Below are 115,343 nucleotides of genomic sequence, written 5' to 3'. Positions count from 1 at the left end.
GGTTCAGGTACCGCAGCAGGCCGTAGGTGACGCCGTCGGGCAGCGCACGCAGTTGTTCCTTGGCGGACTTGATGATCGGGCCCAGCGCGGCATCGCCTGCGGTCACCTGCTGCCATGACAGCTCGCCCACGGCGAGCGCGACGGGGTACTTGCTGGTGAACCAGCCCACGGTGCGGGACAAGTCGACATCGGATGTGAGGTCTTCGACCCGGCCGTGACCCTCGACGTCGATACCGATCGGCGCGGCGCCCGTTCCCAGGTATTCCGCCCAGGCCAGGCCGAACGCGATCAGCAGGATGTCTTGCACGCCTGCATGGAATGCCGCGGGCACCTCGGCGAGCAGTTGCTTCGTGGTGTCGGCGTCGAGCGAGACCGACAGTTGGCCTGCATTGGCGTAGGTGTCGATGTCCGGTTGGACGGCGGGCAACGCGGCCGGGGTCTGTGCCACCCGGCGCCACGTGGCGGCGAGTTCCACCACGGCACTGTCGCGCGCATGGTCTGCCAGCAGCGCCGTCCACCGGGCGAACGACGTACCGCCCGAAGGCAATTCGATCTGCTGGCCGCTGTGATGCTGCGCCCACGCGATATTCAGGTCTTCCAGCAGAATTCGCCACGACACACCGTCGACGGCGAGGTGATGGATCATCAGCACCAGCTGCCGCGCGTCCGCCGCCCACACCGCGCTGACCATGGCCCCGGTCGCCGGGTTCAGCCGGGACCGCGCCTCGATCAACGCATCGTCGGACAGCGCCTCCACGGTGCGCAGGCACGAGCGTGCGGCGACCGCACCCTGGTCAGGAACCAGCAGGGACCAGTCGCCGTCCACGATCGGCGCCTGCATCCGCAACGTTGCGTGTCGGTCCAGCAGGGCCTGCAGCACGACGAGCACGTCGGCTTCGGTGACCCCGTCGGGGGCCTGCAGCACCAAGGTCTGGTTGAACTGGTCGACCGGGCCCTGCACCGTCTGCAGCCACCGCATGATCGGGGTGGCCACCACCGGGCCGATACCGTCGTCGACCACGGTCGACTCGGCGTCGGTGAACCTCGAGACCTGAGCCAACCTGCTCACGGTCTGCTCGACGAAGATGTCACGCGGGCGGCACGACACACCCGCTGCACGGGCGCGCGCCACCACCTGCATCGACAGGATGCTGTCGCCGCCCAGATCGAAGAACGAATCGTCGACGCCGACGCGGTCCTGTCCGAGCACCTGGGCGTAGATCTCGGCGAGAATCTCCTCGACCGGGGTCGACGGGGCCCGGTAGTCGCTGCCATTGCTGCGGTACTCCGGGGCAGGCAGCGCGCGCCTGTCGAGTTTTCCGTTGACGGTCAACGGAATCGACTCGATGGTCACGATGGCGGCAGGCACCATGTAGGTGGGCAGGCGTTGGGCCAGTTCGGCCCGCAACGCGGTGGGATCGGCGGTGCCGGTGATGTACCCGACGAGCCGCTTGTCACCGGGACGGTCCTCCCGCGCGATCACGACCGCCTGATCCACGCCGTCGAGCCGGGCCAGGGCAGCCTGTACCTCGCCGAGTTCGATGCGGTACCCGCGGATCTTGACCTGCTCATCGGAGCGGCCCAGGTACTGCAGCTGCCCGTCATCACCCCAGCGCACCAGGTCACCGGTGCGGTACATCCGATCGCCCGGCTTGCCGAACGGGCAGGCAATGAATCGGGATGCGGTCAACCCGGGACGACGCGAATATCCCGTCGCCACACCGGTTCCGGCCACGTACAGCTCGCCGACCACACCCTCGGGCGCGGGTCGCAGCCACTGGTCGAGCACGAACAGAGCCGCGCCGGGTACCGGCGATCCGATCGGGGCCGCCCCTGATCCCGCCTTCAGCGGTTTGCTCATCGCCGCGTAGATCGTCGCCTCGGTCGGGCCGTACGCGTTGATCATCACCCGCCCGGGTGTCGCCCACCGGTCGACCAGCTCCGTCGGGCACGCTTCGCCGGCCACGACCAGCGTCGTCGAATCCAGGTGCTCCGGCGACAACATGCCTGCCGCCGAAGGGGTTTGGCAGAGCACGGTCACCTTTTCGGAGACCAGCAGCTTGTGCAGATCCTCGGGTGAGCTCGCGATCGATTCGGGTACCACCACCAGGCGGCCGCCGCGGAGCAGCGCGCCCCAGATCTCCCAGACCGATACGTCGAAGACCAGCGAATGCCACTGGGACCACACCTGACCCGGGCCCGAAGGCAGGTCGGCGTGCAGTCCGTCGACCAGCTGAGTCACGTTGTTGTGGGTGACCGCAACCGCTTTCGGGACGCCGGTGGTGCCGGACGTGTAGGTCATGTACGCCAGATCGTCGGGTTTCGGGCCCGGCAGCGCGGTGCTCGGCCTGCTGTCGACGGCAGGATCGTCGATGTCGAGCACCGGGACATCGGTGCCGTTCAGACGCGTCCGCAGATCCGCGGTGGTCAAGGCCGCCACCGGCAGCGCATCCGACATCATGAACTCGATGCGGGCATCGGGATGTGCGGGGTCTATCGGCAGATACGCCGCGCCGGTCTTGAGCACCGCCAGGATTGCCACGATCGCCTGCCCCGAACGCGGGAGCAGCAGCGCAACGGTCTCGCCCGGGCCCGCGCCGTGGTCGGCCAGCAGGTGCGCCAACCGATTGGTGGCCTCGTTCAGCTCGCGATATGTCCACGACCGGTCACCGCTGACGAGCGCAACCGCTTGCGGCGCGCGAACTGCTTGACGGGAGAACAGGGTCGGAATCGACACCGGCGTGCGCGCGGGCCCGGTGAGCACGGCCCGGTTGCCCCATTCGTCGAGTTGATCGTGCTCACCGTCGTCGAGTAGATCGAACGACAACAACGTGCGACTGGAGTCGATGCTCATGACTGCTCCCTCGTCTCTGCGGTCATGGCCACCAGTACCCGTCGTAACCGGTTTACCAACCTGCCGATGCGGGCCGCGTCGAAGACGTCAGTGTCAAATTCGACGCGAAGGCCCAGTTCATGACCCGGAACGGCTTGCACCGAAAGCGGGTAATGGTTGTATTCGCGATTGGCGAAGTCAGTGATGGCCAATTCGTGCACGCCCAGCAATGCAGCCGTGTCGATCGGGTAGTTCTCGTAGACGAAAACCGTGTCGAACAGCTGGTCATGGCCAGTCGCGCGGTGCACCTCGGCCAGGGCGAGGTGCTGATGGTCCAGGGTATCGGTGTACGCCCCCTGCAGTTGGTCGAGCAGGCTGGCGATGGTCGTCGCAGGTGTGATCGTCGCCCGCACCGGCACCGTGTTGATCAGCAGACCCACCATCGAGTCGGCGCCGGCCAGGTCGGCGGGCCGACCGGAAACCGCTGTGCCGAAAGCGACGTCGTGCTGACCGGTCAGCCACATCAGCAACTGGGCCCACGCGGCCTGCAGCACCGTGCTGACGGTGGTGTGGCACGAACGCGCCAGATCGGCGAGGGCCTTGGTGGTCTCGGCATCGACCTGGAAAGACTCGACGCCACGCCGCCCGAGGGACAGCCGGCCGGGCGGACCGATCAGCGTCGGAGTGTCGAACCCGGCGAACACCCGGCGCCACGCCTCCCTGGCGGCCGCGTTGTCCTGATCGGACAGCCAGCTGACGAACCTCCGGTACGGCACCGGGGCGGGCAGCCGCGCACCGAAGTAGCCGGCGAAGATCTCTTGCAGCAGGATCGGTTTCGACCAACCGTCGAGCACGATGTGGTGGTTGGTGAGGATGAACCGGTAGCGGTCGACCGCGGTGCGGATCAGGGCGGCCCGGAACGGCGGCTTGTTCGCCAGATCGCACACCGCCGCACGTTCCGCGGCCGACAGCCGGGCGATCTGCCCGTCGACATCGGCATTCTCGGCCAGTTCGACGTATTGCCACGCCAGTTCGGGATCGGCCGAGAGCAGCTGCACCGGCTCACCGAAATCTTCGAAGAACCGGGCCACCACGTTCGGGCGGCGCCTCAGCACGTCATGCACGGCATCGCGCAGCCGGTCGGGATCGACCGAACCGGTCATGCTGATGTCCAGCTGAACCGAATACAGGTCCTCGTGGCCCTGAGCAGCACCGGTGTGGAACAACAGTCCCTGCTGCAGCGGCGTCAGCGGCAGCACGTCGGTGATGTCGTAGCGCTGCTGCAGTTCATCGATCTGCTGCTGGTCCAGTCGCGCGGGCGCGACGTCGGACGGCGTCAACCCACCGCCACCGAGGCGCACATGCGCGCAGATCCCGGCCAATGCGTCGAACCACAGCTGGCTCAACCGGGTGACCTGCGCGTGGTCCAGTGCCGACAGCGCCCAGGTCCAGGTCGCGTGCAGGCGCGGACCGTCGTCGATGTCGTTGCCGCCGTCCAGGATTCCGGCGTTGAGCTCCACGGTGTGACCCAGTGGGGTCGGTACCGCCGTGGCTGCGGCGGTCACCGCCACGGCATCCTGATCGATCTGCCACAGCTCGTCGGACAGGTCGCCTGCGCCTGCGCCAAGGCGCCCGAGGTAGTTGAACCCGAGGGCCGGATCGGATCCGCCGAGTTCCACGTCCGGATTCAGGTAGCGCAGCAGACCATAGGTCAGGCCGTCGGGCAGAGCCCGCAGCTGCTCCTTGGCCGCCTTGATGACCGATCCGAGCGCAGTGTCACCGGAACACACCTGCTCCCAGGTCATTCCGCCGACTGCCAACGACACCGGGTACTTGGAGGTGAACCATCCGACCGTGCGGGACAGGTCGATGTGCGAGTCGGCGCCCGATCCGATCTCCTCGACGCGGCCGTGCCCCTCGACGTCGACACCGACCGGAGCGTCACCGGCACCGAGGAACTCGGTGGCGGCCAACCCGAACGCGATCAGCAGGATGTCTTGCACGCCTGCGTGAAACGCCGAGGGCACCTCGGTCAGCAACTGCTGGGTGGTCGCGGCATCCAGTTCCAGCGACAACTGCCCGGCGTTGGCGTAGGTGTCCAACGCGGGCTGCACGGCAGGCAACGCGGCCGGGGTGGCCGTGACCTGTCGCCAGGCGGCGGCCGTGCCGACGACCGCATCGGCCCGGGCGTGGTCATCGAGGACGCGCGCCCACCGCGCGAACGAGGTTCCCCCGCCCGGCAGCGCCACCTCCTGACCGCTGCGGTGCTGTGCCCACGCGATGTTCAAGTCTTCCAACAGGATTCGCCATGACACCGCATCGACCGCCAGATGGTGGACCATCAATGCCAAGCGCCTGGTCTCGGGCACCCACAGTGCGGTGAGCATGGCCCCGGCAGCGGGATCGAGCCGTGACCGCGCCGCCAGCAGCGCATCATCGGACAGTGCGTCCACGACGTGCAGGCAGGTGCCTGCATCGACCGAGCCGACCGCGGGAACGGACAGCGACCATTCGCCGGTCTCCGTTGTTTCGCTCGTCAGTCGCAGCATGCCGTGCCGATCCAGCAGGGCCTGCAGCACCACAACGACGTCGGCGTCGGTGACGCCCGCCGGGGCCTGCAGCACCACGGTCTGGTTGAACTGGTCGGTCGGGCCGTCGAGTTCGTGCAACCACCGCATGATCGGCGTGGCCACCACCGCGCCGGTGCCCTCGTCGACGACGGTCGACTCATTGTCGGCGAACGTCGCGACCCGGGCCAGCCTGCTGACGGTCTGCTCGACGAAGATGTCGCGCGGCCGGCAGATGAGGCCCGCCGCACGCGCCCGCGCGACCACCTGCATCGACGAAATGCTGTCCCCGCCAAGGTCGAAGAACGAGTCGTCGACGCCGACGCGCTCGACCCCGAGCACCTGGGCGTAGATGCCGCTGAGGATCTCCTCGATGGCGTTGACCGGCGCTCGGTACTGCTCGGCGTCCTGATACTCCGGTGCAGGCAGGGCCTTGGTGTCGAGTTTGCCGTTCACGGTCAGGGGCAGCGTGTCCAGCACCACCACCGCAGACGGCACCATGTACGTCGGGAGACGGTCGGACAGCGTCGCGCGCGCCGCAGTCGGATCGATCGTTCCCGGCGTCGTCTCGGTGACGTAACCCACCAGGCGCTTGTCGCCGGGCCGGTCCTCGCGAGCGATGACGGCCGCCTGGCCGACTCCGTCCAGACCGGCCAGCGCGGCATGTACTTCACCCAGCTCGATGCGGTAGCCGCGGATCTTGACCTGTTTGTCGGCACGTCCCACGTACCGCAGTTGCCCGTCGGCGCCCCACTGCACCAGGTCCCCGGTGCGGTACATCCGGGCACCGGGCGCGCCGAACGGGCACGCGACGAAGCGGGTCGACGACAGATCCGGACGGCCGATGTAACCGGCAGCCAATCCGGTGCCTGCGACGTACAACTCGCCGACCACCCCGACCGGGACCTGGCGCAGCCAACCGTCTAGGACGAAGAAAGCCAAGTGCTCCAACGGAACACCGATGGGGCTGACGCTATTGGCGAGGTCGCCGTCACTGATCTCGCGGAACGAGGCGTGCACCGTCGTCTCGGTGATGCCGTACATGTTGATCAGTCGCGGCATGCCTGGGTGGCTGCGCAACCACGGTGAAAGCCGTTGCGGTTCAAGCGCTTCCCCGCCGAAGACCACAGTCTGCAGTTTCAGCTGCTGTCCGAGTTCAGGCTGCAGGGTGTCGGCTGTCTGCAGCGCATAGAACGCCGAAGGCGTCTGGCTCAGCATGCTCACCTGTTCGGTGACCAGCAGGGCATGGAAATCTTCGGGTGAGCGGACGACCGCGTCCGGCACGATCAGCAGCCGGCCGCCGTAGAGCAGGGCGCCCCAGAGCTCCCACACCGAGTAGTCGAACGCCAACGAATGGCATTGCGTCCACACCTGTCCCAACGCCAGCTCGGCGTCCAGCGACTCCAGTAGCCGGGTCACGTTGCGGTGGGTGACCGCTACGCCCTTCGGTTTACCGGTGGTCCCCGAGGTGTAGATGATGTAGGCGATGTTGTCGGACGTCGGAGCCGGCAGCGCGGTCTGCGGCTGTCCGTCGACCACGGGGTCGTCGACGTCGATCACCGACATCTCGGGCAGCCCGGGCCCCGTGAGCCTGCCAAGCAGGTCCGCCGTGGTGACGGCCGCGATCGGTGCGGCATCGTTGAGCGTGAACTCGATACGGGCATCCGGGTGCGCCGGATCGATCGGCAGGTACGCCGCACCGGTCTTGAGCACCGCAAGGATGGCCACGACGGCCTCCTCGGTGCGGGGAAGCAGCAGGGCCACCCGCTCGCCCGGGCCGGCACCCCGGCTGGACAGCAAGTGCGCCAACCGGTTTGAGGCCTCGTCCAGCTCGCGGTAGGTCAATGACCGCCCGCTGCAGGTAATAGCGACGGCCTCCGGAGCACGCACCACCTGCTCGGCGAACAACGCCGGAATCGACGGCGAACCCGTCACCGGCTCGGCCAGCACTGCGCGGTTGCCCCACTGGTCGAGTTGATCGTGCTCGGTGGAATCGAGCACGTCGATGGAGGACACCCGTCGCGTGGGGTCGGCGACCATGGCCTCGAGCACGTGATGCATGCGCTTGACCAGGATGTCGACCGCCGCCTCGTCGAAAACCTCGGTGTCGAACTCGACGCGCAGGCCGAGTTCGTGACCGGGCATCGCCACCATGGACAGCGGGTAGTGGTTGTACTCGCGACTGGTGAAATCCGTGACGGCCAGGTCCTGCACACCGAGCAGCGCACCGGCGTCGATCGGGTAGTTCTCGTAGACGAACAGAGTGTCGAACAACCGGTCGTGGCCCGCGGCGCGATGGATTTCGGCCAGCGAGAGGTGCTCGTGCTCGACGGTGTCGTTGTGGGTGCGCTGCAGTTGGTCCAGCAGCTCGACGACGGTGGTGGTCGCGGTGATGGTCGCGCGGACCGGGACGGTGTTGATCAGCAGGCCCACAATCGATTCCGCGCCTGCGAGGTCGGCCGGACGACCGGACACCGCGGCGCCGAATGCGACGTCGTGCTGTCCGGTCAGCGATGCCAGCATCTGCGCCCATGCGGCCTGCAACACCGTATTGACAGTGGTGCGATGTGCCCGCGCGAGTTCGCCTAGGGCTTGGGTGATCTCGGCGGACACCCGATGCGACTGGACACCGCGCGGCCCCGCCTGGGTAGGCGGGGCGACGAGGGTCGGGGTGTCGAAACCGTCGAACACCTCGCGCCAGGTTGCCTGGGCGACATCGCGGTCCTGGGTGGCAAGCCAGCTGACGAAGTTCCGGTACGGCGTGGGCGCGGTCAGCCGCTGCCCGAAGTACCCGGCGAAGATCTCCTGTAGCAGCACCGGCAGCGACCATCCGTCGATCACGATGTGGTGCAGGGTCATCACGAGCCGATGGACATCGTCGCCGGTCCGGATGAGCGCAGCCCGGAACGTCGGTTGCCCGGCCAGGTCGCATACAGCGGTCCGCTCGGCGGCGCACAACTGATCGATCTGCTCATCGGAATCGAGTTCGACGTACTGCCAGGCGATCACCGGATCGACCGGAAGGACCTGTACGGGTTCGCCGAAGTCCTCGCAGAACCGCGGTGCGAGGTTCGGATGACGCTCGACCACCGCGTGCACGGCATCGCGCAGGCGTTGCGGGTCGAGGGTACCGGCCATCGTGATGCCGAGCTGAACGGCATAGACGTCGTCGCGGGAGTCCCCCGGATCTCCCGCGTCCTCCGCTGCGGCCTGGAAGCTGGCCTGGAACAGCAGCCCCTGCTGCAGCGGGGTCAACGGCAGCACGTCGGCGATTCGGTACTGCTGCTGCAGTTCGTCGATCTGCTGCTGAGTCAAGCGGGCCGGCGCGAGGTCGGACGGGGTGAGCCCACCGCCGCCGTGTTGCACGTGCGCACAGATACCCGCCAGGGCTTCGAACCACAACCGGCTCAGCCGGCCGACCTGCTCCTCGTCGAGCGCCGACGGCGCCCATGTCCAGTTGGCCTGCAGGCGCGGTCCGGTGTCGCCGTCCAACGTTCCCGCATTGAGTTCGACGGTGTGCGCCAACGGCATCGGCACCGCAGCGGCCACGTCCGTCATCGGCAGGCTCGCCGAATCGATACGCCACAGATCGCCCGCGAGGTCACCGGCCCCGGCACCGAGCCGCCCAAGGTAGTTGAAACCGATCGTCGGATCCGAACCGGCAAGCTCCACATCGGGATTGAGATAGCGAAGTAGCCCGTAGGTCAGGCCGTCCGGCAGGGCCCGGAGCTGTTCCTTGCCGTCCTTGACCACCGGGCCGAGAGCTGATTCACCCGCGGCGACCTGTGCCCAGGACATCCCACCGACAGCCAACGACACCGGGTATTTGGTGGTGAACCAGCCTACGGTCCGGGACAGGTCGATATCTCGGTCGACGGTGCCGCCCAGCTCTTCGACACGGCCGTGTCCCTCGACGTCGATACCGACCGGGGCCTTGCCCGTGCCGAGGAATTCCGCCCAGGCAAGCCCGAATGCGATCAGCAGAATATCTTGCACGCCTGCATGAAACGCCGCGGGAACCTCACCGAGCAGCAACCGTGTGGTGTCAGGATCCAGCTCGACGGATAGCCGGCCGGCCTCGGCGTGGGTGTCCGTGGTCGCGGGCAGCGCGGCCGGCGTCGTCAGAACCTGCTGCCAGGCGTCCGCCTGGCTCTCCACCTCCGAGGTGCGCGCATACTCCTCGAGCAGCGCCGACCATCGGACGAACGACGTGCCGCCGGCCGGCAACTCGACAGACTGCCCGCTGTGATGCTGAGCCCACGCGATGTTGAGGTCTTCCAACAGAATTCGCCAGGACACCCCGTCGACCGCCAGGTGGTGGACCACCAGTGCCAACTGCCCGGTCTCGGGCACCCACAGGGCGCTGAGCATATGCCCTGCCGCCGGATCCAGCTTGGCCCGGGCGGCGCGAATCGCGTCGTCGGTCAATGCGTCCACCGAATGCAGGACCAGGCTCGCCGTCTCCGGCACGGTCAGTGACCACTCGCCGTTCTGCTCGGTACCTGATTCGCTCGTCGCGGCGACCATCCGGAGCGTGGGATGCCTGTCGAGCAGGGCCTGCAGCACAACGGCCACGTCCGGTTCGGACACTCCGGCAGGCGCCTGCAGCACCAACGTCTGGTTGAACTCGTCCACCGAGCCGTCAATGGTGTTGAGCCACCGCATGATCGGCGTGGCCACCACCGAACCGATACCCTCGTCGACCACCGCCGCTTCGCCGCCGGTGACCTTGACGACCGAAGCCAGCCGGGCCACGGTCTGCTCGACGAAGATGTCACGCGGCCGGCACTGCAGGCCTGCGGCTCGGGCCCGGGCGACAACCTGCATCGACAGGATACTGTCGCCACCCAGGTCGAAGAACGGATCGTCGACTCCGACGCGGTCCTGTCCGAGGACCTGCGCGTAGATGTCGGCCAAGACCTCTTCGACCGCTGTGGTCGGTTCACGATAATCGCTTGCCGCACCTTGGTATTCCGGTGCGGGCAGGGCCCGGGTGTCCAACTTGTTGTTGGCCGTCAACGGCAACGAATCCAACACCACGACGGCAACGGGCACCATGTACGGCGGCAGTCGATCTGCCAATTGGGTCCGGACGCCCACCGGATCGGCTGTCCCGGTGATGTATCCGACCAGACGCTTGTCGCCGGGCCGGTCCTCACGCGCGATGACAACCGCGTTCTCGACGCCGTCGACGGCAGCCAGCGCAGCTTGGACCTCGCCGAGCTCGATGCGGTAGCCGCGGATCTTGACCTGTTCGTCGGCGCGGCCCAGGTACTCCAGCTGCCCGTCGTCGCCCCACCGGACCAGGTCTCCGGTCCGATACATGCGCGTGCCGGGCTCGCCGAACGGGCACGCCACGAAGCGGGAAGCCGTGAGGCCCGAGCGGCCCAGGTACCCACACGTCACACCGTCGCCCGCGACATACAGCTCGCCGACGACACCGGTGGGAACCGGCTGCATCCAGGTGTCCAGCACGAACAGTGCGGCCCCGGGGAGGGGCTTGCCGATGGGAACGGCCGCACCGGGCTTGAGCGCATCGCTGACCGTCACACAGATCGTGGTCTCGGTCGGGCCGTAGCCGTTGACCATCACGCGGGTGGCCGGAGACCATCGCTCCACTACCGAAGCGGGGCAGGCCTCGCCGACGACCACGAGCGCCGAGGACTGCAAACCCTCGGTCGGCAGCATGGCCACGGCGGACGGAGTCTGGGTGAACGCGTCGACCTTCTCGGCGACCAGCAGCGCGTGGAAGTCTTCCGGTGCGCCTGCCACCGCTTCTGGCACGACCACGAGTCGCCCGCCCCGCAGCAACGCATTGCCGATCTCCCACACCGAGGCGTCGAATGCCAGGGAATGGCACAGCGGCCAGACACCCGGATGCGGCAACCCGGACTCCAGCGCTGCCATCAACCGCGTCACGTTGTGATGGGTGACGGCCACGCCCTTCGGGGTTCCCGTGGTGCCCGACGTGTAGATGATGTATGCGATGTCATCGGGTGAGGGCCCCACCGGTGCGGTGGCGGGTTGCTCGGCTGCCGCGGGGTCGTCGATGTCGATGACGGTGACATCGTGCGCATGCAACCGAGACTTGGCCCCGGCGCTGGTGATCACGGCGATCGGTGCCGCGTCGGCCAGGATGAAATCGATGCGAGCCGCGGGAACGACGGGGTCGATGGGCACATAAGCCGCCCCGGTCTTGAGCACCGCCAAGATCGCGATCACGGCCTTGGCCGACCGCTCCGACAACAGCGCGACACGTTCACCCGGTCCGGCGCCGCGCCCCTTGAGCACGTGCGCCAGCCGATTGGCTGCCTCATCCAGTTCGCGATAGGTCAGCGTGTGACCCTCGAAAGTCAGTGCCGGCGCGTCGGGCGCGCGATTCACGTAGCGGTCGAACAGATCTGGAATCGACAGGTGGGGCAGATGCTCGTTGAGCGCCCCCTGATGGCCGATCTGCGCGAGCAGGTCGTGCTCATCGCTGCCGAGCAGATCGAGCGACGACAGCGGGCGATCCGGATCGGCGGCCATCGCCGTGACCACCCGCTGGATGCGCTGCGCCAGATCAGCGACTCCGAAATCCGCGAACGGCCGTCCCGCACCGGCTGTGCTGAGAAACAGTTGGTCGCTGGAGCCGATGAAGAAGAGACCGAAGTGGCCCATCGGACCGTGGTTGGTGTACGACACCGTCACCGGGGCACCGGCGAGATCCAACGTGAGACGCGCGGGGATGAAGTTCACCGCGACCCGGTTCGACGCATGCCGTGGACCGCCGCCTCCCGCCTCCAGGAGGTGGACGGGGTAGCGCTGATGTTGCAGCAGTTCCCGGATACGGATGTCGACGTGGCGGCAGAACTCCCCGACGGTCCAATCCGGCGGGGTGTTCAACACCAGCGGCGCGACGCCCGCGAGCATCGCAGGCAGAGTCTTCGATTCCGCGGTTACTCGCCGGCTGACCGGAAAGTCGAGCGCCACCTCAGAACTGTTGGCGGACCACGCGCGGACCAGAAGTGCGACCGCCGCGGTCGTCACCGAGTAGCGCCGGATGCGCAGGCTTTTGGACAGCTGCTTGATGTGGCCGACAACCGCCTGATCCACTTCCACGGATGCCGACGTCGTGTATGCGTCGTGTGCGCTGGCAGGAGTGGGAAGCCCGTAGTCGAGCCCGCCTTCGGCCGGCAGGTTGTTGCTCCAGTACGCCTCGTCGTCCAGGTACTCGCTGGATGACGTGTATGCCGTCTCGCAGTCGACCAGATCCTTCAGCGAACCAAAGTAGGCCGCGGGAATCGGTTCTCCCGCGACCAGTGCAGAATAAATTGTGGCAATTCGACGGCTGACCACCGCCATGCCCAAACCGTCAACCGATATATGGTGCCCGAGGCCGAACAAATAATATTCATTCGGCTGCGTGCGGAACAATGCGAATTTGACCAGCCGGCCCGTCAATGGCAAGGGCGTGTGCTGAATCGACGACGCAATTTCACGGACCTTCTGCACCGGATCGTCGGCATCCCGGACGTCATAAAAAGGAAGGTCGAGGTCCGAATAATCGAGTGCCTTCTGGACCACCTGGCCGTCGACTTCGAAGAACGCCGCCCTGGCGGGCTCTGCCTCGTCCATGGCTTGCCGGACCGCTCGCTCAAGAAGCTCGCGGTCGACCGATCCGTCGATTCGTCCTAAAAGGCCGAGCTGCCACTCCGTACCCGCAAGGCCGCTTTCATGTGAGAGCCAGATATCCAACTGACCGCGCGAAAGCGGCAATGCGCCGTCGTCTTGTTCCATTATTCGACTTCCCCACCCAGGCGGTTCAGCGCTCAAGAGCCCCGCCCTGCGCCAACCTCTCGCGCAGGCTCTTCGGCCGAATATCGGTCCAGTTTTGCTCGATGTAGTCAAGGCATGCAGCGCGGTCCGCCTCGCCGAATACCACCCGCCAACCAGCCGGCACGTCGGCAAACGCCGGCCACAGGCTGTGCTGCTCCTCGTCGTTGATCAAGACGAAAAAGCTTCCCTTGTCGTCATCGAATGGATTGATGCTCACGTTTCTCCATGGCTACTTAGGCGGACATCGCAAACATATCGCAAACATACGGCGGGCCGCATCGCGGCGTCTGAGGTTTCCCCGAAGTCCCGACGTACACGACCCCGACTAAACCCGCTCGCGCCCGGGCAAGGATTAGCTACAGCGCGCTGATCAGGCAGTTTGGCGAGGTCAAAGGTATTCACGGATGCGTCAGACTATTGCGAGTTTTGCAAGATTGTGAATGCATTGTGAGCTTCGCACAGCTGTCGGTACGACTATGCAGCAAATTTGCAATGCCATTGCAGTTCTGGCAAATAAACACCCGTGAGCCTTCGAAAGATGAATGCAAACAGGCCCGGTGCGCGAGATCTTGCCGCCACCGGGCACGAAGATAGCTGACATGTCGGCCGACGCGCGCTTTCACAAGCTCCAGATCGTTGTCTGCGGTAGCGGGTCATTGCGAGTATTGCTTGCGTACGCACAAAACTCGTCGCGTCAGCCGCTTCAGGTTCAGCACAACGGGAAATCGCCACCGCAGGAACGGATTCAGCAACATCGAGTGGCACAGTCATGGCATCGCGAAGAGGAGGGGCGCCGCCGCAGGCTGCCAACAAAGTCCCAGTAAATCGTGGTTGCGTGGCAACAGCACCGACGTGAAACCCCTCGCAGAACACCGCTTTCGCTGATGTGGCACATGTCACGCCCGGCAAGCACAAGACAGTGCAACGCGCCATCGTCACACGATGCGTCGCAGGCTTACGGCAGCGCCGCAGCCCGTAACGGAACGACGTACGCGCAGGTCAAGAACAGGCGTCGACGAAGAGAATCCGTGACGCCGTTGGCGCCGATGCAGCTACTCGTCGACCTCTTCAGCGCGGGCATGTGACCCTTCGATCGGCGACGACCCGGCGGGCATCACCATCAGGAACACCGGGATTCGCATTGTGACTCCCCCGGCGATCGGCATCCGGAGTGCGAACGACACGACCTCCAGTTCGAGCCGCCGCCCACGCTGGGTCTCCATCTCGAACCGCCCGGGCAGCCGCTTGGGTTCGGCAAGCCAATCCAGGCCACGTTCGATCGACTCGACCAGGTTCATGCGCCCGACTATACCTGCGCGAACAGCACAGAAAGGAGGTGAGCCGACACCCAGTACGCCGCGACAGCACTACATCTATTGATTTCCAAGGCATCTCACACGGCGATTATTTCTCGCCGGCGCGAATAATCGCACAACCGCTCTGACATTTCAGCCGTCGATATCCGCCGAACACAATTTCCGCCTGCCGCGTAAACTGCTCCCTCGGCTCGAACTCATACCCCTACCGTGAAGTCGACACAGCTTCAGCACCCGAACGCCCTTGCGGCAGTTGGCGAGCCAGCAATAATGGCCGCATACCACTGCCGCCTCGACGCGCACCACAACCGAAAGGCTGGGACCCGCATGAAGTTTGTGCTGGCATGCTATGGCACTCGCGGCGACGTCGAACCCTCCGTCAGCGTCGGATGCGAATTGCAGCGCAGAGGTCACGATGTTCAGCTGGCCGTACCCCCTGATCTGATCGGGTTCGCCGAGGGCGCGGGCCTCTCGGCTGCTGCGTATGGCCCGCCGCTGCAGGCATTTCTACGCGAAGAGTTCCTGCGCAATTTCTGGTCTGAGCTCATGAGTCATCCCGCGCGTTCGCTGAAGGAGCTCTGGCAACCGATCTCGCGATACTGGGGCGAGACGAGCGACACCCTGATGACGCTTGCCGACGGAGCGGATCTGCTGTCGACCGGCCTGAACTACGAACAACCCGCCGCCAATGTCGCTGAGTTCTACAACATTCCGCTGGTCATGTTGCACCACTTCCCGATGCGGCCCAATGGACGACTGGTCCCGATGCTGCCTGCACCGGTCGTCCGTTCCGCCGGCGCGTTGACCGAATGGCTGCTGTGGCGCTCGACGAAGGAGGTCGAGGATGCACAGCGACGAGAGTTGGGTTTGCCAAAGGCAAATCGTCCGGCACCGCGCCGAATCCCTGAGCGCGGATCGTTGGAGATACAGGCCTACGACGCCGTGAGCGTGCCCGGGTTGGCGGCGGAATGGAGAAAATGGAACGGCCAACGGCCGTTTGTCGGAGCGCTGACCATGGGTCTGTCGACCGAAAGCGATGACGAAGTGGCGTCCTGGATCGCGTCGGGCACACCGCCGATCTGTTTTGCCACCGGCAGCATCCCCGTCGAGTCACCCTCGGAAACACTGGAAATGATCAGTGCGGCATGCGCGGAGTTGGGCGAACGCGCGTTGGTGTGCGCCGGCGGTACCGACTTCAGCCACGTCACCATCCCGGATCACGTGAAGGTGATCGGGGTGGCGAACTATGCGACGGTTTTCGCCGCATGCCGCGCGGTGGTGCATCACGGCGGTTCGGGCACCACAGCGGCGAGCCTGCGGGCAGGTGTCCCGACGCTCATTCTGTGGAGCACCGCGGATCAGCCGTATTGGGGTAATCAGCTCAAGCGGTTGAAAGTCGGTACGGCACGCCGTATTTCGAAAACTACCCGCGATTCGTTGACGGCGGACCTGCGCCGAATCCTGGCACCTGAATATCGCGTCCGAGCCCGGGAACTCGCCACCAAGATGACTACGCCGGCCGCGAGCATCGCCAAAACGGCGGACCTGTTCGAGAACAAGGTCCGCGCTACAGTGCGTTGACCACCCACTCGCAGAACCCGTTGCTCTCATCACCAATTCCCGCAGTTTTTCCAGGGTTTGACCGACGCTTGCCATGGCAAATCGCTTAGCGGCGGCATCTGGCAACCTCGTCATTCGAAAGTCCGGCACTTGCCCTGATATTGAAATGCCGTTGGCGAAACCGGTTTACGACACCGGCAAGGGTCTAGGCTCACGATGTCGACCACAAATCGGGCGAGCACAGCGTGCGAGACAGGGGGCAACTTTGACCGACCACAGATGCCGGATATGCGGTGGCGAACTACACGAGGTTTTCGACCTCGGCCGCCAACCCGTCTCGAATGCCTTCGCCAAACCCGAGGACGCCGACAAGGTGCCGTTTTTTCGACTGGCCGTCGGCGCCTGCACATCGTGCACCATGGTCCAACAGCTCGACACCGTGCCACCGTATGAGATGTATCGCGCCGACTATCCGTACCGCGCGTCCGGCTCCCTGCTGATCCGCAGGCACTTCGAAGACGTCGCCCGCCACATCATCGAAACGTGCCCCGGCGGCCGGGACGGGTTCGTCGTCGAGATCGGAAGCAATGACGGCGTCATGCTGAAGACTCTCAGTGAGGCAGGGATGCGGCACCTCGGGGTGGACCCAGCTGCCAGCGCCGGTGAAGTCGCCCGGTCCCACGGAGTCAACGTGCGCACCGACTTCTTCAACGCCGAGACAGCCGCCGACATCTACTCCGAGCACGGTCATGCCAACCTGATCTTCTCGGCGAACACGTTCAGCCATATCTCCTACCTCGACTCGATATTCGAGGGTGTCGGAACCTTGCTCGCTCCCGACGGCCTGTTCGTCTTCGAAGATCGCTCGCTCGCCGACATCCTCCGGCACAACTACTTCGACCAGATCTACGACGAGCACATCTATCTGTTCTCGGTCAGCTCGGTGCAGGCCATGGCAGCCCATTTCGGTTTCGAGTTGGTCGATGCCGAACATCTGCCTCTTCACGGCGGATCCATCCGCTATACCGTGGCACGCCGGGGCGCCCTCGAACCGAGCCCCGCCGTCGAGAAATTCGTCGCTCAGGAGAAGGCCGACGGGCTTGCCGAGAAGGAAGAGGCCGCCTTCGTCCGGTTCTCCAGCGACGTCAACCGCATCAAGACCGACCTCGTGTCGCTGCTGCACGACATCCGTGCGCAGGGTCGACGCGTGGTCGGCTATGGCGCGACGTCCCGAAGCGCCACGGTGCTGAACTACTGCGGTATCGGGGCAGATCTATTACCGATGGTCTGCGACTCGACTCCGGAGAAGCAGGGCCGGGTCACGCCGGGCTCGAAGATCCCGGTGTGCCCACCTGATGCTTTCACCGACCCCTACCCCGACTACGCGTTGCTGTTCGCGTGGAACCATGCCGAAGAAATCATGGCCAAGGAACGGCAGTTCCAGGAGCAGGGCGGCCGGTGGATCCTCTACGTGCCCGAAGTGCACACGGTTTGATCAGCGCGCCGGCTTGATGATCAGCCCCTGCCCGGTGGGCAGGGTGCAGATCGGCACCCCCAGTTCCACAGCCAGCTCGTCCATGGCGTCCCGCTGCTCTTCGCGTCCCCGGTTCGCGTAATCGTCGAGCAATACATAGCCCCCTGGCGTCATCCGCGGCCAGAAGTGCCGCAGTGCAGCGACTTCCGGCGGCGCGCAGTTCATGTCGATGTGCAGGTAGGCAACTTCGTCCGCGTCGACCTGATCGAGGGTCTCGGGGACCGCTCCGACAATGATGCGGTGGTTGCTCCATTCCGCGAAGTTGGCCCGCACGCTTTCGACCGAGTCGACGTAGAGACCGTCGCGCAGGTGCGCCTGGCTGGCCTCAAGCGCACCGGACTCACGTTCACCCGCGGTGACGAAGCGGGGATCGAGTCCGGTGAACGTGTCGAGTAGGTAGAACGTCTTGCCCAGCCGATCCCAGTCCAGGTACTCCATGATGGCACTGCTCAAAAACCCGTAGCTGACGCCGCATTCGACGAAGTCCCCCTCGAGCCGGCTCGCATTGGCAGCCGCCCACAGACCGACGTGCACTCGCCAATGCCACTGGTACCAGTCCTGGTCCTCACCGAGGGCGCGGGCGCCACGCTCATAGGCCCGGCGGAAGGCCGGGTCGTCCATGAACCCATGGGTGTTGAAAGTGATCAGCGCGTCATTGGAATAGACGTCGGGTAGGAGCTTGCGCGCGAGCCAATACTCGGCACGCACCCAGCGCATCGTGAGGCGGGCCTTGGTCGACAGTCCGGTTGCCACGGCGGCGACCATAACATAGGCGTGCGACCCAACGCCGTTCAATCCGACGCGCTTGTCGCAGCACAACTTTCGGCGACACGACGGCTCGGTACCGATCGCCGTGAAGCGGTCGACGATGCTCGGTGAACTCTACGCCGGCCTGCAGAACAGGCTAATGCGGACACGCAACCGGCAACCTCGACACCATGCGTCGATAACCGGAGTGAGCCGTCTTCGCAAACTTATTGACTGCCGGTGACGTTCACATCGCTTGCCGGGCTCGGCTCCGGCGCGCGCATCTGGGCCTTCCGCTTGAACCGGGCCTTCAACGCCATCGCCCGTTTCTCCACCACGAACCAGCTCATCGCCGCGAATGGCAGCGTCACCACCGTCGAAACCACAAAGAACAGAATCGGACTCAGGAAGATGAGACCGAATGTTGCGAGCAACTGCTGAACAGGGAACGCATAGATGTAGACGCCGTAGGACAGGTCCGTTCGCAAGGTCATGCGCTTGTTGCGGATGAGTGCGCCCGAGACGATGACGGCATATGCCAACGGCAGCCCCGCGACCACTCGGTAATCGGGTAGCAGCCCGGCGGCGAACACGATGACCACGCACACCGCGACGATGGACCAGCGGGCAGGGATCACGTCCCGCCAGTGATACATGAGTGCGCCGGCCGCGAACATGATTCCGGTACGCATGATGAGCTGTGGGATGGTCCACACGCCCGGATAGGTCAGCGGTGGGAACAACATCGCACCTGCCGTGGCGAGCACCAGAAAGACCGGCGAGATCCACTTCTTACCGGCCAGCCCCACCACACCGAGCAGCGCGACGATGAGGTAGCACGCCACCTCCCAGATCAGTGACCACAGGGAGGCATTCCATCCCGCGGCCGCGTCGGGAATCCCGTGTGGCGTCTCACCGATCACCCGCTGAAGAGGGATGAGCCCGATGTTCTTCACGACATATTCGATGGGCGCGGATGACGTGAGCAGTTTGGAGACCGAACCGCCCTGCGCCGCCAAGGCGATGGGGGCGATGACAAATGCCGTCACCGCGAGGCAGACATAGAAGCCGGGGAGGATGCGCAGCGCTCGGGCCATGAGGTATTCGCGGATGTTCGGGTTGGTCAACCAACTCCGGGTGATGAGGAAGCCCGAGATCGCGAAGAAGCCGTCGACGCCCACCGAGAAGAGAACTTGCAGTACCGCCTCGGGTGGCATGCGTCCTGTCACCGGGAAGGAATGCCACAGGATGACCTCGGCAGCCAGGGCCAGGCGGAATGCGTTCAACGCATTGTTCCGCGGATCGAATACCTGAGCTAGCTTCATCATCCCCGCCTGTCGTCCCCACCTGACGCTGCGTCGCCATCGTATGTTGCTTCGGCAAGGACCGTTGGTGTTTGGGCCGCACCGAACGGGTCCGAATCTTAGCCTCACTGAAGATATTTCGCGGATCGCGCCTCACCGCATCCGATCGACCGAGACGAAATCGCGTTTTGTGCAGCGCAATTGACGGCACATTTCGCAAATCAGATGCGGGGTCGGTCCGCGGGGTTCAGCTGCGACTAGCGCTTGCCGACCGCGCTCTGGCAAAAATCGTCACCATGCAACGCGACGGAAACACCCGCACTGAAACCAGTTTCGTGTGGTGCCGGCTGACGGTGACGTCAGCGTGCGCGCTCCACGCCGACGCGATCCAGATACTCGGCCTGATCTCCTGCTCCCGCCTCGGCCTGGGTACCTATCCAGTCGAGCAGCGAGCGCAGCCCGTCGTCGAGCGTCCATTTGGGGCGCCACTGCAGATCGCTCAGGGTGGGCTCGATATCGCAGCTGGCCGCCCGCACGTCGCCGTCCCGGAATTTACCTACGACTACCGGTTCCGGTGCGCCGAAGACATCGGCGATCTTCTTGGCCAACTCGTGGATGGTGATGCCGTGGCCGGATCCGATGTCCAGGCAGCGGGATTGCGCGGCAGGATTGACCACGGAGGTGAACAGCGCGTCGATCACGTCGTCGATGTACACGAGATCACGCACGATGCGGCCGTCTTCATAGACTTCCGACGCACGCAGCTGCCGAGACAGCCGCGCGAAGAACGGCACCACACCGGTGTACGGATTGGTCAGCGACTGGCCGGGCCCATAGGCATTCTGCAGCCGCAGAATGCTCAGCCCTGTGTCGTGCGCCGAAGTCCACGCAGTCAGCAGATTCTCCTGGGCGAGCTTCGTCGCGCCGTAAACGTTGGTCGGGCGCGTCTCCGTCACGCCCGCACGGCTGGGCAGCGGCACGGCAGGCTCACCCGTTGGCCCTTCAGGATCCCAGATGCCTGCCTGCAACTGTGCGTGGCTGCGCGGACGCGGGTAGAAGATCTCGTCGCCGGATTGCCAGGCGCCCTCACCGTAGACCGCCCGCGACGAAGCCACGACGATCTGCTCGGGCACCAGAGCCGCACGACTCAGCGCGTCGAGCAACTGTGTGGTCCCCACCACGTTGACCAAGCCATGGCGGGTCGCCTGCGACAGCGACTGCGCGGTGCCCGTTTCGGCCGCCAAATGGATGACCTGCGAAGGCCGGCACAGCCGCAGAACGGCATCCCAGTCGGGTGCGTGGGTCACGTCGCCGGTGAAGAACCGCACCGACGGGTGCAGGTCGAGCGCCTTCCCGTCGCCGTGTACTTGAGCAAGCAGGACATCCATGACCGCTACGTCGTAACCGGCTTCGACGAGACGCCGCGACAGCGCGGTACCGATGAATCCTGCTCCGCCGCTGATGAGTACGGATTTAGACAAGAGCTGACGCCTTCCGTTCGTGGGAACCTTCGATCATGTCGAGATATCCTGAGTATCAAGTAAATTCGCCCGCGGCAGGCGCCGGACGGCTCAGGCCGATGCCGCCCGCATTACAAAACCTGCCTGGTCGCCGCGGCCCTGCCGATTGAGTGAGACCGAGCGTCGTTCCCAACCCAACATCTGCCGCACCCCGAAGTTTCGGAAAATGGCGCCCAGTCCGTTCAATTCGGGCAGGGCAATGCCCCGGCGGTATGCCTCACTGCCGAAGAACTGCGACGAGTTGGAGTCGTCGATGGTCTTCTCCACCCGCAGGCCGACGGTTTCGGCCGCGAGCTCCATACCGCGGCGCGACGGGATGACCGTGTGTCGAGGCGCATCGATCAGGCACCAGTGTTTCCCATACGTGGTCCAGGCTTCCGACGACGTCGTTGGCAGCCTCGCCAGGCAGACGCCGCCGGGTGCGAGCCGCTCGTTGGCCGCCTTGAGTGTCTCGACCGGATCCGGAACATGCTCCAGCGAATGGTTGAACATGATGAGATCGAATTCGCCGGTCACTTCGTTCATGAATCGCTTCAGCAGCGGAACACCCAACGGCGTCACGCCGTCCTCGTCGATGAACGGATCAGCGCCGGTGAGCTCGGTGAAGCCTGCCCGCGCCAACCGGTCGAGCAACGTACCGCCGCCACAGCCGACATCGAGGATCCGCGCATCACGTGCGAGATTCAGGTCACCGAGCATTTTGATGACATCTCCGCTGGCGTCACGCGTGCCGATCAGCGACCGAACACCCGGCGGTAACGCAGCGACGAGGGCGCCAACGAACTGCCGCCTCTCGTTCAGTTCATAGCGATCCCGCTGCGTCGTCATCCACTGGAACAACCCTGGCTGTTCGGCAACGGTGTATGAGTAGTACTTGCGTGGATAGTGCCGCGCGAGCTCCTCGCCCTCGAGTACATCCACGATCTGCAGGGTTTCGCAGTCCTTGCAGATGTAGTAGTCGAACAACTCCCGAGTGCCGTAGTACATCTCACGGACGGTGATGGTCCGATGAGGACCTACCGAGCCGCACACCCGGCACTCCTTGCGAACCTCGCTCATTTCCCCTCCTGGTTCAACTCTCATCTGAGAGGCGGTTTGCCCGTGTCAGGCAGTACTTTTCAATCGAGCGAAATCCTCTACGAGATTTGCCGCACGGTGATTACTTTCAGCTGGCGTGCTCATTCGCGAGGCGATCTCACGCGCCCGTACGGCGTAGTCCGGCGCGAGGATCCGACGCAGGTCGGCAACCAGCGATTCCTGTGTAGTGGCCGAAAAGCGCCGGGTGGTACCGATTTTCAGCCGCTTGAGCTGCGCTCCCCACAGCGTTTGATTGGCATCCATCGAGAGGATCAGCGTGGGGACGCCGGCACGCATGCTGGCCGCCGTCGTTCCCGAACCCCCGTGATGAACCACCGCGCGGCAGGCGGGGAAGATCGCCGCGTAGTTGACCGCGCCGACCACCTTGACGTGATCGAATTGGGGCACATCGCTGAAGTCGCTGTATCCCGCGCACACCAAAGCACGCTGACCCAACTGGGCGCTGGCGGCACTGATCATCCTGATCGTGTCGGCCGGAGATTCCACCGGCATGCTGCCGAATCCGAAACAGATCGGCGGGGTTCCCGCAGCGATCCAGTTCGTGACCTCTTCGTCGACGCTGGTCGCCAGCTCCATCGTCAGTGTCCCGACGAACGGTCGCTGACCGTCCCATTTGCTCCATTCGTCGGCGAGGCCGGGAAAGCAGACCTCGTCGTACGCCTGGACTTCCAGCGCCCCACGGCCGGCGACTCGCTGCGATGTCGGGCCGGTTGCCTTCGGCAAGCCCAGCTCGCGCCGTTGCGTGTCCTCGACCTTCTTGTTGAGCAGCCAAGTCAGCCAGTCGAACACCGTCATCGCGGCGCGGCCCAGCGGCGCGGGCAGGATGGTCACCAGCCTGCCGTTGGCACGAATCGGCACATGGTGCAACGTGACCAGTGGAATGCCGTAGTACTCCGCGACATTGGCGGCCGGCTCCTGGTAGGCCTGTCCGGCGATCAACACGTCGGCACCGTCGGCGAGCGATGTCAGCGTCTCATTGATCTGTGCCCAGCACTGATCGCTCAACGTCCACATCTCGCGCCAGAGTCGCCTCATCTCCCGGATCTTCCAGAAGCCGCGAAAGAACGACGTCCAGAAGTTGCGGTAGATGTCGAGCCAGGTTCGCGTGTCGAGGCCGAAGGCGACGGCGGGAAGTCCAGCCGCCTCGACGAATCCGACCGAATCCGGCGCAACCGCGATGTTCACTTCGTGCCCTCTGCGCACCAGTTCGCGAGCGACGACGATGGACGGTTCGATGTCGCCCCGCGTCCCGTAACTCGCCAACACAAATTTCATCGCAGTTCGAAGCCTTTCAGTCTTTCCCGTGACGGCCGGTCGCCCGACGAAGCGCGCCTCACCCCGCGCTCACGTCCGAAGGCGACGGACCGTGACCGGGTAAGCGCTACAACGCCGAAAATGGTGGACTGTCCGTCACTCCTTACGCCAGAGCACGCCCGTGCCGTCGATCTCGACGATTTCTGCGGTGATCCCGTGCTTCGCCCGGTAGTCCGTCACGGCCTTCCGGCATCCTTCGATCGCGTGGTAATCGTCGATGATGCAGAAGCCACCCGGCGACAGCCTCGAGTACAGCCCATCGAGCGCCTGGATCGTGGATTCGTAGAGGTCGCCATCGAGGCGCAGTACCGCAATCTGTTCGATGGGGGCGTCGGTCAACGTGTCCTTGAACCAGCCCGGAAGGAAACGGACCCTGTCGTCCAACAGACCGTAACGCTCGAAATTCGCGCGCACTTCCTTCTCGGGGACCGCAAGGATTGGAGCAGCGAGGTGCAGCTTGTCGCCCTTGTCGGCCTTGTACTTGTCGGCGTCAGGCGCGGGTACGCCCGCGAACGAATCCGCCAGCCAGACCTGCCGCGTCTGGTCTCCATATGCGGCCAGGACTGCGCGCATCAGGATGGAAGCGCCGCCTCGCCACACGCCGCACTCGACGAGATCGCCAGGAATCTCTTCGGCGAGCACCGTCTCGATGCAGTTCTGCAAACTCGTCAGCCGCTGCATACCGATCATGGTCAGCGCATCGGCCGGCCAATCCAGCCCCAAGTCGCGTTTGCGGGCATCGAACGGCCGCTTGCGCACGAGCATGAGGTTGCCAAACTTGAAGACAGGACGGTGCAGGAGAGCCCATCCCACAGGCACCAACTCGTCGACCCCGTACCTGGTGAGGTCCTGCCGAAGCAGGTCCAGGTAGGCGGATCGAGTGCCACGGTCGGTCACGGTCAAAAAAGTGCCCCTTATCTCCTCAATCGGTACTCCCGGTGACAGACTAGCGCCCTGAACAGGGCGCTAAAACTTTTCTGAAGTGACGGCAGTCCTTGGGGCCGAGAGACTTTCGGCGAGATCGCCAGAACTTCACGTCGAGTTGCAAAACAGGCTAATGAGTTTGGCCCCACGCTTTCATCGACGATATGGGGCTATCACTGATCGGTGCGGGTGTGGCAAACAAAGACAAGAAACTGTCAAAGCTGCAAATTCATCGGAAAGCCGCACGGGACAAGTGCTTCGGTTCGGCGGCACGATGGACCACCACGACCGAGTCAAACACCTCGATGCGGTCGATGATGGTTGCCGCCAACGGCACCTCCACCTCCCTGACCCGCTTCGGGTGGCCCTCCATGAACTCGAACACCGACGACATCTTCATGTACGGCGCGTGCATCGCATCCATCAACCATCGGGTGAAATCTATGAACGATTCGGAGCGGTCGCGGTAACCCGTCCAATAGTTGGCGCAAACGTCCTCGACGGCATACACCCCACCGGGCGCCAATCGCGGGAACAGATATTGGAACGAACCGATCATCTGACTGGGTTGATGCCCGCCGTCGTCGAGAATCGTGTCGAACGGGCCGAACTCGTCCAGCACGCGGCCCAGAAATCCGGTGTCGGTTTGATCCCCGATGCGCACATGAATGTCGTCTTCCGGGGCGTCGTATTGGGCGGACTTCGGATTGAAGTCGAGTCCGACGATCGTGGCCTTGGGCAGATATTCCCGCCACATGCGCAATGACCCGCCCCTGTCCACACCGATCTCGAGCATCCGCTCGGTCCTGGCCAGAACGGACTCGTAGATCGGAAGGTAGTGACGCAGCTTGTGCACGTTCTCGGTCTCGCTGAAGATCCGTCCGATGGCGGTCTCCTCCGGAGGACTGTCGTCCGCACTCATGACCACGGGCCGCGCGAGATCGGGCCCCAGCGCTTCGAGCATCCGCCCGCGGCCCCTGTACGGATAGCGGCGAAATATGAACGGCGGTTTCGGCAGCAATGTCAATCGGAACATGGCCATAGTCACGTGATCCTATGGACAGCCGACATGGCTGCGGTTCGTATCACGAGAATCGTTGCAAGTCACAGGGATAGCCTATCGACACATCAGCACCACAAGTCCCGCCCAGCGCGCTCTGCGCGCGCCAAGCATGTGCGAGCAAACTGCTCAGCAAATCAAAGTCGCGGTCTTCGCTGGATCACCTGCCCCGATGAGGAGATGAGGCAAAGCGATAGGGGTCATCCGATGTCGGCGGGTCGCTACTCAGATCCGTTATGAATCTCGGTAATTCAGCATGCTCGACGAAGCGCGCTGCGGAATTCAGAGGAGACCCACGCCCCTCAGGACAGCCGATACGCCGATCACCGTGAAGATGACGGCGAGGATCTGCTGGCGGTGAGCCAGTGCCCATCCACGCAGCCGCCGCAGTACGGCCTCAGTTCTCACCGGCGCCAACAGGTGACTGACGAGCACTATCTCGACGACACCCAGAACCCCCACGATGTATGCGATGGCGGTGCTGAGCTGGGCGCCGATCGCCGCTCCCGACGTCACGATGGTGGCCAAGACAAGCAGAACGATCTCGGGGGCCGGTCCCATCGCCAGCCCGATCACGAACGCCACCCACAGCGATCCGTTCTCCCAGGCGTTCCTGGCGCGGGTGATCAGGCGCCGAATCGCAGACCCCACCTTCGACGGGACATCCGCACCGTCGCCGTCCGATCCGGCACTTCCGGTGGAAGCACGCGGGTCGAGCGCCAGGATCAGCTTGCTCGTCCCGGGTATCTGCGCGTTCGCGCCTTGCCGGGCTCGTGACCGTGCCATCAGCAGCGCGGCGATGGTCAGTGCGAACGCACCGAACCCGATCTGGAAGTGTCCGACGCTGGAACTCGTTGCCGGAGTGGACAAGTCATGGGTCAACTCGTCCAGACCCGGGGTGAAGTGAAGGACCATCAACGGCGCGAGAATCGACAGGATGCTCGCCACCAGACACCCGGACCAGAAGACCAAGAGGTTCTGCGCCGGGCGTTGCCGGGAGATGAGCAACAGGGTCACGCCGAGACGCACCGGGTTGAGCGCACCCATGAGCGCCAGTCCCAGCACCGAGCTCCACACCGACGCCACGCTACCGTGTCGCCGCTGCCCACTGATCTTTTCCGAACTGCCTGGCTAACCGAGATTCCTCTTGCAGAAAACGGATGGCGGGCCGCATTGCAAAATATCGAATGGCCGCTGTGCGCTGTTCACCCATGCGGCTTGAGGTTTGCGCATCTCTGTTCAGCGAACTCTGCCCCGACCACACCTTCGTCGTCGGACCGTATCCACACGCCCCCTCGCAGCCACCGATCATTCGGAACTGAACGCAATTTTTCAGTGCAGTAACACTATTCGCCGAGCACATCGCATATTCTTATCAAGCCGGGGCAGTCGACGCAGCACCGTCATGCGATGGCGGAACGCGTGCGATGTTCTCTGCGACAAGCCTGCTGGGCCTTGTTGGGTGAAACATCTTGCCGTCGGCATGGAAAGATCACCACCGCTTTCGGCCATATTTTTGACAGATAGCAAATGATCACGAGTTCAGTCAGCGAAGTAACACACACCGAGCGGCCGGTGATTGTCAGCGCGCGTCCGCAGTGAAATCTGCCTAACCAAAGGAGACCATTCATGACAGTGCCGAGCCAGCAACACCGACCGTCTGCCCGCCCCGTGATTCTGTTCGTCTTGGGAATGGGAAGATCTGGCACTTCGGCGCTCACCCGCGTTCTGTCACTGTGCGGCGCTGCTCTCCCGACCGGCATGATGGGCGCCGACACCGGCAACCCACGTGGCTATTGGGAGCCTCGCGCAGCCCTGCTCCTCAACAGAGCGATCCTCGACCGCCATGGAAGCGCCTGGTGGGACCCGTCTTTCAAGCTGCTCGAAGAAGGAGAGTTCACCGCCGACGAGAAGTCCGCATACGTCGCGGAGATCGGTGCGTTCCTGGACAAGTTGCCACCGGCACCGCTTGTGGTGATCAAGGAGCTCACCATCGGCGTGCTCCACGACATGTGGTTCCAGGCGGCGCGCCAGGCCGGCTACGACATCTCGGCTGTGATCTCCGTGCGTCATCCGGAAGAAGTCGTCGCGTCTCTCGGGGCTGCCGTCAAGGCCACGCCGGAGCTAACGAGCGCTCTGTGGCTGAAAGGCAACCTGTTGGCCGAGCGCTACACGCGAGATATACCGCGTGCGTTCGTCGAATACTCCAACCTGCTCGACGACTGGCGACGCGAGACAAAGCGGATCTCCGCTGCGCTCGGCGTCGATCTGACACCTCCCGATGAGGCCCCGATCGATGAGTTCCTCGCACAGGGCCTGCACCGCCAGCGACACAGTGCCGAAGTGGTGGACCGCTTCGGTACCGACTGGGTGTCGGAAGTTTACGAAGCGATGCGGGCAGCCGCCGTGGACGGCGACCTCGACCTGGCGACGCTCGACCGGGTTTTCGAGGCATATCAGGCCACCGAACACGATTTCCGCAAAGCGTTCGACTGTTCCCGTGGCTATCAGGACGGGGTGCTCAACAAGCTCGTCCGTCCCTCCATCGCCAAACCGATCCTCGAACTGCGCGCGATTGCCCACCGTCGGAAGGGGACCTGGGTCTAGGACGCTTCAGCAGGACGCCGGTTGACCTGTCAGCCTTCACAATTCAGCGTGCTTCGCGAGGACTGCGCGCGGCCGATACGGTCGGCAGCCGGGCTGGACCGCGGGGTACGGCGCGGTATCGCCGTATTCCGCGGATCTTGTCACGATATGGTGGACTTTGTGTTCGCGTGACTCGACGAATGCTTACCTGATAAGGGAATAGACATGCACGGCATCATTCTCGCCGGTGGCTCTGGCACCCGGCTACACCCGATCACGATGGGTGTCAGCAAGCAGCTGCTACCGGTGTACGACAAGCCGCTCATCTACTACCCGCTGTCCACTTTGATCATGGCGGGCATCCGCGACATCCTGGTGATCACCACACCGGCTGACGCACCCGCGTTCGAGCGGCTCCTCGGCGACGGTTCCGCATTCGGCGTCAATTTGCGCTACGCGGTACAGAAGGAGCCCGAGGGCCTTGCGCAGGCATTTGTGATCGGCGCAGACCATATCGGCAACAACACGGTCGCGCTCGCTCTAGGTGACAACATCTTCTATGGGCCCGGCTTGGGCACGAGCCTGAAGCGGTTCGAGAATGTCAGTGGTGGCGCTGTTTTCGCGTACTGGGTGGCCAACCCGTCCGCGTACGGCGTGGTCGAGTTCGGGGCCGACGGTACGGCGCTGTCGCTGGAGGAGAAGCCGGCGACGCCGAAGTCCCACTATGCGATCCCAGGTCTGTATTTCTACGACAACAACGTCATCGATATCGCCCGGTCGCTGCGGAAATCTGCCCGCGGCGAGTACGAGATCACCGAGGTGAACCAGACCTACCTGAACCGGGGCCAGCTTTCCGTCGAGGTGCTGCCGCGCGGCACCGCGTGGCTCGACACCGGCACGTTCGATTCACTGCTGGACGCCAGCGATTTCGTGCGAACCATCGAACTCCGCCAAGGTTTGAAAGTCAGCGTTCCCGAAGAAATTGCCTGGCGGGCGGGCTTTATCGACGACGACCAACTCGCAGCCCGAGCCAAGGAGCTGCTCAAATCCGGATACGGCAGTTACCTGCTGGAATTGTTGGAGCGAAACTAGCCGACACTCACTGTAACCGGATACCGTGGTAACGCGCCGGAAACTCTGAGAGATAAACAGTTACGGGTGCTACACCCGGTGCAAGAGTTTGCGGCTGATGAGTTGGTGGTGGCTCAGCCGATCGGCTGGCCCGGTTTCAGGTCTTGGCTGCATGGCTACAGTTGATGTTGTCAGTTACGAGGAGGGGACTGAACGATGAAGAAATTTTCGCTGAATACGCTCGCCGTCACGGTGGGGGGCCTGGCGTTGTCGTTGTCGGCCGGGGCGGGTCTCGCATCCGCGCAACCCGACATCGGCCCGATGGTCGACTCACCGTGTACGTACGAGCAGGCGATGGCGGCGGTCCACGCGGAGAATCCGATGGCCGCGCAGTACCTTGACCAGTCGCCGCCCAACCAGCAGTTCCTGCGGGTGTTCCTCAGCTCGCCGCGGGACCAGCGCGTCAACCTGCTGAACCAGATCAAGAACAATCAGGGAGCGGCACAGGCCCTTCCGGTCTTCACGCAGATGTTGACCAGCTGCGTGAAGTACTGAGCGCAGTAACGCGATACGGGTGCGGTGCACGACATGTGCACCGCACCCGTATCTGCTTTCTGGGCTCTTCGAGGGTGTAGCAGGCTGGCCAAAATGCTTGCAGCGCCGCACTATTCGAACAGTTCACTCACGGATCTTCGCGAACTGCACCGTAGGTGCCTCGTACGGGTTCAGCGGGCTTCCGAGGAGTGACCGCACCGCAGGCCGCGGACCGTAGGGACGCAGCAATGCACTGGCGGGTCGCGGCCGCACCCGTTGCGGCCACCAGAACCACCTGCCGAGCAAGGCCGCGATCGATGGCGTCATGAACGAACGAACGATCAAGGTGTCGAACAACAATCCCAGCCCGATGGTGGTACCGATCTGACCGATGACCTGGAGCTCGCTCACCACCATGGAGGCCATGGTGGCCGCGAACACCAGCCCGGCCGACGTGACGACCTTTCCGGTGCCGCCCATGGCCCGGATGATGCCGGTGTTGATGCCGGCGCCGATTTCTTCCTTCATCCGGGATACCAGCAACAGGTTGTAGTCGGAACCGACCGCAAGCAGGATGATCACCGACATGGCCAGCACCATCCAGTGCAGGTTGATGCCAAGGATGTACTGCCACAGCAGCACCGACATGCCGAAGGACGCACCCAGGGACAGTGCGACCGTCCCCACGATCACGAGGGCAGCGATGAAACTGCGCGTGATGATGAGCATGATCGCGAATACGAGGCAGAGCGCTGCGATGCCGGCGATCAACAGATCGTATCCGGATCCGTCCTTCCAGTCCTTGGCTGTCGACGCGGCGCCGGCGAGATAGATCTTCCCGCCCACCAGCGGCGTCCCCTTGAGCGCTTCCTCTGCAGCAGTTCGGATTTGCTCGATTCGCTTGATGCCTTCCGGCGATGCCGGGTCTCCGTTATGGGAGATGATGAATCGAACCGTCTTCCCGTCCGGCGACAGGAACGAATTCATCGCCCGCTGAAAGTCGGGGTTCTCGAACACCTCTGGCGGCAGGAAGAACGAGTCGTCGTTCTTCGCGGCATCGAACGCCTGGCCCATGGCGTTGGCGTCTTTGCTCGATTCGTCCATCTGGGAGAACATCCCCGACATGGTGCTGTGCATGGTCAGCGTCATGTCGCGCATGGTCTGCATGACGGCGATCATCTGCGGGTACTGCATCAGCAGTTGCGGCAGGATCGCGGCCATCTCGTCCATGTTGTCGACAAGGACCGCGAGCTTGTCATCAAGGGCGTCAACAGAATCCAGTGCATCGAACACCGACCGCAACGACCAACAGATCGGGATGTCGAAGCAGTGCGGCTCCCAGTAGAAGTAGCTGCGGATCGGTCGCAGGAAATCGTCGAAAAGGGCCAGATTGGCTCGCAATTCATCGGTGAGTTCCTGTAGGTCATGCGTGTGCGCGACCATGCTCTGCATCGTTGCCGAAAGCTCTTTCATCACCTCGTAGGTGTGCTGCATGGCATCGATCATCTTGGTCATGTCGTCGGCCTGCTTCAACATGTCGTCGATGCGAGCCTTTTGGAATTCCGTGGCTTGAGACTGACCGGCGTTTTGCAGACTGAGCAGGAACGGCACCGACGTGTGGTCGATCGGAGTGCCCTCGGGTCGGGTGATGCCCTGCACGCGCGAGATGCCGCGGACCTTGAAGATCGCCTTGGCAAGTTTGTTGAGCACCAGGAAGTCCGCGGGGTTCCGCAGATCGTGGTCGGTTTCCACCAGGAGCACATCGGGGGTCACCCGCGACTGGGAGAAATGCCGTTCTGCCGCATCGAATCCCATCTTCGCCGGAATGCTGCCGGGAATGTACTGGCGGTCGTTGTAGCTGGTTTTATAGCCCGGCAGCGTCACGAGGCCGACAAGTGCCACCGCCATCGACGCGACCAGGATGGGGCCGGGCCAGCGGACCACTGCTGTGCCGATCCCACGCCACCGATGGACCCGCAGCTTTCGCTTCGGCTCCAGCAGCCCGACTCCGCTGGCCAGCACGATGCCTGCAGGCACAAGCGTGATCGCAGCGAGGACCGAGATAACCATGCCGACTGCACATGGGATTCCCATGGTGTGGAAATAGGGCAACCGGGCGAAGTTCAGGCAGAACACCGCCCCGGAGATCGTCAGGCCGGAAGCCAGAACGACGGGGGTGACGCTGCGATACGTGGTGTAGTACGCCTTTACCGGACTCTCACCGGCTTGGCGCGCTTCCTGATATCGGCCGAAATAGAAGATCCCGTAATCGGTTCCGGCCGCGATGCTGAGGAAGACCAGCATGTTGACCGCATACGTCGACAACACGAAGACGTCGTTGTGCCCGAGGAAGGCGACGATGCCACGGGCCGCGGCCAATTCAAGGCCGACCATGGTCAACAGCAGAATCACCGTGATGGCCGAACGGTAGACCAGCAGCAGCATCGTGAAGATGATCACGACGGTGACTGCGGTGATCTTCAGAATGGAGTTGTTACCGCTGTGCTGGATGTCGGAGGCCAGCGGCGCCGCTCCGGTGACATAGGTCTTGACCCCGTCGGGGGCCGGTATCCGGGCGACGATGTCGCGGACCGCGGCAACCGATGCGTCTCCCTCGGCGGTGCCTTGATTGCCGACGAGATTCAGCTGCACATACGTGGCCTTGCCGTCGGGGCTCTGCACGCTCGACGAGGTGAGCCGGTCTCCCCACAGATCCTGAACATGCTCGACATGATGTGGATCGGCGCGCAGATCGCGAATCAGTTGGTCGTAGTACTTGTGGGAATCCTCGCCGAGCGGCTGCTGCCCTTCCAGAACGATCATGGCCGCGCTGTCGGAATTGGATTCTTTGAAGTTCTGGCCCATGCGCAGGATGGCCTTCACCGACGGCGCATCCCGGGGCATCAGCGCTACTGACCGCTCTTCGGCGACGTGCTCCAGCGCCGGGATCGCCGATTTCCACTTCCAATCGACAGATGCCAAGGTGCTGAACAGGATCAGCGCCAGCCACGCCAGGATGACCAGCGGCGAAAGCTTACGTATCGCACGCGCAATGAAGGGCGGCGAGTGCTCGGTACTCATCGGTGCTCGCTAATCCCTCATCAGCAGGGAACGCACCAACGGGCGCGGGCCTACTGGTCGGAGCATGGAACTGGCGGGGCGGGGACGCACCATCTGCGGCCACCAGAACCACCGGCCCAACAGCGCGGCGATGGACGGTGTCATGAAGGCACGCACGATCAAGGTGTCGAACAACAAGCCCAATCCGATCGTCGTACCCACCTGTCCGATGGTCAGCAGATCGCTGACGATCATCGACGCCATCGTGGCTGCGAACACCAGGCCTGCGGCCGTCACCACCTTGCCGGTACCGCCCATGGCCCGGATGATGCCGGTGTTGATGCCCGCGCCCAGTTCCTCTTTCATGCGCGACACCAACAACAGGTTGTAGTCGGAACCGACCGCCAACAGCACGATCACCGACATCGCCAGCACCACCCAGTTGATCTGGAGGCCCAGAATGTGTTGCCAGACCAGCACGGACAGGCCGAACGAGGCCCCGAGCGACATCGCCACGGTGCCGACGATGACCAGCGCGGCGACCAGACTCCGCGTCATGATCAGCATGATCACGAAGATCAGGCACAGCGCCGCGACACCGGCGATCAGCAGATCGTATTTGGAGCCGTCGACCAGATCCTTCACTCCCGCAGCGGTACCCGCCAGCGACAGTTTGGCGTTCTCCAGCGGCGTGCCCTTGAGCGCTTCCTCGGCCGCGATCTGAATCGGTTCGACTCGCGAGATGCCCTCGGGCGTCGCGGGATCGCCCCGCTGAGTGATGAGCATGCGCGCGGCCTTCCCGTCGGGTGACAGGAAGATCTTCATGATGCGCTGGAAGTCCTGATTGTTCAGCACATCTGGCGGCAGGTAGAAGGAGTCGTCGTTCTTCGACTCGTCGAACGCCTTCCCCATCGCCGTCGCGTTCTCGGTCGAGTCGTCCATCTGGGAGAAGATGCCGGACATGGTGCTGTGCATCGTCAGCATCATCTGACGGGTGCTCTGCATCGACTCGATCATCGGGGGGAACTGGTCGAGCATCTGCGGCATCAGAGTGTCCAAGTGGTCGAGATCCTTGACCATGATCTGCATCTTGTCGGTCACGCGGTCGACACCGTCGAGTGCGTCGAAGATCGATCGGATCGACCAGCACAGTGGGATGTCGTAGCAATGCGGTTCCCAGTACAGGTAGTTGCGGATCGGCCGCCAGAAGTCATCGAAATCCGCGACGTGGTCCCGCAATACCGCCATGTCCTCCTGGAGGTCGTGGGTCGTGCCGACCATCCGATGGGTGGTCGCCACCATCTCCTGCATCAGGCCGTACATGCGCTGCATGAGCGCGATCGTCTTCGACATCTCGTCGGCCTGCGTGAGCATGTCCTCCATCCGCTCCTTCTGGAACGGCAGGCTGAGACGTTGACTGGCGTTCGACATGCTGAGCATGAACGGGATCGACGAGTGTTCGAGCTGAGTTCCCTCGGGCCGCGTGATCGACTGCACGTTGGCGATACCGGGAACCGCGAACACCGCTTTGGCAAGCTTGTTCAGCACCAAGAGATCCGACGGGTTGCGCAGATCGTGATCGGACTCGATCAGCAGCAGGTCGGGCGTCGTCATCTTCGATTGCGGGAAATGGCGCTCCGCAGCCGTAAATCCCTGGTTGGCAGGAATGTCCTGCGGAATGAACTTCTGGTCGCTGTAACTCGGGTTGTATCCGGGCAACGTCAGCAGACCGATGGCCGCCACGGCTATCGTTGCGGCCAGGATGGGCGCGGGCCACCGCACGATCGCGGTGCCGATGCGTCGCCACCGGCGCGTGGTGACAAGGCGTTTGGGGTCGAAGAAACCGAACCTGCTGCCGGCCGCGATGGCGGCCGGCACCAGCGTGAGTGCCACCGCGACCGCCACCAATATGCCCACGGCGCCGGGGATGCCAAGCGGCTTGAAGTAGGGCAGCCGAGTAAAGCTGAGGCAGGCAATCGCTCCCGCGATCGTCACGCCGGACGCCAGGACGACCTTCGCAACTCCGTGGTAGGCGGTGTAATACGCGGATTCCCGGTCCTCGCCGGCCTGCCTTGCCTCTTGATATCGCCCGGTGAAGAAGATCCCATAGTCGGTTCCGGCGGCGATGCCGACGGACACCAGGAGGTTGACGACATAGGTCGTGAGGCCGACTATGCCGTGTAATCCGAGGAATGCCACCAATCCACGGGCCACCTGCAGCTCTATGGCCACGGTCAGCAGCAGGATGATGACGGTGATGAAGGAGCGGTAGAGCAACAGCAGCATCAGGAAGATGACCCCGATGCTGACCACCGTGATCAGGATGACGGTCCGGTTCCCGCTCTGGCCCATGTCCGCGACGATCGCGGCGGGACCGGTCACGTAGGTGTGGAGCCCCGGCGGCTGCGGCGTGTTCTTCACGACGTCCTGGACGGCCTTCACCGACTCGTTCGCCGCGGCCTGCCCGAAGCTGCCGTGGAGATTCAACTGGACGTACGCGGCCTTACCGTCGGCGCTTTGGGCCGCGCCCGCGGTGAGCGGATCTCCCCAGAAATCCTGGACGTGCTGGATGTGTGTCGGATCGGCCTTCAGCTGCCGGATAACGCTGTCGTAGTACTTGTGTGCCTCGTCTCCGAGAGGTTCGTCGCCCTCGAGGACGATGACCGCGACACTCTCCGAATTCGATTCCTGGAACACCTCGCCCATGCGCTTCATCGCCATCACCGACGGCGCATCCGGCGGGCTCAGCGACACCGAGTGCTTGGCCTCGACGACTTCGAGTGGAGGAATGGCGACTGTCACCAAGACAGTGATGGCCACCCAGCCGAGAATGATGAGTACGGAACTCTTCCGGATGAAAGTCGCAATCCGTGAGCGGTGTGCCGGGTCCGCGACTACTTGTGCGTGGCTCATGCTGCCTTCAGGAGGCAGGAGGTAAACGCGTTCACTTCGTTCGACACCTTCTCGGCCTTGACCTCATCGTCCACGGTGATGCGGCAGCCGATGTTGTCGCTATCGCCCTGGGCCATGATGCTTCCGATGGCAGTTGCCTTGGTGATGTCGAATTGCAGCGACCACGGCAGGCTGACGTTCTTGATGAACTGCGGATCGGTATTGATGTCGAAGTAGCTGATGGATGCCACGGTGCCCGGGGATCCGAAGACTTCATACGTCAGTCGCTTGGGGTTGAAAGGTTTGGTGTCCGCCAATTGAGTATCGGCATAAGATGGGCGCTTTTCATTGCCGAATATGCTGTGCAGACGGGACACGGTAAAGCCTCCGGCACTAATCACCGCGAGCACGAGTAGCGGAATCCATAACCGCCGCAGAAGCCCAAAAATCGTAGCCCTCCTCGCCTATCCCCGCACCCGGGCACCATGCTGCGGCATGTGCAGCTTGATCGCAATCCCGAGACATCACCGGGGCGCAACGTAGTCGTTGAAGACTAGACCATGCCGGATACGGGCATATAGGTCCGTTCCCCACGCGATATCTGATCGGAACGCACACTACATGCGTGCGTCACTCCCGCTTTTATACACATAGTCTCGATTACTTCTTCGCCGGTTGCAAAACGCGCATCACGTGCGACAAATAGCAAATTCGCCATTTATTACCGATATGTGCGAGATGCAGCCAGAATCCCGGATGTCGACCATGCTGGCGAACAAGCGGCTCAGCGGCTCGAACGTCGGCAGAGACGCCTGCGCCGGACGCAACCAACCAGGTGATCGGATCACGCGCGGATCACGAGAAGTACCACAAGTCAGGAGGATCGCGGGTCATCCACACCGTCCTGCCGGGGACCCGACCGCGCGGCCGCCTGTCCCCATCCCGCACCCGAAAGGCCGGCAGGCCGCCGGATCGCAGCCCTCCGGCCAACTTCGACACCGACGCTGTGCCGCAACGAGCATGCTCGACGTCAGACCTCGCCTCGAGGCCGCCCAGGCCTGCGGATTTCTGCTCCGGCCCGGCGGGTGGTTGCGCGGGTGCGCCGGCAAAACCCGCAGGTCCGCGCAGTGACGCCGCCCCTACAGCGCGAGCTGTGAAGTTCCTTCGCGGGTGCGCCGGAACTCCAGTGGCTGCGGTAGCGTGCTGCGGGCACGAGTGCACGACGCGAATTGACGGAAACGCAAAGGAACGGCCCGATGAGTTCAACCTTATTCGGCAATCTCGCAATAATCGCCCTGGTGGCATTGTTGGTGTTCGCCACTTGCATGTTTATCTACACGGTGCGTCTGCGAAATCGGCCGTCATCGCCGTTGGCAGAAGAGGTGGGCGGCACCAAAGCAGTGTTGAACAAGCTCCGAAAACGCGAGCCGATGTCGCAACAAGAGATCGATTTCGCGGCCCAAACCATTGCCAACCGGAGTTCGCCGATGGCATATTCCATCCCGGCGACCATATTCTCCTTGGGTTGTTTCTATGTGCTCGGCAGCCTTGAGCAGCTGCACGGGGCGACACCATCCGAACGAACATTCCTCGGTGTCATTCCGATGATTTCCTCGATCAACATTACGGCTCAGATATTGCGGGTCGCAAAATTGAGGAAGCGCCTTCCCGGCGCAGGGTGACAACCCTTCTCGCCTTGGTCGGCCCAGCCACCGCGCGATCTCGGGACTAGCCGGACGGCGTCGGTGCGTTGGACTACCAGTGTCGAGCCTGTCTAATATCAATCCGCTTGATATGCGGCGTGCAGCGGACCTGGGTCCGGGGTCAGGTGTCGAAAGGTGGTCGGGTGAGCCCTCGTTCAGCGGAAAGGACGGTACTGGCACGCGCTTGGATGCCCCTGGTCGCAGTGATGGCGCTGAGTGTGGGCGCGCTCTGCATGTGGAAGGTCCACCAGATGTCCGCCCCGGGACCGGTCCTGGCCGTCAACGAACCGCAAGCTCCTCCGGAGTTCACGCCGAAAAAGCTCACGTATGAACTGTTCGGTTCTGCCGGAAGCGGTGCCATGGTGTCCTACGTCGACATCGACGGGCACCCGCACCAGGTCGACCTCACGGAGCTGCCCTGGTCGCACGTCGAGACGACCACGCTCACCGTGGTATCCGGCAGCATCTCGGCGCAGGTGCACGGTGGCCACGTGGGCTGCCGAATACTCGTGAATGACGTTGTGCGCGACGAACAGTCGGATGACCATCAGGACGCCGACATCACCTGCCGGGTGAAATCGGCATGAGCGAGCATCGGGCGGGCCGGCCAGTGGTCGCCAGAACGGTTCGCGTCCTTGCCGTTCCGATCATCGTGTTCTGGGCCCTTCTGGCAGTGACCACCAATACCTTTGTGCCACAGGTCGAGCGGGTGGCCGAAGAGCTCGCCGGACCGTTGGTCCCGCACTACGCACCGTCACAGGTGGCGATGCTGAAGATCGGCGAGAAGTTCCAGGAGTCGACATCCACCAGCATGACGATGCTGGTGCTGGAAGCCGACCGCCCGTTGGGCGAGGCCGACCACCAGTACTACGACGACCTGGTGCGTCGCCTCAAAGCCGACACCACGCATGTGCAGTACGTGATGGACACGTGGGGCAAGCCGATCACCGCGGCCGGCGCACAGAGTCTCGACGGCAAGGCCGCGTACGTGCTGCTGCGGCTGGCAGGCGACATCGGCCAGATACAGGCCAACGATTCGGTCCAAGCCGTACGTAACCTGGTCGCGAATGACACTCCCCCGCAGGGCCTCAAGGTCTATGTGAGCGGTGCGGCGCCGTTGGCGGCCGACACCGTGAACATCGCGAATTCGAGCCTGAACAACATCACGATCGTCACGATCTTCCTGATCATCGTCATGCTGCTGCTGGTGTACCGCTCGATCACCACCATGCTCGTGCCGTTGTTCGGGGTATTGGTGCTGATGTTGGCGGCCAAAGGCGTCATCGCCACCCTCGGGCATTTCGGCTACATCGAGCTGTCCTCGTTTGCCGTCAACATGGTGGTGTCGCTGACCTTGGGCGCCGGAACCGATTACGGCATCTTCCTGACAGGCCGCTATCACGAAGCCCGGCTGGCCGGCGAAAGCCGAGAGGACGCCTACTACACCGCCTACCGCGGCGTCTCACACGTCATCATCGGTTCCGGACTCACCATCGCCGGGGCGGCGTTCTGCCTGAGCTTCGCCCGGCTCAACTACTTTCACACCATGGGGCCCGCCGTGGCCATCAGCATGGTGTTGACGGTCGCGGGCGCACTGACCATCGGTCCGGCACTGCTCAGCGTGGGGAGCCTCTTCGGTCTGTTCGATCCCAAGCGGAAGGCCAAGGGCCAGCTGTACCGGCGGATCGGCACCAGCGTGGTGCGCTGGCCCAAGCCGATCCTGGTCGCCAGTGTCACGCTCGTCGCGCTCGGAGCGGTGTTCGTGCCGACGTACCGGGTGAGTTTCGACGACCGGACCTATCAGCCGGCCGACGCGCCTGCGAATCAGGGGTTCCAGGCGGCGGATCGGCACTTCCCCAAGAGCAAGCTGTTTTCCGAGATGCTGATGATCGAGTCGGATCACGACATGCGGAACTCGGCCGACTTCATCTCGCTGGACCGCGCGGCCAAGGCACTCATCCGGCTACCCGGGGTCGCCATGGTGCAGAGCATCACCCGGCCCATGGGACGGGCACTCGAGCACGCCAGCCTGCCCTATCTGTTCACCACGCAGGGCAGCGGAAACGGCCAGCAGTTGCCCTTCACGCGGCAGATGAACAGCAATACCGATCAGCAGGCCCAGATCATGGCGCACACCATCACGGTGCTGCGCCAGACGATCGATCTGACCCAAAAGCTCGCCGACGAGATGCACAACACCGTCGTCACCATGGAGGACATGGAGCAGGTCACCGAACAGATGCGGGACCAGGTCGCCAACCTCGACGACTTCATGAGGCCGCTGCGCAATTACTTCTATTGGGAGCCACACTGTTTCGACATCCCGGCATGCTGGGCGTTCCGGTCGCTGTTCGACATGCTCGACAGTGTCGACAGCCTGGCCGGTGACATCAAGGATGCGGTCGGGTCCCTTGAGGTGGTCGACAAACTGCTGCCGCAGATGGTGTCGCAGCTCAAGATCATGGCCGACGACATGCAGGGGCTGCAGGCGCTGATCGTCAACACGTACGGCCCGTCGAACATTCAGGCCGACAACACCGATCAGACCTTCGACGACATGATCAACGTCGGCAACGACTTCGACACCTCGCGCAGCGATGACTTCTTCTACATACCCCGGGAGGCGTTCGACAACGAGGACATCAAAACCGGTATGGCGCTGATGATGTCGCCGGACGGTAAGGCCGCCCGGTTCATCGTCACCCATGAGGGCAATGCCATGGGGCCCGAAGGCATCGAGCACGTCGAGCAGTTCCCCGACGCGATCAAGATCGCGCTGAAGGAGACCTCGCTGGCGGGTTCGAAGATCTATATCGGCGGATCGGGCTCCAACAACCGGGACATCCAGGAGTACGCCAAGTCTGATCTGCTCATCGCAGCCATCGCCGCGTTCGTGCTGATCTTTCTGATCATGATGGTGATCACGCGTTCTCTGGTGGCCGCCTTGGTGATTCCCGGCACGGTGGCCTTCTCCTACGCCGGGGCGTTCGGGTTGTCCGTGCTGATCTGGCAACACCTGATCGGCCTGCACCTGCACTGGCTGATCCTGCCGCTGACGTTCATCATCCTGGTGGCCGTCGGTTCGGACTACAACCTGCTGCTGATCGCCCGGCTCAAAGAGGAAGTGCATGCCGGGTTGAACACCGGGCTGATTCGCGCGCTCGGCAGTACCGGTGGTGTGGTGACCTCTGCCGGTCTGGTGTTCGCTTTCACGATGCTCGCGATGCTCTCGAGCGATCTGCGCACCATCGGCCAGGTCGGGTCCACGGTGTGCATCGGCCTGTTGCTCGACACCCTGATCGTGCGGTCGTTCATCGTGCCGTGCATCGTCCGCTTGCTCGGGCCGTGGTTCTGGTGGCCGACGTTGGTCAGGTCGCGCCCGCTGCGGTCCGCCACGCCGCACCACGCAACAGCCGGAGTCCGTTCAGCCCCACGATGACGGTGGACCCTTCATGTCCGGCCACGCCCAGCGGCAACGGCAACGTCGCCGTGAGGTCCCAGATCACCAGCACCGCAATGAATGTGGCGGCGATGATCAGATTCGCGACAACCACACGACGAGCCCGGCGCGAGAGCGCGATCACGGTCGAGACCGCGCTCAGGTCGTCACCGATGACCACGGCGTCCGCGGTCTGTAACGTCAGATCCGACCCCGCTCCGCCCATGGCGACACCCGCGTGGGCCGCGGCCAACGCGGGTGCGTCGTTGATGCCGTCACCGACCATCACCAACCGCGTTCCGTCGGCCTGCAACTCCGCCACAGCATCGACCTTGTCGTGCGGAAGTAGCCCCGCGCGGACATCGGTGATGCCCACCCGGTCGCCCAACATCGTTGCGGCGGTCTCGTTGTCGCCGGTCAAGAGCACCGGGGTGCGCCCGGTAAGCCGGGCGGCGGCAGCCACCGCATCGGCGGCGTCCGGCCGCAGCTGGTCCGTCAGGCCCAGCACCGCGATCGGGCGTGCGGCAGCGGTCACGATGACCGCGGTGCAGCCCCGCTGTTGCACGAGCGCGACCACCTCGGCGTCCGCCCGGTCGAGGTTGTCCGGCAGCCCTTTTGGCGATACGACGGTGATCCGCGCACCGTCGACGGTCGCGCTGACGCCGAGCCCTGGTTTCGCGACGAAGTCGGTGGAGTCGGGCCATCGCAGGCCGCGGGTCTTCGCCGCGCGCGCAATCGCCTCGCCGAGCGGATGCTCGCTGGGATGCTCGGCTGCGGCTGCGAGAACCAGCACATCGTCAACGGTCATATCTGATGTGAGAACGTGGATCTCGGCGAGTTCGGGGATACCGCGGGTCAGGGTTCCGGTCTTGTCGAACGCGACCCTGGTGGTGGTGCCGAGTTGCTCCATGACGACCGCCGACTTGACCAGGACGCCGTGGCGGCCGGCGTTGGCGATCGCCGCGAGCAGCGGAGGCATGGTCGCCAACACCACGGCACACGGCGAGGCGACGATCATGAACGTCATCGCACGCAACAACGCTGCCTGCAAGGTGTCACCGAGAAGCAGCGGGATCGCGAATACGGCGATGGTGACCGCGACCATACCGATCGAATAGCGCTGCTCGATCTTTTCGATGAACAACTGCGTGCGCGCCTTGGTCTGGCCGGCCTCGTGCACCAGCGCGGCGATTCGGGCCACCACCGAGTCCTCGGCTCGGCGGTCCACCCGGATCCGCAGCGCCCCAGTGCCGTTGAGCGTGCCCGCGAACACCTCGTCGCCCGGTGCTTTGTCGACCGGCAGCGGTTCGCCGGTGATGGTGGCCTGGTCGATCTCGCTGGCGCCGGTGATGACGGTGGCGTCGGCGCCGACGCGCTCCCCGGGCCGCACCAGCACCACATCACCCACCTCCAGGTCGGCCGCCCTGACGGTCTCCTCACGCCCGTCCTCGGATACCCGGGTGGCGCTGTCGGGCGCGAGGTCGAGTAGGCCGCGCACGGCATCCTCGGTGCGGGCGGTGGCCAGTGCCTCCAGCGCACCGGAGGTCGCAAAGATCACGATCAAAAGTGCCCCGTCGGTGATCTGCCCGATGGCTGCCGCTCCGATCGCTGCGGCGACCATCAGCAGATCCACGTCGAGGGTCTTGTCACGCAACGCCTGCAGGCCGGCCAGCGCCGGTTCCCAACCACCGGTCAGGTAGCTGGCCAGGTAGAGCACCCACCAGGACCATGCCGGGCCACCCATGAGCTGCACCGCCAGCCCGACCAGGAATAGCACCAACGCTGCTGCAGCCCAGCGCATTTCGGGCAAGTCAAGGACTCTGCGCCGCCCGGGAAGTGCCGACGAGGCGACAGTGGCACGCTGGGTGGCCTCCGTGAGCGCCGGCATGACGTCACCTCCAATGACGGATGAGCAGATACGGACGCGACGATATCAGAACACATGAACATGTCTTCATTCGTTGCTCTCAGTACACTACAACGATGGGCCACGGTGTCGAAGGACGTGATCGCCCTGCCGGGCGGCTGGACGCGGATGCCGCCGCGCAGGTGGCCACCACACTGCAAGCGCTCGCCACGCCGAGCCGATTGATGATCTTGACCGAGTTGCGCCAGGGCTCGTGCTCGGTGTCGGAGTTGGCCGACGCCATCGGATTGGAGCAATCCCTGGTCTCGCATCAACTCCGGCTGCTCCGCAATCTGGGGTTGGTCACGGGAACCCGCTCCGGCCGCAGCATCGTCTACAGCCTGTATGACAACCACGTCGCCCAACTGCTCGACGAAGCCGTCTACCACAGCGAACACCTGCGACTCGGCCTCACCGACCGCACCACCGACGCCGGTTGAGCGCAGCTACGCCTCGGCGGGCCGCCTCGATCTGGGTGCCCCGACGAGAACAGCCAGCGCGGCAAGCACCAGGCTGATTGCCAGCATTCCGGCGTTCAACGTCAACGCGGTGGCGACGGCACCGACGAGCAGCGGTCCCCCGGCATCACCGAGCTCACGTCCGATCTCCGCAGATCCCATGGTCTGGCCGAGCCGTTCGGGCGGACTGCTCTGTGCCAGGTGCGCGAAGCCGAGCGGGGTGATGAGCCCGGTGCCGGCTCCGATGGTCACCGCCGCCAGCAGGATGCCTCCCAGCCCCGGCACCACAGTGGCGACCGCGATTCCGGCGGCAGTCAACAACAGGCCGAGTGTCATGCCTGCCCGGTCTCGCAGCCGCCCGGCGTCCCGCGCGCGTCCCACTCTCGGCTGGATCAGCGCGGCAGTGGCCGCCAAAACCGATACCACCGCGCCCGTGGCCAAGGGGCCCAGCCCGTGGCCGGCACCGATCGCCGGCAGAAATCCGACACCGACGGCCAGCGCTGCGGTGGCGCCGGCCAAAGCGGCGGTAGGGCGCAAGAAACTGCCTCCGGTCAGGCGACGCGCCAAGTCCACAACGGTCTGGCGCTTCTTCGGCAGCACCTCGACGGCCGGCACCATGACGAGCGCCCAGCCCGCCACGAGGGCCGCCAGCACCGCCAAGGTGCTGAACAGCAGTCGGTATCCACCCACCGCGATCAGAACGCCACCCAGAACCGGACCCACGGTGTACCCGAGCCCTTTCCATGCGCCATAGCTGCCATAGGCGCGCCCGTGTGCGGTGGCCGGCGTCAGCCGAGCCAGCATCGCGCCGGCCGCTGGCGAGAAGGCGGCGGCCGCGGCGCCCTGGCCGAACCGTGCCAGCCCGATCAGGCCGGGGCTTCCCGCCAGCACGAACGCGGCGGACGCCAGCGCGAACGCCACCAGACCCCCGAGCAACACGGGGCGCGCGCCGACGCGGTCCGCCAGCGTTCCGAACACCGGTTTGAGCAGGACTTCCGCGCCGTCGTACACGGCAAGCAGCAACCCCAGTGTGAGCAGACTGGTGTGCTCGGCCTCTGTATAACCGGCGAGGCTGGCAGCAATGCTGTGCGCCCCGAACGCGGTGACGAAACCCGCGGCGTACAGCGGCAGAAATCGGGCCCGAGGAATGCGTGCGTCAGCGCCCGTACTCATGCCGACCGCTTCTGTGGCACAGCACTTTTCGGGTCTCGTGGGACGAGCAGTATGCCCAGTGGGGTGGCGGCGATCATCGCGAGCACGCGCCGCAAGAGAGGCCGCAGCAGAATGTACCCGGCGATGCTGACCACAGCTCCGAACACCACTCCCGCCAGGACGTCCTGCGGATAGTGCGCACCGATGTACACCCGACTGAACGCCATCACGGCTGCCGCGACTGCGGCGAGAACACCGAGACGCCAACGCACCAGCCATAACCCGGCAGTGACGGCACCGGCCATGACAGCGTGGTCGCTGGGGAATCCGGGATCGGTGTTGCAGTGCAGTACCACGATGTCGTGAAGTGCCTGACATGGCCGGGTCTCGTTCACGGCCGCGGCAACCGGCTGGTTCAACGCCAGGGCGACGAGCATCCCCACCGGAGCCCACACCGCCGCGACCATACGAACCGGATCGGCAGCTCTGCGGGCACTCCACCATCCGGCCAGCAGCAGCGCCGCGAACAGCACGACGCCGTAGGCGGCGTAGCCGGACACGATCGGGTGCAGCCACGGGGTGTCACGGGAAAAGTGGTTGATGGCGTAGAAGATTCGGCTGTCCATGGTCACGGTGCAGACTCCGGTTTCACATCTGGTGCAGGGCCGCGAAGACCCGTTCGGTGTAGTCGGCCAAGCGGTCGGCGCAGTGCTTGAGCTGCTGATCGGCCTCCGGGGCAGCCGTTGCGCCGAACACATCCCGGGCTTTGATGTCGCGATGCCAGCGGCGTAAGCGCTCCAGGCTCTGCTCCTCTTCCTCGAGTTCGGCCATGGTGAACTTGCCCTTGGCGATCTCCTTGTCGATCTCCGCGTCAAAACCCGCACAGTCGGAAAGGAATTCCGACCATTCTTCGGCGCGTTCGGCAGTGAACATGGCTTCGAGCCGCTCCGCGTCGGGCTCCTGATGTCCGGCGGCGTCAAGCATCAGCACCTCACCTTCGCCGCGTCGGGCCAACTCGGTCACGCGCGCGACGCCCTCGGCGAACACCGGCACATTCGGCACCACCCATACGCCCTGGCCGATCTGCAGTGCGCCGACGCGGCGCAGTTCCCGCCAGACCGCGACCCGATGACGCGAGGGCTCCGCCGGGACCCGCACCACCAGTACGAGCCAGCGCACAACCGCGTCGCGTTCTGCTGTCACGACGTGGAATGTAACAGGCGTTACTTCCTGGCGGCCACCCGCTGCCGCTCACGCACCCGGTGCCACGACGAGATCACGGGCCCGCAGCGCCAGCCACAGTTCGGCGGTATGGGCTGTGGCGGCGAGGTTGCGGCCGGTGATCTCTTCGATGCGCCGCAGCCGATAGGCAACCGTCTGGCGATGCACCCCGACCTCGTTGGCCGTGTGCTGCCACGACTTGTCGAGCCGCAGAAACGTGTCGAGCGTCTCGACGAGCGTGGTGCCGTGTTCGGCGTCGTAGGCCAGCAAGTCGCCGAGGACCCGGTCCACGACGAGCTGTGCTTCGTCAGCGTCACGCAGGACCGACAGCAGCGTCGCGTCGGCGTAATGACACTGGTGCTCCGCCATGTTGGCGGCGTCGCGCACGGCCCAGTTGGCTTCCCGGACGGCCGCAGGCGCCCGTCCGGCGGCCACGAGCGGATCGCTGATCCCGATCAGTGCATCAGGTCCCAGTCGGCGACGCAGCACTGCCACGGATTGGGGCCCTGCCGGCAGCAACGCATAGAGCAATCCGGCCCGGCGCAACAGCAGGTGCGAGATCCGGTGGCGATCGAGACTCAGATGCAGATCGCGTTCTCCGGTGCTGCTGCCGCCTTGCACCGCCACGAGGACACAACGTTCCGCGGGTAACCCAGCCTGGTCGAGCTGGCGCGACAACTCGTGTTCGCCCAACCGCAGATCGATCAGATTGGCCAAGGTCTCGGCACCAAGCCTGCGCCTATGTTCACGGCGGATGCCCTGTTGCACCAGAAGCACCCCCGCAGCGGTGGCCACGTGTTGCAGGACCACGAGGTCTGGCGGTGTGCCGCGGAAGTCGTAGGTCACCAGGACCGTCGGATCCGGATCGGGGACCTCCACGATCTGGCCGCGGAAGCCGTCGGCGTCCAGGTGCAGAACTCCGGGAAGCATCCCGCCGCGTTGCGCGATGAGATCGACCACCGCGCGCCGCAGTTTCTCGGGCGGCTCGGCACTGCCGTCGAGCACCGCAATGCCGGTCTCACCGTCGAGAAGGGCCAGCCGACAACGCAATTCCCGGGAGAACTGGTCGAGGATCCCGCCCTTGCCGGGATTGAGCACCGACCGCTGGATCAGCGTATAGACGCGTTCGGTCATGGCGAGCCGCCGACCCTCGTCGGACATGTTGGCCTCGGCGACAGCCCGCCCGATCGTGGTGAACCCCGCCGAGAACGGGGCGATGAGGATCGGCAGGCCCAGCTGGTCGGCAACATCGACGGCGTCCTGTTGCAGTTCCGGGGTGTCGGGGTCCATGCCGAGCACCAGGCCTGCGGTACCGGTATCGGACAACGCGCGCAGGAGCGCGATCTGGGACTCGACGTCGGCGGGCAGGGTGCGGCCGTTCTTCATCAACAGCTCTCCGCCGGTCATCCACTCCCAGGGAGTGTTCAGATCGGACGCTTGGGCCCAGGTCACGTGCCTGTCGACGCCCTTACCGCCCGCACGCAGCTTCAGGCGCAAGTGCGGCATCTCGATGAGATCGAGCACCGTCGGCCCCATGCATCTCTCCCGTACTCAAGGCTGATTGATGTCTACGAATTCATACTGACTGAGTATTCACGCGGATGCACGACCGCTGCATAGTCAAGCCTCAACACCTTCTGTGAGGAGCGCCCCATGCGTCCGGACACCCGAAGTCACAAAGCCCCGGCCGAACCACCGCACCATGAGGTCGAAAAACTCAATCGCGGTTTCACGCTCCGCTCGGCGTTCTCCCTCGCCTTCGCCGACGTATCACCGATCGTGGCGCTCTACGCGATCTTCACGCTGGGCCTGTTCACCGCCGGGCCCCGGTTCTTCTGGGCGTTCCCGATCGTGCTGGTCGGCCAGCTGGCGGTGGCAGCCGTGTTCGGCGAGCTGTCCTCACGATGGCCGTACGCCGGCAGCGTGTATCAGTGGGCGCGCCACGTTCGCGGCACCACCGCGGGGTGGACCGCCGCATGGGCCTACATGTGGGGCTTGACCATCGCGCTCTCGACGCTGGCCTATGCCGCCGCCGGATTCCTCCTCGAAGTGCTGGGCATCGAGGAACGCAGCCGGTGGACCACCACGCTGGTGGCCATCGCCATCATCGCGATCGGCACCGCCACCAACATGATCGGCCGGCGGGTGCTGAAGGTGATGGTGATCGCCAGCATCACGTGCGAAATCCTCGGATCGGTCGGGCTGGGCATCGTGCTGCTGATCTTCTATCGCGAGAACCCGTTCTCCGCACTGCTGCACGGGTTGCCCGGCTCGGGGGGCTGGATGTCGGGGCCGATGCTGCTGGCCATCGCTTACGCCGGCTGGGCCTTCGTGGGGTTCGAGTCGGCGGGTTCCATCGCCGAAGAGGTCGACGACCCCGCCCGCAACGTGCCCAAGGCCATCATCGGCAGCCTGTTCGGCGTCGGCCTGATCGTCATGTTCTCCAGTGCCGCATTGATTTTGGCCATACCCAATCTCGATCAGGTACTCACCGAGCAGACCGGCGACCCGGTCGCAGGCACCCTGACCGCACATCTGGGATCCGGGGTCGCCAAACCGCTGCTCATCATGTTCGTCATCGGCTTCATCTCCAGCTTCCTGGCGGTGCAGGCAGCGGTGTCCCGGTGCATCTGGGGTGCTGCGCGCGACCGCGGGTTGCCGTCGTCCAAACTGTTCAGCAAGCTGGCCGGGCCGGAGCGCATGCCGATCAACGCCATCGGTCTCACGGCTGTCGTGGCGATCGCGCTGGTGCTGCTCGCCGGCTCCAACTTCTACAACATCCTGGTCAACTTCACGGTCATCGGCTTCTACATCGCCTTCGGTATCCCGGTGCTGGGTGCGGCGTGGGCCCGGTTGACGGGCCGCTGGACGCCAGGGGTGTTCACCCTCGGGCGCTGGGGAGCGCCGATCACATACTGCGCCGCGGTGTGGATCGTGGTCCAGACGATCAACGTCGTGTGGCCCCGGGTGCAGCCGGGCCAGCCGTGGTACATCAACTGGAGCATGGTCATCACCACCGTGGTGCTCGGAGCGATCGGCGCGGTGATCTACGTGAGCCTGCGCCGCCGCATCGCCGAACCGGTGGCCGACCGCTTGCGGCTCGAACAGCAGGCACAGCTGTGAGCCCGCGGGTCGCGGTGGTGACGGGTGCGGCATCGGGCATCGGCGCTGCCATCAGTGCCGAGCTTGCAGAGCACGGGTGGACGGTCGCGGGGCTGGACCTGCGGCCCGCCGACATCCCCGAATTGTCCGTGACGGCAGACATTTCCGAAGCTGCTCAGGTCCGCGAAGCCATCGGTGTCGTCCGTGCCGAGCTCGGCCCGATCGAGGCGTTGGTCACCGCCGCCGGCTACTACGAGATGGTGCCGATTTCGGAGATCACCGCCGACGCGTGGACGCGCATGCTGCGCGTGCACCTCGGAGGCCTGCGCAACGCCACATGCGCGGTCCTGCCGGAGATGCGCGAGCGGCGCCGCGGCGCCATCGTGGCCATCGCATCGGAACTGGCGATCGGCGGTGGTGAGGGCGACGCCCACTACGCGGCCGCGAAAGGCGGCATCATCGGCTTCGTCCGAAGCCTGGCAACCGAAGTCGCGGCCGACGGCATCCGGGTCAACGCGGTGGCACCCGGCCCGACGGACACTCCGCTGCTCGCGGCGGATTCCCCATGGCGCGCTCCCGAATACCTGGCGACGCTTCCGGCGGGCCGCCTGTGCCGGCCCGATGAAGTGGCACAGATGGTGCAGTTCCTGATCGACGAATCTTCCTTCTGCACCGGCGAAGTCGTGTCGCCCAACAGCGGGGCGGTGATCTGATGAGTTCACGTCGCATCCCGGTCGCGGTCGTCACCGGTGCCACGCAGGGCATCGGGCGGGCGATCGCCGAGCAGCTGGCCGGCGATGGCTACCACGTCGGCGTGAACGGCCGCAGTGAGACGCCCCAGATGAAAGAGGTCGTCGAAGCCGTCTGCGGGTTCGCCGTGCCCGCCGATATCCACGATCGTGCGGCGGTGTGCGAGGCCATCGCCGAGATCGACCAGCGGCACGAAGGCATCGACGTTCTGGTGTGCAACGCGGCCTACATGTCGATGGCACCGTTGACCGACCATGATGAGGACGACTGGTGGAAGGTCGTCGACACCAACCTCGGCGGCACCTTCCACACCATTGCGGCCGTGCTGCCCGGCATGCGCCGAATCGGCCACGGACGCATCGTGATCGTAACGTCCGAATGGGGTGTCACCGGCTGGCCCAACGCCACCGCGTACGCCGCATCGAAGGCCGGGCTGATCGCTCTCACCAAGACGTTGGGTCGCGAACTGGCCCGCGAGAACATCGTCGTCAACGCCGTGGCGCCCGGCGTCATCGACACCCCGCAACTCGAGGTCGATGCCGCGGACGCGGGTATCAGCCTCACCGAGATGCACCAGCGGTATGCCGACGGCATACCGCTCGGCCGGATCGGCCATCCCGAGGAGATCGCTTCGGCCGTCGCGCTGTTGGTGCGGCCGCAGCTGGGATCGATCATCGGGCAGACAATCCAGATCAACGGAGGGACCACTCGATGCAGAGTTTGACCAACGGACAGCCCGGCGCCGCCGCCGGGACGACCGGCCCAGTCGACGGACTGCAGGTCCCGCGCTACGCCGGACACACCACGTTCGCCCGGCTCCCGCGCATCGAGGACGTACAGCGGCACGACATCGCGGTCGTCGGTATCCCGTTCGACACCGGGGTGACCTACCGGCCCGGTGCCCGCTTCGGGCCCGCGCACATTCGTCAGTCCTCGCGGCTGCTGCGCCCGTACAACCCGGCGCTGGACGTCGAGCCGTTCGCCCATCGGCAGGTCGTCGACGCCGGTGACCTGACGTTCAATCCGTTCGACATCGAGACCGCCGTGACGCAGATCGAGCAGGGTGCCGTCGAGCTCATCGGCGACGGGGCCACCCTGGTCTCGCTCGGCGGAGACCACACCATCGCCTACCCGCTCCTCAAGGCCGTCAACAGGATTCACGGTCAGGTGGCACTCGTGCACTTCGACGCCCACCTCGACACGTGGGACACCTACTTCAACACTCCGCTGACCCACGGCACACCGTTTCGGCGGGCGGCCGAAGAAGGCTTGTTCGCCTCAGGGCACAGCGCGCATGTCGGCATCCGCGGGTCGCTGTACTCGCGCAACGATCTGGCCGAAGATGCCGACATGGGGTTCCACGTGGTGCACTGTCGCGATCTTCACCGCCGGTCGATCGACGACATCGTCGACGCGCTGCGGCGCAGCATCGGCGAGCTGCCGCTGTACGTATCGGTCGACATCGACGTTCTCGATCCGGCACACGCGCCGGGCACCGGGACACCCGAAGCCGGGGGTATGACCAGCCGCGAATTGCTGGAGATCATCCGGGGATTCGATGGTCTCAACCTTGTGGCCGCCGACATCGTCGAAGTGGCACCCGCCTATGACCACGCCGAGATCACCGGCGTCGCGGCGGCCAACCTCGCCTACGAGTTCGTCTCGCTGCTGGCGCGGAAAGCATGACCATGCGCCCCGCAGAGCCGGTGTCATGGCCACACGGCAAGCGCGCGGCCGCAAGCTTCACCTTCGATGTGGATGCCGAGTCGGCTCTCCTCGGGGTCGACACCGCGTTGGCCGGTCGAATGTCGGTGATGTCCCATCAGGCCTATGGGCCGCTCGTGGGCGTCCCCCGCATCCTGGCCCTCCTCGCACGACACGACGTGCGGGCGACGTTCTTCGTGCCCGGTTATACGGCGGTGCGTCATCCCGACGTCGTGCGCGCCATCGCCGACGCCGGGCACGAGATCGCGCATCACGGTTACCTGCACGAAGTGCTGACCGGCATGACGCCCGAGCAGGAGAGCGTCGTGATCGACCGCGGCATCGAGGCGCTTGCCGCGGTGACCGGCACGGCACCTGCCGGATTCCGGGCGCCCATGTGGGAACTGAACTGGCATACCCCGAAGCTGTTGGCCGAGCGCGGATTTCTCTACGACACGAGTTTGATGGATGCCGACCACCCGTACGAGTTGGCCGTGACCGGTGGCGGGCAGCTCGTCGAGATCCCGATCCAGTGGGCCCTCGACGACTGGGAGCAGTACTGCTACATACCGGACTTCTCCGGGTCAGGGTTGATCGAAAGCCCGCGCAAGGCCGCAGAGATCTGGCGGCTGGAGTTCGAAGGGTTGCGTGCGGCCGGCGGGTGCTTCGTGTTGACCAATCACCCGTTCCTGTCTGGGAGACCGTCGCGGGCAGCGGCGTTGGAGGAGCTCGTCGAATACGTCGCTTCGTGTTCTGATGTGTGGCTGGCACCCTTGCATGAGATCGCGACGCACGTGCGGGGATTGGCCCTGGCACCACGGTCGATCGTGCGGCCCGATCCGGCTCAATTCTGATCGGCATGGCCGGTGCCTGACTCGGCCGAATCGAACCGACCAAACCGTTGCCCGCGTTGAATATTGGTGCCGTTTACCACAACGATGCACCGACCGGGTGTGACGGTTCTGCATCGGTGTGGTCACGTCCGCGGCTCGGCCGCGCGTCGACCTCGCATCGAATTACACGGATGTATGGACGCCGTCTGCGCGCGGCTCTACATTTCAGCTGCACAAATTTTCGTGACAGTCATTTCGTAGCACGATCGAGGGAGTCGTCGGGGATGATCAGCTTTGCTCGAGTCGCAGTCAAAGTTGTTGCCAGCGCCGGAGTTTGCGTGGCCGCCGCGGCGGTGTGCCCGAATGCCGGGGCCACTCCGCTGAAGGAGGGCGGGTACAACTGCCTCGATGCGGCGGCAGGAACGGCGGCACCAGGTGCCGCGCCCGTAGCCGCAGCTGCAGCCGCGCCATGCGCCGCGCCTGCCGTCGAGGCGGCAGGAGCGGCTGTGCCGGTGGTTCCTGCGGCCATCGCACCGGTCCCGGTCGTACCCGCGGCAGGAATCCCGCCGGTGCCCGTGGTGCCCCCGCTGGGCGCGCCGGCAGTACCGCTCGCACCACCGGTGCCTGTCGTGCCCGCGGCCGCAGGCGCACCCATCGCCGCGGCAGCCGCACCCGCAGGCGCTCCGCTGGCGGACATGGTCGGCGTGGGGGCCGGAAAAGAGGCGCCGACGAGCCGGCCCGCCGATGCCGGCGGACCGGCACCGGGTGTTCCGGTTCAGCCAGGTCCCCAGGGCTGATTCGAGCCCGAACAGCGGTCGGACATCAGAACGGGCGGCGATCACATGATCGCCGCCCGTTCTCGTATGTCGAATGTCGTTGGCACCCGAAACCGGCTGTCGCCGACGGCTACTCCTGCACGATCACCGGGTCGCCGACATTGACCGTGTTGAAGTACCACTCGGCGGCGGCCGGGGCCAGGCTTATGCAGCCATGGCTGGTGTTCTCAAAGCCCATCGACTGGACGGCCCACGGGGCCGAATGCACGAACAAGCCCCGGCGGGTGAACCGCACGGCGTACTCCACGTCGGTGAGGTAGCCGTCAGGAGATGCCACGGGTATCCCGACACTGCTGGAATCCATTGTCACAGAGCGCTCTTTACCGAGCACCGTGTAGTTGCCGACGGGGGTTGCGTACTCTGGGCGCCCCATGGAGGCCAGCAGCACGCCCGGTTCGCCCAGGTGCGGCAGATGGTGCGGCGATGGCATGTCGAGCGGCGTCTCCCCGTCAATGGTCACGGTGAACGTGTGATCCGAGATACTGGCCACTCCAACGATTTTCGGCCCCGTCTTGAACTCCAGCGGCATGCCGCCGATGGACAGGCCGATGGTGCTGTGCGCCGGCCAGTACTGATCGGGCACCCACTGCACGACCTTGTCGTCGAGCCACTCGTATTTGCCCGTCCTGGCCGGTGCGGACGTGAGTCCGATGGCGCGTTCGGCGGCATCGCGGTTGGCGACGGACCGCTTGAACGTCACCATCACCGGGTGCGCGACACCCACGGCGGCCGTCCCGGTCGGCAGAATCGACTCGATGTCCGAACTCAGCGGCAGCCGAACCGCCGCGGTGTCGACGACCGCGGTCCCCCCGGAAACCATCAGGGCTATGACGACCAACGCGAGAACACAATGAAGTACCGCCCGCATCAGCCTGACCCCTTGATGATGACCGCCTGGTTGTGAACCTCGTCATGGTATGGGCAGGACTGCGGCCGAACACCGCGGCGCGCGTTGATGATTCGGTCAAGAGTTCATCACGGTTCGGCCACGCCGAAGAATGCTGCTGGGCGGCTACCGCCGCTGGCGGGGCCGACGCTGGATCCGGTTCAACACCGCGATGGTCACCTGGAGTCCGGCCGCCGCGAGCGCCAGCAAGAGCACGACAAACACATCACGCACTTGCAGGCCTTTCATCGTCCGAGAGCGTATGCACCCTTCGTGCTGTCGCTCAGCTCACCGACACGAGAGCCTACGTGGTGACGCACGTTGATCACACCCACAATATGTGCAGAAAGTGTGTTCGGCGGTGCCCACACCGGGGCAGGGTTGCCAGGTGCGGTCCCTCTACAGTGAGACCTCGACAGGTCGAGGCTTCTGCCATGGAGAAGACGCATTGGAACATGTGCTCGGCCTGACCTACTCGGTGGTGTCGCAGCACTTCCGCAAAGAGCACGGAGACTTCAAGCCCGATCAGCTCGTCACTCTCTACATCGGCACCAATGACGTCGCTCTCAAAAACGACCCCCGCTTCGACCCGAAGTTGGCAGCAGTCCTCCGCGCCGTCCGGATCTACGTCTTCGCGGCGGCCAATTCATCAACGCTTGCATGCGAGGTCGACGTACACCGTGGTGTATTGCAATACCTGACCAGGTCCCATTGTGGTGATTCCATTGGCCACCGCAGGCGGCTGCGGGCCGGTCACCGAACGTCCTTGCCGAACCGCACTCACGACGCAATCATCGATCGACCCGCTGCCAACCTTGCTGACGATGACACGGTAACCCTCGCTTTGTAGCTGACCGATGGTCTCGCTCGCCGACGATTCCGCTGAAGGCGCGGCTGAGGCGGACACAGCGTTCACCACCCCAATTGGCCACAACCCGATGAACACCATTGCCGCCACATTCGCACCTATTGTCATTTAGCCCGTCACTCCCGTCTAGGAATTTGTTCATCGATTCGTCAACTTTATATAGCGGCATAGAATGGCGCGCGCCTTCATGTCGAATTCAAATAGAAGCGCGACGCATATCGAATTCAGGCCAAATACATATAGTTCGGCGAATCGCTCGGGCCGCAATAAATCATCCAGGCAACCGATCAGTTGCCGTGCTCGACGCCCCCGGAGTCGGCGCTGGACGGCTCGGCCGCAGCTGACGTCGGTGTGCCCCCGATGAAGTCGTCCCAGTGCCTGCGTACCGGTGCCCAGCGCCGGTCGAACGCGTCGGCACGGCGTTGGGCGTGTGCCAACTTCTTCGAGTCGTAGCGCCAGCGCGCCCACGGCGAGGTCGGTCGGGCCAACCGCACGGCCGCCACCCAGGCGACCGGTGAGACGAACAATCCGACCAAGGCGGTCGGGTACTTGCCTTTCAGGGCAGTGAGGGCGACCACCAAGAAGTGGAACACCAGCAGCACGACCGCCGCGATCCGCACCGCGGTGACAGCCCCGGGAACGTCATGCACCTTGACCGGCGACACCCCGACCGCCGCCAGCCCGATGCATGCCGCCGCCAGGGTGACAATGTTCACCGACAACTGGCCTTCCTGCGACCAGTACACGTCTTGAAGCCGGAAGATCATCGCGAATTCGTCGAGCACGAGCGATGCCCCGACCCCGATCAGCACACCCGCCACGTAGGTCCACACCGACAGCGGCGGCGACCCGACGCCCATGAACGCACCCGCGATGAGCAGCAGCACTCCCGGCGTCGAGTGGTGCATGTGGACGCCGCCGGTGCTGACGTTGTGGAACGGCCCCTTGCCGGCGCGGATCAGCCGGGTGATGGTGCGGGTCGTCACGAAGGTCACGACGAACGCCACAAAGCTCAGCAGCAGCGGCCCCTTGTAGCCGTGGACGATCTCGTGCTGCCACCACTCGTTGAGCCACGCCATCCCCAGATAGTAGGGATCAGCCCGTGACCTGCGGTTCGTGCCCTACTCTCCGCGCGCGGGTGCCGTCTGCAGGGCCGGGGCGGCCGCCGCCAGCAGGGCAGCCCGGTCCCGATCCAGTGGCGGGTAGATGCGCTGGGTGTTGATGACGCGCTTGGTGGCCTTGGCCTGCTCACCGTCGGCCACCACCTGGCGATCCCAACCTTCGGTATAGACAGCGCCTGCCGGCCCGAGATCGAGAACCGTGACATACCAAGGGATTCGCAGCGACAGCAGCGGTTCCCCGCACAAGTCGCTGATCACGTTGTCCCCCGCGTACCGGCCCATCGGACGCGAGTGCTGACACGACATCACCGAGAGGTGTTCATCGTCCATCCGGGCCGCGGCGACATCGCCTGCGGCGAACACCCCGGGCACGCCGATGACCCGCAGATAGTCATCGACCGGCACCCGACCCAAACCGTCGCGCTCGACGCCGAGTTGCGCGGTCAACGGATTGGCCCGCATTCCCGCGCACCACACGACGGTGGCCGCAGGCAGCACCTCACCCGAGGACAGAGTGATGCCCGCCTTGTCGACGGCAGCCACCCGAACGCCCGTGACCGTCTCTACCCCGTTGTCTGCCAACGCCTTCTCGATCACCGGCCGCGCAGATTCACCCATGTTCGACCCGACATACGGGTTGCGGTCGATCAGCACCACCCGCGGCGTCACGTCGCCGCCGAAGATCGCCCTCATCACGTCCGGCAGTTCGCACGCCGTCTCGATTCCCGTCAGACCGGCCCCGACCACCACCACCGTCGCCGCCGCCGTGGGGTCCCCGGCGCAGCCGCCGAGGGTTCGGAGGTGATCCTGCAACCGCCGTGAGGCATCGTAGGTGTCCACGTCAAACCCGAACTCCGACAAGCCCGGAACATCGGGCCGGACCACCTGGCTACCCACCGCGAGCACCAACCGATCGAAGTCGTACGCGGCGCCGTCGGCGAGGGACACAGTGCGCGCCGCGACGTCGATGCTCGTCACATCACCGACGACATGCCGGACCCCGGCCGGGTCGAGCACATCGGCCAGCGGTATGCGGCACGCACTGATGTCGGCTTCGTAGTTGCGTACCCGGATGTCGTGGAACGGTCGGGAGCTGATCACCACAATCTCGACGGCGTCAGGCGACACTCCCAGCTCGTCGAGGCGCCGGGCGGCCCCCAGCGCAGCCCACAATCCGGCGAATCCGGATCCGAGGACGAGCACGCGATCGGTCACCGAATACATGATTCCAAGTGCACGCCCGAAGGGGACCGTTTTGCGGTGGGCAGCCCGCGGCGGGGACATCAGCGTGTATTGGGCCCGGTCGGCACGTTAATGTGCTGTGGTCGGCTTCAGCGAACAAGCCGATGGAAGAGTTGAGCACATTCATGACCGCAGCAGAGACGTCGGCACTCGAATCCCGGGTTGGCCACTACTACCAGGCGGACGACACGTACCGAGTCGGCCGCGAGAAGGTACGCGAGTACGCCCGCGCCGTGCAGGACTACCACCCCGCACATTGGAACGTCTCCGCGGCCGCTGAGCTGGGCTATTCCGGGCTGGTCGCACCGCTGACGTTCACCTCGACCCCGGCAATGGCGGCCAACCGTCGCATGTTCGAGTCGGTGGTCGTCGGCTACGACACCTACCTGCAGACCGAAGAGGTCTTCGAACAGCATCGCCCGATCGTCGCCGGCGACGAGTTGCAAGTCGACGTCGAGCTGACGTCGGTGCGCCGAGTCGCCGGCCGGGACCTGATCACTGTGACCAACACCTTCACCGACACGGCCGGGGAGCGCGTGCACACCCTGCACACCACGGTGGTCGGTGTCACTGCGGACGACATCAATCCAGGGACGATGGCGGCTGTGCAGAACGCGATGATGCACGACGTGGACTTCTCCGGTATCGGCGCGTCCGACGCCGACTATCAGAAGACCGTGCGGCCGCAGGGCGAGGTGCGCATCGCCCGGCCAGACGCCCGTACGCCGGGGACGCCGTCCTTCGAGGACGTGAACGTCGGTGACGAGCTGGGCGCGCACCACTATCGACTGTCCCGCGGCGACCTCGTGAACTACGCCGGCGTCGCCGGTGACGCCAACCCGATCCACTGGGACGAGGAGATCGCCAAACTCGCCGGCCTGCCCGACGTGATCGCCCACGGGATGCTGACCATGGGGTTGGGCGCCGGATTTGTCTCCGCGTGGTCGGGCGACCCAGGCGCGGTGACCCGCTACGCGGTGCGGCTGTCCCAGCCTGCGATCGTCTCGGCCAAAGAAGGGGCCGACATCGAGTTCAGCGGCCGCATCAAGTCACTGGACCCGGAGACCCGCTCGGGTGTGGTCATCGTCGCCGCGAAATCCGGCGGCCGCAAGATCTTCGGCCTGGCGACGATGGATGTGCGCTTCCGCTGAGCCGTCATCTGGCGAGGTCCCACTGGCCGAAATCAGCTGCCAGGACGTCGTTTACGTCAACGTGGACGCCGTCGATCACGAAACCCGGGTCGGATGCGGTGACGACTTCCCGCTGGAAGAGCACGGCAGCCGGTTCACGCTCGCCCCGTGACCACGCCTTCGTCTGCCACGCCCACCGATAGCCCGGGCTGCTCGAGGATCCGATCACGCCGTCGGCGATGGCCCAGCCACACTGGCGGCGCCCACCGTAGATGCCGGTGCGGCCAACGCCGAGAACCGAGTTGATGCCGCGAAACCATTGCACTGCCGTGGATTTCCATGTGGCAGCGTCGACGTCCTCGTCGACACTGAAGAAGATGGGCGCCGACGCCGGACCGCCCGCGGCGGTATGCAGGCCCACCGCAGTCTGCGCGTCAGCCACACCTCCGTCGTAGCCGCGAGTGAAGTCCGACGGTGTCGGCCACCCGGGCTTGCCGAACTGGTAGCAACTGACGATCTGCAGACCCGCCGCGCGGAGGCGGTCGGCATAGTCACGAGTGACGGGCTTGAAGTCGAACGTGGCCCCCGGCCGCAGTTGGGAGACGTAGACCAGGGCTCCGCCGAAGCCGGCGGCCTTGATCTGCTCGGGCTGGACCAGCCGGTCGGCGAAATCGACGAGCTGCAGGCCGTCGGCCGATGCTACGGGCATCCCGAGTGTCGCGGCCAGCGCACCGGGGACGGCGAGCGCCGGTGCGAGCAGCGCAGCGTGTTTGAGGACTTCGCGCCGTGAAGCAGTTTGCGTCACGCAGGCCAGCGTATCCGACCCTGGCGGTCTCGCCCCGTACGCCGAACGAAGCGGGCACGTGGGCCGACCGACAATGACCACGACATCGAGGACATCTTCGCCAGGACGACGTCGGGTCCGGCGGACCTGGCGCTCCCAACTATTTGACAAGGAAGGCAGCAGCAACGCATTACGCCGTAACTGGCTCTGCCGCCGGTGCCGGCCCAAGTGTTTTCATTCGCGACGACTTGCGCGAGACCGCCTGCGGGTGTTGGAAATTGGAGTAGTCGACTACGCATTCACACCGGTCAGGCCCCTCGCTACCTTGGCACCCAGATCAGATCCGCCGTGGGAGGAGACCACCCGTGACTACCTCATCCATGGAGAGCGAGTCCTACGCTCCCCTCTCCCCGTTCACCGAAACGTTCGACTTCGCCGAGCAGGGAGAAGCATTCCCGGCAGAGTCGGAGAATCTGGAATCACCCAGCAGCGCAAATGGTTTCGAGTTCTTCACCGAATTGGAAAGCCCGTTCCGCTCGGCCTACGACGAGGTCGTATCCGAGGGGTCGGACATCCACCGGGAAGCGTACGACGAAGTGGTCTCGAGCCTGTACGAGAGCGAGTTCTCCGAGGCCCTCTACGAGCTCGCGGCCGAAGCGTCGTCGAGCATGTCCGAACAGATCGGCGAAGCGTCCGCGAACGAGGCCGAACGCTACCTCGAGAACTACATGACACCCGTAGCGCGCGAAGCAGAGTCGTTTCTGGAGCGGTACGCCGAACAGTATGCCCAACACGACATCTCACAGATCACCGAGCAAGAGCTGGATCGACTCTTCGAGACCATCCAGCCCAGCTTCGAACACCTCACACCGGGTGTCGAGAACTTCCTCGGGGGACTCTGGAAGAAGGCAAAGGCGGTCGCCGGCGGAGCAATCAGACTGGCCAAGAAGGGAATCGCCGCAGTCGGTAAGGTCATTCCGCTCGGCTTCATTCTCAAAGGCCTGAAGAAGGTCGTCCGGCCCCTGCTGAAGCGAGTACTCGATCTCGCGCTGAGCCGGCTACCCGTATCACTGCGCCCTGCCGCCCGGAAAGTCGCGGCCAAACTGTTCGGGGTCGGCGAGACCGCCGGCGAATTCGAGAGCTACTTCGGCGGTTCCGCAGAACAGACGGAAGCCGCAGGCAACGAACTTCAAGCGCTCGCACACACCGACGTCGACTCCATCCAGCACGAAATCGACGCCAGGCTGGTCGGTGAACTCTTCGCCGAGTCCGGCGAGAGCTCCGAAGCCTGGATGCCGGGCGAGTCCGTCACCTCGGAGTCCGAAACCGACCACCGGCTGGCCGAGCTCGACGCCGCCCGTGAGCGGTTCATCAACGAGATCTCCCAGGCCACCAACGAGGCTTCCATAAACGCGGCCATGGAGAACTTCATTCCGGCCATCATCGCGGCGCTGCGCATCGGTATCTCGATCATCGGGCGCGACCGGGTCGTCGGGTTCCTGGCCAAATACCTTGCCGCGCTGGTGCGCCCCTACATCGGGCCCACGATCGCAACCCAACTGTCACAGGCCATCGTCTCGACAGGCATGAGCATGATCGGCCTCGAAGTTCCCGGCAACCAAACCCAATTGGCCGCTGAAGCCGTCGCATCGGCGGTGGAAGGCACTGTGCAGCGGCTCGCCGAACTCGAATCCGAGACGTTCGAGGACCAACGCCTGCTGGAAGCGGTGGTGCAGGAAGCATTCGCAGAAGCGGCGTCAGAATCATTTCCCACCAACGTGATCCGTGAGCAGTACCAAGAGGTCTCCACGCGTGTGCGCCATCGCGGAACGTGGATACTGCGTCCGCGCAACGGGCGTAAGCGCTACCGCTTCTACTCCCGGCCGCTCGATGTGACGGTGACACACCAACTGGCCAAGTCGGTGACCGGCTTCGGTGGAATCCACCTGGGAACCTTCCTGAAATCGCGTTACGGCGTCACCGGGCCCGTCACGTGCAAGGCCTATCTGTTCGAGGCGATGGTCGGGACAAAACTCTCCACGATCGCGCGCCTCGAGACTCACGTGCCCGGCCTGGGCCCGACCCATCCGCGGGGTTGGCGCCTGTTCATCCCGCTGACCCGGCACAATGCGACCGCACTCTTCGGCGAGCCCGGCCTCGGACGCGATGTGCCCAACCACTATCTGCATTCGCACCGCCGCATCGCAGTCCGACAGCGGTTCGTCGTGCTCGTACCCCAGCGGGCACACACCACGGCACACCCGACAAGCCCGAACGCATCGCAGCCGGTACAGCGGCGTGGTCACTCCAGCCAGGTCAACATCACGCTCGACTTCCCGACATCGACTGCGCGCCTGTGCATTCACCTCGATGAAAGCGACGCGCAGGCAGTGGCTGCCTCGATCCGCCGCGGCGAATCGGTGACGCCCGCACTGATTCTGCTCAGGCGCGTGTACGTGGCAGGGGTCAAGAGCGTTCTTTCCGGAAATGCCTCCCGCCACGTCAAGATCATCCACGAAGTGGCGTCGGAGGAACAGTTCGTCGGTGGTGCGCTCAGTGCGATCGGGGCGAAGATCCTCGAGAAGCTCGCGGACAAGGTCATCGAGTGGGTCGGTACCGCGGTCTCCGAATTTCTTCAGCGCCGCAGGCAAGAGTTCCTCACCGCGGCCGACAAGCCGGCCCAAGGCGTCACCATCGTCGTCGCCATCCGCCACGCGGGCGCGATGAAACTGCTCGATGATGCGCTGCGTGGCAAGGGTCTGGGCTCTCTCACGGCGGTGGCTCGAGCGATCCTCGGTTCCCCCGAAGTCACCGTGCGTTCGGTAGCGGGCTTCCAGTCATGATCAGCCAGCAGGAGTCCATCGTCTTTGAACTCAGAGGCGAGATCGCACACTGGCAGACGGCGATGGTCGGCCTCAGCGACCTGGAGAACTTCGCCGCTACCAGTGCTTGGCAGTCCCTGGAACGGTACGTCGGCATCGCGCTGCGCCGCCATCTGACCAGTCTCATCGGGGCCACCCAGCTCGAACTAGACGCCCTCCAAACCGATCTGCGCGCAGCTTCCGCAGTGGACGACCTGCGTCGCTGCCACGGCCGAGTCACCCGCTTCCGTCGTCGCTTTCTGCAACTCGAGACGGTACTGAGCTTCTACGGCAACGCCGTCCGCTCCAGGACGAGCACCGCACTCGGAGAACTCCTGCGCGCCTTCGACTTTCTCGCCGCGGAAAGCATGAGGGCCGCATTGCGCCCGCTGCGCCTCGAAACACCGCCTGTTCTCGTATATCTCGACAACGGGCTGGGTGCGTCGATTCTGCGGGCGGGCTGGCGGGCATGGGAAGGCGGATCACCGTCGCCGGCCGCGGCGATCAAACTCACGCGGTTCAACATGATGCGACCGACGTCGATGCTGCACGAAGCAGGCCACCAGGTGGCACACCTGACCGGATGGAACGACGAGCTGACCGCCGCTCTGCGGCGGGGCATCGCCGATCCGATAGTGGCCGAGATGTGGTCAGGCTGGGCGACTGAACTCGGACCAGACCTCCTTGCGTTCGCGCACAGCGGGTTCGGTGCGGTGGCTGCGCTGCACGACGTGGTCAACGACGTCCAGCGGGTGTTTGCGTTGCCGCTCGGTGATCCGCATCCGATCGCCTACCTGCGGGTGCTGGTGGGTGTCGAGATGTGCAAGCGCTTCTATGGCACGGGCCCCTGGGACACCCTCGCACAGGCTTGGCAGGTCGCCTACCCGCTCTCGGCGGCACCTGCCGCGGTTCGGCGTTGATCGAACGCAGCATCGAGTCGCTTCCGCGGATCGTCGAGATCGGCCTGCGAACACCGATGCGGGCCTTCGCCGGTAAGGCACTGTGCGATGTCGTCGACCCGGGCCGGGTATCACCGGCCGCACTGGCGGACCTTGAGCGCACAGCCGGAACCGCGCTGACCGTATCGAGTCACTACCTGCAGTCCGAGGGACTGCGTCTATTGGCGCTCGCGTCCTACAACGTGGCAGCCAAACCGGAGAGTGCCGCCGCGACGGCGCGCGATTTCGAGATCTGGATGCGCCGGCTGGGAACCCTCACCGACGCGGCACAAGTAGCGTGAAAGGGATTGAGAGCCATGCCAACAACAACGTCAGAGTCCGCACGCGGCGCCAGCGGCGGACAACCTTCTGCCGGTAACGGCCACCAGACCGGCTCCGACATCGAGGTCCTCTCGGCTGTGTTCAAGGAATTCGGAAACCAGCTGAGAGCGGGCAACCAGACGCTACTGGATCAGCTGATAGATGCCCTCGACACCCGGTTCGTCCCGCCCGGCGCCGACTACACCGCCGAGGAACGGCAGATCGTCAACAGTTATGCGGCACTGCGACAACAGCTCGCAGGTCCCGATGACGACGATGTGATCGGCCCCGGGCGGCTGGTCTCGTTGCACGTCTACGAGTGCGAGATGCAACTGGTGGCTGTTTTCGTGCTCCAGTTCGCGGCTGCCGCAGACGATGTCGCTTTCAGCACCGGCGTCGACGGCGGTGTGATCAATGTGGTACCCACGCCCTTGACAGTCCGGTGCGCCGGCTCAACCAGCGGGCGTCAGTGGTACCAGGCAGTGATACCGGACGGCGCGACGACCGGACCCGTCACCGTTCGCACTACCGCTGACGAGTACTTCACCACCACGTCCGATGTGCACATTCCCACCACAAGAGGAGCAGTCCGATGATGCTCGAACTGGCCAGTTGGTTTGCCGACCTGGAACGTGCCAGTGGCACAACGGATGTCATTGAGCAGGCCACCAAGGCGGCCAACGATGTCTTCGCTCTGCACCCAGAGGAGATCCTCCGCTTTCTCGAGGAATCATGGGCGTACGGAAGTCAATCGCTGCCGGGCTTCCGGTTGCCGCCGGCTCTGCTCTACGGCCAGGCGCCCGGCTTCGAATCCGGGCTTCACAAACGGTTGAACGCCGTCAACGGCACCATTTACGGCACTCTGCCCACCTGGGGCTCGGCTCCGCCGGACGACTCAGGAACGGGAGCGCGCTGGGACCACCTCATTTACGCGTATCTCATCGAGAACACGCGTCTGCTCCCGATTTTCTTCCGGGTGGTTACCGAGTTCCTACACGGCGAGCGGCTCGAAGTACCGTCGCCGACCACACAGCAGTGGCTGAGAACCACCGAGGCACTGTTCATGCGCGACCTGCCGTCCCGGTCCATCGGGGCGATCACCAGTTCGGTCCGGCCCGACCTCGAGGCCACCCGGCGAAACGCCTACTACCGCCTGTTCGGTGTCGACCTCAACCACGGCGCCAACAACGGAGCCCCGTACAGCTATGTGCGGGCCCAAGCCGCCAACACCGGCCTCATCCGAACCTTCGAGGATTTCCTTCGCGAGGTGTGGACGGCATCGGAGAACTACCGAAATACCAGTGGCATCAACAGCAAAGACGACGCCGCCATCGCCACGCATGCCCGGGACATGCAGGACATGCTGACCACACGACGTCGCTTCGGCAACCTGGCGCGGGAAGAATTCGTCATCGTCAGCATGCTCTCCTGGTTCGACCTGACTCTCGAATCGAACAACTCCGTCGTCGTCGACCTCAAAGCCACCGCCGCCAGCCCCGAGGAACGGCTACGGAAGATCGGTGAGCGCGTCGGACTCGCACCGCACGCGCAGTCAGAGAGCTTCTTCCGGCTCGCGCCCCGAATGTCACCGCTGTTCCGGCACATCGAGGAGGGCGTCTACAACTCGATCAGCGCAGTCAGCGCGCTCTACGCCAACCCGACCTCAGGTCCGCCGAACCAACTCCGGCGCGACATGCTCGACATCATCAACCAGTGGTCGATCGCGACCGGGCGCGATATGAAGGCCAAGCGCACCACCCCGACGCCGCGAACCGCTCCCGTCAATGGGCGGGCTCTGTTGGCAGTCGGAAATGGTTCTGCCGCAAGGTGACTAGCTGGCCGCCCGCGCCAGCCCCTGCACGGCCCGCAGCCTGCCGTCGGCAAGCCCGGCGGTGAGGTTGTGGGCCTTGCGCTCGAAGTCGGGGACGAAGGTGTGCAGCCCGAGCGGTCTGACGGGCTGCGACAGCACCATCTGCATCAAGGCGCCGGCCTGATCGGTGAGATCGTTCCACTGCTCGACGGCGAACCCGGCTGACGCGACCGCACTTCGTAATTCGTCGGGTGTAGCCAAGAAGCTGACGCCGGGTTGATCGGCCCACGGCAAGGGAAAGTCCGGCTCCTCGCCCTCGCCACGCGTGATGTCCCACAGCGCCAGGACTCCCCCGTCTTGCAACACCCGGCGGGCTTCCCGGTACAAGGCCGCCTTGTCGGCGACGTTCATCTGGACGTGCTGGCTCACCACGGCCTGAAACGCGCCGTCGGCGAAGGGCAATGCGGTGACGTCCGCCGTGCGGACGGTGATTCGGTCCTCCAGTCCCACAAGATGATTGAGCCAGCGAGCGGTATCGCAGTACTCCTCGGTCAGGTCGACCGCAGTCACCGCGCACCCGTACCGGTCTGCGAGGTAGCGGGCAGTGCCTCCTACCCCGCTGCCCGCATCGAGTACGGCGGTATGGCCGGTGATCCCGGCGAGATCGATCAATTGGCCGGTGGCGATGCGGCCCATGGTGTGGAAATCCTCGAGTATTCCCAGGTCCGCGGGTTGGAGCTTTCCGAGGTCCAACCCTGCGCCGGTCAGGGCCCGCTCGATGTTGCTGCGGGAGAGGCCGGTCGCGTACTGGTCGTCGATCCGGGTGGTCGTCATGGCGGGGCCTTTCCGTCAGGCAATCAGATGTGGACGAGTTCGACGGGAACCGGCAGGCCGAGCATCCGTAGCAGCGCTGCGAGTTTGTCGTCGAGCTGTGCTCCGACCTGCGCGATGCGCACGTCACGGAAGCTGTCGAACTTGCTCGACGGCTGATCGATGCTGAGATGCACGGCGCCCTCGGTGTCCTCATAGATCTCGACGCGTAGCGGTGCGTACAGCATGACACCGGGATGGTGGCGATACATGGTTTCGACGATGACGTTGTTGCCCATCATGTAGGTGATCGCGCGGGTCGTATGTCCCGCCAGCCTCATCATCGGGGTCGGGTCGAGCGTCCAGAAGGTGGCGAACGAGTGCGGTGCGTGCTCGGCAGTGTAGCGCCGTACCCGCGCCAGGTCACCCGATTGGATCTGCTTGGTCAGTTCTTCGAAATCCATTGCCGGTACCAATGATTCGAATCTGCTCCGCAGATCGTCGAACGAGGTGTCCGAATTGATCACAAAGCGGTTGACGAGGTGAGTGATGGTCTCGGGCATGTCAAGCTCCGAAGGGCGTCGGGACGGATGTGGGCGCGCTGCGCACCGCGATCTTGCGCAACGACAGCACGTGCAGTGCCGCGGCGAGCGGTACCACGGTGGTCGGGATCAGGGCCAGCGGCAGCAACGCGAGCTGCTCGGTGGTCGGGTACAGCGACAGCACATGCGCGATGCCGGGAGCGGCGGCGACACCGATCGTGGTCGCGACGATCAGGTCCGCCAGGCCCAGAATGTTGAACCACGTTGCCCGGTGGCCGACGACACCACGCCGAATGCTGCGCGCCACGTAGACCGCGCCGATTCCGGTGGCGATATCGCCCAGCCCGGCAGGTAGCGCGAACGCCGCCGGTAACGTGCCGAGAGCCATCGCCATGACGAAGACCACGCCTTCGACCCGAAAGTACTGCGGTACCGTCAGCCGCCACAGCGCGTGCGGTTCGGCCAGGATGCCCGACACCACCGGGACACGGGTGGCCAGCAGCACCGCCGCGAGCGCAGAGAACATCGCCACGGGAAGCCACGGCTGTGCCTTGTTCGGCGCGAACCGATATACGTCGGCGTGCGCGAGAATCGCGCTGGCGAAAACCCAAATCGCCCAGGACGCCCCTGCAATGAGAGCAACCACGGCGGCGATGCGAGGACCATGGCCGGTGCCACGCGCGCCATGCCACAGCATCGCGCAGATCGTTGCGGTGGTGCCGATCAACCCGGCCAGCACGATCACCGAGACATAGATCGGAAGTGTGCTCATGACGCCTCCAGGCGATGTGGGCCGAACACTGGGTACGTTTCCGTACATCGTGTTCAATTGAAGTGACGCCCCCGGTATTCCGTCAACGACCAGTGGAGGCCAGATGTCCAGTACCGAACACGGACGCCAAACTGTGCGGAAAACCACGGGTTCCGGCGCGGCCATCGGCGACCGGCGCGTCAGGCGCACCCGCAAGCTGTTGCACGACGCGTTCTTGGAACTCGTCCTCGAAAAGGGCTACGAGAAAACCACAATCCAGGACATCCTCGACCGGGCCGATGTCGGCCGCTCGACCTTCTACGGGCATTTCCGGGACAAGGAGGCGCTGCTGACGGCGAGTTTCGACGGTATGCGCGATCAGCTTGAGCACGAACTCGCAGGCATCGACGCCACCGGGCCCGTCGACGTCACGCTGCCCGCCGCATTGCTCTACGAACACGCCTACCGAAACCAGCGGGTGTATCGGGCCCTGTGCGGGCATCAGGGCGGTGCCGTGGTTCAGCGCTACCTGCGCAGGCTTATCGGCGATCTCTTGCGAAAGCACGTGCAGCCCAATGCCACTCATGCTGACATACCCAATGACGTGGCAGCCGAGTTCTACACCTCCGCCACCCTGGGTCTGATGGTGTGGTGGATCGACCACGATTTCTGCAACGGCCCGGCCTGGTTGACGGCGGCATACCGAGCGCTGGCAACGCCTGATCAAGCAGGACCCGTCAGACGCCGTCCGCGTCACGGCTGAACGCCGTCGGCTACCGTTGGTCCGGTGTCAAGATCGCGCGTCGCACCGCTCCACGCGATCGCAGTTCTCTTACTCGCGGTCGGCGCGGCGCCGTCGTGTGGGCAGGCGCCGTCACCGCCTCCGGCGGATACCACCACCACATCGACAATCTCTGCCCCGATCACGACGACAACCACGGCCCCCGCGCCCCCGGTCGTTCCCGAGGGAGATTTCAGCGCCGTCGCCCAGCTGGTCGACGATTCGATTGCGGCACACCGACTGCCCGGCGCCGTGGTTCAGATCGGGCACGCCGGTAACGTCATATTCCGTCAGGCGTTCGGCTCACGCAAGCTACCGGACGAACCCGGCCTCGACGGGGCACCCGCACCGGCCGAGACGATGACCGAGGACACGATCTTCGACCTGGCGTCGTTGACGAAGAGCCTCGCGACCACCGTCGCGGTCCTGCAGCTCTACGAACAGGGCCGCATCCAGATCGACGACCCGGTCCAGAAGTACCTACCCGAGTTCAACCCGGCGAATGACCCGCGACGCGCGCAGGTGACGCTGCGCATGCTGCTGACGCACACCTCGGGCATCGCGGGAGACTTGAGCCTGGACGGGCCTTGGGGACTGGACCGCGCAGACAAGGCCCAGGGCATTCGTCGTGCACTCGCCGCATGGGTGGTGTTCGACCCAGGAACGCTCTTCCACTACTCCGACATCAACTTCATCATCCTCGGCACGCTGGTCGAGAAGATCACCGGCGAAACACTGGATACGTACGTGCCGCGCAACGTCTTTGCTCCGCTGGGCCTGGCCGACACCCGCTACCTGTCCGCGGACAAGGCGTGCGGACCGCACCAGATTCGCGGTACCGCAATCGTTTTCGACAAGAATGCCGACCCGGTAGCGGCATGCCCGGAAGGCACCTGGAGTACTGCGCTCCTGGCCCGGGTCGCACCGACCGCCCACGACGGGGATACCCCGGGCCTCAACCCCGACTTCGACCAGCTGCTGCGCGGCACCGTGCACGACCCGACGGCCCGCCGCATGGGTGGCGTGAGCGGCAGCGCCGGGGTGTTCTCGACGGTGCAAGATGTCGGCAGGTATGCGCAGGCCCTACTCGACCGGCTCGCCGGACGTCCCAGCCCGTTCCCGCTGAAGCGGGCCACGCTGCAGGCGATGACGACGCCACAGCAACCCGGACACACCCCCGAGCAGCTGCAAGCCGCCAACGCCGCAACCCGACGAGCGGTCGAAAACACGCCCAACACAACAGATCCCCTGCTCGCGCCGAACTATCCGGCGATCGCCGGCCAGGACCTCCGTGGCTTCGGCTGGGATATCGACACCGAGCAGTCCCGCCCGCGCGGAATGCTCTTCCCGATCGGCAGCTTCGGCCACACCGGGTTCACCGGGGTGTCGCTGTGGATAGACCCCGGATCGGACACCTACGTGATCGTCTTGGCGAACGTGATCCACCAGCGGGGCGGCCCGCCGATCGTGAAGCTCAGCGGCGACATCGCCACCACGACTGCGCGCATCCTGCATCTGTACGGTACGTAGCCACGTCGATGGCCGCAGTCATGACAAGACGACGCGGACGAACCTGGTCACCCCGGACCCGGCGTTGACGTAGGCATACTGCTGCGCGCTGCTGTAAACCGCGTGATCACCCAATTCGAGTGTCACATCACCGTTTTCGCTTTCAATCCGTAACCTCCCGGCGATGACCAACACCATCTCGTGCCATCCGGCAGGATCAGGGTTGGCGTCGTACCGGTCATCCGCGCCGAGGCTCCAAACCCAGAGTTGTCCCTCATGGTGCGCCGCCGCACTGCCGAGAAGTACCGCACGGCTGTCGTCGCTGTTGCCTCTCCACAACAGGGCGTCGATGCGCTCAGGGGTGGCGGCGGGCGCGAGGACCAGGTCGACGAACGTCGCCCCGAGGGCGTCGGCAATGGTATCCAGTGACGAGAGACTGACGTTTGCTGAGCCTGCCTCCAAGTTCACGATGGTTCGCCGGCTGAGGCCAGCGGCGGTGGCCAGCTCCGACTGGCTCAGCCCCGATGCCGCACGCAGTCGCCGCACGTTCGCGCCGACGGATGCCAAGACGTCGGGCCCCTCACCACCAGTCATCGCTGCCACTCTAACCGATGTGCATTATTTTGCGCATCGGCCATCGCGGCTCTACAGTGTGCAGAATGTTGCACACCGCGATCCGCGATCGGTTGCCGTCGGGTCCCGAGCTGGCCCTGATCGGTATCACGGCCATCTGGGGCTCGACGTTCCCGATCGTGCACGAGGCGATGAACCACAGCGGGCCGGCGTTCTTCGTGGGCCTACGGTTTGTGATCGCCGGCGTGCTCGCCGCCGCCGTGTTCTACAAGACCCTTCGAGGCATCAGCATCGCCGAGATCGGGGCCGGTGTGGCGATCGGTGCGGCCATCGCGTTCGGCTACGGCCTACAGACCTATGGCCTGCAGACCATCAGCTCGAGCGTCTCCGCGTTCATCACCGCGCTCTATGTGCCGCTGGTGCCGCTGCTGCAGTGGGTGGTGATGCGTCGCCGCCCTGATCGCGGGGCACTGGTCGGCGTGGTGCTCGCCTTCATCGGCCTGGTTCTGCTGGCCGGTCCGAACGCCGCGGGCGTCAGCCTCGGCTCCGGCGAGCTGGCGACGCTTCTTGGTGCGTTGGCCATGGCCGCCGAGATCCTCCTCATCAGCGTTTTTGCCGGCAAGGTCGATCTCGGCAGGATCACCGTCGTCCAGTTGCTGGCCGCTGGGGCGTTCGCTTTCCTCACCATGCCCGTGACGGGCGAGACCGTTCCGGCGTTTTCGTGGTGGTGGTTCGGGGCCGCCGTCGGGATGGGCGTCTCCAGTTGTTTGATCCAGGCGACCATGAACTGGGCTCAGCGCTCGGTTTCGCCGACCCGCGCCACCATCATCTACGCGGGCGAGCCCGTCTGGGGCGGCATCTTCGGGCGGATCGCCGGAGACCGCCTACCCGGACTCGCGATCCTCGGTGCCGTGTTCATCGTCGTGGGGGTCATCGTCAGCGAACTGAAGCCACGTTCGCGCCGCGAAGAAGCCGTCGATACCGAGGAAATCGACTGCGCCACGGTGACTCGGGCGTAGTCCAAATGAGCTGATCTGATGTCCGTACCGGCCTCGACGCCGTCGCGACGACAGGTAAGGATGAGCCATGACCACGATCGACCCGACCGCACCCGTGCTCGTCACGGGCGCCAGCGGCTACATCGGCAGCTGGATCGTCCGACGCCTCCTCGAAGGCGGCCATACCGTGCACGGCACGGTGCGCAATCCGGACAAGGCAACCGGACTGGAACATCTGCACAAGCTCTCCGCCGACTTCCCGGACCGCCTCCGGCTCTTCAAGGCAGACCTCCTCGACCCCGGCAGCTTCGACGAGGCCATGGTCGGGTGTGAACTCGTCATGCACACCGCATCGCCATTCATCCTCTCGGGGTTCACCGACCCGCAGGAGGCACTCGTGCGGCCTGCGCTGGAAGGCACCCGCAACGTGCTGGACTCTGTCAACCGCACACCGAGCGTCAAGCGCGTGGTGCTGACCAGCAGCGTGGTCGCGATCTACGGCGATGCCCGCGAATCACGGGACGTCCCCGGCGGCGTCTTCACCGACGAGCACTGGAACACCACCAGTAGCGTTGACCACCAACCGTATTCGTATTCCAAGACGGTGGCCGAGCAGGAGGCCTGGCGGTACCAGAAGGCGCAGGACCGATGGGACATGGTCACCATCCATCCGGGCCTGGTGCTCGGGCCTTCCCTGACCAGTGCCAGCGACTCGGCCAGCCTGAGCACCATGAAGCAGTTCATCGACGGCACGCTGCTGACCGGGGCTCCGGCGTTGACCATGGGTGTGGTCGATGTCCGCGATGTCGCCGACGCGCACGTGCTCGCCGGCTTCACCCCCGAGGCCCACGGCCGCTACATCGTCAACGCCGACTCACTGACCTTGCTGCAGATCGGCAAGATCCTGCGCCGCGGGTACGGTCCGTTCTATCCGTTCCCGAGGACCACCGCGCCCAAGGCCGTCGTGAAACTCGTCGCGCCCCTTGCCGGGCTGACGCGAAAGTACGTCGACACCAACGTCGGTTACCCGTTGGCCTTCGACAACAGCCGCAGCCGCGACGAACTCGGGCTGACGTATCGGGCCGCCGAACAGACCATCACCGACCACTTCCAGCAGATGCTCGACGATGGCATCGCTCCGCGCCGGCCCGGCGGGCGGTGATCCTCTCACGGGGCGAACGACGGATCAGCCGAAGGGAATTGAGGCGATCATCGCACCTTCTCTGGTCACCAAGCTGTCCTTGGCCAGCGTCGTCCCGAAGTAGGTCGCCTGTCGATCGACCACCACCCGCTGATCGTCGTGGTGCAGCGCCAGCACCTCCCGCGCCAGCCGGGCGAACGAGATCTTCTCGGGCCCACCGATGTTGATCACGCGGTTGCGCGGTGGCGATATCGCGACCTCGGCCAAGAAGGCCGCCACCTCGTCGGCCGCGATCGGTTGGATCAGCGCATCCGGCACCCGGACGTCGTGCTCGTCCTCCTCGTCCGCGTCGGTCTCGACAACCAGCGACTCGACGATCGTGTCCGCGAACTCACGGAACTGGGTCGCACGCACGATCGTGTACGGCAGCCCCGACGACGCGATGATCTGCTCCTGGGCGACCTTGGCCCGCATGTAGCCGCTGTCCGGTAATTCGTCGGCGCCCACGATCGACAGTGCGACGTAGTGGCCCAATCCGGCCGCCCGTGCCGCGGCCACCAGATTGGTGGTCGACCTGACGAAGAAATCCATCACTTCCTCGTCGTCGAACGACGGCGAGTTGGTGACGTCGACCAGGCAGTCAGCGCCCGCGAGTGCCTTGGGCAGGCCCAGGCCGCTGAGCACGTCGACACCGGACCGCCGGGACGCTGAGACCACGTCCTCACCCTCGCGGGTCAACAGCTCGACCAGCAGGCTCCCGACGAGGCCACTGGCCCCCATAACTGTGACCTTCACTGTGCGAACACCTTTCGTCGTGACCCGACCTGGGAGTCGGAGACCCAGACTACGTCGCGCAGTGGCCCGCGGGTTGCGAAAACAGGAACCGGTAGATCGTGGTGGGCCGCCCGGCATGGAAGCTGCGCGATCAGCGGACCCCTCACACTTCCCCGCCCCTAGCTCAGACGATCTCGCCCGGTGAGCGACCGGCCGAACTAGGATCACATGCAAAGAGTGCACCGCTGAAGGTGGTGTTACTCGTTGTGCCCACAGACCGACAGTGGTATTGCTGAGTGATGCGGTGCCCGACGTGCGGGGCTCCGATCACCATCATCGCCGCCGCTACTCTCGATGAACTCGACAGAAGCGAATGCAGCTCCTGCCCATGGTCGATCTATGTCGACGGCTCCGTACAGAGCAGACGTTACGTGCCGTCCGTTGCGGACTCAAAAACCAAGTACCCCACCGTAAACCAGGAATCACCACCCTGCAGATCGGAATAGCGGCACTCTTGGTCAACGAGACCGCACATGTGGCCGAAGAGGACTACCCGTGAGCACAACACAGAACCACCCGACGTCCGAATACCGGATCGAGGACACCACCGGATTCCTCACCCCACCCCGCGAGACCATCGAGGTCGCGGCAACCGCCCTTGAACATCTCGACACGCTGCCACCCGGCGCCGCCATGCTGGTGGTCAAACGCGGCCCCAATATCGGACTACGGTTCGTATTGCATCAGCCCATCACCACTGCCGGGCGTCATCCCCGCAGCGACATCTATCTCGACGACATCACCGTCAGCCGGCTGCACGCCGAATTCCACTGCGACGAGGGAGAGTTCCAGATCATCGACACCAACAGCCTCAACGGCACCTACGTCAACCGACAACCGGTGGACTGCGCGACCCTGACCGATGGCGACGAAATTCAGATCGGCAACTTCCGGCTGCTGTTCTTCACCAGCACGGCAACCAGCTGATCACGACGATCACTGGCTCGCCCAGACCATCCGGTCCTGTGCCCCATCGTTGTAGGCCACGACCGTCGGAGCGGAGCCGGTCACGTCGAAATAGATGTGCCCGGTGGTGCGCTGGCCTTCACTCATCGGCGACACATCAAGGTCGGGTGCCAGTGCCTGGTCGAGCACCCGATAGGTTTGGCCGTCTGCGGTGCGCGCGTTGAATGACCGCATCGCCGGGACAACCGACCCGCGGACGGCAGCAACGGTGGTGGTGGCGGACCAAAGCCGGCCCGCCAATGGGACACCGGTAGTTCCCGGCACATTCAACGTCGTGCTGTTGGTTGGCTGGAGGTCCGTGACGGTGTAGGCGACCACCGACCCGGTCGATTCGACCAGCTGCTGCTCGCTACCTATGGGATTGGCCGAGGACGTTGCCGGCGTGACCATCCCGAGCGCCACCACGACCGCGACTGCGCCTGTCGTCGCGGCAGCGGTACTCAAACCACTCATAGCCGCCTTCTCCTCCCTCGTCGCACGAACCCCGTCGTCTGACGTGTTTGCCGGTTTCGCCAGGTTTAAACACCGCGATCGGTGCCCGGGCTCACCTCTAGACCAGCTGCGGCAATACGTCGCGCTGCCAGGCGGCAAAGACGCCGTCCATGTCGGGACCGACCTGCTGTACGTACACTTCGTCGGCGCCGGCATCCAGGTAGCGCCGGACCTGTGCAGCGTGATCGTCGGCATTGTCACCGCACGTCACGGCGTCTGCGACCTTTTCAGCAGGCACCAAGGTCATCGCGTCAGCGAAATCCTGTGGGGTCGGGAGGGTTTGCGCCAAACGTCCCGGCAACTGCTCGTTGGCCCACAGCCGGTGGGCGACCTTGAGAGCGGTCTCGGGGTCGCGATCCCAGCTGACCTTCGTGCCGGCGCGGCCTGGGCGATGATCGCCGGGTGTATGCGGATGGTGGGGCAGGTCACGGCAGTCGACACCGGCAGCGAGGTCACCTGCGACAGTGCGCCGATCACGCCCCAGACGAACGGACTCCGGCCCTGTTCGTCGTTCCAGGGATGGAAATGATCCGAGATCCACAGCGCCTCGAAACCAGCTGCCTCGGCACGTTTGGCTTGATCGATCAGCTGCGCAGGGCCGAACTGTTCACAAGATAAGAAGTATCCCATTTTTCCCATGTCCTCGGACTACCCACACCTCGTGGGGCTACGCACCCACGGGGATGGACAGCCCCGCATTCGCGGCGAATGATCAACGGAGACCCGACTGTCACAAGGCATTCGAGTGTTCTCGGATGCATGGGTCACCACCCTCCCGAGGAGGAATCATGGCTACGACAGATCCCACCTTTTACCGCAGTCCCGGCGTCGCGGTGGCGGCTGCGCCCGAGCAGTTGGCGTATGTTGTCGCATTCGACCCGGCAGGTCAGGCGAAGGACGCGCTAGCGGTGGTGGATTGCGATCCACAATCGTCGACGTACGGCGGCGTGGTCGGCTGGGCGGAGTTGCCGACGGCGGGCAACGAGCTGCACCACTTCGGGTGGAACGCATGCTCGAGTGCCCTGTGCCACGACGGGCATGGTGATCACCATGCCGGCGATCACGAGGCGTCGCTCGAGCGGCGCTATCTGCTCGTCCCCGGGATTCGCTCGTCGACCACCTATGTCCTCGACACCAAGCCGGATCCCCGCCGGCCGGTGGTGACGCGGACGATCGAGGCCAGTGAGCTGGCAGCCAAAGCCGGATACTCGCGCCCGCACACGGTGCACTGTGGCCCGGGCGGTATTTTCATGTCGGCGTTGGGTGGAGCGAACGGCGACGACGGTCCCGGCGGCATCGCGCTGATCGACCACGACACCTTCGAGGTGATCGGGCAGTGGGAACTGGACCGCGGATCGCAGTCGCTGGCGTACGACGTCTGGTGGCACCTGCAGTACGACACGCTGGTGACGTCTGAGTGGGGGCCGATATCGATCATCGAGAACGGGCTCAACCCCGAAGACCTGCTCGGCCGCAAATTCGGGCACCACGTGAACTTCTGGAGCATGTCCGAGCGGAAACTGACTCAGCGCGTCGACCTCGGTGACGAGCACCAGATGGTGCTCGAGCTGCGTCCGGCCCACGACCCGTCCAAGGCGTTCGGCTTCGTCGGAGTGGTGATCAGCGTGGAGGATCTGTCGGCCTCGGTGTGGCTGTGGCACCAGGACGGTGATCGGTGGTCGGTCGACAAGGTGATCACCATCCCCGCTGAACCCGCCGATCCCGACGACCTACCGCCGGCGCTGAAACCGTTCGGTGCGGCGCCGCCGCTCGTCAGCGATATCGATCTGTCGGTCGATGATCACTGGCTGTACGTATCTTGCTTTGGCACAGGTGAACTCAAGCAGTACGACGTCAGCGACCCGTTCCATCCCAGGGAGACGGCATCGGTACGGCTCGGCGGGGTGGTGCGGCACGAGCCGCACCCGGCCGCACCGGATCTGCGGCTCAGCGGCGGACCGCAGATGGTGGAGATCAGCCGCGACGGCCGTCGGGTCTATGTCACGAACTCGCTCTACGGAGCCTGGGATGGCATCTTCTACCCCGAGGGCGTCGGGGCGTGGATGGCCAAACTCGACGCCGACGTCTCTACCGGCGGTCTGGTCGCCGATACCGCGTTCTTTCCGCACGGCGACGAATTCCGCGGCCACAGGATCCACCAGACCCGGCTCCAAGGCGGCGACGCGTCGAGCGACTCGTATTGCTTCACCGACTCCCCGTGAGGGCGTCGGCTGCTCATTCGAACGTTGTTGTCGCTGATGCCAATTCGGCTATGACGTCGTCGACCTGTTCCCGACGGCGCCACACGCGGCGCTGCCGCATCGCACCATTGCCCACCTGCGCGATTCGCGCCAACTCGTCGCGAACCATGTCGTAGTCACCCAGCTCTTCGAGAGCCGGCCGCACATGTTCGATCAGCCCCGCTACCAGCAGCCGCGTCGATGCCAATGAATAACCGGCCATCAGATCGATCGCCTGGCCGCCGAGCCCATCGTGCGCCGCTCTCCAGTGAGCGGCGCGTAAGGCCCAATCCGTGGGCCGCAGGGCACGATCCCCATCATCCCGGGCCTGCAGCGCCGTCATCACACAGGCCCGGATGAGCGTAGCCAGCAACACGGTCTCGGCCACCGTGGCGGGCACGTCGGCCACCCGCACCTCGATGGTTGGAAACCGGGCCGACGGCCGCACATCCCAATAGACCATGCCGTAGTCGAGCGCGGCGCCCGACTCGAGCAGAGCATGGACCGCGGCGTCGTACTGCTCGACCGACTCGAAGTATGGCGGCGGTCCAGAGCTCGGCCAGCGGGCCCACAGCATGCTGCGGAAACTCGCGTACCCGGTGTCGGTGTTGCGGTAGATCGCCGAGTTCGCGGCCAGGGCCAGCAATAGGTGCAGCATGGGTCGGATTCGGTTACTGACGTCGATGGCGGCCGCGCGGCTGGGCACCGCGACGTGCACATGGCAGCCGCAGATGCCCTGCTCGTGAGCGATGATGCCGAACCGATCGGCAATCCGGCGGTAGCGCGGGGTGCTGGTGACCGGGAACGCGTGCGGCACCGTCGGTGGCAGCGCGACGGCCAACAGCCGCGTGTGATGAGCCTCCGCCGCCTCGGCTGCAATGCGCCGCAGCCGGCTGAGCTCGGCACGCAACTCAGCGCTGCTATTGACCACGTCGGTCGTGGTCTCGACCTGACAGCTGGTGAGTTCGAGCTGCAACTCGACACCATGTTTGGCCGCATAGTGAGCGACTGCTTTATTGCGGGCAGCAGGGTAGCCGTGTCGCCCATCCACGAGGAGAAACTCCTCTTCCACGCCGAACGTGGGATGACTGCTCATGGCTGGGGATTGCCCGGCGCGCGTCACATCAAACGTCGAGCCGCTATACCGCCGATCCCATGTTGCGCAAGGGTTTCCGATACCCGGGCGTACTACGGTGACCGGCTACGAGCCCTGTCGCAGCTCCGCCTCTGCCCGGTACCAATTCTCCTCATCTGTCCCACGTACTTCCGAACGTGAGATGTGGTACGCGCGTTCGGCAATCATCTCGTGGGTCAAGCTTGGCAATTTGGCCTTCGCCGTCGCCCTGCCGGCGGGCGGCTTCTTCGTCCTCGCCGGCTTGTTCTCCTGCGCCACAGTCCTCTTCGAAGGTGCGCGACGGGCGGCGGGCTTCGCTGTCCCCGCGCCCGTAAAGGTCTCTTTCGCTGCCATAACGGCACTCCTTTTCATGCTTTCATGTGATCGAGGCGAGGCGTCGATGCGCTCACGGCCCGTCTCATTCTTCCTCCACAGCCGCTGTTCATCAGCCACTGCGCGTGCGTGTCGCGGAGGCACATCATGGCAATTGGTCGGCTGCCTGATACCCGGTCGAGCCGTACCAGACCCGGTGGGCGCGAGCCGTGAGTGCGAAATCGACTGGCCGGCAACAGCTTCGCCGCATTGGGCTGCGACGGTCGGGGCATGACTCGAGACTGACGCGCCGATCATGAAACAGCGGCCTAGATTCAGTCGTGCCGGCGCAGGGTTTCCCAGTCGTGTTCGTCCTCGAGCTCGGCGATGAGGTTTCGAGTGCGCTCCTTGAGCAGCAGCGTCAACCCGATACCGGCGACGATCGCGACAACCAGTGCCACCCAGGAGAATCGCGCCAGCCATTTCTCGGCAGCCAGGCCGAGGTAGTAGACCACCGCGGTGGTGCCGCCTGCCCAGCAGATGGCGCCGGATGCGTTCGCGGCCAGGAAGTGGCCGTAGCGCATGCGCAGTGCGCCGGCCAATGGGCCGGCCAGAATCCGCAGCAGCGCGATGAAGCGTCCGAAGAACACCGCCCACGCACCCCACCGGGCGAAGAGTTTCTTGGCCAGTGCGACATGGCCGGGTCCGAAATGTTTCGGGAACCGTTTGCCAAGCCGCTCGAACAGCCCCATGCCGTAGCGGCGGCCGATCGAGTACCCGATGGAGTCGCCGACGATGGCCCCAATTGTGGCGGCCGCCCCCACCCACACCGGGCTGATGTCGAGATTGTGTCGGGAGGCCAGCAGCGCCGCGCTCACCAATGCGATTTCGCCCGGCAACGGGATGCCCAGGCTCTCCAGGCCGATGACCAAGCCGATGACCAGGTACACCGCCAGCGGTGGGATGGATTCGAGAATCGCGTCGACCGTCACCTGCCAAGGATGCCGCATGGACCGCGATTACCGGTGCGAACCCAACTGGGGACGCAGCTATGTGACCGGTTGCAGAGTGGCGCCGACAGCCTGGCTGTACAGGTCGGAAGCCGCGCTCATCGCTGCTTTGACCGTGTTGTAGTAGTCGGTTCCCACCCCGCCGCGGTATTTGAGCAATTGCGGGTTCTGCGCGAGCGTGGCCGCCAACACACTGTCGCTGCCAACACCGTATTTCCTGAACGCCTCCGTAAACCGGGCGATGAACCTGGCAATCGCCTTATTGGGGTCCTGGCGTTCGGCGACGGTGCCGAAACTGGCTTTCTCTTGGAACAGGCCGACAACCTCGTCAGCCGCCGCCCCCTGGCTGCCGTAGGCCTGCACACCGCCGGACGCGGTCGGACGGAACGTGGACTCGATTTTTGCCGTGGCGATGACGGCCTTGATCTGCTCTTCGCTCAGCCTGGCGGCCTGGCCCTGGCTCACGATGGCTTTGACGATGTCCTGCGGGCTGGAGTCCTTGGTCACGACCACCGGTCTGCGGGTGATGACTGCGGCCACTTTGGTGACTGTGCCGTCGGCAGGCCGCTGCTCAACCGCGACCGGGGTATCCCGGTGCATCGGGGGAGAAGAAGCCAAGGTGGTCGCACCGCCGACGCCGGTGGCGACGAGAACCGCGGTGATGATCTTCTTCACTTGTTTGTGTTTTCCGAGGGCCTCGGCCAGTCGGTCCGCTTTCGGCAAGGTCGTGCTCTCTTTTCTGAACTTGTGGATCCGTGGGCCGACACAGACACGCCCTCCCAACCGCCTCTGGGCGTCGAAAGACAGGGCCGAGCTGCGCACTGGCATGCGGCGACCAAACGCCGACCACACCAGACGCGCACTGATGAAATTTGCTGCGCGCATTACGGCCGCGGCGGCGCTGGAATGAGTTCGCCGCACGCACATCACACCCGCCGCAACCGTTGCTCCGGTCGCCATGGTGTGACCTATGCCACGTCACCTGGTACTACGGGGTTGTAGCAGTCAGCCGTGCACTGTATTGGAACTTTCTAGATCTGGCAAAACCACGGCACACATTCGACGTCCAGCGGCTTGCGCCCGCCCGGTCGACGATTGGGATTTCGTTTGCTGGTTATGCACCAGTGCACCGCTCTCGGTGAGGGCCGCACATGCAGCCGACTCATCGACGTGACGATTCCCACGGGCGTAACCGCGGCAGCCAGGCCGGGACCGCACGCCGGGCTCGGCGCCGCTACCGCAGACATCAGTAGCCGGCGTTTCCACCTGCCAAAGACCCTCTGGCACAAAGGGATCTGAGGTCACACCGCAGAGGTGAGTCAGGTTCCGGAGGCTGGGGCCAGAGGATTTCCGATCCAGGCGACGGCCGCGGCCGTCAGCGTCACCCCCACAGCGGCCGCGACCAGCGAACCGGAGTAGCCCGACGGTGCCGCGAGCGCCGCCAGCACCGCGATGCCGAACCCGGAGCCGAGCGCGAAGGCCACCTCCTGCACCACGCCCACCTGGGATACCGCGTCGACGGGAGCCGCAACGAACAGCGCCGTGGTGCCGAGCGTGCCGATCACGCCGAAGCCCGCGCCGATCAACAGCAGGGCCGGCCCGATCGCCGCCGGATCCCTTGCCGCCCAGGCAAGGCCGGAGGCCTGCAGCAGCAGCGCCGCCGGTAGGACCAGGCCGCGGCGGTCGATCCGGGCCAGCGCAGGTGCCACGATGCCGCCGGCCATGGTGGCGATCGCCTGCCAGAGCAGCACGAGGCCGGTCGCTGACGCCGACCACCCCCGATCGTTCTGCAGATGCAGGCTGGTCAGATAGATCGCCCCGAGAGTGGCTCCGGCCGAGACGACGATCGTCGCAACTCCTGCCGAGAAGCCCCGGTCTCCGAACAGGTCCACCCGCAGCAGTGGATCCCGCAGCCGCCGCTGGGCCCACAGGAACACGGTCAAGACGCCCGCGCCTGCCAGACCAACGGCGGCGCCGACGGCCGGCGCGAACGGCAGGCGTTGCACGCCGTACACCGTCACGCCGAGCCCGAGCGCCGCGACCATGACCCACCCCGGATGCCACGCCGGCATCACCTGGGCCCGCGTGTTCGGCACCGCCACGCGGGTGAGAAGCGCGCCAATGGCAGCGATCGGTACACAGATCCAGAACACCCACTGCCAGCCCCAGCGATCGGTGAGGTAGCCGCCGACGAGCGGGCCGATGGTGTTGGCGGCACCGAACACGGCGACCCAGAGGCCGTTCGCCATCGTTCTGGCATGACCGGTGAAAACAGCGCCGATCGTGGACACCACGTTTGCCAGGATCAGCGCGCCGGCGATGCCGAGGCCGAGTCGCGCCGCGAGCAGTCCAGGGGCAGGCAGCATCGGGGCCACTGCGCTGAGCAGCGCGAAGACAGTCATGCCTGCGACCAGAGCGCGGCGGCGTCCGGAGCGGTCGCCCCACCGCGCGGCCGGCACGATCGCAGCTGCCACGGCGAGGGGATAGATGTTGACGACCCACGACTGATCCGCCGGGGCGATCTGGAGATCATGGGCGAGTTTCGGCAGGGCGGTGTTGATCATGCTCACTGCGAGACTCTGCGCGAGGATCCCCACAAGCAGCGGGATCATCACGGGCCACGAGATCCGAGCACTGGCGCGCGGCACGCCCTTATCGCACGGTGTCGTCACACACCGATACTGACAGGTGGACGTTGTCGGTCTGATACGTGCTTCTCGCAGTGTTTCCGGCAGAACTCCATACAGCGCTTACTCGGCCACGTGTGTCTCACGAACCGGTTCGATTCCTACGACTGATCCCTCATCGGCCCCGCCGAACGGAATTGGACCCGGCGCCTCTCGGAACTATCGAACCGTCGTAGCAGTGAAATTTCTGTTCAGCTAGAGCTACCCAGCAAAATCCATCGCACAGGCGATCCCGCAGCGAAAAGCACCGGCAAACAGCCAATTACGCATCGGCTAAGGTCCGGAGCCAACGGCGGCAAGGGTCGGTGGCACCGGCGCGCCACCCGGTCTCCAGTCATTCGCCCGCGTAGCTGCTGAACGTCCAGACGTGCCCTTCTAAATCGGCGCACGTGTACTCCCTGACTCCCGCCAGCGAATCGTGTACTGGGTTCAAGATCGTGGCACCAGCTGCCTCGGCGCGGGACTGATGTTCGTCGAGTGCGTGGTCCGCCACCCAAACGCACAGTGCGTGCGTGGTGCCGTGCAGTATCAGCGGGCTATGCATGCCGTATGGGTTTCCGCCATGCTCTCGACCAAGGAAGATCAGATCAGCGCCCACGCGGAGTTGCGCATGCTCCACAGAACCGTCGTCGGCTTCTGTTTTGAAGTGCAGTTCGAATCCGAATGCACCAGAAAGGAACTCAATCGCAGAAGTAGGATCCACATATCGGAGATTGGGATACACAGCTTGGCGAGGCGGTGTGTCGACCATATGCCCGCACACTACGCGCCCTACAGAGACGCCAACGTGAACACGCCTCTCGACGCAGCGGTTGACTGGTCGGTGAGGCAGTTTGCCGACCTCATCTCACTTGCCGCCCGAAAATGCCAGTGGCACTCAATAACTGCATAGACACGTCCGTCGATGTTCTTCGGTCAGCAGCATCGTCAGTCTGCCTCGGACCGATCCGACCGTCGCTTACCCGAACGAGCGAGCACCACTCCCACCGTCGCAATGAGCAGGTACCCGAGCAGTCGTGCCGCGAATCCGCCTGGCAGCCAACTCATCAGGCCCGCGTTGTCATGGTCGACCAGTAGGCGTATCGCGCCCTGAATCCCCAACACCAACAGAACCATGCCTCCGATCAACGTGAAGACGTTACCCACCGACTCCCCTTCCCTCGCCGCGTCAACGTTGTGGTTCGATCGCACCATAACACGTTTTGTTACGATCGCACCACAATGCACGCCGAAATGACGGGGAGCAGATGCCGCGACAGGTGGATCATGACGAACGGCGCCGCCAAATCGCCGAGGCCGTCTGGCGTTTGGCCGTCCGCGGCGGACTGGAGCAGGTCACATTGCGACGAGCGGCCGCCGAGGCGGGAGTCTCCCCCCGGCTGCTGCAGTACTACTTCGGCACAAGGGACCAGTTGTTGCTCGGTGCGCTGGAAATCTTGAATGCCGAGGCCGAGAAACAGGCCACAGACCGGATGGCCGGCCTGGGCGAGGCACCAAGCACGCGCGCGATTGTGCGCGCCGTGTTGCTCGAGATGCTCCCACTCGACGAGCAACGCCACGATCGGCATGTGGTTTACGCGGCCTACTTCGTCCGCTTTCTTGTCGAACCAGCCCTTGCCGCGGTCGCCCGCGTTGCACCGCCGGAGCTTGCAAATCTGATGGCCGACCTGATCACTCGCGCAAAGGAACTCGGCGAAGCACCGCAACACATCGACGCCGCCGCCGAAGGCGCGTTCCTCATCGCCGGAGCCGAAGGACTGCAAGCCCAGGTCTTGCTTGGCCAGTGGACAGCAGAGGAAGCAGTCGACGTAATCGATCGACAGCTCACCCGCATCTTCACCGCGGAGTGAGTGTCCTCAGCGACTCGACGCGAGAAATCGAGGCGAGTTGCCCCTGTTGGTTGCGGCAAGGAGCCGGATGGCGCCCCGGCAGCCACCAGCGCCAGTCGCCGATGTTGCTCCACGTCGACAGCGCCGTGATGGCAGGCGAAGACCGATTCGCCTCTCGGGGCGCCCGATCATCTCCGAAGCCGCAGCGTCAGCTCGTGCGCCAGCTCAAGGAGCAGAACACCCATGTCCGCTCGGCGGTCAGCACGGAACCGGGTCTCGACACCGGTGAGGCTCAGCGCCCACGCAGGGCGACCGTTTCGGTCGAAGACCGCAGCGCCCATCCCCCAGCTGCCCTCGACGAGAAGGCCCGGATTGACGGCGTAGCCGGTGGTCCGGGTGGCGGCGATCCGTTCGCGGATGGCGGCTTCGGAATGGCTTGTGGTCCAGCGGGGTTCGAGGTCGGACCGGGCGAAATAGTCGTCGATGTCGCGGTCGGGCAGGTGACTGAGGATCGCCAACCCGGCAGAGGCGACTCCGAGCGGGAAGCGAATGCCCTCGTGGAGGACGTGGGATCGGAGCGGGAAGCTGCCTTCTCTGCTGAGCATGCATACGGTTTCGTCACCGCGGCGGGCCGACAGGAATGCGCTCTCGCCGGTTTCCCGGGCCAGGCGTTCGATGACGTCGCGGGACTGGTCGGTGATGTCGTAGCGCTGGGCGGCGCCCGCACCGAGGAGATAGAGCTCGGGCCCCAACGACCACAGTCCGGTGGCCGAATCGCGATCGACCAGGCCCTCCGCACTGAGTGCCGTGAGGAGACGGTGCGCGGTGGGTCGGGGCAAGGCAGCGGCGCGGGCGATCGCCGTCGTCGACATCCCTGCCGACTCACCGCCGCCGATGGCGCGCAACAGCGCCGCGGCGCGCGCCAGCACCTGCGTTCCCTTGTCTTCCATCCGGCGATTGTATGCGTTCACAGAGTGGACGCATGTTGGTCTAGCGGTCATCATCCGAGCAATGTCGGCGAACTTTCTGAGACTGCTTGCCCCCTGGACCTGGGGAGAAGCAGTATCAGCAGCACAACGGGCCGCGTCTGTCCAGTGGTCGGAAAGGAAGGGCATCGATGCCATCGAAGGTCTACGGCAGCGCCGCGGAGGCGGTCGCCGACATCACGACGGGGGCGACCCTCGCGGTCGGCGGATTCGGTTTGTGCGGTATCCCGGATGCGCTCATCGATGCCATCGCCGACTCGACGACCACCGACCTCGAAGTGTTCTCGAACAATTGCGGCGTCGACGACCACGGGCTGGGAGTCCTGCTGTCACTGGGCCGCATCCGTCGGGTCACGGCTTCCTATGTCGGGGAGAACAAGGAATTCGCCAGGCAATACCTGGCCGGCGAACTGGAAGTCGAGTTGACTCCGCAGGGCACACTGGCTGAGCGGCTTCGGGCCGGCGGTACCGGGATTCCCGCGTTCTTCACCCCCGCAGGCGTCGGCACCCCTGTTGCCGACGGCGGTATGCCATGGCGGTACGCGGCCGACGGATCGGTGGCAATTGCGTCGCCTCCCAAGGAGACTCGCGTATTCGGAGATAAGCGCTACGTGCTGGAGGAGGCCATCAACGCCGACTTCGCCCTCGTACACGCCCGACTCGGCGACACCGACGGCAACCTCGTGTTCGAGAAGACCGCGATGAACTTCAACCCGCTCGCGGCGATGGCGGGGCGCGTCACGATCGCCCAGGTCGAGGAACTCGTCGAGCCCGGCGCGATCGATCCGGGGCAGGTGCATCTCCCGGGTGTCTTCGTCCAGCGTGTCGTACACACCGGACCGCAGGACAAGCGCATCGAGAAGCGCACTGTCCGTACCGTTGAAGGAGCCTGACGATGACTGCGACACTCGCAACCGGCTGGACCCGCAACCAGATCGCCGCCCGCGCGGCCGCCGAGATGGTCGACGGGCAGTACGTCAACCTCGGCATCGGGTTACCGACCCTGATTCCCAGCTATCTCGGCGCCGGGGTTCGGGTGATCCTGCACTCGGAGAACGGAATTCTGGGCACCGGCGGATACCCGGACGAGGACAGCGTCGACGCCGACCTCATCAACGCGGGCAAGGAGACCGTCACCGTCAACGCCGGTGCGGCCTTTTTCGACTCGGCGACCTCGTTCGGGATGATCCGCGGTGGCCACATCGACACCGCCGTGCTCGGCGCCATGCAGGTGTCTCGCAACGGCGATCTGGCGAACTGGATGGTGCCGGGCAAGATGGTCAAAGGCATGGGCGGCGCAATGGATTTGGTCCACGGCGCGGCGCGGGTCATCGTCGTGATGGAACACACCGACCGTAGCGGCGCACCGAAGATCCTCGACGCGTGCACACTGCCGCTGACCGGACAAGGCGTCGTCGACCGCATCATCACCAATCTCGGCGTCATCGATGTGCCCGGAGACGGCACCCTGCTATTACGCGAACTCGCTCCCGGCGTCACCGTTGCCGACGTGATCGCCGCGACCGGCGCCGAGCTGGAGGTGCAGCTGTGATGGCCACCGAAACCACTTCCGTTCTGGTCGCCGGCGCCCGCACACCTGTTGGCAAATTCATGGGGTCGATGTCGAGCCTGTCGGGTGCGGAACTCGGCGGCGTCGCCATCGCCGCAGCGCTCGCCAAGGCGGGCATCTCCGGGTCGCAGGTGCAGTACGTGATCATGGGCCAGGTGCTGACTGCGGGCGCGGGCCAAATCCCTGCCCGACAGGCTGCGGTCGCCGGCGGCATCCCGATGACGGTGCCTGCCCTGACGGTCAACAAGGTGTGCCTGTCCGGCTTGGACGCCATTGCACTGGCCGATCAGCTCATCCGTGCAGGTGCGTTCGATGTCATCGTCGCCGGTGGTCAGGAGTCCATGTCGCAGGCACCCCATTTGCTCGAAAACTCGCGTACCGGCATCAAATACGGCGACGCGACGCTGCGCGACCACGTTGCCGTCGACGGGTTGCGAGATGTGTTCACCGACCAGGCGATGGGTGCTCTCACCGACAGCGTCAACGCTTTGACGCGCGCTGAGCAAGACGAGTTCGCGGCCATGTCGCAGCAGCGCGCCGCGGCGGCCTGGAAGAACGGTATCTTCGACGACGAGGTTGTGCCCGTTGCGATCCCGCAGCGCAAGGGTGATCCGGTTCAGGTCACGCAGGATGAGGGAATCCGCGGCGACACCACCGCCGATTCGCTGGCGCGATTGCGACCGGCGTTCATACCCGACGGCACCGTCACCGCGGGCAATGCTTCGACCATGAACGACGGTGCGGCGGCGGTGGTCGTGATGAGCAAGGCCAAGGCAACCGAGCTCGGTCTGACCTGGATCGCGGAGATCGGCGCGCACGGTGTTGTCGCCGGTCCGGACTCGACGCTGCAACTGCAACCCGCCAACGCGATCTCCGCGGCGTGCGCGCTCGACGGAATCGACCCGGCAGCACTGGATCTGGTGGAGATCAACGAAGCCTTCGCCGCGGTGGGCATCGAATCGACCCGCGCACTCGGGCTCGATCCGGAGAAGGTCAACGTCAACGGAGGAGCCATCTCGATCGGGCACCCGCTGGGCATGTCCGGCGCACGAATCGTCCTGCATCTGGCGTTGGAACTGCAGCGCCGCGGCGGCGGAACCGGAGCGGCGGCCCTGTGCGGCGGCGGTGGGCAGGGATCAGCGCTGATCCTTCGTAGCTGACCAGTGGGCAATCGGCCACGCTGACACGGCATCTCGGCGTGGCGGAGAGGTCGGGCGGGGCCCGGTGGACCAACGCCGACACTCCGGCATTCAGTTGAACAGTTCCGCCGCCAGAGCGCGGTAACCAGGCATCGGGCTGGCGCCACCCGCGGTCAGGATCTGCACCCCCACGTGATCGGCGCCTGCGGCCAGGTGCGCCTGCAGCCGCGCGGCGACGACCTCAGCGTTGCCGTGCGGCACCAGGTCATCGATGAGGCGATCACTGCCCTGACCGTCGAGATCGGCGTCGGTGTAGCCGAAGCGCCGCAGGTTGTTCGTGTAATTGCTCAAGGTGAGGTACGGATCGGTTACGAAGGCCCGGGCGATCTTTCGCGCCGCGCCCGGATCGGGGTCGACGACCACGGTTTGTTCGGGAGCGATCACGACATCGGGGCCGAGTATCGCGCGTGCCTCCCGGGTGTGTTCGGGCACTACCAGATACGGGTGAGTGCCCAATGTCCGGGCTGCGGCCAGCGTTAGGGCTCGGGGCCCGAGCGCTGCCAGGATCCGTCCATCGACCGGAACGCCCGCGGCGTCGAGTTGATCGAGGTAGTCGACCATCGTGGCGTAGGGCGTGCGATACGTCGCGACCGCTTCCGGGTGTCCGATGCCGACGCCGAGCAGGAACCGTTCTCCGTAGGCCGCGGTGAGCCTGCGATAGGACGCGGCGACCGTGGCGGCGTCGTTGGTCCACATGTTCACGATGGCAGTGGCCACGATGATCGACTCGGTTGCTCCGAGGATCCTCTCGGCGAACGTGAGGTCGGCGACGGATGCCGTACCCAGTCCCAGCCATACCGTCGGATAGCCCAATTCCTCTGCTTCAACGGCGAACTCGGTGCGAGCCGCGTCGCCGTAGCCGGGATGTAACCAGGCTCCGAACCTGCCGAGACGGGACCTCAGCGGTGTGGTCATGATGTCGCCGGCACGATGCGGAGGTCGGCGATATGGTCGTCGCGGATGGTGAAACTGTTCACCAGGTCAACCTCGCCGCCGGGAAAGTTGCCCTGCAGGTGCAGGGTCACGTCGTAGCCCTGGCCGCCGCCGGTGACTCCTGTTGCGGACCACCGAGTGAGCGTGGACGTGTACTCGTAGGTGGTGTCGACGTCGTCGCGCCAGCGGCGGATCTCGGCCAGACCGTGCCGCTGTCTGCCCTCGTCGAGCACGGTGGCGTCGTCACCGAAGCATGCGACGATCGCGTCTATATCGCGTCGCTGGGAGGCCGCCAGGTACGTCGATATGACGTCGGGCAGCTCCGTTGGTGATGCGTTCGTGGTCATGGGAACCTTCCGCTAGGATAGTTACTTCTGAAATTGAAGTTAGTTACTTCTGATTTAGAAGTCAAGGTGATCGCATGGTTGAGAAGATCCGTCCCGAGGACCGCGAATGCCCGCTGTCGGCGACGCTGGGCTTGGTCGGGGACTGGTGGACGCTGCTGATCCTGCACGACGCGTTCGACGGCTACACGCGCTACGACCAGTTCCAGGAGAATCTCGGAGTGTCATCGAGCCTGTTGGCCGGGCGGTTGAAGCGTCTGGTCGAGGCCGGCATCTTCCAGCGACGTCCCTATCAGTCCAAACCTGTTCGGTACGAATATGTTCTGACCGAACTCGGCCGTTCGCTGCGCCCGGTGATCGTCGCGTTGGCTGCGTGGGGCAACGCTCGACTGGCGCCAGAAACGCGCAGCATGGTGTTGGTCGACGCCGAAACTGGGGTGGAAGCCGAACCCGTCCTGGTGGACCGCGCTACCGGTCGCCGGGTCGATGGTCCGGACTTCGTGTTCACGGCGGGTCCCGCCGCGAGTAAGCCGTTCCGGGATCGCTACGCCGGGCGACCGGCGGCAGTCCAGGCTGAATCGGGTGTCCACATCACGTGACTCAACCGATTTAGCTAGGGCATGCACACGAGGAATGGCTGAGCCGTTGGATTGAGCGACTATTCTCATTTGCAGATTGGGGGCTAGCACTACCCCGCTTGTCTTGGAAGCTTCATTGTTCGCCCACCGGCGAGATCGAGATGCTGTTAAAGCAATTCAGCATGTTTCGACAACCTCGACGCACGAACTCATCGTCGTCACGTGGCGAAAGGTACGACCCGTGAGCATTGCCGTCCGTGAGGATCTCATCCTCTCTCAAGCCGTCATCACTGCTGAAGTGGAAGCGCCGTTCGAGCTGATCAACATCGCTGAATGGCTCAAAACGCTTCCAACGCACGAGTATCAGCGCTGCGCGCCAGGAGACCACAAGGCCGCCGGCTACACCGTCGACGACGACGGCACCCCCATGTCTATCAACGTCGAGATGATCGGCACCGGCTTGGTCATTCAGCAATACCGATACGAGGTCAGCGAACCCCACTACTGCAAGATGGTTTCCATCTCCGACATCCTGACCCCCGCGGGCTGGACGACCACTCAGGTCATCTGGGAACTCCGCATGGAACAGCTCAACGGAAACCGCTGCCGTTACACCAATGCGGTTACCTCGCACCCCACGGAGGACTTCCTGAAATTCATCGCCGCCAACGGTCAGACTTTCGCCGAAGCCGCCGCCGCCCGACAGGATGCGTCGGGAAAGCACTGCCGCATCGAGACACCACTGTATGCACAGAGCATCGCACGCTGGGCAACCGCGCGCGCCGGCCACTAGACCCGCCACGCAGCCTCTTCGAACACTCGCACAACATCGTCGCCTGGACTGACATGCCACGCGGCGGACACTTCCCCGCCGCCGAAGAACCCCGACTCCTGGTCGACGGCCTCCGCCAATTCATCGCCAGCAGCACAGGCGATGCGCCTCGGTTCTGTGCAGCGCCAGATCTACGCGGACGCTTTCGCTATGGGTCGAAGTCCTTCGAGTGCGCACAGGATGACCGTTTCGACCTCATCTGAGGCCATGTCAGGGTCGTCGGCGTCGGTGATGAATAGAACTGCGTTGTAGAACATGCTGAAGAAGAGTTCGACAGTGGCCTCGACGGGCACTGGGCGGACGTAGCCGTTGGTGATGAAGCCTTCCAGGGTCGCTCGCAAAAAGGGCAGCGTCTGCTGTTCGTTGAGTTCGCGCACGCGATTCCACCCCAGGACGCTGACTACCTGCCGCAGGAGTGCGCGGGCATCCTCGTCGGCGACGTAGCCGTGCAGGAACAAACGGACTGCGGCTCGCACCTTCGCCCACGGCTCTTCAGTCGCTGTCGGCATCGCTTCGATGACCTTGGCTGTCACCGCTTCCTGGCTGGCGCGGAATAACTCGGCAAAGATCGCCTGCTTATCGCGGAAATGGTGGTAGACCGCCCCTTTGCTGGCCTGTGCGAGGTCTGCGATCTCGTCAACCGACGTCGCGTCGAAACCTTTCGACACGAACAACGTCTTGGCTGATCCAAGAACCGCTTCGCATGTTTGCGCGGCATACCGCTCGCGCCGACTGACCTTGACGTCGCTCACCATCCCGATCATACTCATCGACCTATAGTCGTATACCGACTATCAGTCTGTGAACGACGTGCCGTCGATTGCACTGCGCGGGGAGGCAAAATTGCGAGATCACGCCGTGGTCCTCGGCGCGGGCATCGCCGGTCTCGTCGCCGCGACGGTGCTCGCTGAGCGCTTTGCTCTCGTCACGGTCGTCGAGCGAGATCAGTTGCCGGACAGTCCTATTGATCGACGCGGAGTACCGCAGGGACGCCATCTACACAGCCTGCTCAGTCGCGGCTCCCAAATCCTGGAAGAACTACACCCCGGGTTTCTCGCCGACCTCGTCGAGGCGGGTGCGCTGATCCTCGACGACCCCGACATGCACCGGATCCACAGCCGCGTCGGCCCTTACACCTTCAACCGGACCCATTCGGCCGCGGATCCGACGGCCCTGGTCACCTACCTGGCCAGCCGACCATTCCTGGAGTTCCACCTCCGCCGACGCGTCGAGGCGCTACCAAACGTCGCGTTCCTCGACGGTCACGACGTGGGCGAACTCTTTTCCACGCAACCGCACCGCATCACCGGTGTCACCATCAGCCCCCGTGACTCAACCAGCTCCGAGACGCTCTCCACCGACCTGATAATTGACGCCACTGGACGCGCCACCCGCACTCCGCTGCTCTTGGATCGACTCGGCTTTCCTCCCCCCGCCGAGCACACATTCACCGCCGACGGCCGCTACTACAGCCAGCAGATCGAGATCCCCGATCAGGACAGCTTCCGGGAGCGTCTGATTCTCGTCCTTCCAGAAGGCAAGGCCCAACGTGGCGGCCTCATGGCCTGCGAGAACAACACATGGACGTTGACGATCGCTGGCCGAGCCAGCGACCTCACCCATACGCCAACCGATTTCGCCGATATGCTCACCCTTGCAGGGGACTTCATCCCCCCACACATCCAACCAGCGCTTCACAGTGCGCAGCCACTGACCGAGGTACAGACATACCGCTATCCCGGAGGAACATGGCGGCGCTACGACCGGCTGGCACGCCACCCGGATGGTCTCCTCGTCCTCGGCGACGCACTGTGCAGCCTCGACCCCATCAACGGTCAAGGCATGACAATGGCCACCTTGCACGGCACCACGCTGCGCGCCCACCTCTCTCGCACCGGTCGCGTTGACCCACAGGCGTTCTACACAGCGATCGCTGCGATCACCAAACCCGTGTGGGCCTCGAACGCACAACAACCGTCCGGCCGTGGCAATAAATCCTCCTCGCCGCTATCGCTCCGCGCGTTCGCATGGACTCGCCGAAAGATCCTCGAATCCGCGGCCGACGACATGATGATCACCGAACGACTGATGCGTGTGGCCAACTTCATCGACCCACCACAACGCCTCATCGCACCTGGCTTCCTCGCCCGCGTCGCAGCACACCACATCAAGCGGGGACTGACTGGCCGTAGCAACACCCCTGCCGCCAAGCACTGACCCTGCAAACCCAACCGAAGGGCTCCAATGACCATCACCGAAGAAGTGCTCGTTGCCGGCATCGCCGAAATCATCGAGGAAGTCACCGGAATCGAACCATCGGAAGTCACCATCGAAAAATCCTTCGTCGACGACCTGGACATCGACTCACTTTCGATGGTCGAGATCGCCGTCCAGACCGAGGACAAATACGGCGTCAAAATCCCCGACGAAGACCTCGCAAGCCTATGCACCGTCGGTGACGTCGTCGCCTACCTACAACAGCTCGCCGCAGACAATCCCGAAGCCGCGCAAGCGATCCGCGCTCAGTTCGAGCATCGAGCCGAATGAGAAAAATCGATCACCTCGACGACGTCAGCTGTCATCACCAATGGCTGACCGACGCGCTCATGAGCGGAGTATTGCTATGACCTTCGACCCACAGGGCCAAGTAGCTCGCCGAATCATCCTGGTGACTGGAGCCTCGCGCGGTATCGGGGCAGAGGTCGCCCGACAACTCACCGGCCCCGATGTACACGTGATCATCAACTACCGAGAAAAGCACAGGCGCGCTGAGGCAATCGCCAATGAGATCATCGCTGCCGGAGGATCAGCATCGATTGCCGCTGCAGACATATCCAACCCGGTTGACTGCGCCCATCTCATCGACCTCGTCGAACGGTCCTTCGGACGCCTCGACGCCCTGGTTCTGAACGCGTCCGGCGGCCTCGAACTCGGCGCCGCCGCCGACTACCCGATGCGCATCAATCGTGATGCGCCCGTTCGACTGACCCGTTCGGCAATGACCGTAATGCCTGCCGGCAGCCGGATCGTGTTCGTCACCAGCCATCAAGCACACTTTCACGGAGCCCAACCAGTCCCCGCCGATTATGTGCCCATCGCCGAGAGTAAACGGGCCGGCGAAGACGCTCTCAGAGCCATGTCTGCCGAATTCGACGGCGCCCACATCAATTTCACCGTGGTCTCCGGCGACATGATCGATGGCACCATCATCGTTCAGCTCCTGCAGCGCCGCGATCCGACCGCGGTGGAGTCACGCCGAGCCCACGGAGCACTACCCACGGTGGAGCAGTTCGCCTCGGCGATAGTCGCAGCAGTCAATACCACCGTCGAGGACGACACCATCTACGTGGGAGGCAGCGACTACCTAACCAGCTGACCCTCTAAATCCAGGCACCCAGCTCCTCCTCAGCGGTAGGTGACGCGGTTCCAACCGCATGTCACACATCGGATCGAAGACCCCAGCCTGGTCGATGAACTCGTCAGCGCCGGGCACGGCATCGGCCTGCTGCCAATGAACTGGCCGTGCACCGCCGGAACACGAGTCGTTGCGCTTCCACAGTATCCGGTCACGATGACGACGTACGCGGCATTCCGACGCGGACGACGTGCGTGGGCACCGCCCGCGGCACTCATAGACCGAGTGGCTGCAGCTTCTGTACGTGGCGCGTTTCAATCCGCGCGGGCAGCGAGACATGGCCGCACTCAGTAGCTTGGCGCCCACCCGAACATCATTGGTGTTGGCCGACAGTACCATTAGCAGAACGTCTCACCGAAGTCTCTGTGATGTACCGGATTTGGTCACATGGTTTCCGTTCAAACGCAATGCGAGGCACAACGGTGGCCAATCCGCGCCGCGTCACAGCGATCCGCATCAGTCATCGGTCGCGATGATAACCGTAAGTCTGCCGTGCTGACGGTCGATCGCGATGAACTCATGAAACCCGCGCGCCCCGACTACCCATCCGGCCCCATGCTCGTTACCCTCGCGGGGAACCGCGAGCTGATAGATTTCGTCCGCGCTTGCAACCAGCGGCCCGACCCATGCCCCGACAATCTCCCGTGACAACAGCAGTGACTCCCTGACCCACGGATTGAGATCCGTGGCTGGCCAATTGATGAGGACCTCCCAGGCCTCAGCGGCGGTACACCGCCGAAATCCTTCAACAGTCACGGTTTCCAGTCGGTACGGGCCGTGCACTTCACACGGTCCGGTCCATGGGCTCATGCAGTCGTCCCGCCATCGGGGATGCTCCAGCACCGCCTCGATCAAATGAGAATCCGACGGCTGACCATCGAAGGCAAACTCGAGCAGCATGCACCAGTCGTACATACCTGGCGCCAGACGCACGAGAGTGTCATCGGTAAGGCGCAACGACACCGCTTCATGCTACCGACATCGGCTAACCAGCATCGCGGTACGTGGTCCAGTGCGATTTCACGCTTGGGGGACATGATCTCGCTTCCGAATCGGCGAAGTTCGGCCCGCCCGAAAGCACGCTCGGGATCAATGCTCGGTGGCCTCTTGTGTGCTGGGACAGACGTTTACCCGCGGGCGATCCGGCACAGCAGCCGGTTTCGGCGGTGTACGGTTCTGCGGCGTCGTCGCCGAGTGTCTTGCGGAGCTGATCAAGTCGTGGACATGCGGGTAGTGCTCGAGCGCCCATCGCAGCGTTTTGGCGGGGCGTTTGAGAAATAGTTCGAGGTCGACGCACGACGCTGTCGTGTGGCCGGTACACACGTTCAAATGACCGAGTGGAGCGATCAACCCGCGCGCTTGGCCCGGGGCTGTTCTCGATCCACTGCCACTCTAACGAGAAGTAGCCATACCCATCGCACAGCGGACGTACTCAGCACGTTCGAGCTCGTCTACAGCGCTGGCGCGAGGCCAGTCGTGATGTCGACCTGCCGGCTGGTCAGGAGTGGTCGGACTCTTCCTGCGACCAGTTCCTGATAGTGGGGCGAGTTCAGGTGTGCCTCGAGTGCGGCTTGATCGGCGTATCGCTCGATCAACACGATAGTGGTCGGCTGATCTCGGCTCTGCAGGGCTTCGTAGCCAAGGCAGCCCGGCTCGGCCAACGACAGCGGTGACACCTCTGCCACGAGCGCCAGCACCGTCGCAAGTGCCTCGGGGGACGTTTCCCAACGTGCAACCACCACAACGGGTTTCGTCATCGCTCTGCCACTCCGTGACGAATGGCGTCGGCCAGGGCCTCACCGACGACCGTCCCCGACTGCGGATTCTGGCCGGTGATCAGGCGGCCGTCCACGACGACTTTCGGCTGCCACGGGTCGGTGGCCTCGTAGAGGGCACCCTCCTCGCGCAGTGCCTTTTCGAGATCGAACGGGACGTCGTCAGCGGCGTAACCCTCCTCTTCGGCGGCGGAGAACGACGTGAGTTTGCGGCCACGCACCAGCGGCGCCCCGTCGTCGAGTGTGACACCGAGGAACGCTGAGGGACCGTGGCATACGGCGCCGACGATCATGCCCGCGTTCCACGCGTTGATGACCACCGACTGCACTTCGGGGTTCCCGGTGATGTCCACCATCGGGCCCAGCCCGCCGGGAAAGAAGACAGCGTCGTAATCCAACACATCGACCTCGGAGAGCTTGCGGGTGCGGGCGAGGCGGCGGTACGCCTTGCTACCACGGAAGGCGACTTGCGCGGGATCGTCGGCGTCGAAACCATCTTCTGGCGGCTTTCCACCCAGGGGCGTGGCGAATTCGACGGCGATTCCAGCATCATCGAGTGCGTCGAACGGATGCGATACCTCGGGGAAGAAGAAGCCAGTGGGCCGATTGTGCGGGCCGATCACGGCGGCATTCGTGATGACGAAGAGGACATATGGGACGCTCACGGGATTTCCAATCTGTCGGACTGACTTGAGAACTTCTGTGCCACTTGGTGGTCAGTCGAACAACACGACCGAGCGGCCCACGACGTCGCCGCGACCCAACGCCTGTAGAGCGTCGTTGATGTCGTCGAGCTTCACGGTCGTGATGTGGTGCTTGATGAGACCGTCGCTCGCCAGCGCCAGCACTTCCTGGAGATCGTTGTGGTTCGCCCAGAACGAACCGAAGTAAGACTTTTCGCCGCTGACGAATGGGAACACCGGAAGTTCGACCTTCTGTCCCATCAGGCCCACCTGCGACAGCGCGCCTTCGGTCGCGAGAATCGCGGCCGCCAGCCCGAGCGAGTCCTCGGACCCGGCGCAGTCGAGAACCGCATCCACCGTCGGCCGGCCCGTCTTGTCCGCGAGTTCGTTTTGCACATCGGCGACGGGTTTGTCGCGAACGTTGACAGTGTGGTGAGCACCGTATTCTTCTGCAAGACGGAGCTTTTCGTCGCTACGGGCGAACGCAACGACAGTGGCACCGGCGCCGAGGAGCTGGGCGTACTGAACCGCGTACCCGCCGAGGCCACCGATTCCGTTGATGACGACCGTTCGTCCCGCACCCAGTTTCCCGGCATCCCGCAACTTCTTCATCCCGCGGTACGGCGTGACGCCGGCATCGGTCAGCGGCGCCAGATACTCGGGCCGCTGATTGGGTTGACCGCTGACGTTGATCACGTGATCGTAGGGGACAAGCATGTATTCGGCGAAGCCGCCGTTGGGGCCGAAGCCGACGAGTTGTCCATTGCTGCAGAGTTGTTCATTGCCCTCGTGACATTGCCGGCACGTGCCGTCGCCCCAGTTCGGATCGACGACCACGAGATCGCCCTGTGCGATGGCCGTGGCTTTGGGCACGTCGGGTCCGATGTCGGCGATTCTTCCTGCCACTTCGTGGCCCGGAATGAACGGGAATGGGATCGGCAGACCGGCCTGGAAGTAGCCGTCCAACAGTTGGTAATCACTTCGGCACATGCCTGTGGCGGCGACCTTGAGGAGGACCTGGGAGCGGCCGACGTCAGGTACCGGCACGTCTTCGATTTCCAGCGGTTGGTTATATCCGTGCATGCGCGCGGCGCGCATCTTCATGACTGGCTCCTCGGGGTGTTGTCGTGGTGGGTGGGACAGTGATCGTGTTGTGAACCGCTAATTCCGCTAGTTCCGCTCGAAGATTCCGTGAATCACCGCCCCCGCGATGGCGGACCCGTAGAGCTGAAATCCGAGATAGGCCGGCGTGGAATCTGGTGATATGTCCGGCATCTCGTTGCCGAACGCGTGGACTGCGACGTAGTACCGGTGCGGGCCGTGACCCGGAGGTGGGGCTGCGCCGACGTAGCGCGCATACCCCGCGTCGTTCCGCAGGGTGATGGCTGTGGCCGGCAGGCTCCCTTTACTGCCATCGCCGGCGCCGGCGGGGAGGTCGGTGACGGTGGCGGGAATGTTCGCTACCGCCCAGTGCCAGAATCCAGACGCGGTCGGAGCGTCTGGGTCGAAGACGCTGACGGTGAAGCCCCGTGTGACGTCGGGAATGCCGGACCAACTCAGTTGTGGCGAGATGTCCTGCCCGCCTGCGCCCAAGATGCCGCCAACCTGTTCGTTGGGCAGAGTCTCTCCGTCAATGATGGATTCCGAGGTCAGCGTGAATCCGGGCAGCTGCGGCAATGCGTCGTAGGGAGAGATCATTCGTCGTCTCCTTCATGGAGTCCTCTACCGTCTGAGCCGAGATTGACATCACCGGCGGGTGAGGGTCCATCGCATGGTGCGTGATATTTAGGGCTTCTGAGGGTGGCCGGTTCCTCGCGTGCACGATGCTGCATGACGTGAACCATGTTGAGGTGCTGGTCACCGGACTGCTGCTGGCCGTCGCGGCATTGGGGGCGCTGGCATGCCGGCTCTCGGTGCCGTATCCCATCATGCTGGTGATCGGCGGCGCGGCCTTCGGATTCATCCCCGGGCTGCCGCAGATCCAGCTCGAACCCGACCTCGTCCTCGCGCTGTTCCTGCCGCCGCTGCTGTACAAGTCGTCGATCTACGCCAACTTCGGCGACTTCCGGTCCAACTTTCGTGATCTGACATTGAGCGCCGTGGTGCTGGTCCTCGTCACGATGGCCGGCGTCGCGTGGGCCGCGCACGCGCTGATTCCCGGAATGGCTTGGTCGACGGCGTTCGTGTTGGGCGCCATCGTGTCTCCCACCGACCCAGTCGCCGCAGCGACGATCATGCAGCGTCTTGATGCACCGCGACGGCTGGTCAGCAGCATCGAGGGCGAGGGGCTGTTCAACGATGCCACCGCACTGGTCGCCTATCGCGTCGCGGTCGCGGCCACCGTCGCCGGTGCGTTCTCGCTCGTGGAAGGCCGGCCTGCGATTCGTCTTCGGCGTGATCACCGGCGTGGCCATCGGCCTCGCGGTCGGATTCATGTCTGCATGGGTGCGCCGCCATATCAGCGACCCACAGATCAGTGTCACGATCTCGCTGCTCACCGGGAACGCGGCATTCCTACCGGCGCAAGCTGTCGGCGCCTCGGCGGTGCTGGCCACGGTGGCGGCGGGTATCGTCATGGCGGTCCGCAGTCCCGAGGTGCTCGACGCCCGGCCGCGCCTGCAGGGCTACTTCGTGTGGGACATCGTCGATTTCCTCATCAACGCAACGTTGTTCGTGCTGACGGGACTTCAGCTACGCGCGATCATCGGGGGCCTCGGCGAATACTCGCCTGGCGCGTTGGCTGCGTACGCCTTGACCGTGACTGCCGCCGTGGTGTTCATCCGGCTGGCGTGGTTCTTCGGCGTGCCCTCGATGACCGTTCTCGTCGACCGATGGTCGCGGCGCCCGCCGCAGCAGATGAGCGCATCGTGTTCCTCACGTTCGCCGTCATCTTCTTCACCCTCGTCGTGCAGGGGTTGACGTTGCCGACACTCGTGCGGCGGCTCGTCGCGGCAGACAGCGATCCGGATACCGACGAGGAGTTCAGGGCCCGGCTGGTGACCGCGAAGGCAGCGTTGGCCCAGATCGACGCACTGTCGGCGCAGGACCTCCTTCGCACCGATACCGCCCAACGGATGCGGAGCATGTACGACTACCGCACTCATCGGTTCGCCGCCCGGCTCGGCAAGATCGAGGACGCCGGATATGAGGACCGGTCGCAGGCCTATCAGGACAGCGTGCGACTCATCCTGCAGGCCGAGCGGGACGCGCTGATCGCGATGCGCCGCGACGGTCGGGTGTCGAACCAGGTGCTCAACCGCATACTCCTGGACCTCGATCTCGAGGAGTCGCGACTGGAAGCCTGACGCTACCGCGGCGCATGGTCGGCTTACGTGCCTGCTCGCCGGTGTGGCCCCACTGAACCACCGCCACTGCCAAAGCTGGCCGGGAACTGCCGCCAATATGGGCGCAGGAGAGCCGTACTCAGTCGGTGCCGTGACGGTCGAGGCGTCACACGAGACTGCGCTCAAGCAGCGACACCGCCGCATCCCGTACTGCCGTGGCCGCCGAGCGGGCTTTCCAACCGAGCAGCCGCTCGGCCTTTTCCGACGTCGCTGACTGCTCCACGCCCAGTCGAGGGGCGATCTCCTTGAGATCACCGTTGAACCTGGCGCCGAACCGGACAACGAAATCCGGTAGACCCCGCTGCGGCACCCGCGCCCCCTTCGCCCCGAGGCTGTCACGAAGGATCGCGGCGAAGTCCTTGAGCCACAAGAACTCTCCGGATCCGATGAACCGCTCGAACGCGGCGCTGGGCGAGGTCATCGCGCGGATATGCAGATCGGCGATGTCGCGAACGTCGACAACATCCCACCCGACCCGCGGGATCGCAGGCAGCTTACCGCTCAACAGCGTCGCGATAACACTCACCGACCCGGAGTAATCGCTGCCCAACACCGGCCCCTGCATGAAAGCCGGCAATACAGTGGTGGCTTCCATTGCGGTGCCGTGCGCCCGCACAAATTCCCAGACCTCTTGTTCGGCCAATGTTTTGGCCCGCCGGTACTCGTACTCAGGAGAATCCGAAGCGATTGTCCACAGTGACTCGGTGGCCACAGCCCCCGGTGTTTCAGGCAGCGCCGCTTCGACAGATGAGGTGACGACGACGCGTTGTACGCCGGCTGCGTGCGCGGCTACCAGCACCCGGCGGGTGCCCGACAAGGCCGGTCCGATGAGGTCGGTGCCGCGGTATTCCCCGATCGGCATTGGAGATGCCAGGTGCAGGACGTAATCGGCGCCCTCGGCGGCCTCGGCCCAGCCGCGGTCAGCCACCGGGTCGGCTTCGAAGAACGTCAATCGGTCCGTCGAGCCTGTTTGGCCCGCCACCATCTCGCGTACCTCGGCCTCACGTGTAGAGCGCCGGATGGTGGCGCGGACCCGGTAAGCCCGCCGCAGTAACTCAACAATCGTCCAACTGGCCAGGTAACCGGATCCTCCGGTCACGAGCACCGTGCGATGTGCGCCCTCAGCTTCGTCGGCAACCATGACGCCCTCCTAAATCAGATTAATTATCCGTTTAAATGTAACCCGAAACGGATGAATCATCCATATACACTGTCGGTCGTGGCCGAACCGCCTCGGCGCAAAGACGCCGTATTCAACCGGGAGCACATCATTGGTGTCGCCCGCGAACTGGTCGATGACGGCGTGCCGTTGCAGCTCAACGACGTCGCCAGACGGGCCGGTGTTGGAGTGGCAACTGTGTATCGACACTTCCCGACCACCACAGCTCTGCTGGAGGCCGTTGCCGCGCCGTGCCTGGAGGCACTTATCGGATACGGGGAGCAGGCACTCATAGCTGCCGATCCGGGGCACGCCTTTGGTGAATTCCTAAGTCACGTCGTTGAGGCTCAGGTCACCGATGCCTCCCTCCCGCCCGTCAACGCGGCCCACGCCGACGAATTGCCGTACACCACCGAACTGAAAGCCCGGCTGCGCACAGTCGGCAGCGCGTTACTCGACCGTGCCCGCGAAGCCGGCGCCGTCCGTGCCGACCTCACCGACGACGACCTGATCCCGCTGATGTGCGGAATCGCCTATGCAGCCGTAGCACACCCGGGCCCGCCGGCTGCCCGGCGCTACGTCGAGATGCTGCTCACCGGACTGCGCACTCGATAGCCATATCAACAGCTGAAATTGACTTAGTGGCAACGGGTTTGATCTGTTTGTGCCTCATCGGCCATCCACGACCGTGCACCCGCGGCGGAGGGCTAGTGCTACTGACCGGTCATGTCGGCATAGTCGGAGGTGAAATGCCGCAGATGACAAGTCAGGATATCGATCAAGGCGGCAGCCGGGCACCGATCCGCCTGGCGTGCCCAGCCCCCGAGTACAGCATCTTGAGACAACCGCGGGTATCACCAATTTGGCGGATCCGTCATCACTCCACTAAGAGGCATACCGGAGCCGGTACCAATTGGGCGCTGCCTTGCGTAGCGGTTTCGGCATTCCCTGGGTCGACGCCGGCTCGATGTCGGTGACCACCCAACCGGCGAAAACATCTTCGAGCTCACGCCGATTGGAGCCACGAGGAAGGGGCCGCGGTAAGGCGGCAAGCGAAAAGGCCAACATCAACAGGGTGGCGCCAGATGCCGCCAACGACGTGACGCCCTGCGCCATGCGCAGTCGCTGAGCGGGGTCGAGGCCGTGATAGCACCCGACATCAAGGAAGAAATCGTATCCAGCGCCGAGCTGGTCAGGTCCGAGGCGCGTGACATCGGCCTTGACGATCGGCACTGACAGGCCCAGCTCCTCGATGCGGCGCCGCGCCCGCGTAATAGCCTGCGGGATGAGTTCGACGCCGGTGACCGCCCAGCCTCTGATTGCCAGTTCGGCGGCGTATCTTCCTGAGCCACAGCCTAAATCGAGTGCCTTGCCCGGCCCTCCGTGCTCGGCCTCCTCTCGGTCGAACAACTCGGCCAGCTTGCCGGTCTCGGCTTCGCCAGCACGCTCCCACGGAGTGAAGCCCGTCGCGTATGCCAGTCGGTAGAACGTGCTCATCGCATCCTCCACACATTCGTTCTAGTCTGACTAGACTTAATATGGAGCTATGATTACCGGCCGTGACCGAACCTGTCAATACGCGCCGCTACGACTCGTCCAAACGTCGAGCCGTTGCCGTCGAGCGCCGTCGGCGGATCGTGGACACGGCAGCACAACTGTTCCTGGCCAACGGCTACGCTCGCACCACGACAGCCGAAATTGCCCAGTCTTCAGATGTCTCTAATGACCTCATCTTCCGACTCTTCGGCAGTAAGCGCGGGATCTTGAAGGAGGTCATGGACTACGTCATCGGCGGCGACGCCGAAGACATCGCAGTTCTCGATCGCCCGGAACCCGAAGCGGTTCGTCAATGCAGTGATCAACGAGAACAGTTGCAGCTGTTCAGCATTGGCATCACCAAGCAGTTGGCACGGGTGGCGCCCTATAGCGCACTTGTCCAGGCAGCCGCAGCCGTCGAACCTGAAATCGAAGGGCTGTGGGCGGACTTGAATCTGCGTCAACGCCGGACCTCCATGACAACGGTGGCCGAATGGCTGGCCGACAACGGCCCGTTGAAAGACTCGAAGACAGTTGAAGACGCCGCTGCGATTCTGTGGACATTGACCAGCAGCGACGTCTACCTCATGCTGACCAACGACTGGCACTGGACTACCGCGCAGTATCAGCAGTGGCTACTCCAGATGCTGCTTGCCGCTCTAGTGCCCGAACGATAGCGAGCAGCTGGCGGTCGACCACGCGGTCAACCATCGACGCGCACATGGCGACAGTGGTCAGCGATTGAGGTTGGCGACGAATTGCAACACCCGATAAGGGTTACCGGTGGCGGTGTGCCATTGGCTGACCAATATGACCGTCTGGTCGAGCGTGGAGCCGGGAACGATGTAACCACCGTAGTTTTGCGGCACGCTGTCCTGGGTCGCGATCGTCGTCATCGGGGTCCACGGCGCCGCCACCTGCGTCACGTCGTCCGCTACCCGGGCCTCGACGCAGAGGGTTGTTGCGTTGAATCCCGTCAACACCGCCTTGCCCTCGATCAGGCGCAGACTCACTTCACCGAACAGGTCACTGTTGAGCGGAGTCGGGGCCTGATCCCAGCCCCAATCCGGTCCGTCGCCGATCATGCCCCACGCGTGCCAGGTGTTGCGGTCGGTGAACGCGGTTGCCGGACAGCGATACAGCCAGAGTTGGTGATCGCGGGCGAACCCGTCGGCGATGATGTAGACCCAGTCGCCGTCCTGGTAGCCGCTGATCTGGGTTTGGTTGCCGCCCTGCCAATCTGCGGCCCGCCAGGAGCCAGGTACGCTGGCCCAGCACCCCTGCGTGGCGTTGATGCGCACAAGGCGCGTATCGGAGGGAATGAGGTTCGCCGTCCGGGTCACCAGCGCGTAGTCGATCCCGTACACCTGCACGGTGCCGGCCGGCAGCTGGCTGCCGCCGTCGACATGCGGCCAGGTTTCGGCGTACAGGGTGTTGCTCTTGCCGAACGCGAAGTCGAATTGGATGTTGGCGCTGTTGAGGCTGCCGGGCCGCACATGCAGGCCCATCGATCGACTCCACTCCCCGATACCCACGCCCTGACCGGCGAACGTGTCACCGGCAAGGGCGACCTGACCGCTCGGTGCGATCTCGCAAAGGTCGGTACCGCCCGCGCCGATCACGCCGGTCGGCGTGCCGGTCCCGGCGATCGGCCCGAGATTGATGACTTCGCCGGGAGCTGGCTGCGGCAAGTCGGAAACCATCGCCTCGGCAGCCGCGGCGACCATCTGCTTGAATCGTGGCGGCAGAACCCCGGACTTCGGCGCCGGCACAGCGGGTTTCACTGGTTTCGGTCGCGCCGTCTTCACTGTTTTCTTCGCGGGGCTGCGTCCACCTCGCGCGCCGGCCTTCTCGGTCTGCTTGGCCGCCATGGTGCCCCCTTACCGCGTGTCGGCGGATCCTGCACCGCCGCCTATGACAGATGTTGCCACCGGTCCAGCGCGACACCATGCGTAGTGCTGTACTCCACCACGGACGTAGGGCGTTGTACCGGTTCGGTTTTGGTGCGTGCGCTTTCGGAATGCCCGGCTACCTTTGGACCGAGAACGAAGCCGTTGCGTTGCGCCGTTGCGCCACAGCGGTTTTGGAAGAATTCGCGAATCGGGTCGCACGATCTGGTCACCTCCCCAGCAGCGTGCCACCGGGCCCTCAGCGCCACCTTTTCGCCTGCGCCCAAGGGATTTCCGTTGAGTTTGTCCGCAGTTGGCGGTCCGCCACGGCCGAAACGCGCTCCGTTGCCGCCGGCGTGGACCCGCTATGTCAGCGCCGTCAGATCGTTGTCGACCCACCCCGGACCGGCGGTGAAGAAGAGCTCATGGACGTGATGGCCGGCGCCGATGAAGAACACATGCTTGCTGTCGTTGCCCAGCGGGTAGCCGGTCAGGCCGGTGGCGGGGATGGGTGGCACCGCGCTGGCGAGGGTGGTCACGTCGTGGTCCGCCCAACTCCCGCCGGAGCCGATGTCGAGCTCGTGCACGTGACTGTCGGCGCCGATGAAGAACACATGCTGACTGCCATTGCCGAGCGGGAACCCGGTCAGGGCGGTGCCCGGCGTAGCTATCACGGCGCCAGCCATCGCGGTCAGGTCATTGTCCGCCCAGCTCGCGCCGGCACCGGAGCCGATGAAGAGCTCGTGCACATGATTGTCGGTCCCGATGAAGAACACATGCTGACTGTCGTCACCGAGCCGATAGCTGGTCAGCGCCGTGGCCGGATTGGGTGACATCGCGCCGGCCAGAGCGGTCAGGTCATTGTCCGCCCAGCTCGCGCCGGCACCGGAGCCGATGAAGAGCTCGTGCACATGGCCGTCGGTGCCGATGAAGAACACATGCTGACTGTCGTCACCGAGCCGGTGGCTGGTCAGCGTCGTGGTCAGACGGGGTGTCGCTCCGCCGGAGAGAGCGGTCAGGTCGTTGTCCGCCCATCGCCCACTGGAGCCGATGAAGAGCTCGTGCACATGGCCGTCGGTGCCGATGAAGAACACGTGCTTGCTGTCGTCACCAAGTGCGTGGCCGGTCAGTTCGCTGGTGGCGACAGGCGCCACGGCGCGCGCCAGTGCCGTTACGTCGTTGTAGACCCAGCCTTCGGCGGCGGTGAAGTAATACTCATAGACGTCACCGTCGGTGCCGATGAAGAACACGTGCTTGCTGTCGTCGCTGAGCCGGAAGCCAGCCAGGGCTGTGGTCGGGATAGGAGGCACCGCGCTGGCCAAGGTGGTCACATCGTGGTCCGCCCACACGGAGCCAGCCGCGATATCTAGCTCGTGCAGGAACTTGTCGGTGCCGGTGAAGAAGACATGTTGACTGTCATTGCTGAGCCGGAAGCCTTCGAGAGCGGTGCCCGCCACCGGCAGGGGCGGCCAGCCGGTACCGCTGACACCGACGACGGCCGGGCTGCTCGGATCATTGCTGAAGATCGTCAGTGTCGCAGCCGCGGCTCCTCGGTGTGTCGGCTGAAAGCGGATCGGGACCTCGACGGAGCCACCGCCCTCGACCGTCAGCGGCAAGCCGGCTATCTGCGGTGGAACAAAGGTCGGCGCGGACGAGACAATGCCGGTGATGGTCAGCTGGCATGGCCCTTGGTTGTTGATGACGAGGTCCCGGTCGGTGAACTTGCCTAGGCGAACCTCACCGAAATCTCCAGCATCAGGGACAATCAGCGTCGACCTCGGCGCCGGCGCTGTGCCCGACACGACCACGGTTTTGGGCCCGGTCGGGTCATTGCTCAGAACCGAGATCGTCGACGACTTCGACCCGAAGGTTGTTGGCTGGAAGCGAATCGGCAACTCGATGGAATCGCCGGCGGCAACGACGAGAGGATAAGAAAAAACCCCGGGGGGAACGAAGTCTGGCGACGACGAGCTGATTGCCAGGATCTGCAAATCGCACGGCCCGCGATTGTTCAGTACGAGGCCGCGGTCGACGAATGAGCCCAGGCACACTTTCCCGAATTGCCCGGTATCCGGGAAAGCGAGCTCAAGGGCAGGCGCGCCACCGATACCGGTGGCGTGCACATCGAGATTCGGCGTAACGGGGTCGTTGCTGGTGATCCGGATCGTCGCCGTCTCAACAGCCGACGTTGTCGGCGTGAACTCGATGGTGAAGTCGACCTCGTCGCCCGACTCGATCGTCAACGGCGTCGCGGGATTCGGCAAGACGGTGAAATCACCAGACCCAGCGATGTTCGATACCGTATCGACGATCAGGTCGGCGTTGCCAACGTTGAATACCGTCAGCGTCCGATAGGCCCGGGCGCCGGCGCATACCGTGGCGAAGTCGAGATCGTCCTCAAGAGCAACCGCGATCTGTGGCAGTTGCGCTGCAACGGTGACGGTGACCGGATCGGACGGAATGCCGTTGGCGATCACGCGCAACTCATAGTCACCGGTGGGCAACGACGCCGGAATGTCAATCAGCGTGCTGTGGACGGCGGGGCCGGTGGCTATTCCGAGCGTCGAGAAGTCGAAGCTGCGTACGTAGTGGACGGAGGCGCCCATGGTCAGCTGAACGATCGGGAAGTTGGTGGCCATCTGGGCGTCATCACCGTACGCACACGCTTGGGAGAGGCCGTTGAGCTGCGTCCCATGCAGCTTGTAATGGTGCCCGACCGCCATCGACGACGGAAAGGACGTGATCGTCGGCCGCCAGCTGGGGTCGGGCGCGACCAGCGCCGCATCGGGAGTCAGCAAGCTCAGCTTCCCCGCCTCTTCGGAGCTGAACAGGACCTGTCCCGTCGGCAGCAACAAAAACCGTGTCTGCCACGTGTCGGTGGTGTTGTTGGCGGGCTGCTTGTCCAGCGCTACCGGCGTCGCGTTGGTCGCGGGGTCGTAGACATACACGATCGAGGGGTTCGACCAGAATTGGGTCGCGTTCTTCTCAGCCACCGTGTTCCCGGCCACCAGCAGAACCTTGCCGCCCGGCAGCAGAACGCACGGCGCGTCGATCGCCGTCTGAATGTTGCCGTTGGGGCTGTTGAAGTTGTTGCCGCTGGTGTCGGGCGGGAGGTCCGGTCCGGCGGTCCACGACCCTGGTTGGGTTGGACTGCCCGGAGGTACGTACAGCGCGGTGTGCCCCGTCGCACCGATCGCGAACAGGTGCCCGTTGGGCAACACGACCGCGGGACCGATCTCGCTGATGTTGACGCTGACCGGCGGGGTGGCGTTGTTCTGGAGACTCATGAGCGCTAGCTGCTGCGTCAGTGTGGCCGGAGACGAGTCCGCCGGAATCCACGTGTCACTGCCGGGATCGTATTTCTGGGTCTTCGGTGGGGACGAGATGTCGACCGTCAGCACGGTGCCGTCCGGCAACAGCGTCCACGTCTCCTCGTCGCTGCCTTCGTCTTTATTCGTCGCAGCGGTGCCGAACGCGGTTCCCGCTACCGTCCACGTGTCGAGCACGGGATCCCAGATCGCCGATACGTTGCTGCTGAGCCCGCCGCACAGAACGCGCCCGTCGGCCAGGATGCAGGCGGACACGTCCCCGTTGATCGCATCGAAGCCGGGGCTCGGCTTGTTCATGGACGACCACGTGTTGGTCAACGGATCGAAGATCTCGGCCAGCGGGGTGTCGTTGCCAGCGTCGGAGTATTCCCCGCCGATCGCGAACACGCGGCCGTCCCTGAGCACCCCGGAGGCGAAAAATTGCCTGGTGTTGGCCATCGTGAAGGGGCCGGCCCACGCGCCGGTGTCGTACTGACCCGCGCCGTCGGGCGTCAGCCGCCACCACTCGGCACCACTGGTGTTGTGAACAAGCACCGATCCGTCGGACAGCAGCAGCATCGTGTCAGGGGTCAACCCCGCCGGCACCCCACTGATGAGCTTCCACTTGTTCGCCATGGCGAATTCCTTATCTGTGTTGGGGTCCCCCGTAAAGGTGGATCCGTTGCTTATTTCCAATTGTTTGGCCTGTTCCCGGGGACATCGCCGGATTCGGTGGACCGCTTATCTGTGTTGGGGTCGAGGTGGAGCGCCCGCAGCGCAGCGAGGACGAACGACCTCGAGGCCGACAAGGATCCGCCGTAAAGTTGGCCGGCCCGGGAAACGCCAGTGCGACAGTTGGTTCAAGTCATGGACGCCTCCGATAAGAGAACGTTTGGTGTACGAGATACGTTGAGGCGTGCCGGCGCCCAGCCTTATCTGGGTCCACGGACGAGGTCCGGCGACATGATGATGGATGGGATGCCCGACATAGGGGCTGCCAAAAATGGTGCGGCCGCTCAATCTTTCCGGGAAAGCCACCCAACAACGTGGTGGCGACAGGAATTTCGCGGGAGCTGGCCGCAGGCATCAGCTGAAGTATGGGCAGGGCACGCGTACAACGCATTTAAGCGGCCACCTCCGTATCGTCGAGCGTCGGCGGCGCCAGGGCGGCATCGCCGAGTTCACGCAGCATGTGATAGCAGCGACGCAGGATTTTGCGCTCCACTGCCAGGGTCGGGTTCTTGCCGTTGTGGCCGTCACGTTTGACCGCCAACTTGTGGTAGTAGGCGTTATCCGGAGACCCGCGCCGGGACGCACATTTAGCCGCCTCAAAGGCAGCCCACCGCAGCTCGGGTGCGCCTTGCCGAGACAGCCGCCCTGGGCTGCGTTTGGCATCCGACGAGTAGACGGTGACATCCAGGCCGGCGTAGCGCACCAGTTGATCGGAACTGCTGAACCGACGAGCATCGCCGATTTCGGCCCACATGATAACCGCGCACAGCCAACCGACCCCGTACTGGCCCCGCAGCACCTGACAGCCCGGTTGCGCCATGGCAAACCTCACCAATTGGGTTCGCAGCGGATCGATCTCGGCACTGAGTTGATCGATGCGTCCCAGCGCGGTGTCCACGTATTGGCGTCCCACCGGCGACAGTTGCGCCTGTGCCAATGCCTCGCGACCTGCCACCGACAACAATGCCTTGACCGGCGGGCAGCCCTGTTGAAACAACTGCGCGTGGATGCGCTGTTGCCAGGCGCGCCGCTCATCCATCAACGTGCAGTACAACCGGCCCAGGGTACGGATCTCCAGGACATGCACGGGCGGGATCCAGGACTCGGGAAATCGCCCCTCCAACAACAACGTACGCAACAGCCGGGCATCCGCGTGATCGGTCTTGGCGCGCTTCTTCGGTCCCCGCAATGCCGCGACCTCGGCCGGATCCCCCAGATGCACCCACACCCCCGCAGCCGCCAATTCCTCGGTCACATACCGCCAGCCGGTACACCCCTCCAACGCGAAATCCGCATCCCCATCCGGGCAATGCCCGGCTAGCCAAGCCCGCAACGTCCTGCGCGTGGCCGGCCGGATCTGACCGGACCGCACCAACCCGTCACTGTCCACATAATCGAACGTGATCTGCTGCCGATGCACATCAAAACCGCCTACCATCGTCATCAGCGGGACCTCCTTGCGCTCCTGAAAGAACTCTCTCCGACGCTCCTATCAACGAGCGTCCGAGCCAAGGGGGTCCCCATCACATGTCATCTTTCTCATTCCTGGTCTGTGGTTGCGAGGGGCGGGTGCAACCCGGCCGATCGTCAGATCACCGATCGGCGGTGAGCTCACATCTGCATCGGTGTGCCGTCGTCCATGGGCACCACGGTCACGACGATCGGCCGCATCATCTGGGTGTCCTCGTGCTCGAGGACGTGGCAGTGGTAGACGTAGCGGCCTGGGACGTCGAACCTGATGGCCACGCTCACCACGTTGCCCGGGTCGACCCGGATGGTGTCTTTCCAACCGGTGATTTCCGCAGTGTCGTAGCTGCGACCCGGTTCCGGCAAGGGCAGCAGCGGGGCGGTGGCGGTCCGGGATGCCGGGTCGTAAATGTTGTTGCCCAGGGCGTCGGCATACGCGATCTGACCTGCCGCGGACCCCAGCGTCTGGAACTGGGACTGGTGGATGTGCAGCGGGTGAGTGTCACCTGTGGTGTTGACGAATCGGAAGACCTGCCACTGACCGAGTTGGGGTCGTATGCCGACGTGGTCGTCAAACGCAACCCGTGTCTCCGAAGATGTCTGGTCCCCGACCATCCACCCGTCGACGCGGTACTTCTTGGTTTCGGTGTCAGTGGGCAGCCGTAGGGCGATGTCGCCGTTGGCATCCTCGACAAGCTCCTGGACGTAGAGGTGCCCCGGCGGATCGGTTTCGGCCAACAGGATCAGGTGGTGCTCGTGTCCCTCGATTGAAATCTCGGGCGCGGCGTCATGGGCCGGGTGCGGGGTCAGACCGTGCACCGTGCGCCGGAATGCGGCGTTGAGCTCGACGCCGTCGAACGCGCCGGCCGGCTGATCCATGCCGCGCAACTCGGCGTCCGGATCGACGTCGAGGCGCAGCACCCACGGAAACGGATTGCGGCCAGGACGATCGCCCTTGTGCCACAGGCTGTTCAGCTGCGCAGCGGTCGGGACCTTTCCACCCCCGAACGGTGCCTCCGCGGAGTTGATCAAATACAGCTGTGTACCCGGGGCGAACCCGGACAGGTCGACCAGCACATCGAGCCGCTCGGCCGGAGCCAACGTCAGTGCCGACCTCGGGGCGACCGGGGCCGCCTTCCACAGCAGTCCGCCGTCGGAGCCGATGATCCGCAGTACATCGTGGTGCACTCTGACCTCTGGCGGTTGGTCCCCGGTCGACGAACGATCGACAGTCACCAAGTGCAGCCGGTAGGCACGGGCATTGGACCCGTTGAGCAGTCGCAGCCGGTAGGTGGCCGGCCGGAGCGAAAGCTGTGGCCACAGCTTTCCGTTCACCAAGGTAAGCGGCCCGAAAAACTCGCCGGTATCCGGAGTTGTCTTGTGCAGGAACCTGATCTGCCCGTCCACGGCGTCGATGTTGCGGTCCTGGATTATCGCCACGATCTCGCCTTCTTCGGGAGTGGTTGGCAGACCCAGGTCGCGTTCGGCCTGATCGCGCAGGATGTAGCCGCCGGCCAGACCCGAATACACGTGACAGCGGGTTCCGTTCATCGCGTGGTCGTGATACCACAGCAGCGCTCCGACCTTGCCCAGCGCGATGTCGACATTGTCGTAGGTGTTGGCATAGAACGAAACCTGTTGGCCGCCAGCGGGTATCATGTTCTCCGGCCAACCGTCAGCATCAGAGGCCGAATGCCCGCCGTGAAGATGCGTGCTGGTCCAACCCAAGGGCGCCAACGGCATCTTCTCGGGCACACCTCCCTCACTCCCGAGGTAATTCTGGACCGAGTCGTTGTCCCCGTCGGGATCATCGACGACGGCAGTGCTGAACGGCAGGGTTGGTACCGGCCGGTTCGGATCGCGCTGGTACAGACTGGCATCCAGACGATTCCGCCACGTCACGGTGGTGGCATTGCCGGCAGCGGCTTCCAGAAGTGGCCCGGGGGATGTCGCCCCGCCCGGCACGCCGTAGCCCCACGCCGCGATTTCGGGCAGGTCCGGATGGATCAGCGCGGTCGTCGCCGCGATGTCGATCGTGATCGCGTCGCCCATCTTGACGGGGTGTAGCACCGCCAAAGGGGTGACGAAGGGCCGCAACGGAGTTCCCGGATCCCATGGATTGTCCGGAGGATCGATCTGCTTGGAGAGCTTGGTTGCGTGCATCGGATGCCCATCCTTTTGCTCGTGCATCGTCCGGGTTATCGGACAGCTGTCCTGGCACAGTCCCCTCAGCAGCGCGAGCCATTCGTTGGCTGTGCATCGTCGTGACCGGTCGTGCTCAGGTGCCGGCCACTACGCGATAAGGGCAACTCTGACACCAGCGGACGTCGAGGCCATGCGTAGTGCACTACTCGAATTGGTGTCTGGGTTGTCAGCAGTCACTGTTTTCCCGAGGTACGAGATACGTAGTCGAGACGGACTACTCCACACGCACGGAGCGCTAATTCTCACAGCAACTACACAATGAATGAACAGATTTGAGTTCGCGGCAGGAAATGGGGTCCGCCATCATATCGGTCGGTTGACGGGCATGAGCTGCGAAAGCCGTTGCGGTCCTCGTGTCTGAGATGCAATCGATCGTAGAAGGATGAAATCGGTTGTGAGACACAACAACACATCTGTAGGTTCTCACGGGCACTGGCCATTAATCACAGCTCCGTCCTGGAGGATTCACCGTTTGTCTCACCGCGTGCCCATCCAATTAGTCTCGGGGTATTGACCACAGCGAAGCCGCGGGTTCGACGTGGTGGTGGCACCGGTTGAATTGTGGTGTCTACTGCCCGGATTCTCCGCTGATTCCCTGAGGCGACGCTCGGGCTGGAGAACAACTCTCCGAAGAACACTGCTCCGACCATTCTGCCGTGGCCGGATGTGGGCCGTGTCAGTGTGAAGTGGCGATTGATGTGGGCGGACAGGGACATTGGTGGTCCGGTCACGCTTCACGTGGTGGGAGACGGTGATGCCTCGACGACGGCCGCGCCGAGCCCTCGCGATGGTCTAACAGCTCGGTGTCCACCCGGCCTGGCTCGACGACGGACACACGCAGGTGATGTTTTGCGCGTACTCCTGCCGCAGCGCCTCGGTGAACGCGGTCACGCCGAACTTCGTCGCGTTGTAGCGCTCGGTGGTCGCGGCAGCGAAACGGCCGGCCACAGAAGAGATGTTTGGGCAGCGGAACCATACGCTCGCACCTGCAAGTGCCCTCCACGCTCGAGCACTGTCTAGCTTCACGGCGTCAGAACGGGGGTTTGGCGCGTTCATTTTGCCAGTGGTTGAACGCCGCCACCGATGCCACCCTCACACTGTGCTGGCACCCGACGGTCTCAGCAATCGCCGTACTCACGATCCTGCGGCTCGCGTCGCGGTTGAGGTACTCGGTACCCGCCTCCGTCGGGTCCCCAAGGACCACCACATCTTTCGTGACTGACATTGGCTTCCGTGCCATCAGTGCGCCCAACTGCTCGTCGCGCAAGTTCACTCGTTCGGCGATCTCGGACCACAGATCGAACACCGGCCCCCCGTAGCGGGAAGGGGGTATCTCATCGGATCCGAGTAGGTAGCTGGAGGTATGACCACCTGGGTCAGCCCCGAATGCCACGGCGCTGATGCGGTGCATGCGGGCTCGATGGGCCGCCCACTCCCATGGCGTTGCGTCCTCGGATGTCTCCAGGAAATGGCCGTGTCGAGCGACGCTAGCTGCTTCGGTCTCGGCGGTGTGCAATTGGATGATTGAGGACACCGTGGTCCCGTTCGAGTTGGGAAGGTGCTGTTCACACCAGTCTTCTAGTTCGTCACACGTTCCGTCGGGGTCGGACGCACCGTCGGGAAGATTTGTATCGATCCGTGGGGCAGCGTATTCAGGATCTGCGCAGTCATCGACAACGCACCACGGGCGTTCGACCGACTTGCGCCATGCGCGTATGGCAGGACCGAGTTCGGCGTTTTCCAATGGGTGCGTGCCGAGGTTCAAAGAATCGCCGTCGGCCTCAAACTCGAGTACGGCCGCCATGTCGTTCAAATAGCGGACGCGGTCCTCTAAGTCTTGCACTCGGTAGAAGACGTCGTCGGCGTTCCTGGGGTCAAGGAGCTTTACAACGTCATCGAAAAGCGCCAATGCGCCTTTCATAAGCGCGAGTCGCGCCAGACTCGCAAGAGTGTACCGGGTATCGGCTGGCCCAGGTGGAATATGCACTTGCTCTGAAGATGTGATGCCCATGCACGGCAGCCTTCCACCAGGCACCGACATCACGACCTTCTCACGCAATCACACGGTCCCGCTTTGGACATGGTCACATGAGCCGTTGGCGCGCCTGCCGTCGACGCGTCACGCGACGCATGCCCGCTGCTGCGGCTCGACCGCGGCGCCTGGCAACTCAATCAGCCGAGCACTGCGAACTACCCGGCGTGTCACCCTGGCAGGGCGCTGCCGCGAAACCTCGCTGGGCGTGCGCAGCACCTTCCCTCAACGGCTCCGATCGACGAGGTCGCGAGCATGCCAACTGGGCAGCGGTGCCCCTATTGTTGATCGATCGACTTCGCCGGACGAAGGAGCCGCCGACGGTCAACACAAGCAAGACCCCACCAACTGACCCGCTCACGCCTCGCGAGCGTCGTGCCATGTGGGTTGTGAGCGGCATTTTCGTCGTTGTGATTGCAGCGGGCGCGATGGTATGGGCCATCGCGAGCCATTCGTCGAGCCCTGTTCGGTCCGGCGAGATTTGCGTAACCGTCGCGATGGCAAGTTCGATGGGCGGCGGGATCGAGCACGCGTGCGGGGAGGCAGCGCGCGACTGGTGTCGCGCCGCTTCCGTCCAGCGTGACGTCCACGCGCAAGCAGTCCAGGCTCAGTGCCGAGTCGCAGGGATTCTGCCCAACGCGGCAACGCCGGCCAGTTAGTGTGGCTCGCGCTACCGTCATTGACCCAGATGTCGCTGCGGTCACCGGCTTTCACCGCACGGCTTGTGCTGACCCAGTCGGTGCGAACGACCTGAACTTCACCGCCCCGGGCGCCGGCGACAGCGCAGACCGCAGTCGCGGCCAGCGCTACCAGGACTGCGAACACGATCACGCACGCTTCGACCCGGTCGGTCCAGCCAAGCAGCGGCGGCCAAATGCGCGGCAGCTTCGGCAACGAAGCGAAAAGACGTACATGGCGACTCCTGCGGGCCTTTACCGGCAGGTGTGTCGACCACCCAAATTCTCATCCGCCTGGCCCACCGTTTTCAATAGTCCAAATGGCGAGACCAACGCATTTAACGGTCACTGGTCTGGACTGCTGTCTATCCAAGAAAAGCTCTGCGCGCCAACAGCCTCAGAAGCAACATGCCACCAGGACCTGAGTGCCCCAGTCCGGAATTCTGCGAATCTCCTGTCTAATCCCTGTATGGAATTCTGCGAATTAACCTTGAATTACCTGAGCTAAAGGCGTGAGCGGTTCGATCCGAAATCCAGATTTAACAATGAATCATCCAACAGAAACCCCTACGGCGTACAAATTTGGCCAGTCGCATGTGCCGACATCGCAGCGACCGAAGGGTGGACCCGGATGAACCCTTATCCCGATTGGCTTAACCCCGGAGACAACGCCTGGCAGCTGATGGCCGCAACTCTGGTCGGCCTGATGAGCATCCCGGGGATCGCGGTGCTGTACGGCGGCATCGTCCAGAAGAAGTGGGCCGTCAACACGATGTTGATGGCCTTCACGGGGTTTTCGCTGGTGCTGGTGGTGTGGGTGCTGTGGGGCTTCAACATGGGCTTCGGGGAGCCGATGAAGCTCGGCCCGGGCATCCTCGGGTCTTTCGTAGGCAATCCGCGCAGCATCCTGGGAACGGCTAGTCAGCAGCAGGCTGTCATCCCTCTACTCGACGGGGCGATGCCCAAATTCCACTTCTCCCAAAGCACGCTGGCGTACTTCCAATTCGTGTTCGCCGCAATCACCCCGTTGCTGTTTCTGGGCAGCGTGGTGGGCCGGATGAACTTCAAGGTGTGGCTGATCTTCGTGCCGCTGTGGTCAACGTTCGCCTACTCGATCAACGCCTTCCTGGTGTGGGGCGGCGGCTTCTGGGGGCAGGCGCACGCCGGCGCCAGCAGTCTCTTCAGCACTGGGGCGTTGGACTACTCCGGCGGCTACGTCATCCACCTGGCCGCCGGGGTCAGCGGGTTCGTCGCCGCAGCGGTGATCGGCCCGCGACTGAACCGCGA

Annotated in this window: 97 protein-coding genes and 2 pseudogenes (2 of these 99 cut by a window edge); 44 read left to right on the top strand and 55 right to left on the bottom strand. The window is 64.4% G+C overall.

Going from position 1 to position 115,343, the window contains the following annotated elements; translation table 11 throughout:
• From BST13_RS13275 to BST13_RS13260, 4 genes are all read right to left on the bottom strand, one after another.
• A protein-coding gene (locus tag BST13_RS13275; RefSeq protein ID WP_083164480.1) for a non-ribosomal peptide synthetase crosses the window boundary here: on the bottom strand, positions 1 to 2,854 show its start. It extends 4,838 nt beyond the left edge of the window; 2,854 of the gene's 7,692 nt are visible here — the first part of the coding sequence; its start codon is at positions 2,852 to 2,854; its stop codon lies beyond the left edge, outside the window.
• Positions 2,851 to 13,179, bottom strand: coding sequence for a non-ribosomal peptide synthetase (locus tag BST13_RS13270; RefSeq protein WP_083164479.1), 10,329 nt, complete (start codon positions 13,177 to 13,179; stop codon positions 2,851 to 2,853). Before BST13_RS13270 ends, BST13_RS13275 begins: the two co-directional genes overlap by 4 nt.
• A gap of 25 nt (positions 13,180 to 13,204) precedes the next feature.
• On the bottom strand, positions 13,205 to 13,435 hold the full coding sequence (locus tag BST13_RS13265) for an MbtH family protein (RefSeq protein WP_029370308.1): 231 nt from the start codon (positions 13,433 to 13,435) through the stop codon (positions 13,205 to 13,207).
• An 835-nt stretch (positions 13,436 to 14,270) separates the two neighbouring features.
• Positions 14,271 to 14,516 (bottom strand): hypothetical protein, encoded by a 246-nt coding sequence (locus BST13_RS13260; protein ID WP_029370307.1) that lies wholly within the window; start codon positions 14,514 to 14,516, stop codon positions 14,271 to 14,273.
• Between the two features lie 345 nt (positions 14,517 to 14,861).
• Here BST13_RS13260 and BST13_RS13255 point away from each other — a divergent pair, with 345 nt between their 5' ends.
• Both BST13_RS13255 and BST13_RS13250 read left to right on the top strand, forming a co-directional pair.
• Positions 14,862 to 16,115: a glycosyltransferase gene (locus BST13_RS13255; protein WP_083164478.1), complete on the top strand. Its 1,254-nt coding sequence runs from the start codon at positions 14,862 to 14,864 to the stop codon at positions 16,113 to 16,115.
• Between the two features lie 244 nt (positions 16,116 to 16,359).
• Positions 16,360 to 17,589, top strand: coding sequence for a class I SAM-dependent methyltransferase (locus tag BST13_RS13250; RefSeq protein ID WP_211296079.1), 1,230 nt, complete (start codon positions 16,360 to 16,362; stop codon positions 17,587 to 17,589).
• Here the strand turns inward: BST13_RS13250 and BST13_RS13245 are convergent, their stop codons facing one another.
• The 8 genes from BST13_RS13245 to BST13_RS13210 all read right to left on the bottom strand — a co-directional run bounded on the left by BST13_RS13245 (position 17,590) and on the right by BST13_RS13210 (position 26,672).
• On the bottom strand, positions 17,590 to 18,393 hold the full coding sequence (locus BST13_RS13245; RefSeq protein WP_211296078.1) for a TylF/MycF/NovP-related O-methyltransferase: 804 nt from the start codon (positions 18,391 to 18,393) through the stop codon (positions 17,590 to 17,592).
• Between the two features lie 209 nt (positions 18,394 to 18,602).
• Positions 18,603 to 19,700, bottom strand: a complete 1,098-nt coding sequence (locus BST13_RS13240) for an acyltransferase family protein (protein ID WP_083164514.1) — start codon at positions 19,698 to 19,700, stop codon at positions 18,603 to 18,605.
• A gap of 338 nt (positions 19,701 to 20,038) precedes the next feature.
• Entirely contained in the window at positions 20,039 to 21,160 is a 1,122-nt protein-coding gene (locus BST13_RS13235; protein ID WP_083164476.1) for an NAD-dependent epimerase/dehydratase family protein, read from the bottom strand.
• 90 nt (positions 21,161 to 21,250) lie between these two features.
• Positions 21,251 to 22,258, bottom strand: a complete 1,008-nt coding sequence (locus tag BST13_RS13230; protein WP_083164475.1) for a class I SAM-dependent methyltransferase — start codon at positions 22,256 to 22,258, stop codon at positions 21,251 to 21,253.
• Between the two features lie 45 nt (positions 22,259 to 22,303).
• Entirely contained in the window at positions 22,304 to 23,572 is a 1,269-nt protein-coding gene (locus BST13_RS13225) for a glycosyltransferase (RefSeq protein ID WP_083164474.1), read from the bottom strand.
• A 135-nt stretch (positions 23,573 to 23,707) separates the two neighbouring features.
• Entirely contained in the window at positions 23,708 to 24,508 is an 801-nt protein-coding gene (locus tag BST13_RS13220) for a TylF/MycF family methyltransferase (RefSeq protein WP_083164473.1), read from the bottom strand.
• 256 nt (positions 24,509 to 24,764) lie between these two features.
• Positions 24,765 to 25,499: a class I SAM-dependent methyltransferase gene (locus BST13_RS13215; RefSeq protein ID WP_083164513.1), complete on the bottom strand. Its 735-nt coding sequence runs from the start codon at positions 25,497 to 25,499 to the stop codon at positions 24,765 to 24,767.
• A gap of 378 nt (positions 25,500 to 25,877) precedes the next feature.
• A complete protein-coding gene (locus BST13_RS13210) occupies positions 25,878 to 26,672 on the bottom strand; it encodes a GAP family protein (protein WP_142282788.1) in 795 nt (264 codons plus the stop codon).
• Between the two features lie 615 nt (positions 26,673 to 27,287).
• Between BST13_RS13210 and BST13_RS13205 the strand changes: the two genes are divergently transcribed.
• The 3 genes from BST13_RS13205 (at position 27,288) to BST13_RS13195 (ending at position 29,807) form a co-directional block, all read left to right on the top strand.
• Positions 27,288 to 28,202 (top strand): sulfotransferase family protein, encoded by a 915-nt coding sequence (locus tag BST13_RS13205; RefSeq protein WP_083164512.1) that lies wholly within the window; start codon positions 27,288 to 27,290, stop codon positions 28,200 to 28,202.
• Positions 28,203 to 28,406: 204 nt separating this feature from the next.
• Entirely contained in the window at positions 28,407 to 29,273 is an 867-nt protein-coding gene (rfbA, locus tag BST13_RS13200; RefSeq protein WP_083164471.1) for a glucose-1-phosphate thymidylyltransferase RfbA, read from the top strand.
• 195 nt (positions 29,274 to 29,468) lie between these two features.
• Positions 29,469 to 29,807 carry a hemophore-related protein gene (locus tag BST13_RS13195; protein ID WP_083164470.1) on the top strand — a complete coding sequence of 113 codons (339 nt, stop codon included), beginning with the start codon at positions 29,469 to 29,471 and terminating at the stop codon, positions 29,805 to 29,807.
• 123 nt (positions 29,808 to 29,930) lie between these two features.
• Here BST13_RS13195 and BST13_RS13190 read toward each other — a convergent pair whose 3' ends face one another.
• Genes BST13_RS13190 through BST13_RS13180 form a run of 3 tightly spaced genes read right to left on the bottom strand, consistent with a single transcriptional unit; the run spans position 29,931 to position 36,175 of the window.
• The gene (locus BST13_RS13190; protein ID WP_083164469.1) at positions 29,931 to 32,867 is read right to left on the bottom strand and encodes an MMPL/RND family transporter; all 2,937 of its coding nucleotides are present in this window, start codon (positions 32,865 to 32,867) and stop codon (positions 29,931 to 29,933) included.
• A 9-nt stretch (positions 32,868 to 32,876) separates the two neighbouring features.
• A complete protein-coding gene (locus tag BST13_RS13185) occupies positions 32,877 to 35,759 on the bottom strand; it encodes an MMPL/RND family transporter (RefSeq protein ID WP_083164468.1) in 2,883 nt (960 codons plus the stop codon).
• Positions 35,756 to 36,175: an MmpS family transport accessory protein gene (locus tag BST13_RS13180; protein ID WP_029370291.1), complete on the bottom strand. Its 420-nt coding sequence runs from the start codon at positions 36,173 to 36,175 to the stop codon at positions 35,756 to 35,758. Before BST13_RS13180 ends, BST13_RS13185 begins: the two co-directional genes overlap by 4 nt.
• 819 nt (positions 36,176 to 36,994) lie before the next feature.
• Between BST13_RS13180 and BST13_RS13175 the strand changes: the two genes are divergently transcribed.
• From BST13_RS13175 to BST13_RS13165, 3 genes are all read left to right on the top strand, one after another.
• The gene (locus BST13_RS13175) at positions 36,995 to 37,420 is read left to right on the top strand and encodes a hypothetical protein (protein WP_083164467.1); all 426 of its coding nucleotides are present in this window, start codon (positions 36,995 to 36,997) and stop codon (positions 37,418 to 37,420) included.
• A gap of 164 nt (positions 37,421 to 37,584) precedes the next feature.
• Entirely contained in the window at positions 37,585 to 38,028 is a 444-nt protein-coding gene (locus BST13_RS13170; RefSeq protein WP_083164466.1) for an MmpS family transport accessory protein, read from the top strand.
• Positions 38,025 to 40,880 carry an MMPL/RND family transporter gene (locus tag BST13_RS13165; protein WP_095533526.1) on the top strand — a complete coding sequence of 952 codons (2,856 nt, stop codon included), beginning with the start codon at positions 38,025 to 38,027 and terminating at the stop codon, positions 40,878 to 40,880. The genes BST13_RS13170 and BST13_RS13165 overlap by 4 nt, the downstream gene beginning before the upstream one ends.
• On the opposite strand, the gene BST13_RS13160 is transcribed toward BST13_RS13165, so the two are convergent.
• Complete coding sequence (locus BST13_RS13160; RefSeq protein WP_083164464.1) at positions 40,810 to 42,768, bottom strand: heavy metal translocating P-type ATPase; 1,959 nt, start codon at positions 42,766 to 42,768, stop codon at positions 40,810 to 40,812. The genes BST13_RS13165 and BST13_RS13160 overlap by 71 nt on opposite strands.
• Before the next feature lie 95 nt (positions 42,769 to 42,863).
• Between BST13_RS13160 and BST13_RS13155 the strand changes: the two genes are divergently transcribed.
• Positions 42,864 to 43,226, top strand: coding sequence for an ArsR/SmtB family transcription factor (locus BST13_RS13155; RefSeq protein WP_083164463.1), 363 nt, complete (start codon positions 42,864 to 42,866; stop codon positions 43,224 to 43,226).
• Positions 43,227 to 43,232: 6 nt separating this feature from the next.
• Here the strand turns inward: BST13_RS13155 and BST13_RS13150 are convergent, their stop codons facing one another.
• From BST13_RS13150 to BST13_RS13135, 4 genes are read right to left on the bottom strand one after another with little or no spacing between them, the layout of a single operon-like run.
• On the bottom strand, positions 43,233 to 44,417 hold the full coding sequence (locus BST13_RS13150; RefSeq protein ID WP_083164462.1) for an MFS transporter: 1,185 nt from the start codon (positions 44,415 to 44,417) through the stop codon (positions 43,233 to 43,235).
• On the bottom strand, positions 44,414 to 45,022 hold the full coding sequence (locus tag BST13_RS13145) for a phosphatase PAP2 family protein (protein WP_245839577.1): 609 nt from the start codon (positions 45,020 to 45,022) through the stop codon (positions 44,414 to 44,416). The genes BST13_RS13150 and BST13_RS13145 overlap by 4 nt, the downstream gene beginning before the upstream one ends.
• A gap of 22 nt (positions 45,023 to 45,044) precedes the next feature.
• Positions 45,045 to 45,599, bottom strand: coding sequence for a Chromate resistance protein ChrB (locus BST13_RS13140; RefSeq protein WP_245839567.1), 555 nt, complete (start codon positions 45,597 to 45,599; stop codon positions 45,045 to 45,047).
• A gap of 48 nt (positions 45,600 to 45,647) precedes the next feature.
• Entirely contained in the window at positions 45,648 to 47,153 is a 1,506-nt protein-coding gene (locus BST13_RS13135) for a PucR family transcriptional regulator (RefSeq protein WP_083164460.1), read from the bottom strand.
• 117 nt (positions 47,154 to 47,270) lie between these two features.
• On the opposite strand from BST13_RS13135, the gene BST13_RS13130 reads away from it, so the two are divergent.
• The 6 genes from BST13_RS13130 (at position 47,271) to BST13_RS13105 (ending at position 52,803) form a co-directional block, all read left to right on the top strand.
• Positions 47,271 to 48,740: an APC family permease gene (locus BST13_RS13130; RefSeq protein ID WP_083164458.1), complete on the top strand. Its 1,470-nt coding sequence runs from the start codon at positions 47,271 to 47,273 to the stop codon at positions 48,738 to 48,740.
• Positions 48,737 to 49,432 carry an SDR family NAD(P)-dependent oxidoreductase gene (locus BST13_RS13125; RefSeq protein WP_083164456.1) on the top strand — a complete coding sequence of 232 codons (696 nt, stop codon included), beginning with the start codon at positions 48,737 to 48,739 and terminating at the stop codon, positions 49,430 to 49,432. Before BST13_RS13130 ends, BST13_RS13125 begins: the two co-directional genes overlap by 4 nt.
• Positions 49,432 to 50,193: an SDR family NAD(P)-dependent oxidoreductase gene (locus BST13_RS13120; protein ID WP_083164454.1), complete on the top strand. Its 762-nt coding sequence runs from the start codon at positions 49,432 to 49,434 to the stop codon at positions 50,191 to 50,193. Before BST13_RS13125 ends, BST13_RS13120 begins: the two co-directional genes overlap by 1 nt.
• Positions 50,181 to 51,155 carry an agmatinase gene (speB, locus tag BST13_RS13115; protein ID WP_083164452.1) on the top strand — a complete coding sequence of 325 codons (975 nt, stop codon included), beginning with the start codon at positions 50,181 to 50,183 and terminating at the stop codon, positions 51,153 to 51,155. The genes BST13_RS13120 and speB overlap by 13 nt, the downstream gene beginning before the upstream one ends.
• Positions 51,152 to 52,027, top strand: a complete 876-nt coding sequence (locus tag BST13_RS13110) for a polysaccharide deacetylase family protein (RefSeq protein ID WP_083164450.1) — start codon at positions 51,152 to 51,154, stop codon at positions 52,025 to 52,027. The genes speB and BST13_RS13110 overlap by 4 nt, the downstream gene beginning before the upstream one ends.
• A gap of 317 nt (positions 52,028 to 52,344) precedes the next feature.
• Positions 52,345 to 52,803 (top strand): hypothetical protein, encoded by a 459-nt coding sequence (locus tag BST13_RS13105; protein WP_425437014.1) that lies wholly within the window; start codon positions 52,345 to 52,347, stop codon positions 52,801 to 52,803.
• A 109-nt stretch (positions 52,804 to 52,912) separates the two neighbouring features.
• On the opposite strand, the gene BST13_RS13100 is transcribed toward BST13_RS13105, so the two are convergent.
• Both BST13_RS13100 and BST13_RS40200 read right to left on the bottom strand, forming a co-directional pair.
• Positions 52,913 to 53,710: a L,D-transpeptidase gene (locus tag BST13_RS13100; protein WP_083164446.1), complete on the bottom strand. Its 798-nt coding sequence runs from the start codon at positions 53,708 to 53,710 to the stop codon at positions 52,913 to 52,915.
• A gap of 144 nt (positions 53,711 to 53,854) precedes the next feature.
• On the bottom strand, positions 53,855 to 53,977 hold the full coding sequence (locus BST13_RS40200) for a hypothetical protein (protein ID WP_281254744.1): 123 nt from the start codon (positions 53,975 to 53,977) through the stop codon (positions 53,855 to 53,857).
• A gap of 199 nt (positions 53,978 to 54,176) precedes the next feature.
• Here BST13_RS40200 and BST13_RS39050 point away from each other — a divergent pair, with 199 nt between their 5' ends.
• A complete protein-coding gene (locus tag BST13_RS39050; RefSeq protein ID WP_158087150.1) occupies positions 54,177 to 54,578 on the top strand; it encodes a hypothetical protein in 402 nt (133 codons plus the stop codon).
• 305 nt (positions 54,579 to 54,883) lie between these two features.
• Here the strand turns inward: BST13_RS39050 and BST13_RS13090 are convergent, their stop codons facing one another.
• Both BST13_RS13090 and BST13_RS13085 read right to left on the bottom strand, forming a co-directional pair.
• On the bottom strand, positions 54,884 to 55,675 hold the full coding sequence (locus tag BST13_RS13090; RefSeq protein WP_083164442.1) for a hypothetical protein: 792 nt from the start codon (positions 55,673 to 55,675) through the stop codon (positions 54,884 to 54,886).
• Positions 55,676 to 55,717: 42 nt separating this feature from the next.
• Positions 55,718 to 56,941: an NAD(P)/FAD-dependent oxidoreductase gene (locus BST13_RS13085; protein WP_083164440.1), complete on the bottom strand. Its 1,224-nt coding sequence runs from the start codon at positions 56,939 to 56,941 to the stop codon at positions 55,718 to 55,720.
• A gap of 143 nt (positions 56,942 to 57,084) precedes the next feature.
• Between BST13_RS13085 and BST13_RS13080 the strand changes: the two genes are divergently transcribed.
• Positions 57,085 to 58,110 (top strand): fused (3R)-hydroxyacyl-ACP dehydratase subunits HadA/HadB, encoded by a 1,026-nt coding sequence (locus BST13_RS13080; protein WP_083164510.1) that lies wholly within the window; start codon positions 57,085 to 57,087, stop codon positions 58,108 to 58,110.
• A gap of 4 nt (positions 58,111 to 58,114) precedes the next feature.
• Here the strand turns inward: BST13_RS13080 and BST13_RS13075 are convergent, their stop codons facing one another.
• On the bottom strand, positions 58,115 to 58,849 hold the full coding sequence (locus BST13_RS13075; protein WP_425437016.1) for a DUF1906 domain-containing protein: 735 nt from the start codon (positions 58,847 to 58,849) through the stop codon (positions 58,115 to 58,117).
• A gap of 389 nt (positions 58,850 to 59,238) precedes the next feature.
• On the opposite strand from BST13_RS13075, the gene BST13_RS13070 reads away from it, so the two are divergent.
• The 5 genes from BST13_RS13070 to BST13_RS13050 are packed head-to-tail and all read left to right on the top strand — an operon-like array spanning position 59,239 to position 64,824.
• Complete coding sequence (locus BST13_RS13070) at positions 59,239 to 61,716, top strand: hypothetical protein (RefSeq protein ID WP_142282787.1); 2,478 nt, start codon at positions 59,239 to 59,241, stop codon at positions 61,714 to 61,716.
• Positions 61,713 to 62,654 carry a hypothetical protein gene (locus BST13_RS13065; RefSeq protein ID WP_083164434.1) on the top strand — a complete coding sequence of 314 codons (942 nt, stop codon included), beginning with the start codon at positions 61,713 to 61,715 and terminating at the stop codon, positions 62,652 to 62,654. The genes BST13_RS13070 and BST13_RS13065 overlap by 4 nt, the downstream gene beginning before the upstream one ends.
• Positions 62,651 to 62,974 carry a hypothetical protein gene (locus BST13_RS13060; protein ID WP_083164432.1) on the top strand — a complete coding sequence of 108 codons (324 nt, stop codon included), beginning with the start codon at positions 62,651 to 62,653 and terminating at the stop codon, positions 62,972 to 62,974. Before BST13_RS13065 ends, BST13_RS13060 begins: the two co-directional genes overlap by 4 nt.
• Before the next feature lie 15 nt (positions 62,975 to 62,989).
• Positions 62,990 to 63,589 carry a hypothetical protein gene (locus BST13_RS13055; RefSeq protein ID WP_083164430.1) on the top strand — a complete coding sequence of 200 codons (600 nt, stop codon included), beginning with the start codon at positions 62,990 to 62,992 and terminating at the stop codon, positions 63,587 to 63,589.
• Complete coding sequence (locus BST13_RS13050) at positions 63,586 to 64,824, top strand: hypothetical protein (protein WP_083164428.1); 1,239 nt, start codon at positions 63,586 to 63,588, stop codon at positions 64,822 to 64,824. The genes BST13_RS13055 and BST13_RS13050 overlap by 4 nt, the downstream gene beginning before the upstream one ends.
• Here the strand turns inward: BST13_RS13050 and BST13_RS13045 are convergent, their stop codons facing one another.
• The 3 genes from BST13_RS13045 to BST13_RS13035 are packed head-to-tail and all read right to left on the bottom strand — an operon-like array spanning position 64,825 to position 66,927.
• A complete protein-coding gene (locus BST13_RS13045) occupies positions 64,825 to 65,637 on the bottom strand; it encodes a class I SAM-dependent methyltransferase (protein WP_083164426.1) in 813 nt (270 codons plus the stop codon).
• Between the two features lie 23 nt (positions 65,638 to 65,660).
• Entirely contained in the window at positions 65,661 to 66,176 is a 516-nt protein-coding gene (locus BST13_RS13040) for a DUF302 domain-containing protein (RefSeq protein WP_083164424.1), read from the bottom strand.
• A 1-nt stretch (position 66,177) separates the two neighbouring features.
• Positions 66,178 to 66,927, bottom strand: coding sequence for a hypothetical protein (locus BST13_RS13035; protein ID WP_083164423.1), 750 nt, complete (start codon positions 66,925 to 66,927; stop codon positions 66,178 to 66,180).
• A 103-nt stretch (positions 66,928 to 67,030) separates the two neighbouring features.
• On the opposite strand from BST13_RS13035, the gene BST13_RS13030 reads away from it, so the two are divergent.
• Both BST13_RS13030 and BST13_RS13025 read left to right on the top strand, forming a co-directional pair.
• Complete coding sequence (locus BST13_RS13030) at positions 67,031 to 67,669, top strand: TetR/AcrR family transcriptional regulator (RefSeq protein WP_083164421.1); 639 nt, start codon at positions 67,031 to 67,033, stop codon at positions 67,667 to 67,669.
• A gap of 24 nt (positions 67,670 to 67,693) precedes the next feature.
• Entirely contained in the window at positions 67,694 to 69,217 is a 1,524-nt protein-coding gene (locus BST13_RS13025; RefSeq protein ID WP_170064284.1) for a serine hydrolase domain-containing protein, read from the top strand.
• An 18-nt stretch (positions 69,218 to 69,235) separates the two neighbouring features.
• Here the strand turns inward: BST13_RS13025 and BST13_RS13020 are convergent, their stop codons facing one another.
• A complete protein-coding gene (locus BST13_RS13020; protein ID WP_083164419.1) occupies positions 69,236 to 69,790 on the bottom strand; it encodes a helix-turn-helix domain-containing protein in 555 nt (184 codons plus the stop codon).
• 65 nt (positions 69,791 to 69,855) lie between these two features.
• Here BST13_RS13020 and BST13_RS13015 point away from each other — a divergent pair, with 65 nt between their 5' ends.
• On the top strand, positions 69,856 to 70,788 hold the full coding sequence (locus BST13_RS13015) for a DMT family transporter (RefSeq protein ID WP_083164417.1): 933 nt from the start codon (positions 69,856 to 69,858) through the stop codon (positions 70,786 to 70,788).
• Between the two features lie 67 nt (positions 70,789 to 70,855).
• Entirely contained in the window at positions 70,856 to 71,929 is a 1,074-nt protein-coding gene (locus BST13_RS13010; RefSeq protein ID WP_211296077.1) for an SDR family oxidoreductase, read from the top strand.
• 24 nt (positions 71,930 to 71,953) lie between these two features.
• On the opposite strand, the gene BST13_RS13005 is transcribed toward BST13_RS13010, so the two are convergent.
• Entirely contained in the window at positions 71,954 to 72,703 is a 750-nt protein-coding gene (locus tag BST13_RS13005) for an SDR family oxidoreductase (RefSeq protein WP_083164415.1), read from the bottom strand.
• Positions 72,704 to 73,237: 534 nt separating this feature from the next.
• On the opposite strand from BST13_RS13005, the gene BST13_RS13000 reads away from it, so the two are divergent.
• Positions 73,238 to 73,669, top strand: coding sequence for an FHA domain-containing protein (locus BST13_RS13000; RefSeq protein ID WP_170064283.1), 432 nt, complete (start codon positions 73,238 to 73,240; stop codon positions 73,667 to 73,669).
• 9 nt (positions 73,670 to 73,678) lie between these two features.
• Here BST13_RS13000 and BST13_RS12995 read toward each other — a convergent pair whose 3' ends face one another.
• Positions 73,679 to 74,161, bottom strand: coding sequence for a DUF1942 domain-containing protein (locus BST13_RS12995; RefSeq protein ID WP_158087149.1), 483 nt, complete (start codon positions 74,159 to 74,161; stop codon positions 73,679 to 73,681).
• A 97-nt stretch (positions 74,162 to 74,258) separates the two neighbouring features.
• A pseudogene (locus BST13_RS12990) lies at positions 74,259 to 74,839 on the bottom strand (LLM class flavin-dependent oxidoreductase).
• A 149-nt stretch (positions 74,840 to 74,988) separates the two neighbouring features.
• Here BST13_RS12990 and BST13_RS12985 point away from each other — a divergent pair.
• Positions 74,989 to 76,422, top strand: a complete 1,434-nt coding sequence (locus tag BST13_RS12985; RefSeq protein WP_083164411.1) for a selenium-binding protein SBP56-related protein — start codon at positions 74,989 to 74,991, stop codon at positions 76,420 to 76,422.
• Positions 76,423 to 76,435: 13 nt separating this feature from the next.
• Here the strand turns inward: BST13_RS12985 and BST13_RS12980 are convergent, their stop codons facing one another.
• The 6 genes from BST13_RS12980 to BST13_RS12950 form a co-directional block, all read right to left on the bottom strand.
• A complete protein-coding gene (locus tag BST13_RS12980) occupies positions 76,436 to 77,536 on the bottom strand; it encodes a glutamate--cysteine ligase (protein WP_083164409.1) in 1,101 nt (366 codons plus the stop codon).
• A 665-nt stretch (positions 77,537 to 78,201) separates the two neighbouring features.
• A complete protein-coding gene (locus tag BST13_RS12970) occupies positions 78,202 to 78,858 on the bottom strand; it encodes a DedA family protein (RefSeq protein ID WP_083164505.1) in 657 nt (218 codons plus the stop codon).
• Positions 78,859 to 78,915: 57 nt separating this feature from the next.
• Positions 78,916 to 79,836 carry a hypothetical protein gene (locus BST13_RS12965; RefSeq protein WP_245839565.1) on the bottom strand — a complete coding sequence of 307 codons (921 nt, stop codon included), beginning with the start codon at positions 79,834 to 79,836 and terminating at the stop codon, positions 78,916 to 78,918.
• Between the two features lie 359 nt (positions 79,837 to 80,195).
• Entirely contained in the window at positions 80,196 to 81,548 is a 1,353-nt protein-coding gene (locus tag BST13_RS12960) for an MFS transporter (protein WP_083164407.1), read from the bottom strand.
• A 349-nt stretch (positions 81,549 to 81,897) separates the two neighbouring features.
• Positions 81,898 to 82,314 carry a VOC family protein gene (locus BST13_RS12955; protein ID WP_083164405.1) on the bottom strand — a complete coding sequence of 139 codons (417 nt, stop codon included), beginning with the start codon at positions 82,312 to 82,314 and terminating at the stop codon, positions 81,898 to 81,900.
• 176 nt (positions 82,315 to 82,490) lie between these two features.
• Positions 82,491 to 82,709, bottom strand: a complete 219-nt coding sequence (locus BST13_RS12950; RefSeq protein WP_211296076.1) for a hypothetical protein — start codon at positions 82,707 to 82,709, stop codon at positions 82,491 to 82,493.
• Positions 82,710 to 82,810: 101 nt separating this feature from the next.
• On the opposite strand from BST13_RS12950, the gene BST13_RS12945 reads away from it, so the two are divergent.
• Positions 82,811 to 83,413: a TetR/AcrR family transcriptional regulator gene (locus BST13_RS12945; protein ID WP_083164403.1), complete on the top strand. Its 603-nt coding sequence runs from the start codon at positions 82,811 to 82,813 to the stop codon at positions 83,411 to 83,413.
• A 167-nt stretch (positions 83,414 to 83,580) separates the two neighbouring features.
• Here BST13_RS12945 and BST13_RS12940 read toward each other — a convergent pair whose 3' ends face one another.
• Positions 83,581 to 84,342: an IclR family transcriptional regulator gene (locus tag BST13_RS12940; protein ID WP_083164401.1), complete on the bottom strand. Its 762-nt coding sequence runs from the start codon at positions 84,340 to 84,342 to the stop codon at positions 83,581 to 83,583.
• 167 nt (positions 84,343 to 84,509) lie between these two features.
• Between BST13_RS12940 and BST13_RS12935 the strand changes: the two genes are divergently transcribed.
• From BST13_RS12935 to BST13_RS12925, 3 genes are read left to right on the top strand one after another with little or no spacing between them, the layout of a single operon-like run.
• Complete coding sequence (locus tag BST13_RS12935; RefSeq protein ID WP_083164399.1) at positions 84,510 to 85,271, top strand: CoA transferase subunit A; 762 nt, start codon at positions 84,510 to 84,512, stop codon at positions 85,269 to 85,271.
• A gap of 2 nt (positions 85,272 to 85,273) precedes the next feature.
• Positions 85,274 to 85,930, top strand: coding sequence for a 3-oxoacid CoA-transferase subunit B (locus BST13_RS12930; protein ID WP_083164397.1), 657 nt, complete (start codon positions 85,274 to 85,276; stop codon positions 85,928 to 85,930).
• Entirely contained in the window at positions 85,930 to 87,108 is a 1,179-nt protein-coding gene (locus BST13_RS12925; RefSeq protein WP_083164390.1) for an acetyl-CoA C-acetyltransferase, read from the top strand. Before BST13_RS12930 ends, BST13_RS12925 begins: the two co-directional genes overlap by 1 nt.
• A gap of 90 nt (positions 87,109 to 87,198) precedes the next feature.
• On the opposite strand, the gene BST13_RS12920 is transcribed toward BST13_RS12925, so the two are convergent.
• Complete coding sequence (locus BST13_RS12920) at positions 87,199 to 88,062, bottom strand: LLM class F420-dependent oxidoreductase (RefSeq protein ID WP_083164388.1); 864 nt, start codon at positions 88,060 to 88,062, stop codon at positions 87,199 to 87,201.
• Complete coding sequence (locus BST13_RS12915; RefSeq protein ID WP_083164386.1) at positions 88,059 to 88,427, bottom strand: nuclear transport factor 2 family protein; 369 nt, start codon at positions 88,425 to 88,427, stop codon at positions 88,059 to 88,061. Before BST13_RS12915 ends, BST13_RS12920 begins: the two co-directional genes overlap by 4 nt.
• Before the next feature lie 74 nt (positions 88,428 to 88,501).
• On the opposite strand from BST13_RS12915, the gene BST13_RS12910 reads away from it, so the two are divergent.
• The gene (locus BST13_RS12910; RefSeq protein ID WP_083164384.1) at positions 88,502 to 89,023 is read left to right on the top strand and encodes a winged helix-turn-helix transcriptional regulator; all 522 of its coding nucleotides are present in this window, start codon (positions 88,502 to 88,504) and stop codon (positions 89,021 to 89,023) included.
• A gap of 220 nt (positions 89,024 to 89,243) precedes the next feature.
• Entirely contained in the window at positions 89,244 to 89,795 is a 552-nt protein-coding gene (locus BST13_RS12905) for a hypothetical protein (protein ID WP_211296074.1), read from the top strand.
• A 170-nt stretch (positions 89,796 to 89,965) separates the two neighbouring features.
• Here the strand turns inward: BST13_RS12905 and BST13_RS12900 are convergent, their stop codons facing one another.
• Positions 89,966 to 90,586 carry a TetR/AcrR family transcriptional regulator gene (locus tag BST13_RS12900; RefSeq protein ID WP_158087148.1) on the bottom strand — a complete coding sequence of 207 codons (621 nt, stop codon included), beginning with the start codon at positions 90,584 to 90,586 and terminating at the stop codon, positions 89,966 to 89,968.
• Between the two features lie 49 nt (positions 90,587 to 90,635).
• Here BST13_RS12900 and BST13_RS12895 point away from each other — a divergent pair, with 49 nt between their 5' ends.
• The 4 genes from BST13_RS12895 (at position 90,636) to BST13_RS40410 (ending at position 93,543) form a co-directional block, all read left to right on the top strand.
• Positions 90,636 to 92,051 carry an FAD-dependent oxidoreductase gene (locus BST13_RS12895; RefSeq protein WP_083164380.1) on the top strand — a complete coding sequence of 472 codons (1,416 nt, stop codon included), beginning with the start codon at positions 90,636 to 90,638 and terminating at the stop codon, positions 92,049 to 92,051.
• Between the two features lie 27 nt (positions 92,052 to 92,078).
• Positions 92,079 to 92,381: a meromycolate extension acyl carrier protein AcpM gene (acpM, locus tag BST13_RS12890; protein ID WP_083164378.1), complete on the top strand. Its 303-nt coding sequence runs from the start codon at positions 92,079 to 92,081 to the stop codon at positions 92,379 to 92,381.
• A 76-nt stretch (positions 92,382 to 92,457) separates the two neighbouring features.
• A complete protein-coding gene (locus BST13_RS12885) occupies positions 92,458 to 93,210 on the top strand; it encodes an SDR family oxidoreductase (RefSeq protein WP_083164376.1) in 753 nt (250 codons plus the stop codon).
• A gap of 39 nt (positions 93,211 to 93,249) precedes the next feature.
• On the top strand, positions 93,250 to 93,543 hold the full coding sequence (locus BST13_RS40410) for a LysR substrate-binding domain-containing protein (RefSeq protein ID WP_083164374.1): 294 nt from the start codon (positions 93,250 to 93,252) through the stop codon (positions 93,541 to 93,543).
• Positions 93,544 to 93,705: 162 nt separating this feature from the next.
• Here the strand turns inward: BST13_RS40410 and BST13_RS12875 are convergent, their stop codons facing one another.
• The 5 genes from BST13_RS12875 to BST13_RS12855 all read right to left on the bottom strand — a co-directional run bounded on the left by BST13_RS12875 (position 93,706) and on the right by BST13_RS12855 (position 97,405).
• Positions 93,706 to 94,212: a hypothetical protein gene (locus BST13_RS12875; RefSeq protein ID WP_142282785.1), complete on the bottom strand. Its 507-nt coding sequence runs from the start codon at positions 94,210 to 94,212 to the stop codon at positions 93,706 to 93,708.
• Between the two features lie 488 nt (positions 94,213 to 94,700).
• On the bottom strand, positions 94,701 to 95,006 hold the full coding sequence (locus BST13_RS12870; protein WP_083164370.1) for a putative quinol monooxygenase: 306 nt from the start codon (positions 95,004 to 95,006) through the stop codon (positions 94,701 to 94,703).
• A complete protein-coding gene (locus BST13_RS12865) occupies positions 95,003 to 95,689 on the bottom strand; it encodes a type 1 glutamine amidotransferase domain-containing protein (protein WP_083164369.1) in 687 nt (228 codons plus the stop codon). The genes BST13_RS12870 and BST13_RS12865 overlap by 4 nt, the downstream gene beginning before the upstream one ends.
• A gap of 51 nt (positions 95,690 to 95,740) precedes the next feature.
• Positions 95,741 to 96,811 (bottom strand): NAD(P)-dependent alcohol dehydrogenase, encoded by a 1,071-nt coding sequence (locus tag BST13_RS12860; protein WP_083164367.1) that lies wholly within the window; start codon positions 96,809 to 96,811, stop codon positions 95,741 to 95,743.
• Between the two features lie 66 nt (positions 96,812 to 96,877).
• The gene (locus tag BST13_RS12855) at positions 96,878 to 97,405 is read right to left on the bottom strand and encodes a YbhB/YbcL family Raf kinase inhibitor-like protein (protein WP_083164365.1); all 528 of its coding nucleotides are present in this window, start codon (positions 97,403 to 97,405) and stop codon (positions 96,878 to 96,880) included.
• 125 nt (positions 97,406 to 97,530) lie between these two features.
• On the opposite strand from BST13_RS12855, the pseudogene BST13_RS40405 reads away from it, so the two are divergent.
• From BST13_RS40405 to BST13_RS39465, 3 genes and pseudogenes are all read left to right on the top strand, one after another.
• Positions 97,531 to 98,007: pseudogene (locus BST13_RS40405) on the top strand (cation:proton antiporter domain-containing protein); the annotation flags it as partial.
• Positions 97,955 to 98,626 carry a cation:proton antiporter domain-containing protein gene (locus tag BST13_RS39470; protein WP_211296082.1) on the top strand — a complete coding sequence of 224 codons (672 nt, stop codon included), beginning with the start codon at positions 97,955 to 97,957 and terminating at the stop codon, positions 98,624 to 98,626. The pseudogene BST13_RS40405 and the gene BST13_RS39470, both read left to right, overlap by 53 nt.
• Entirely contained in the window at positions 98,575 to 99,012 is a 438-nt protein-coding gene (locus tag BST13_RS39465; protein ID WP_211296084.1) for a cation:proton antiporter family protein, read from the top strand. The genes BST13_RS39470 and BST13_RS39465 overlap by 52 nt, the downstream gene beginning before the upstream one ends.
• Before the next feature lie 145 nt (positions 99,013 to 99,157).
• On the opposite strand, the gene BST13_RS12845 is transcribed toward BST13_RS39465, so the two are convergent.
• Entirely contained in the window at positions 99,158 to 100,192 is a 1,035-nt protein-coding gene (locus BST13_RS12845) for an NAD-dependent epimerase/dehydratase family protein (RefSeq protein ID WP_083164363.1), read from the bottom strand.
• 78 nt (positions 100,193 to 100,270) lie between these two features.
• Between BST13_RS12845 and BST13_RS12840 the strand changes: the two genes are divergently transcribed.
• The gene (locus tag BST13_RS12840; protein WP_095533528.1) at positions 100,271 to 100,825 is read left to right on the top strand and encodes a TetR/AcrR family transcriptional regulator; all 555 of its coding nucleotides are present in this window, start codon (positions 100,271 to 100,273) and stop codon (positions 100,823 to 100,825) included.
• 270 nt (positions 100,826 to 101,095) lie between these two features.
• Here the strand turns inward: BST13_RS12840 and BST13_RS12835 are convergent, their stop codons facing one another.
• Entirely contained in the window at positions 101,096 to 101,707 is a 612-nt protein-coding gene (locus BST13_RS12835; RefSeq protein ID WP_083164359.1) for a class I SAM-dependent methyltransferase, read from the bottom strand.
• Positions 101,708 to 101,769: 62 nt separating this feature from the next.
• On the opposite strand from BST13_RS12835, the gene BST13_RS12830 reads away from it, so the two are divergent.
• On the top strand, positions 101,770 to 102,423 hold the full coding sequence (locus BST13_RS12830) for a TetR/AcrR family transcriptional regulator (protein WP_083164357.1): 654 nt from the start codon (positions 101,770 to 101,772) through the stop codon (positions 102,421 to 102,423).
• A gap of 57 nt (positions 102,424 to 102,480) precedes the next feature.
• Here BST13_RS12830 and BST13_RS12825 read toward each other — a convergent pair whose 3' ends face one another.
• The 6 genes from BST13_RS12825 to BST13_RS12800 form a co-directional block, all read right to left on the bottom strand.
• On the bottom strand, positions 102,481 to 103,617 hold the full coding sequence (locus BST13_RS12825; protein WP_095533524.1) for a DUF4185 domain-containing protein: 1,137 nt from the start codon (positions 103,615 to 103,617) through the stop codon (positions 102,481 to 102,483).
• A 383-nt stretch (positions 103,618 to 104,000) separates the two neighbouring features.
• Positions 104,001 to 107,579, bottom strand: a complete 3,579-nt coding sequence (locus tag BST13_RS12820; RefSeq protein ID WP_083164354.1) for a choice-of-anchor D domain-containing protein — start codon at positions 107,577 to 107,579, stop codon at positions 104,001 to 104,003.
• A gap of 487 nt (positions 107,580 to 108,066) precedes the next feature.
• A complete protein-coding gene (locus BST13_RS12815; protein ID WP_083164352.1) occupies positions 108,067 to 109,119 on the bottom strand; it encodes an IS110 family RNA-guided transposase in 1,053 nt (350 codons plus the stop codon).
• A gap of 167 nt (positions 109,120 to 109,286) precedes the next feature.
• On the bottom strand, positions 109,287 to 111,305 hold the full coding sequence (locus tag BST13_RS12810; protein WP_142282784.1) for a multicopper oxidase family protein: 2,019 nt from the start codon (positions 111,303 to 111,305) through the stop codon (positions 109,287 to 109,289).
• An 834-nt stretch (positions 111,306 to 112,139) separates the two neighbouring features.
• Positions 112,140 to 112,295: an SDR family NAD(P)-dependent oxidoreductase gene (locus BST13_RS39725; RefSeq protein ID WP_245839555.1), complete on the bottom strand. Its 156-nt coding sequence runs from the start codon at positions 112,293 to 112,295 to the stop codon at positions 112,140 to 112,142.
• Between the two features lie 82 nt (positions 112,296 to 112,377).
• Positions 112,378 to 113,358: a hypothetical protein gene (locus tag BST13_RS12800; RefSeq protein WP_142282783.1), complete on the bottom strand. Its 981-nt coding sequence runs from the start codon at positions 113,356 to 113,358 to the stop codon at positions 112,378 to 112,380.
• Between the two features lie 1,329 nt (positions 113,359 to 114,687).
• Between BST13_RS12800 and BST13_RS12790 the strand changes: the two genes are divergently transcribed.
• Positions 114,688 to 115,343, top strand: the start of a protein-coding gene (locus BST13_RS12790; protein ID WP_083164328.1) for an ammonium transporter. It continues 757 nt past the right edge of the window; 656 of the gene's 1,413 nt are visible here — the first part of the coding sequence; it begins with the start codon at positions 114,688 to 114,690; its stop codon lies beyond the right edge, outside the window.

Source organism: Mycobacterium aquaticum, assembly GCF_002086485.1.
GTDB lineage: Bacteria > Actinomycetota > Actinomycetes > Mycobacteriales > Mycobacteriaceae > Mycobacterium > Mycobacterium aquaticum.
This window is presented reverse-complemented; position numbering and strand designations above follow the sequence as displayed.

Coding starts and splice junctions, on each gene's coding strand:
- BST13_RS13270 (WP_083164479.1), bottom strand. CDS start 13,179: ATGGAACAAGACGACGGCGCATTGCCGCTTTCGCGCGGTCAGTTGGAT.
- BST13_RS13260 (WP_029370307.1), bottom strand. CDS start 14,516: ATGAACCTGGTCGAGTCGATCGAACGTGGCCTGGATTGGCTTGCCGAA.
- BST13_RS13255 (WP_083164478.1), top strand. CDS start 14,862: ATGAAGTTTGTGCTGGCATGCTATGGCACTCGCGGCGACGTCGAACCC.
- BST13_RS13245 (WP_211296078.1), bottom strand. CDS start 18,393: ATGGTCGCCGCCGTGGCAACCGGACTGTCGACCAAGGCCCGCCTCACG.
- BST13_RS13240 (WP_083164514.1), bottom strand. CDS start 19,700: ATGAAGCTAGCTCAGGTATTCGATCCGCGGAACAATGCGTTGAACGCA.
- BST13_RS13230 (WP_083164475.1), bottom strand. CDS start 22,258: ATGAGCGAGGTTCGCAAGGAGTGCCGGGTGTGCGGCTCGGTAGGTCCT.
- BST13_RS13225 (WP_083164474.1), bottom strand. CDS start 23,572: ATGAAATTTGTGTTGGCGAGTTACGGGACGCGGGGCGACATCGAACCG.
- BST13_RS13215 (WP_083164513.1), bottom strand. CDS start 25,499: ATGCTCGAAGCGCTGGGGCCCGATCTCGCGCGGCCCGTGGTCATGAGT.
- BST13_RS13205 (WP_083164512.1), top strand. CDS start 27,288: ATGGGAAGATCTGGCACTTCGGCGCTCACCCGCGTTCTGTCACTGTGC.
- rfbA (WP_083164471.1), top strand. CDS start 28,407: ATGCACGGCATCATTCTCGCCGGTGGCTCTGGCACCCGGCTACACCCG.
- BST13_RS13195 (WP_083164470.1), top strand. CDS start 29,469: ATGAAGAAATTTTCGCTGAATACGCTCGCCGTCACGGTGGGGGGCCTG.
- BST13_RS13190 (WP_083164469.1), bottom strand. CDS start 32,867: ATGAGTACCGAGCACTCGCCGCCCTTCATTGCGCGTGCGATACGTAAG.
- BST13_RS13185 (WP_083164468.1), bottom strand. CDS start 35,759: ATGAGCCACGCACAAGTAGTCGCGGACCCGGCACACCGCTCACGGATT.
- BST13_RS13175 (WP_083164467.1), top strand. CDS start 36,995: ATGAGTTCAACCTTATTCGGCAATCTCGCAATAATCGCCCTGGTGGCA.
- BST13_RS13165 (WP_095533526.1), top strand. CDS start 38,025: ATGAGCGAGCATCGGGCGGGCCGGCCAGTGGTCGCCAGAACGGTTCGC.
- BST13_RS13160 (WP_083164464.1), bottom strand. CDS start 42,768: ATGCCGGCGCTCACGGAGGCCACCCAGCGTGCCACTGTCGCCTCGTCG.
- BST13_RS13155 (WP_083164463.1), top strand. CDS start 42,864: ATGGGCCACGGTGTCGAAGGACGTGATCGCCCTGCCGGGCGGCTGGAC.
- BST13_RS13150 (WP_083164462.1), bottom strand. CDS start 44,417: ATGAGTACGGGCGCTGACGCACGCATTCCTCGGGCCCGATTTCTGCCG.
- BST13_RS13145 (WP_245839577.1), bottom strand. CDS start 45,022: ATGGACAGCCGAATCTTCTACGCCATCAACCACTTTTCCCGTGACACC.
- BST13_RS13135 (WP_083164460.1), bottom strand. CDS start 47,153: ATGGGGCCGACGGTGCTCGATCTCATCGAGATGCCGCACTTGCGCCTG.
- BST13_RS13130 (WP_083164458.1), top strand. CDS start 47,271: ATGCGTCCGGACACCCGAAGTCACAAAGCCCCGGCCGAACCACCGCAC.
- BST13_RS13120 (WP_083164454.1), top strand. CDS start 49,432: ATGAGTTCACGTCGCATCCCGGTCGCGGTCGTCACCGGTGCCACGCAG.
- speB (WP_083164452.1), top strand. CDS start 50,181: ATGCAGAGTTTGACCAACGGACAGCCCGGCGCCGCCGCCGGGACGACC.
- BST13_RS13110 (WP_083164450.1), top strand. CDS start 51,152: ATGACCATGCGCCCCGCAGAGCCGGTGTCATGGCCACACGGCAAGCGC.
- BST13_RS13100 (WP_083164446.1), bottom strand. CDS start 53,710: ATGCGGGCGGTACTTCATTGTGTTCTCGCGTTGGTCGTCATAGCCCTG.
- BST13_RS40200 (WP_281254744.1), bottom strand. CDS start 53,977: ATGAAAGGCCTGCAAGTGCGTGATGTGTTTGTCGTGCTCTTGCTGGCG.
- BST13_RS13090 (WP_083164442.1), bottom strand. CDS start 55,675: ATGGCGTGGCTCAACGAGTGGTGGCAGCACGAGATCGTCCACGGCTAC.
- BST13_RS13085 (WP_083164440.1), bottom strand. CDS start 56,941: ATGTATTCGGTGACCGATCGCGTGCTCGTCCTCGGATCCGGATTCGCC.
- BST13_RS13080 (WP_083164510.1), top strand. CDS start 57,085: ATGACCGCAGCAGAGACGTCGGCACTCGAATCCCGGGTTGGCCACTAC.
- BST13_RS13065 (WP_083164434.1), top strand. CDS start 61,713: ATGATCAGCCAGCAGGAGTCCATCGTCTTTGAACTCAGAGGCGAGATC.
- BST13_RS13055 (WP_083164430.1), top strand. CDS start 62,990: ATGCCAACAACAACGTCAGAGTCCGCACGCGGCGCCAGCGGCGGACAA.
- BST13_RS13050 (WP_083164428.1), top strand. CDS start 63,586: ATGATGCTCGAACTGGCCAGTTGGTTTGCCGACCTGGAACGTGCCAGT.
- BST13_RS13045 (WP_083164426.1), bottom strand. CDS start 65,637: ATGACGACCACCCGGATCGACGACCAGTACGCGACCGGCCTCTCCCGC.
- BST13_RS13040 (WP_083164424.1), bottom strand. CDS start 66,176: ATGCCCGAGACCATCACTCACCTCGTCAACCGCTTTGTGATCAATTCG.
- BST13_RS13035 (WP_083164423.1), bottom strand. CDS start 66,927: ATGAGCACACTTCCGATCTATGTCTCGGTGATCGTGCTGGCCGGGTTG.
- BST13_RS13030 (WP_083164421.1), top strand. CDS start 67,031: ATGTCCAGTACCGAACACGGACGCCAAACTGTGCGGAAAACCACGGGT.
- BST13_RS13020 (WP_083164419.1), bottom strand. CDS start 69,790: ATGACTGGTGGTGAGGGGCCCGACGTCTTGGCATCCGTCGGCGCGAAC.
- BST13_RS13015 (WP_083164417.1), top strand. CDS start 69,856: ATGTTGCACACCGCGATCCGCGATCGGTTGCCGTCGGGTCCCGAGCTG.
- BST13_RS13010 (WP_211296077.1), top strand. CDS start 70,856: ATGACCACGATCGACCCGACCGCACCCGTGCTCGTCACGGGCGCCAGC.
- BST13_RS12995 (WP_158087149.1), bottom strand. CDS start 74,161: ATGAGTGGTTTGAGTACCGCTGCCGCGACGACAGGCGCAGTCGCGGTC.
- BST13_RS12985 (WP_083164411.1), top strand. CDS start 74,989: ATGGCTACGACAGATCCCACCTTTTACCGCAGTCCCGGCGTCGCGGTG.
- BST13_RS12980 (WP_083164409.1), bottom strand. CDS start 77,536: ATGAGCAGTCATCCCACGTTCGGCGTGGAAGAGGAGTTTCTCCTCGTG.
- BST13_RS12965 (WP_245839565.1), bottom strand. CDS start 79,836: ATGGCGACCGGAGCAACGGTTGCGGCGGGTGTGATGTGCGTGCGGCGA.
- BST13_RS12955 (WP_083164405.1), bottom strand. CDS start 82,314: ATGGTCGACACACCGCCTCGCCAAGCTGTGTATCCCAATCTCCGATAT.
- BST13_RS12945 (WP_083164403.1), top strand. CDS start 82,811: ATGCCGCGACAGGTGGATCATGACGAACGGCGCCGCCAAATCGCCGAG.
- BST13_RS12940 (WP_083164401.1), bottom strand. CDS start 84,342: ATGGAAGACAAGGGAACGCAGGTGCTGGCGCGCGCCGCGGCGCTGTTG.
- BST13_RS12935 (WP_083164399.1), top strand. CDS start 84,510: ATGCCATCGAAGGTCTACGGCAGCGCCGCGGAGGCGGTCGCCGACATC.
- BST13_RS12930 (WP_083164397.1), top strand. CDS start 85,274: ATGACTGCGACACTCGCAACCGGCTGGACCCGCAACCAGATCGCCGCC.
- BST13_RS12925 (WP_083164390.1), top strand. CDS start 85,930: ATGGCCACCGAAACCACTTCCGTTCTGGTCGCCGGCGCCCGCACACCT.
- BST13_RS12920 (WP_083164388.1), bottom strand. CDS start 88,062: ATGACCACACCGCTGAGGTCCCGTCTCGGCAGGTTCGGAGCCTGGTTA.
- BST13_RS12915 (WP_083164386.1), bottom strand. CDS start 88,427: ATGACCACGAACGCATCACCAACGGAGCTGCCCGACGTCATATCGACG.
- BST13_RS12910 (WP_083164384.1), top strand. CDS start 88,502: ATGGTTGAGAAGATCCGTCCCGAGGACCGCGAATGCCCGCTGTCGGCG.
- acpM (WP_083164378.1), top strand. CDS start 92,079: ATGACCATCACCGAAGAAGTGCTCGTTGCCGGCATCGCCGAAATCATC.
- BST13_RS12885 (WP_083164376.1), top strand. CDS start 92,458: ATGACCTTCGACCCACAGGGCCAAGTAGCTCGCCGAATCATCCTGGTG.
- BST13_RS12870 (WP_083164370.1), bottom strand. CDS start 95,006: ATGACGAAACCCGTTGTGGTGGTTGCACGTTGGGAAACGTCCCCCGAG.
- BST13_RS12860 (WP_083164367.1), bottom strand. CDS start 96,811: ATGAAGATGCGCGCCGCGCGCATGCACGGATATAACCAACCGCTGGAA.
- BST13_RS12855 (WP_083164365.1), bottom strand. CDS start 97,405: ATGATCTCTCCCTACGACGCATTGCCGCAGCTGCCCGGATTCACGCTG.
- BST13_RS39470 (WP_211296082.1), top strand. CDS start 97,955: ATGCACCGCGACGGCTGGTCAGCAGCATCGAGGGCGAGGGGCTGTTCA.
- BST13_RS12845 (WP_083164363.1), bottom strand. CDS start 100,192: ATGGTTGCCGACGAAGCTGAGGGCGCACATCGCACGGTGCTCGTGACC.
- BST13_RS12835 (WP_083164359.1), bottom strand. CDS start 101,707: ATGAGCACGTTCTACCGACTGGCATACGCGACGGGCTTCACTCCGTGG.
- BST13_RS12825 (WP_095533524.1), bottom strand. CDS start 103,617: ATGGCGGCCAAGCAGACCGAGAAGGCCGGCGCGCGAGGTGGACGCAGC.
- BST13_RS12820 (WP_083164354.1), bottom strand. CDS start 107,579: ATGGCGAACAAGTGGAAGCTCATCAGTGGGGTGCCGGCGGGGTTGACC.
- BST13_RS12815 (WP_083164352.1), bottom strand. CDS start 109,119: ATGACGATGGTAGGCGGTTTTGATGTGCATCGGCAGCAGATCACGTTC.
- BST13_RS12810 (WP_142282784.1), bottom strand. CDS start 111,305: ATGCACGCAACCAAGCTCTCCAAGCAGATCGATCCTCCGGACAATCCA.
- BST13_RS12800 (WP_142282783.1), bottom strand. CDS start 113,358: ATGGGCATCACATCTTCAGAGCAAGTGCATATTCCACCTGGGCCAGCC.